The sequence below is a fragment of the Photobacterium angustum genome, from assembly GCF_003026365.1.
In the GTDB taxonomy this organism is placed as follows: Bacteria; Pseudomonadota; Gammaproteobacteria; order Enterobacterales; family Vibrionaceae; genus Photobacterium; species Photobacterium angustum.
Window position 1 is genome coordinate 1 of sequence record NZ_PYOM01000022.1, and the last position, 82,022, is coordinate 82,022.

At 41.2% G+C, this 82,022-nt stretch carries 72 protein-coding genes and 1 tRNA gene; 40 read left to right on the top strand and 33 right to left on the bottom strand.

The annotated features are described in order from the left end of the window. The first annotated feature begins 48 nt into the window (after positions 1–48). A tRNA-Asp gene (locus tag CTN01_RS18945) sits at positions 49–125 on the top strand. Between the two features lie 384 nt (positions 126–509). Here CTN01_RS18945 and CTN01_RS18950 read toward each other — a convergent pair. Beyond that, positions 510–1,040, bottom strand: a complete 531-nt coding sequence (locus CTN01_RS18950) for a glycine zipper 2TM domain-containing protein (RefSeq protein ID WP_236688067.1) — start codon at positions 1,038–1,040, stop codon at positions 510–512. Positions 1,041–1,318: 278 nt separating this feature from the next. Between CTN01_RS18950 and CTN01_RS18955 the strand changes: the two genes are divergently transcribed. Next, positions 1,319–2,563: an MFS transporter gene (locus CTN01_RS18955; RefSeq protein WP_045150320.1), complete on the top strand. Its 1,245-nt coding sequence runs from the start codon at positions 1,319–1,321 to the stop codon at positions 2,561–2,563. On the opposite strand, the gene CTN01_RS18960 is transcribed toward CTN01_RS18955, so the two are convergent. From CTN01_RS18960 to gadC, 4 genes are all read right to left on the bottom strand, one after another. After that, a complete protein-coding gene (locus tag CTN01_RS18960; protein ID WP_045150321.1) occupies positions 2,552–3,166 on the bottom strand; it encodes a trimeric intracellular cation channel family protein in 615 nt (204 codons plus the stop codon). The genes CTN01_RS18955 and CTN01_RS18960 overlap by 12 nt on opposite strands. 146 nt (positions 3,167–3,312) lie before the next feature. After that, entirely contained in the window at positions 3,313–4,713 is a 1,401-nt protein-coding gene (gene gad / locus CTN01_RS18965) for a glutamate decarboxylase (protein ID WP_045084825.1), read from the bottom strand. Positions 4,714–4,728: 15 nt separating this feature from the next. Next, complete coding sequence (gene glsA, locus CTN01_RS18970) at positions 4,729–5,673, bottom strand: glutaminase A (RefSeq protein WP_045150322.1); 945 nt, start codon at positions 5,671–5,673, stop codon at positions 4,729–4,731. Positions 5,674–5,683: 10 nt separating this feature from the next. Then, positions 5,684–7,201, bottom strand: a complete 1,518-nt coding sequence (gene gadC / locus CTN01_RS18975; protein ID WP_080896600.1) for a glutamine/gamma-aminobutyrate antiporter GadC — start codon at positions 7,199–7,201, stop codon at positions 5,684–5,686. 320 nt (positions 7,202–7,521) lie between these two features. On the opposite strand from gadC, the gene CTN01_RS18980 reads away from it, so the two are divergent. Next, positions 7,522–7,860 carry a hypothetical protein gene (locus CTN01_RS18980; RefSeq protein WP_006647175.1) on the top strand — a complete coding sequence of 113 codons (339 nt, stop codon included), beginning with the start codon at positions 7,522–7,524 and terminating at the stop codon, positions 7,858–7,860. A 78-nt stretch (positions 7,861–7,938) separates the two neighbouring features. Here the strand turns inward: CTN01_RS18980 and dapD are convergent, their stop codons facing one another. Next, positions 7,939–8,970 carry a 2,3,4,5-tetrahydropyridine-2,6-dicarboxylate N-succinyltransferase gene (gene dapD / locus CTN01_RS18985; RefSeq protein ID WP_005371559.1) on the bottom strand — a complete coding sequence of 344 codons (1,032 nt, stop codon included), beginning with the start codon at positions 8,968–8,970 and terminating at the stop codon, positions 7,939–7,941. A gap of 339 nt (positions 8,971–9,309) precedes the next feature. After that, positions 9,310–9,615 (bottom strand): YebG family protein, encoded by a 306-nt coding sequence (locus CTN01_RS18990; RefSeq protein WP_005371560.1) that lies wholly within the window; start codon positions 9,613–9,615, stop codon positions 9,310–9,312. 82 nt (positions 9,616–9,697) lie between these two features. Here CTN01_RS18990 and CTN01_RS18995 point away from each other — a divergent pair, with 82 nt between their 5' ends. After that, complete coding sequence (locus CTN01_RS18995) at positions 9,698–10,384, top strand: DNA-3-methyladenine glycosylase I (RefSeq protein ID WP_045150323.1); 687 nt, start codon at positions 9,698–9,700, stop codon at positions 10,382–10,384. Positions 10,385–10,411: 27 nt separating this feature from the next. Here CTN01_RS18995 and CTN01_RS19000 read toward each other — a convergent pair whose 3' ends face one another. Further along, complete coding sequence (locus CTN01_RS19000) at positions 10,412–11,299, bottom strand: LysR substrate-binding domain-containing protein (RefSeq protein WP_005371562.1); 888 nt, start codon at positions 11,297–11,299, stop codon at positions 10,412–10,414. A gap of 210 nt (positions 11,300–11,509) precedes the next feature. Between CTN01_RS19000 and CTN01_RS19005 the strand changes: the two genes are divergently transcribed. The 4 genes from CTN01_RS19005 (at position 11,510) to recD (ending at position 22,105) form a co-directional block, all read left to right on the top strand. After that, positions 11,510–12,502, top strand: a complete 993-nt coding sequence (locus CTN01_RS19005) for a TDT family transporter (protein WP_045150324.1) — start codon at positions 11,510–11,512, stop codon at positions 12,500–12,502. A 201-nt stretch (positions 12,503–12,703) separates the two neighbouring features. After that, positions 12,704–16,165: an exodeoxyribonuclease V subunit gamma gene (gene recC, locus CTN01_RS19010; protein ID WP_045150325.1), complete on the top strand. Its 3,462-nt coding sequence runs from the start codon at positions 12,704–12,706 to the stop codon at positions 16,163–16,165. 275 nt (positions 16,166–16,440) lie between these two features. Continuing rightward, positions 16,441–20,043 carry an exodeoxyribonuclease V subunit beta gene (gene recB / locus CTN01_RS19015; protein WP_045150326.1) on the top strand — a complete coding sequence of 1,201 codons (3,603 nt, stop codon included), beginning with the start codon at positions 16,441–16,443 and terminating at the stop codon, positions 20,041–20,043. Beyond that, positions 20,036–22,105, top strand: a complete 2,070-nt coding sequence (gene recD, locus CTN01_RS19020) for an exodeoxyribonuclease V subunit alpha (protein WP_107342203.1) — start codon at positions 20,036–20,038, stop codon at positions 22,103–22,105. The genes recB and recD overlap by 8 nt, the downstream gene beginning before the upstream one ends. A 67-nt stretch (positions 22,106–22,172) precedes the next feature. Here recD and CTN01_RS19025 read toward each other — a convergent pair whose 3' ends face one another. The 3 genes from CTN01_RS19025 to argA all read right to left on the bottom strand — a co-directional run bounded on the left by CTN01_RS19025 (position 22,173) and on the right by argA (position 24,356). Beyond that, on the bottom strand, positions 22,173–22,721 hold the full coding sequence (locus tag CTN01_RS19025; protein WP_005371573.1) for a disulfide bond formation protein B: 549 nt from the start codon (positions 22,719–22,721) through the stop codon (positions 22,173–22,175). A gap of 14 nt (positions 22,722–22,735) precedes the next feature. Continuing rightward, a complete protein-coding gene (locus tag CTN01_RS23065; protein ID WP_005371575.1) occupies positions 22,736–22,891 on the bottom strand; it encodes a DUF5993 family protein in 156 nt (51 codons plus the stop codon). A gap of 136 nt (positions 22,892–23,027) precedes the next feature. Continuing rightward, positions 23,028–24,356: an amino-acid N-acetyltransferase gene (gene argA, locus CTN01_RS19030; RefSeq protein WP_045129115.1), complete on the bottom strand. Its 1,329-nt coding sequence runs from the start codon at positions 24,354–24,356 to the stop codon at positions 23,028–23,030. A gap of 171 nt (positions 24,357–24,527) precedes the next feature. Here argA and CTN01_RS19035 point away from each other — a divergent pair, with 171 nt between their 5' ends. Further along, a complete protein-coding gene (locus CTN01_RS19035) occupies positions 24,528–24,938 on the top strand; it encodes a DUF2850 domain-containing protein (RefSeq protein WP_045150327.1) in 411 nt (136 codons plus the stop codon). Here the strand turns inward: CTN01_RS19035 and CTN01_RS19040 are convergent. Beyond that, on the bottom strand, positions 24,935–25,150 hold the full coding sequence (locus CTN01_RS19040; protein ID WP_005371580.1) for a hypothetical protein: 216 nt from the start codon (positions 25,148–25,150) through the stop codon (positions 24,935–24,937). The two genes, CTN01_RS19035 and CTN01_RS19040, sit on opposite strands and share 4 nt — an antisense overlap. Before the next feature lie 299 nt (positions 25,151–25,449). On the opposite strand from CTN01_RS19040, the gene mltA reads away from it, so the two are divergent. Together mltA and tcdA are read left to right on the top strand one after the other, a co-directional pair. Then, positions 25,450–26,580 (top strand): murein transglycosylase A, encoded by a 1,131-nt coding sequence (gene mltA, locus CTN01_RS19045; protein WP_045084835.1) that lies wholly within the window; start codon positions 25,450–25,452, stop codon positions 26,578–26,580. 121 nt (positions 26,581–26,701) lie between these two features. Further along, complete coding sequence (gene tcdA / locus CTN01_RS19050; protein ID WP_045084836.1) at positions 26,702–27,511, top strand: tRNA cyclic N6-threonylcarbamoyladenosine(37) synthase TcdA; 810 nt, start codon at positions 26,702–26,704, stop codon at positions 27,509–27,511. Between the two features lie 84 nt (positions 27,512–27,595). Here tcdA and csdE read toward each other — a convergent pair whose 3' ends face one another. Continuing rightward, complete coding sequence (csdE, locus tag CTN01_RS19055; protein WP_045150328.1) at positions 27,596–28,030, bottom strand: cysteine desulfurase sulfur acceptor subunit CsdE; 435 nt, start codon at positions 28,028–28,030, stop codon at positions 27,596–27,598. A 23-nt stretch (positions 28,031–28,053) separates the two neighbouring features. Next, positions 28,054–29,274, bottom strand: a complete 1,221-nt coding sequence (csdA, locus tag CTN01_RS19060; protein ID WP_045150329.1) for a cysteine desulfurase CsdA — start codon at positions 29,272–29,274, stop codon at positions 28,054–28,056. Between the two features lie 363 nt (positions 29,275–29,637). Here csdA and CTN01_RS19065 point away from each other — a divergent pair, with 363 nt between their 5' ends. The 4 genes from CTN01_RS19065 to rlmM are packed head-to-tail and all read left to right on the top strand — an operon-like array spanning position 29,638 to position 32,697. After that, positions 29,638–30,558 (top strand): transcriptional regulator GcvA, encoded by a 921-nt coding sequence (locus CTN01_RS19065; RefSeq protein WP_005371607.1) that lies wholly within the window; start codon positions 29,638–29,640, stop codon positions 30,556–30,558. Beyond that, on the top strand, positions 30,539–31,216 hold the full coding sequence (locus CTN01_RS19070) for an alpha/beta family hydrolase (protein ID WP_045150331.1): 678 nt from the start codon (positions 30,539–30,541) through the stop codon (positions 31,214–31,216). The genes CTN01_RS19065 and CTN01_RS19070 overlap by 20 nt, the downstream gene beginning before the upstream one ends. 25 nt (positions 31,217–31,241) lie before the next feature. Then, positions 31,242–31,601: a DUF423 domain-containing protein gene (locus tag CTN01_RS19075; protein WP_045150338.1), complete on the top strand. Its 360-nt coding sequence runs from the start codon at positions 31,242–31,244 to the stop codon at positions 31,599–31,601. Between the two features lie 10 nt (positions 31,602–31,611). Further along, positions 31,612–32,697, top strand: coding sequence for a 23S rRNA (cytidine(2498)-2'-O)-methyltransferase RlmM (gene rlmM / locus CTN01_RS19080; protein ID WP_005371612.1), 1,086 nt, complete (start codon positions 31,612–31,614; stop codon positions 32,695–32,697). Positions 32,698–32,768: 71 nt separating this feature from the next. Here the strand turns inward: rlmM and xni are convergent, their stop codons facing one another. From xni to queF, 5 genes are all read right to left on the bottom strand, one after another. Further along, on the bottom strand, positions 32,769–33,545 hold the full coding sequence (gene xni / locus CTN01_RS19085; RefSeq protein ID WP_045150332.1) for a flap endonuclease Xni: 777 nt from the start codon (positions 33,543–33,545) through the stop codon (positions 32,769–32,771). Positions 33,546–33,619: 74 nt separating this feature from the next. Further along, complete coding sequence (gene ppnN, locus CTN01_RS19090; RefSeq protein ID WP_045150333.1) at positions 33,620–34,993, bottom strand: nucleotide 5'-monophosphate nucleosidase PpnN; 1,374 nt, start codon at positions 34,991–34,993, stop codon at positions 33,620–33,622. 270 nt (positions 34,994–35,263) lie between these two features. Further along, positions 35,264–36,823 carry a GGDEF domain-containing protein gene (locus tag CTN01_RS19095; RefSeq protein ID WP_045150334.1) on the bottom strand — a complete coding sequence of 520 codons (1,560 nt, stop codon included), beginning with the start codon at positions 36,821–36,823 and terminating at the stop codon, positions 35,264–35,266. Between the two features lie 123 nt (positions 36,824–36,946). After that, positions 36,947–39,226 carry a tetratricopeptide repeat protein gene (locus CTN01_RS19100; protein WP_045150335.1) on the bottom strand — a complete coding sequence of 760 codons (2,280 nt, stop codon included), beginning with the start codon at positions 39,224–39,226 and terminating at the stop codon, positions 36,947–36,949. 116 nt (positions 39,227–39,342) lie between these two features. Then, positions 39,343–40,191, bottom strand: coding sequence for an NADPH-dependent 7-cyano-7-deazaguanine reductase QueF (queF, locus tag CTN01_RS19105; RefSeq protein ID WP_045129128.1), 849 nt, complete (start codon positions 40,189–40,191; stop codon positions 39,343–39,345). A gap of 90 nt (positions 40,192–40,281) precedes the next feature. On the opposite strand from queF, the gene syd reads away from it, so the two are divergent. Then, positions 40,282–40,836 carry a SecY-interacting protein gene (gene syd, locus CTN01_RS19110; RefSeq protein ID WP_045150336.1) on the top strand — a complete coding sequence of 185 codons (555 nt, stop codon included), beginning with the start codon at positions 40,282–40,284 and terminating at the stop codon, positions 40,834–40,836. A gap of 3 nt (positions 40,837–40,839) precedes the next feature. Further along, positions 40,840–41,616 carry a Zn-ribbon-containing protein gene (locus CTN01_RS19115; RefSeq protein ID WP_005371630.1) on the top strand — a complete coding sequence of 259 codons (777 nt, stop codon included), beginning with the start codon at positions 40,840–40,842 and terminating at the stop codon, positions 41,614–41,616. A 39-nt stretch (positions 41,617–41,655) separates the two neighbouring features. Here CTN01_RS19115 and CTN01_RS19120 read toward each other — a convergent pair whose 3' ends face one another. From CTN01_RS19120 to CTN01_RS19145, 4 genes are all read right to left on the bottom strand, one after another. After that, on the bottom strand, positions 41,656–41,928 hold the full coding sequence (locus CTN01_RS19120; protein WP_045150337.1) for a hypothetical protein: 273 nt from the start codon (positions 41,926–41,928) through the stop codon (positions 41,656–41,658). A 31-nt stretch (positions 41,929–41,959) separates the two neighbouring features. Next, positions 41,960–42,193: a DUF2789 domain-containing protein gene (locus tag CTN01_RS19125; RefSeq protein ID WP_373455433.1), complete on the bottom strand. Its 234-nt coding sequence runs from the start codon at positions 42,191–42,193 to the stop codon at positions 41,960–41,962. A 2,184-nt stretch (positions 42,194–44,377) separates the two neighbouring features. Then, complete coding sequence (locus tag CTN01_RS19140; RefSeq protein WP_005371641.1) at positions 44,378–44,692, bottom strand: DUF3301 domain-containing protein; 315 nt, start codon at positions 44,690–44,692, stop codon at positions 44,378–44,380. An 18-nt stretch (positions 44,693–44,710) separates the two neighbouring features. Continuing rightward, a complete protein-coding gene (locus tag CTN01_RS19145) occupies positions 44,711–45,751 on the bottom strand; it encodes a DUF3549 family protein (protein ID WP_045150416.1) in 1,041 nt (346 codons plus the stop codon). A gap of 186 nt (positions 45,752–45,937) precedes the next feature. Here CTN01_RS19145 and CTN01_RS19150 point away from each other — a divergent pair, with 186 nt between their 5' ends. The 3 genes from CTN01_RS19150 to CTN01_RS19160 all read left to right on the top strand — a co-directional run bounded on the left by CTN01_RS19150 (position 45,938) and on the right by CTN01_RS19160 (position 47,543). Beyond that, positions 45,938–46,258, top strand: a complete 321-nt coding sequence (locus CTN01_RS19150; RefSeq protein WP_005371645.1) for a YqcC family protein — start codon at positions 45,938–45,940, stop codon at positions 46,256–46,258. A 9-nt stretch (positions 46,259–46,267) separates the two neighbouring features. Next, on the top strand, positions 46,268–47,005 hold the full coding sequence (gene truC / locus CTN01_RS19155; protein ID WP_045150414.1) for a tRNA pseudouridine(65) synthase TruC: 738 nt from the start codon (positions 46,268–46,270) through the stop codon (positions 47,003–47,005). A gap of 91 nt (positions 47,006–47,096) precedes the next feature. Next, positions 47,097–47,543 carry a flavodoxin gene (locus tag CTN01_RS19160; protein ID WP_045150413.1) on the top strand — a complete coding sequence of 149 codons (447 nt, stop codon included), beginning with the start codon at positions 47,097–47,099 and terminating at the stop codon, positions 47,541–47,543. A gap of 57 nt (positions 47,544–47,600) precedes the next feature. On the opposite strand, the gene glnD is transcribed toward CTN01_RS19160, so the two are convergent. Further along, positions 47,601–50,222 carry a bifunctional uridylyltransferase/uridylyl-removing protein GlnD gene (gene glnD / locus CTN01_RS19165; protein WP_045150412.1) on the bottom strand — a complete coding sequence of 874 codons (2,622 nt, stop codon included), beginning with the start codon at positions 50,220–50,222 and terminating at the stop codon, positions 47,601–47,603. A gap of 127 nt (positions 50,223–50,349) precedes the next feature. Continuing rightward, entirely contained in the window at positions 50,350–51,189 is an 840-nt protein-coding gene (gene map, locus CTN01_RS19170) for a type I methionyl aminopeptidase (RefSeq protein WP_005371652.1), read from the bottom strand. A gap of 366 nt (positions 51,190–51,555) precedes the next feature. Between map and rpsB the strand changes: the two genes are divergently transcribed. The 19 genes from rpsB (at position 51,556) to CTN01_RS19265 (ending at position 73,865) form a co-directional block, all read left to right on the top strand. Next, a complete protein-coding gene (rpsB, locus tag CTN01_RS19175; RefSeq protein WP_005371655.1) occupies positions 51,556–52,284 on the top strand; it encodes a 30S ribosomal protein S2 in 729 nt (242 codons plus the stop codon). Between the two features lie 117 nt (positions 52,285–52,401). Next, complete coding sequence (gene tsf / locus CTN01_RS19180; protein WP_005371657.1) at positions 52,402–53,247, top strand: translation elongation factor Ts; 846 nt, start codon at positions 52,402–52,404, stop codon at positions 53,245–53,247. Positions 53,248–53,336: 89 nt separating this feature from the next. Next, complete coding sequence (pyrH, locus tag CTN01_RS19185; protein ID WP_005371658.1) at positions 53,337–54,065, top strand: UMP kinase; 729 nt, start codon at positions 53,337–53,339, stop codon at positions 54,063–54,065. Between the two features lie 76 nt (positions 54,066–54,141). Next, positions 54,142–54,699 carry a ribosome recycling factor gene (gene frr / locus CTN01_RS19190; RefSeq protein ID WP_005371660.1) on the top strand — a complete coding sequence of 186 codons (558 nt, stop codon included), beginning with the start codon at positions 54,142–54,144 and terminating at the stop codon, positions 54,697–54,699. 73 nt (positions 54,700–54,772) lie between these two features. Continuing rightward, a complete protein-coding gene (uppS, locus tag CTN01_RS19195) occupies positions 54,773–55,534 on the top strand; it encodes an undecaprenyl pyrophosphate synthase (protein WP_045150411.1) in 762 nt (253 codons plus the stop codon). A gap of 100 nt (positions 55,535–55,634) precedes the next feature. Next, positions 55,635–56,483, top strand: coding sequence for a phosphatidate cytidylyltransferase (locus tag CTN01_RS19200; protein ID WP_045150410.1), 849 nt, complete (start codon positions 55,635–55,637; stop codon positions 56,481–56,483). Positions 56,484–56,541: 58 nt separating this feature from the next. After that, positions 56,542–57,738, top strand: a complete 1,197-nt coding sequence (ispC, locus tag CTN01_RS19205; protein WP_045150409.1) for a 1-deoxy-D-xylulose-5-phosphate reductoisomerase — start codon at positions 56,542–56,544, stop codon at positions 57,736–57,738. Beyond that, positions 57,735–59,090 (top strand): sigma E protease regulator RseP, encoded by a 1,356-nt coding sequence (gene rseP, locus CTN01_RS19210; protein WP_045150407.1) that lies wholly within the window; start codon positions 57,735–57,737, stop codon positions 59,088–59,090. Before ispC ends, rseP begins: the two co-directional genes overlap by 4 nt. A gap of 35 nt (positions 59,091–59,125) precedes the next feature. Continuing rightward, the gene (gene bamA / locus CTN01_RS19215) at positions 59,126–61,552 is read left to right on the top strand and encodes an outer membrane protein assembly factor BamA (protein ID WP_045150406.1); all 2,427 of its coding nucleotides are present in this window, start codon (positions 59,126–59,128) and stop codon (positions 61,550–61,552) included. Positions 61,553–61,569: 17 nt separating this feature from the next. Further along, positions 61,570–62,079: an OmpH/Skp family outer membrane protein gene (locus tag CTN01_RS19220; RefSeq protein WP_005371669.1), complete on the top strand. Its 510-nt coding sequence runs from the start codon at positions 61,570–61,572 to the stop codon at positions 62,077–62,079. Between the two features lie 113 nt (positions 62,080–62,192). Continuing rightward, positions 62,193–63,221, top strand: a complete 1,029-nt coding sequence (gene lpxD, locus CTN01_RS19225) for a UDP-3-O-(3-hydroxymyristoyl)glucosamine N-acyltransferase (RefSeq protein ID WP_045131033.1) — start codon at positions 62,193–62,195, stop codon at positions 63,219–63,221. A 93-nt stretch (positions 63,222–63,314) separates the two neighbouring features. After that, on the top strand, positions 63,315–63,770 hold the full coding sequence (fabZ, locus tag CTN01_RS19230) for a 3-hydroxyacyl-ACP dehydratase FabZ (protein ID WP_005371673.1): 456 nt from the start codon (positions 63,315–63,317) through the stop codon (positions 63,768–63,770). Then, on the top strand, positions 63,767–64,555 hold the full coding sequence (gene lpxA, locus CTN01_RS19235) for an acyl-ACP--UDP-N-acetylglucosamine O-acyltransferase (protein ID WP_045129142.1): 789 nt from the start codon (positions 63,767–63,769) through the stop codon (positions 64,553–64,555). The genes fabZ and lpxA overlap by 4 nt, the downstream gene beginning before the upstream one ends. Then, positions 64,555–65,697, top strand: a complete 1,143-nt coding sequence (gene lpxB, locus CTN01_RS19240) for a lipid-A-disaccharide synthase (protein WP_045131032.1) — start codon at positions 64,555–64,557, stop codon at positions 65,695–65,697. The genes lpxA and lpxB overlap by 1 nt, the downstream gene beginning before the upstream one ends. Before the next feature lies 1 nt (position 65,698). Continuing rightward, positions 65,699–66,310 carry a ribonuclease HII gene (gene rnhB / locus CTN01_RS19245; protein WP_045131031.1) on the top strand — a complete coding sequence of 204 codons (612 nt, stop codon included), beginning with the start codon at positions 65,699–65,701 and terminating at the stop codon, positions 66,308–66,310. 127 nt (positions 66,311–66,437) lie between these two features. Then, positions 66,438–69,917, top strand: a complete 3,480-nt coding sequence (gene dnaE / locus CTN01_RS19250; RefSeq protein WP_045150405.1) for a DNA polymerase III subunit alpha — start codon at positions 66,438–66,440, stop codon at positions 69,915–69,917. A gap of 70 nt (positions 69,918–69,987) precedes the next feature. Next, positions 69,988–70,947: an acetyl-CoA carboxylase carboxyl transferase subunit alpha gene (gene accA / locus CTN01_RS19255; protein ID WP_005371685.1), complete on the top strand. Its 960-nt coding sequence runs from the start codon at positions 69,988–69,990 to the stop codon at positions 70,945–70,947. A gap of 104 nt (positions 70,948–71,051) precedes the next feature. Further along, positions 71,052–72,368 (top strand): tRNA lysidine(34) synthetase TilS, encoded by a 1,317-nt coding sequence (gene tilS, locus CTN01_RS19260; RefSeq protein ID WP_080896244.1) that lies wholly within the window; start codon positions 71,052–71,054, stop codon positions 72,366–72,368. A 285-nt stretch (positions 72,369–72,653) separates the two neighbouring features. Further along, complete coding sequence (locus CTN01_RS19265) at positions 72,654–73,865, top strand: aromatic amino acid transport family protein (protein ID WP_045084910.1); 1,212 nt, start codon at positions 72,654–72,656, stop codon at positions 73,863–73,865. A 52-nt stretch (positions 73,866–73,917) separates the two neighbouring features. Here CTN01_RS19265 and CTN01_RS19270 read toward each other — a convergent pair whose 3' ends face one another. The 8 genes from CTN01_RS19270 to metN form a co-directional block, all read right to left on the bottom strand. Continuing rightward, on the bottom strand, positions 73,918–74,106 hold the full coding sequence (locus CTN01_RS19270; protein ID WP_006647119.1) for a DUF4250 domain-containing protein: 189 nt from the start codon (positions 74,104–74,106) through the stop codon (positions 73,918–73,920). Next, entirely contained in the window at positions 74,106–74,312 is a 207-nt protein-coding gene (locus CTN01_RS19275; RefSeq protein WP_045084908.1) for a YaeP family protein, read from the bottom strand. The genes CTN01_RS19270 and CTN01_RS19275 overlap by 1 nt, the downstream gene beginning before the upstream one ends. Positions 74,313–74,445: 133 nt before the next feature. Further along, positions 74,446–75,303, bottom strand: a complete 858-nt coding sequence (locus tag CTN01_RS19280) for a GGDEF domain-containing protein (protein ID WP_045129138.1) — start codon at positions 75,301–75,303, stop codon at positions 74,446–74,448. Positions 75,304–75,496: 193 nt separating this feature from the next. Continuing rightward, on the bottom strand, positions 75,497–77,212 hold the full coding sequence (locus tag CTN01_RS19285) for a proline--tRNA ligase (RefSeq protein WP_045150404.1): 1,716 nt from the start codon (positions 77,210–77,212) through the stop codon (positions 75,497–75,499). Positions 77,213–77,338: 126 nt separating this feature from the next. Continuing rightward, on the bottom strand, positions 77,339–78,040 hold the full coding sequence (gene tsaA / locus CTN01_RS19290; protein WP_045129136.1) for a tRNA (N6-threonylcarbamoyladenosine(37)-N6)-methyltransferase TrmO: 702 nt from the start codon (positions 78,038–78,040) through the stop codon (positions 77,339–77,341). Between the two features lie 102 nt (positions 78,041–78,142). Continuing rightward, positions 78,143–78,958, bottom strand: coding sequence for a MetQ/NlpA family lipoprotein (locus tag CTN01_RS19295; RefSeq protein WP_045129135.1), 816 nt, complete (start codon positions 78,956–78,958; stop codon positions 78,143–78,145). A 41-nt stretch (positions 78,959–78,999) separates the two neighbouring features. Beyond that, positions 79,000–79,686, bottom strand: coding sequence for a methionine ABC transporter permease (locus CTN01_RS19300; RefSeq protein ID WP_045150403.1), 687 nt, complete (start codon positions 79,684–79,686; stop codon positions 79,000–79,002). After that, a complete protein-coding gene (gene metN, locus CTN01_RS19305) occupies positions 79,676–80,710 on the bottom strand; it encodes a methionine ABC transporter ATP-binding protein MetN (RefSeq protein WP_045129133.1) in 1,035 nt (344 codons plus the stop codon). The genes CTN01_RS19300 and metN overlap by 11 nt, the downstream gene beginning before the upstream one ends. Before the next feature lie 261 nt (positions 80,711–80,971). Here metN and gmhB point away from each other — a divergent pair, with 261 nt between their 5' ends. Continuing rightward, positions 80,972–81,526, top strand: a complete 555-nt coding sequence (gene gmhB, locus CTN01_RS19310) for a D-glycero-beta-D-manno-heptose 1,7-bisphosphate 7-phosphatase (RefSeq protein WP_045129132.1) — start codon at positions 80,972–80,974, stop codon at positions 81,524–81,526. Positions 81,527–82,022: the final 496 nt, after the last annotated feature.

An 82,022-nucleotide genomic window follows, 5' to 3' on the forward strand; every position in this document is an offset into this window, starting at 1 on the left:
TGTTCTGAACGACAGGTATCGGATAAAACGAAAGTTTTATCTCCGTGTGGAGCGGTAGTTCAGTTGGTTAGAATACCGGCCTGTCACGCCGGGGGTCGCGGGTTCGAGTCCCGTCCGCTCCGCCACTCATATTAAGCCCTAGTCGAAAGACTGGGGCTTTTTTACATTTGGAATAAATGAGTTAAATGTATTTGAATGAGTTGGTAGTTCAGTTGGTTAGCCTCTTTATTGGAAAGCTTAGCGACCTGTCTGTCACGCCGGGGGGCGCGGGTTCGAGTCCTATCCACTCCGCCACTTATATTAAGCCCTAGTCGAAAGACTGGTTTTTTTTCGTTTGTAAGAAATGAATATGATAGTGGGGGAGTTCGCTTGGTTAAGATTTTAAATAGAGAAGCTTAGCAGCCTGTTGCGTCGAGATGCGCTGTTAGGAGTGGCAAGTCCACTATTTTTGAATAAAAAAGCCCTGCTATTGCTAGCAGGGCTTAGAAAATTCTAATTGTAACTTTAGATTAGATAACAACTTTACCGTCTTTCACTGCTAGCGTATCACCTGTTGGTTTATGCTCCATTCGGATAGTATCTTTGTCATCACCTAGTTTATATGTTACATCATAACCAATGGTTTGCTCAGTTTTACTATTTTCTGTGTGACAACGCTTTTCCATTGTTGTTGTGGTATGACCTTCTTGGTATTTACCTTGAGCCATATTACCAGCAACACCACCGGCTACAGCACCAGCTACTGTTGCGACTTTCTTACCATTACCACCACCAACTTGGTGTCCAAGTACACCGCCAGCAACAGCACCAGCAATGGTACCTAATACTTTATTTTCGTCTTTAGGAGCGACTTTATGAGTCACAGCAACTTGCTCACAGACTTGGTGTGGTGTGGTTACTGTTTTAGTGACGGCTTCTACTGATAAAATCGTTGCTTCTGTTGGTTCGCTAGCGTGAGATTTTTCATTACACCCTGTTAACGATAAGCTTGAAATAGCAACCAGTGCACTTAGACCCATAATCATATTTTTTTTCATCATATCTCTCCTTAATTTTCTAAAGACTATTCTCCTGATTAGTTCCTGTTTAATGACAGAGCGTTGTAATTTAAATGTAAGCTGATAGTAAAATATTGAATGTATTTAATGTTGTTGATTCACTATATGGATGAAAGGTGGGTGGGGGGGAAGACTGGTTTTATTTTTTAATAAAGGGTGAAAATAAGAAACTTAAATTGATTAACTAAATATAAATCACTTTAAATTGAGGAATAAAATAACTCGGTTAATTATTATCATCACTGAGTGGGCTTGTTGGAATGAATAATTCAACAGAAATCCCTTTAGCCGATCAAGTCAAAGGTGTTATTAAAGAGAATTGGAACATCCTATTTCTAGCTATATTAATAGTTAGCATCGGTCAGCTTAGTTTAGGCTTAGTCTTTCCTTTGTTACCTTGGATCCATCTTGATTTTAAAATTAATCAAAATCTTGCTGAAGGACTGATTGTTAGTTATTTGATCGGATATGGTCCATCACAATTATTTTATGGACCGTTATCTTATGTTTATGGACGTCGGCATGTATTATTAATCGGGTTATTGATCTCTATTCTTGGATTAGGAATTATCTTAACTTTTCACCATTACTTTTATATTTTGATCATAGGACGTTTTATTCAAGGTGTTGGCGGAGGGTGTGAATCAGTTATTGCACGTTCTATGCTACATGATAGCTATAAAAATAAATTCTTTTTATCAGCGATGACAGGGCTATCAATTATTTCAGCATTTACGCCAATATTCTCGCCGATTATGGGAGGATTAGTGAATCATCATTTTGGTTGGTTTGCGGTTTTTATTTGCTTGTTTATCTATACCGTTTTAGGTTTTTTAATTTTATTTTTCTATTTGCCTGAAACATTAACTACGCCTCGTGTCTCGATCTCATTTATTCCTATATTTCAATACTATGTAACTTTGTTAAAAGATCGATACTTTCTTTCTTATGCCATGATCGGTTGGGTTAATTGGGCGCTTGTTATATTTTCCGGTTCATTAGCTCCATTTATTTTAGAATCACAATTACATATCTCTTCAGCAAACTATGCCTATTGGTCAATTATTCCTGCGGTAGCGTTTTTATTTGCAAGTACATTATGCTTTATATTGAGGAAGTCTTACGGTACGCACCATATTGTATTTATTGCTCCTGTTATTCAATTGAGTGTGGTGATGATCTTTTTATCACAACCAATGTCACTATTGACGTTAACAATCGGCTTTATTGGTGTTGCTATTGCTCAAGCGCTGATTTACCCCTGTTCTCAATCCTTACTATTGGTACCTTACAGTAATCAATTAGGGACAGTAAGTGCGCTTTCTGGCGGTGGGCAAATGTTATTCTCAGCTATTTTTATTTTTATCGCATGGCAGTTTAATCTTGATAATTTTTACTCACTGACAGCTATTATATTTATTACATCCGTCATTGGACTGCTATTTGCCTTGCTTGGCAAGCGATGTACGGCAAGTGCATCACTAGAAAACGAATTATTTAAGTAATAAAAAATCGGGAAATGTTTTTTTCTTTATTACAATGTACATTCGTAAAACAATAATAAAGATAATACTGCTTAAGGTCGCAATATCTGGGTTAATGTGGTGCTCAGTTTGGAGAATATATAAGTAACAGCCAATAATAACTGGGCTGGCATAAAATTCCGTATTGTTAAACATGGTAGGGCGGTTGGTGAGAATATCACGCAATACGCCACCAAAGACGGCTGTTATCATTCCCATGGTGATCGCAACGTATGGCGCGTAGTGTTGTGCGGTAAGGGATTTAGTAACCAGCACGGAGAACATTGAAATACCAATCGCATCCAGAGTCACAATGAGACGTTCGACTTTTTCTTGTCGTAAATGTGGTGCAAGAAAAAAACCAATGAAAGAGCTAAGTAATGCCGTCCAAAAATAGGATGGCTCTCTTATCCAAAATACCTGATTTGTGGATAGTATAATATCCCTAACGGTTCCGCCTCCGAGCGCTGTTACCCACCCAATCACCATGATACTAACGATGTCTTTACCTTTATTGGATTCACTGATCACGGCACTTAATGCGAAGGCAATAATACAAATAATTTCAATGGAATGAATGAACATGATAGACCTATACGATTACCAAGCAATGAAAGTCGGTTGGAATCGTAGCATGAGGGTAAGGTATTGAAATGGGGTAATAATGAGCTTAGTGTTTTCAAAAATAAAAGGCCGGTATAAACCGGCCTTGAAGTATTTATCGTGTTCGATTATCGACCACTGTGATCAAATGTTTTTACATCTTCAGCAGTGCATTTAGCTTGTGCATGTGTATTTAGAAAATCAATTGAACGTTTAAAGTCAGCAATCAATAGATTAGCTAAATCAATCGTTAGACCTTGTTTAACTAAGATACGTTGTACCACAAGATCTTGCGCGTTTGCAGGTAAACTATAAGCAGGCACTAACCAGCCACGAGTGCGTAGACGATCCGCTAAGTCATATAAGCTAAATGACACATCAGCATCATTTTTTAAGCGCCATGAAATTGCTGGAATACCTTTTTCACGGTTACCGTCAAATAAGAATTCAAACAGATTAAATTTGTTTAACTCTTTAACGAGGTATTCGCATACATCGTAACTTGCATCATGAATACGTTTGTAGCCTTCATAACCTAAACGTAGGAAGTTGTAGTATTGCGCAATGATTTGTCCTGCTGGGCGAGAGAAATTCAAGGCGAAAGTCGGCATGTCACCACCTAAGTAGTTAACATGGAATACTAAGCCTTCAGGTAAATCTTCTTTACTACGCCATACAACCCAACCACAGCCTAAAGGCGCTAGACCGAATTTATGGCCTGAAGTACTGATTGATTTAACACGCTCTAAACGGAAGTCCCAAGGATCAATTTCTGGTGCACAAAATGGTGCTAGCATTGCGCCGCTTGCACCGTCAACGTGGATATCGATAGAGTTACCAGTATCATGTTCGTAAGTATCTAGTGCATCAGATAACGGTTTTACTGTTTCGTATAAACCAGTGAAAGTTTGACCGAAAGTCGGTACTACCATGATAGTGTTTGCATCGACAAGCTCTAACATGTCTTCTGGCGTCATACAGTAATGACCATCAGCCATTTTTGTTTCACGCATTTCAATGTCCCAGTAGCGGGCAAATTTTTCCCAACAAACTTGGACTGGACCACAAACCATGTTTGGTTTATCGGTTGGTTGACCAAGAGCACGACGCTTTTCACGCCAGCGCCATAGGGCAGCTAAACCACCTAACATACATGCTTCACTGGAGCCTGTAGTTGAAGTACCAACGGTAGTTACTGATTCTGGTGAATTCCATAAATCCGCTAAAATATGAACACAGCGACCTTCTATTTCAGCAGACTGAGGGTATTCATCTTTATCAATCATGTTCTTATCAATGGATAGATCCATTAATTTATGCACTTCATCTTCTTCCCATGTTTGGCAGAAGGTGGCAAGGTTTTGACGTGCATTACCATCAAGGTAAAGTTCGTCACGGATCATTTGATAGATCACGTTAGGTGCTTGTTCTTGCTGTGGTAGCTTGGTAGTTGCCGCAACGTTATGAATAGTATCTGAACCATAAATTGGATCATTACCAGTTTTACGTGTTACTTCATGAAGAGCCATAATTTTCTTCCTACCTTAGTGTTGCTTACTGTTAAACAAGTTCCAGCCCATAGTTTGAGCGACATGTTTGATCATTAATTGTCCGCGTACGCTATTACCAAATTGGTCGATACGAGGTGAGAATGCAGCGATTGCACCTACGTTTGGAATAATGGTAACTAAACCACCACCAACACCACTTTTTCCTGGTAAACCAACATCATAAGCCCAGTCGCCCGATGTGTCGTAAAGCCCTTCCATCATCATTTCAGCTAAGATATGAGAGGCATTTTCAGGGCTAAGAAGCTGTTGTCCTGAAATTGGATTTTTACCGCCATTAGCATAAGTGGCACCTACCGTTGCCAATTCAACAGTATTGAATAGCGTCGAACACTGACGAGTGTAAACATCACACGCTTCAAGTGGATCAGAGTAGATACGGTTTGATGATTCTAGTAACAAAGCAATTGCACGGTTATGGGCGTTGGTTGTTTGCTCTGACTGATTCACATCCTCTGAAAGCTCAATGTTCGCTCCAGCTAGCGCTGATTGAAACGCGAGAATTTTCTGCCAGCGTTGTTCTTTATCATCAGCTTCAATTAGGCTTACCGTTGCCATTGCACCTGCATTTACAAGCGGTGTTAGTGGTTTACCGTTATGGAGTTCAAGCGCCATCACTGAATTAAACGGTAAGCCCGTTGGTTCAGCACCGACTTTACTGTGAATGGCATCTGCACCTGATTGTTCTAGTGCTAACCCTAATGTCATGATCTTTGAGATAGATTCAATGGCATATTTGTAGTCAACATCTTGGATTTTAATGACTTCGCCTGTGACAGAGACGAAAGCCAATCCACATAAATCAGATGGAACCGATGCTAGGAATGGGATGTAAGAAGCATTAGCGCCATCTTTGTTGCCTTTATGCAAATTAAACGCTTGTTGCATAACGGCAGCGACATCTTTTTTACAACACGACATATTCATTTCCTTACTGATTCAATGTGTGAGTAACTTTGTCTGATGGGTTAATTACACCTGGATGAACGTTTTCAATTTCCCAAGTGAATGGCGCAAAGTCTGTAACCGCTGGATCTTTCCAGTGAGGTTTGCGGGCTTTGTAGATAAATAGCGGAACAGATACAAAGATGATGGTTAGCACAACTAAGATACCTACGTATTCTTGAGGGCTACCGACAGAGATCTGACCGGGTGGAATGAATGAGAAGATGAAGGCAGTTAAAGAGCCAACAAAACCTACGCCACCAATAAACCACATACCACCATTACCACCAGGGATTTTGAATGCACGTGGGCGGTTTGGTTGGCTATAACGTAAGTGAATGGCAGCAGCAAACATCAATAGGTACATCACAAGATATAAGATCACTGTAAGCTGACTTAAGATCTGATAAGCCGCTTGTACAGAAGGAAGTACCACAAATACGACTGAGAGAGCGGTAACAAGTAGACCTTGCATCAACATGATATGTGATGCCATGCCGTGTTTGTTTGTGTATTGCCAAAAACGAGGCAAATAACCGCCTTTTGCCACAACAAGTAGTGCTGAAGAAGGACCAGCAACCCAACCAACAACACCCGCTAGTACGCCAAGAGCTAAACATGCAGCCATGACAGGCGCAGCCCAGCTAATACCAGCCCAAGCAAACATGTCATCGTAAGTAACCAGTAAGCTTTGAGTTAAGCTAATGTCTTTTTGAGGGATAACAAACGCAATAGCTAATGTACCGAGTACGAATACACATACCGTACCAAGTGCAGCGATACCGATAGCGATAGGGTAGTTACGTGGCGCATCATCAACTTCTTTAACGTGAATAGCGTTCATTTCCATACCGGCATAGAACAAGAAGATACTGGCAGCAAGAACAACATTATTAAAGTTAGAGAAGTCAGGAATGAGTTTATCCCAGCCTAATTGGATTTGTGGTGTATTACCGGCGAAGAAATAAGAAAAGCCTAATACAATTAATACGATACCAGGAATAACAGTACCAATTAAACCGCCCCACTTAGCGACTTTAGAGAAAGCTTCAGTACCACGTAGAGCAATGAAAGTGGCTATCCAATAAATAGCTAGCACAATGGCAAGTACGAAGAATTTGTTTTCTGATAGGGCTTGGTCAAAAGTATGGTTAGGTCCCATAAAGGCAAGGGAAACAGAACCGAATGTTAGTGCTGTTGGGAACCAAACGGTCACCTCAATCCACAACATAAAAATAGCAACAAGCGCAAGTTTTGGACCAAATGCTTCACCTACCCAGCGGAAGATACCGCCTTTTTCCGACCAACCTGTTGCGAGCTCTGCTGCAACCAGTGATACAGGAATAAGAAAAACAATAGCAGCAAAAATATAATAAAAGATCGAACTTAAACCATATTCTGCTTCGGCAGGAAGACCACGCAAACTCACCACGGCAACAATGTTTAACATTGCCAAGGCGAATACGCCGATCCTCCCTTTATTTATTTTGTCTGTACTAGCCATATCAACCTACTTTAAAAATTTATATATTGAACATACGTGGGTTAGGTGTCCTTGTAGGCGTATAACATTCTAAGAAATATTATATGGAGACAGGTGTTACCTAATGGTGAGAAAAGTAGCATCAAGTATTTGCATTTAATATTCCTAAAAAACATACTTTAAGTTGCAAATATTCATGTTGTTTTAATGAATAAAAAGAGTAGATATGGAGATTTTTTATACTTATCTGAATTAAATGAGCGGTTATTAGAAATGAAGTAAATAAATTTACTTGATAGCATTAAACGGTCTATGAGATTCTAAGTTTAAGGACTTAATGGATGGATAATATAGTGAAATTCTTTTTTCAACGCAGTGAAACGGACTCGGAAATACGCATAGAATTGAAGACAGCTCCTTTTTATTTGCTATTAGCAATGATTGCAGGCTGGTTAGCTATTAGTTTTATTTTGAAATCTAATGAGGCTGGTTCAATCTTTTTACCAGTACTTATAGGTTTTATCATGCTGCGATTTTTTGCCTTAATTAAAGCGCAGAAAGAAGTACTCGCGGCGATGAAAGATCGTCGATTAACGACTCAAGGTAGTAAGTTTTCTTTTAATAATCCGTTTATTTATATTATTAAAAAGAAAGTAGATGACACTAAACTAGAAAAATAAGTATTAACCTTTTATAAAAAAGCGGCTCACTAAAATAGTGAGCCGCTTTTTGTTATCGATTATTTATCGGCTATATAATTAGTTATTACTGTGTAATTCGCTGTTTAGCTCAATCGCAGTTTTGTTGGTTAAACATTCGATTTGACCTGTCATAGAGTTACGACGGAACAGTAGATCAGGTTTGCCAGCAAGATCGCGCGCTTTAACCACTTCTACAGGTTTACCGTTAGCATCAAGCATTTGTACTTTAGAGCCAGCCGTTACGTATAGACCTGATTCAATAGTACAACGATCGCCCATTGGGAAACCAAGACCCGCGTTGGCACCTAGTAGGCTGTTTTCACCGATAGAAACGACTACTTTACCACCGCCAGAAAGGGTACCCATGATAGATGCACCACCACCGATATCAGAGCCATCACCCACAACAACACCTGCAGAGATACGGCCTTCAACCATGCTCACACCAGTTGTACCCGCGTTGAAGTTGATGAAACCTTCGTGCATAACAGTTGTGCCTTCACCCACGTGTGCGCCAAGACGAACGCGAGAAGTATCTGCAATACGTACACCTGTTGGTACCACGTAGTCCACCATTTTAGGGAACTTATCAACACAATCGACAGTGATCGTTTCACCGTTTAAACGGGCTTCCATTTGACGATCAGCAAGCTCTGGAAGATCAATTGGACCTTTGTTTGTCCAAGCGATGTTGTGCAGTAAGCCGAAAATACCGTCAAGTACTACGCCATGAGGTTTAACTAAGCGGTGCGAGATAAGTTGTAGCTTTAAGAAACCTTCAGCAACAGATGATGGAGCGAGATCTGTTTTTAGCATTACCATCACAAGCGGCTGAGAAGACAGTGTTGCTTTTGCTGCAAACTGTGCACTTACTTCATCGTCAGCATCTTCAAATGCAGAAGCAATAGCTGCACATTGTTCTGGTGTTACTTCAATCGCTTGGTTGCCGCCACGGTAGCCAACAATCGTCGCAATATCTTTTACTAATTGTTCTGATGGATGAAGCGTTGGGGTTGGGAAAAACGCTTCAATAATTTTTCCATCACGGTTTTTAGTGGCCGTACCTAGGGCAAGTGAAAAGCTAGACATGGTTACCTGTTCTCCATTACAAAAAATGTGATGTTAAAGACACCTTACATTGAGGTGGAACATCAAGATAAGCCCGAGAGATCATTTGCAACGAGCAGATAACTCCCGATTAATAAAACCATAATAAAGACACTTGGTAAGATATAGAAGAGCCGAAAGAAAAATCAGAGCAAAATGATGTTTTTTTTACGAATATGTTGGCTTAAAAGGAGGGAATAGCCCTTAAAGATGGGACAAATTACTGGCTGATATTTGCTCTTTAATGGAGTTTTTATTGCTGAGTTATAAAAAAACCTCCAGTAAGGAGGCTTTCAACAGCGAACGGGATAATTTTAAAAATTATGCTGCGTCTTCTTGCTCTGGGCTATCAGCAACGACTTCAGGTTTTGCTACCTTCTTTTTTGCTGCTGGTTTTGCTTTTTTCGCGCCTAACGCAATTAATACTTCTTCACGCTTTTGCGCTAAGAACATAGATAGTTCTTCTTGCTTGGCTTCATCTTCGAAAAGCTCACTTTCGCTAAGTAAAGTAAACATCTCGTCAGCCATATCTAGCATTTTGTCGTATGCGTCGGCTTCGGATTTAGAGGTGAAAGTCATCTTTTCTTCTCCGTTGCGCTCAACTACATATTTGACGATAACAGCCATGGTCATCCTCTCCCGAAATTGATTTACTGGCTGTTTATACAGTAGCATACTAGCTTCGTCCAGTGCTAAGCGTGTTAATGTGATGACTAGAGAAAAATTTGACCAAATTTACATCAGAGCAGCAGAAAGAAAAGGGGGCGATATCGCATTGGAACAGCGATTATCACTGCCACTTAGTTGCAATGAATTAAAAGCGATCACAGATGATCGGTGGCTTGCGTGTTTAACCCAAAAAATCTTTCAGTGTGGTATTCGCTGGCAGGTAGTACGAAATAAATGGGCAGGTTTTGAAGAGGTGTTTTTTGGTTTTAATATCGAAAAAATGGGCTTAATGCCTGAGGAAATGTGGGAGCGTAAAGCGCAAAACCCCGAAATTATTCGTGATTTAAAGAAGGTAATGACGATCCCTGAAAACGCTAATATGATCCATCGTGCAGCAGTCGAGCATGGTTCATTCGCCAATATGGTTGCCGAATGGCCAGAGCAAGATATTGTAGGCTTGTGGCTTTATTTAAAGAAACATGGCAAACGTCTAGGAGGCAAAACAGGTGCTTATAGTTTACGTGCGATGGGCAAAGACAGTTTCTTGTTTACCAAAGATGTGGAAAGTTATTTGCGCCATACGGGGATAGTAGATGGTGGGCGGGACACATTAAAATCATGGCGAAATGCACAACATGCGTTTAACGATTGGCAACAAGAATCAGGCCGATCCCATACTGAGATCAGCCAAATCATTGCTTACAGTGTGGGTGATAATCGTGTTTAGCAAGCTTGTTTAAGGCGTGTATGACAATTAATCAAAGGTCCATTGCTGACTAAATTGAATAAAGGATTCTAGCAATGGGCTTTGGTACTTTTCTTTATGGAAAATCAGCCAGTATTGTCGGCGCATATCTAATGGCATGGGTAATAAGACAATCCGCTCTTCTTCTACTGCATGTAACGCTGCGCGTTGTGAAATACAGGTAATGCCAAGTCCTGCTGCAACACTATTGATGATCGCTTCTGTGGTGTTTAGTTCAAAAGCTGGCGTCCAGTGCTCTAAGCGTGGCGCTAAACGATTTAAGAAAAACTCGCGTGTTCCTGAGCCTGATTCACGCAGAACCCATTCGGAATCTTCTAGATCAGATAAACGTAATTCTTCAATTTTTGTCAATGGGTGATCAGGATGGCAAGCCACCACCATATTATCTTCGAGCCATGGCTGCACAATAAGATCTGAGTGCTGGACCTTACCTTCCACAAAGCCTACATCTAATTCAAATTCACTGAGTTTTTGACATACTTGTGCGGTGTTAGAAATAAACAGTTTTTGGTGACGATGTTGGGTTGCTGAGCGGAAATCTCGAATTAAAAAAGGTGTTAGCTGATTGCCGACAGTATCACTTGAACCGATTTTCAGCTCGCCAGCAATAACATCGTCTTGATCAAATAGTTTTTCGATAGTGTTAGAACGCGCTAATAATTCGTCAGCTAATGGTAGTAGTTTTTTACCTTGCTCGTTGATCAGTAGGCGGTTGTTGTTGCGATCAAACAGTTTATGATCAAGCTGCTTTTCTAGCTCAGACAACGCCATGCTCACTGCTGGCTTGGATAGAAATAACTTCTCGGCGGCTGCGGTAATGGTACGCTCTTGGGCTACGGTTACGAAAACTTTCAATTGTTTTAGCGCTATATTCATAACTATCCTTTGTTGAAAACTCATTGTGCAAGGTCGTTATTTATCATCAACGACGGTAAAATCTCGCCTCTAAAATTTTTGTTAAGTTTAACTTAACGTATGTTTAAATATATTCAGATATTATAAAACAATCAAGCTGGATATACTTAATTACATCAAAAAGACACAGACAATTCGCTAAGAGCTATCAGGTAAAGGCGGAGAGAGAACATGATTAAGACGACGAAAAGAAAAGTAGCTGGTGCACCAACACCAATGGCAGGTTTAGCACTGGGTATTGGTAGTATTTTATGGAGCTGGGAAAATGGTGCGACACTTCATGGTTATGCACAAATCACAGGTGCAGTTATTGCGGCACTGATGCTACTCATTCTAATTGCAAAATTTTTATGGCATCCAAAACTATTGTGGAATGATTTATCTCACCATGTAGTGGGTAGTGTTGTTCCTACCTTTGCGATGGCATTAATGGTGGTATCAAAAGCGATTGGATTATACCTATCAGCGCAAGCAGGTGCTTATCTTTGGTTATTTGCCGTTGCGTTACACGTTATTTTCTTAGCATTATTCTTATACCATCGTGCATGTGATTTCCATCTTCACCACATGGTACCTAGTTGGTTCGTACCGCCAATCGGTATTATTGTTGCTGATGTGTCGTTCCCTGGTATTGCAGAGTTACACCCATTAGCAAACGTATTGTTAATCTTTGGTATGTTGTCATACGCAGTCATGCTTCCAATGATGATTTACCGCTTTATGTTCCGTGATGAAGTGCCAGATGCTGCAAAACCAACTATTGCGATTATGGCAGCACCAGCAAGTCTATCATTAGCGGGTTACTTAACAGTGACTGCGACCCCATCACCAGTAGTGGTTGCATTACTAGCAGGTATTGCAGTGTTGATGACAGCGGTAATTTACCTCGCTTTCTTCCGCTTATTACGCTTAGAGTTCAGCCCAGGTTACGCAGCCTTTACGTTCCCAATGGCTATTGGTGCAACAGCACTATTTAAAACAGCGGCATGGATGAAAAACTACGGCTTTGATGCTCAATATGTGGCGCAAGTACACGGTTTAGCAACTCTTGAGCTTTATGTCGGAAGTATTATTATTGGCTATGTAGCAATTCGTTATTTAGCATTTTATCGTCCATTCGGACTTTTTAAGAATAACAGTGAACACTGTCCACAAAATGTTTGATAGCGATGGTAATACAGGCAGATGAGTTAAGGTTATTTGCCTGTACGATCACTGATGTTTTGTGTGTTGCCCGATCTAAAGATCGGGCTTTTTTGTTTTAGGCCTAAGACGATATTGTTAATATTTCTGCCTGTATGTATTTACAGTGTTCAATTCATGATAGACAATTTAGTTATTCATCACCTGCTGTGAGATACCTTAGTGTTTACCGTCTACCATTCAAATCAACTCGACTTGCTTAAATCTTTGCTGGTGGAGCTTATTAAGCTACAGCCATTAGCCAATCCATTTGAAAAAGAACAGATTCTGGTACAAAGCCCAGGGATGTCGCAATGGTTAAAAATGGAACTAGCAAAGTCATTGGGTGTGGCTGCTAATATAGATTTTCCACTGCCTGCGACCTTTATTTGGAAGATGTTTACGCAGGTCCTCGCTGATGTACCAGAGCGCAGTGCATTTAACAAAGAAGCGATGACGTGGAAGTTAATGCAAGTGCTACCTGCACAGTTTGAGCAACCGGAGTTTGAAGCACTACAGCGTTATTTAGACGGTGATGACGACAATTTAAAGTGCTATCAGTTAGCTGAAAAAATTGCCGATATTTTTGACCAATATTTAGTGTATCGCCCTGAGTGGATCCAACAATGGGAAGCGGGGGAAACGGTCGCTGAATTGGAAGATGAACATCCTTGGCAGCCTATTTTATGGCAAGCACTGTACGATCAAACCTTGGCACTTGGACAATCGCCTTATCATCGTGCCAACTTGTATGAACACTTTATTGAAACGCTACAAAACTACAACGCATCACAAGGTAAAGAAGCATTAATTGCAGCAGGTTTACCGCAGCGTTTGTTTGTGTTTGGTATCTCATCATTACCTCCTCGTTATCTAGATGCACTTGCTGCTATTGGTGAGCATATTGATGTGCATTTAATGTTTACTAACCCTTGTCGTTATTACTGGGGAGATATTCGCGATCGTAAACACCTTGCGCGACTAGCTGCTAGTAAGCGGGTCAAACTTCATAATATTGAAGCGCAACAAGATATTGATGCCACGATTGAAGTACTAAAAGACAACGATGAAAGTCACTATGATGATGAAATGCAAAACGGCATGGTGGGCAATAACTTATTAGCCTCTATGGGGAAGCTTGGTCGCGATAACATGTATTTGTTATCAGAGATGCAAGTTAACGAAGTGGATGCCGGTTTCGTTGATATTGAATCAGATACCTTATTACATGCCATTCAAGCTGACATCTTAAACTTGGTTGATCGCCAAGATGATACCCAATTAGATTCCAGTGAGCATAAATTTCCGATTGTCTCTGATGATCAATCGCTCTCTATTCATGCTTGTCATAGCCCAATGCGTGAGGTTGAAGTGCTTCACGACAAGCTGTTAGCGATGTTTGAGGCAAACCCTAATCTGAAACCACGCGATGTGATCGTGATGGTGGCAGACATCAATGCCTACAGTCCCGCTATCCAAGCGGTATTTGGTAATGCACCGGGTAACCGCTATATCCCATTTTCGATTTCTGACCGAACCGCAGAGCAAGAAAACCCGATTTTGTTGGCGTTTTTACGCCTGTTAACTTTGCCTGATAGCCGCTGTCATGCTTCAGAACTGTTAGAACTATTAGAAGTGCCAGCGGTGATGAATAAGTTTGGTTTTGATAGCCAAAGCTTTGAGAAAGTAAAGCAGTGGATCGAAGAAGCGGGAGTTCGCTGGGGTTTAGATCAGCATACATCTAGCCAATTTAATCTTCCTCAGCAGATGCAAAATACTTGGCTATTTGGTATTCAGCGCATGCTGTTAGGTTATGCTATGCCCCATAATACTGGTTTGTTTGAAGGTATTTCTGCTTACGATCAAGTACAGGGTATTGATGCGGAGTTAGCTGGGCAGTTAGCTGGCTTTATTGATTGCTTAATTAGTTATCGTGAAGTGTTAGCACAGCCACATTTGGTGACAGAGTGGGCGGATACACTTAGCCAAATGCTGGATGATTTTTTCGCCGTGGAATTGGAAGGCGAACTGGTTCTTAAATCTATTCGCGATAACCTACACCGCTTGCACGAACAACTCGATGATGCAGGTTATCAAGGTGAGATCACACCAGCAGTGCTAACTCAATACTTGCGCGATAAGTTATCGGGTGAGCGAGTAAGCCAACGCTTCCTTGCTGGACAAGTGAATTTTTGTACCTTAATGCCAATGCGCTCGATCCCCTTTGATGTGGTGTGCTTGCTTGGCATGAATGATGGTGCTTACCCTCGAAATATTGCTCCTGAAGGGTTTGATTTAATGAATGGTCGCACTAAAGCGGGCGATCGTTCTCGTCGTGATGATGACCGTTATCTTTTCCTTGAAGCATTATTATCAGCGCAAGAAACCTTATATATCAGCTACGTGGGTCGCTCAATTCAAGACAACGCAGAAAAAATTGCTTCTGTTCTAGTCAGTGAGCTGGTGGAATATTGTCAGCAAGGTTATTGCTTAGAGGGAGATGAATCTCTTCCTGTCGATCAATCAGCAGAAAACATTAAACAAAAACTGATTGAGCATCATCCCTTAGTGCCATTTAGTCCGAGTGCATTTACTGGCGAGAAAGGCAGTTATGCCATTGAGTGGCTACCTGCTGCTGCTCGTGAAGGGCAAGCGAGCCAACCTTTCCAATTAGGTGAACTCCCTCCAGAGCCGATTGCCGATGATCAACAACAAGTATTAGAGCTTGCTGAGTTGCAGCGTTTCTGGCGTTTACCGGTACGCTATTTCTTTAACCGTCGTTTGAAAGTCTACTTTGAGCCGCCAATGGGATTATTGGAAGATGATGAACCGTTTGTGCTGAATCATCTTGAAAGCTATCACGTTAAAGATGAGCTATTAGCATTATTGCTTGATGCTCAAATGACCAATAAAGATCCGGATCAGATCTTCAGTCATTTCGCCCAAGAGCAAAAAGCAGCGGGCAAGTTACCTGTTGCTGCATTTGGCGATATTGATTTAGATGCTAGTCGTCTAGCAGTACGTGAGTTAGTGAACCAGATTGAGCCATTAATTCATGCGCCATTAGATGATCAAGAAGTGACAATAACACTAACGATTAATGGCCATGCCGTATTACTTCAAGGTTGGCTGAAGCAGCGCTATCAATCCGGCTTAATGCGTTTTCGTAGTGGTAAAGTGCGCGCCGTTGATTTACTCGCGGCATGGTGCGATCACTTATGTTTAGCGATTAGCCAGCCAGAATTGAACCAGAAAACACATATTATTGGTACCGATAAGCACCTTGTCATTGATGCGATCGAAGCGAGTAAAGCACAAGGTTATTTACAAGAGCTTATCGAGTTGTATTACCAAGGTTTGAATCAACCTTTAGCGTATTTTCCGAAAACAGCACACGCAGGTATTCAAGCGTGTGTTGATAAGCAAGGTAACTGGAAAGACGATGAGCAAACCATCGAGAAAGCCTACAGCAAAATGGCAGATTGTTTTAACGATGGCTACTTCTTTGCAGGTGAAGGTGCGGATGAATACATCAATCGGGTATGGACACATTGGAATGATGAACTTGCACAGAATAGCTATGTGTTGGCACTGAAAGTACTACAGGCTGCGGTATTAAATAGTGAAGAAGTAAAGCCGGAATAAGGGAGTAGTGTGGCCGCCAGCAAATCATTATTAGTTGTAGGGTGCTTGCTGTACGGCCACCGGTCCAGAGGTGACCAAGTTTCTGGCGCTGATACTAACCAACCGCTGTAATACAAACCGTGAGTAAGTTCTCACAATATTAGAATATAACAAGATTTGATCGCTCAATATTCGCTTATAAGTGTTTGATCACAGTAGTGATGTGAGCAAGATCACCTTGAGCCTCAAGGGATCATTGGAGTGATCGAGTTTTACGATATGGGACAAGTAAAATCATGACGGTACAAACGCAAACCAATATTTTGCAGCCAATGGCCTTTCCATTGCATGGTACACGTTTAATCGAAGCCTCTGCCGGTACGGGCAAAACATTTACTATTGCCAGTTTATACCTGCGTCTATTACTTGGTCACGGTAATGCAGAAACGCGTCATACCGTTGAATTAACCGTTGATCAAATTCTGGTGGTGACTTTTACCGAAGCGGCAACGGCAGAGCTTCGCGATCGTATTCGTGGGCGTATTCATGATGCGCGTTTAGCGTTTAGTCGTGGTGTGAGTGGCGATCCCGTTATAGCCCCGTTACTACAAGAGTATCCCGATCATAAAGCGGCAGCCAATATTTTACTGCAAGCTGAACGTCAGATGGATGAAGCGGCTATTTATACCATCCATGGTTTTTGCCAGCGAATGTTGACTCAAAACGCATTTGAATCAGGCTGTCGTTTCAACAATGAATTTGTCACAGATGAAAGCCAATTGAAGAACCTGGTGGTAGCGGATTACTGGCGTAGTCATTTCTATCAGTTACCACGAGCGCTTGCTTGTCAGATCCGTGATTTATGGTCATCGCCGCATGCGTTATTAAAAGATATTGGCAATAGCTTAACAGGCGCTCCCGTTAAATTGTCTGTAGCGGCTATGACGGCAAGTCTAGAGCAGTTACATCAGCAAAATATCGAACGCATTAATGAATTTAAAGCATTATGGAAACAGCACTTCGCTGATTTAGAAGCGTTAATTGCAAATTCTGATGTGAATAAGCGTAGCTATACCAAAAAGAGCTTACCAACATGGCTCGCTCAAGTGAATGAATGGGCTAATCAACCGACTGAAAATTATGATTTACCGGATAAATTAGAGAAGTTTCACCAACAGGAATTGATCACTAAAACCCCGAAAGGTGAAGCACCACAGCATGCGGTATTTGTCGCGGTTGCTGATTTACTTGATAACCCAGCGACATTACGTGATCCCTTGTTAGCGCACGCGATTGAACATTGTCGTATTTTACTGGCGCAGGCAAAAGCCCATAAAGGGTGGTTATCGTTTGATGATCTCTTAACGCAGTTAGGTGCTGCGATCGATAACGATCAAGATGATCTACTGGCAAGTAAGATCCGCAGCCAATATCCAGTTGCTATGATCGATGAATTCCAAGATACCGATCCCTTGCAATACGGTATTTTCAGTTCTGTGTATAACGATCACCCTGAGTGCGGATTGTTTATGATCGGTGACCCTAAGCAGGCGATTTATGCGTTTCGTGGGGCAGATATTTTTACTTATATTCAAGCCCGTCGTCAGGTTCAAGATCATTACACATTAGGTACCAACTGGCGTTCAACGGCAGATATGATTGCGTCGGTAAATAGCGTATTTGATACCCCTAATAGCCCGTTTATTTATGATCAAGATATTACGTTTGATCCTGTTGGTCATAGTCCGAAAGCACCAGATCGTAGCTGGTGGCTAAACGGTGAACAACAACATGCGCTCACGTTCTGGTTGCAAGATAGCCTCGATGGCAAGCCTATTACCAAAGGCGATTATGAATCGAAGATGGCAACGGCGACAGCGGCACAAATTCAGCATATTTTAGAGCAGTCACAACAAGGACAAGGCTACTTTTTAGATAAAGAAACTCAACACCCAGTGCAAGCGGGTGATATTGCGGTGTTAGTACGTACAGGGCGAGAAGGTAAGTTGGTGCGTGAAGCACTGGCAAAACAAGGTATTGCCAGTGTGTATTTATCTAATCGTGATAGCGTTTTTTCCACTGCAGAAGCGGCTGATGTACAGCGATTATTACAAGCGGTGCTAACTCCTGATGACGATCGCGCATTGCGTGCTGCGTTGGCGTCAGGGTTGTTTTCTTTAACCGCAATAGAGCTCGATACGCTTAATAATGATGAGAATGAGTGGGAAATTGCAGTAAATAGCTTTAAGCAATACCGTCAACAATGGCTCAAGCGTGGTGTGATGCCAATGCTACGAAGCGTGATGGCGAAAAACAATATTGCTGAGCGTTTATTGGTGGAAGAAGGCGGTGAGCGTCGTTTAACTGATTTACTTCACATTGGTGAATTACTGCAAGAAGCGAGTCAAACCTTAGACAGTGATTATGCGCTATTACGTTGGCTGGCTGAAAATGTAGCTGAGCCAAACGGTAATTCTGATGAGCAAATTCTGCGTTTAGAATCCGAACGTAATTTGGTGCAAATTGTTACCATTCACAAATCTAAAGGGTTGGAATACGATTTAGTCTTTATGCCGTTTGTTTGTAGCTATCGCGAAGTCGATAGTAAAGGCGAAGTGAAATATCACGATGAAGACGACAACGTGACGATTTTAGATATTACCAAGCACGCTGATTCTATTTCTAAAGCTGATAAAGAACGCCTCGCAGAAGATCTACGTTTAATTTATGTAGCGTTAACTCGTGCTGTTTATGGCTGTTTTGTGGGTATGGCACCAGTACGTAATGGTCGCAGTAGCAAAGAGCCGACAGGATTACATAAATCAGCAATGGGGTATTTAATTCAAAATGGTGAAGAGTGTGGGGTGGCTGCATTAGAATTAGCACTGGCTAAGTTATCTGAAGCACAACCAACGATCACTATTGCTGAACCACCAGTATTACCTGTCGATAAGTGGGCAGGACAAAGTGAGCAAACTGATGCGTTGAATCGTCGTGAATTTGAGCGTCAAATTGAACGTAATTGGTGGATGACTAGTTATTCAAACTTGGTGAAACAAGGTCATCAAGCACATCATGATAGCAGTTTAGATCTTCCTGGATTTGATATCGATTCTGTGCAGAAAGAAACGCCAGAAAACAATGAAACGGAGGTGGAATTAGAGCCTGAATACTCTATTTACACTTTCCCTCGCGGTGCGCGTCCGGGAACATTTTTACATACGGTGTTTGAAGAAATCGAGTTTACTCGTCCTGTCGATAGCCCAGAAACTGTTGCTAAACTGACGGAGTTATTGCAACTTGAACATTACGAGTTAGCGTGGCTACCTGTATTACAGCAATTAATTAACGATGTTTTGCACTGCCCATTAGATGGCGAACAATTGCGATTGGCAGAAAAAACACCACAACAACGTTTAACGGAAATGGAGTTTTTACTCCCGATTGAAATGTTGCAATCACCGCTACTTAATAAAGTCATTGCTAAGCATGATTCTATTTCCGCTAAAGCTGGAGAGCTCGGCTTTAGTACGGTCAGCGGTATGCTTAAAGGTTTTATTGACTTGGTGTTTGAACATCAGGGTAAATATTACGTATTAGACTGGAAATCGAATTATCTCGGTGATGATCCACAGGTGTACCGTGGTGAGCAGTTGGTTGAAGCGATGCGCGATCACCGCTATGACTTGCAGTATCAAATCTATGCCTTGGCACTGCAACGTTTCTTGCGTAGCCGTATTCCAAACTACGACTATGAGACTCATTTCGGTGGTGTGTATTACTTGTTCCTACGTGGCATTCAAGCGGGTAGTGACAGTGGGATTTTCCATGCGAAACCATCGCAAGCATTGTTAGAAGAACTGGATTTATTAATTGATGGAGCATTACCTCATGCTTAAACGACTTCAAGCGTTAACCAAACAAGGTGTGTTGCGTCAGCTTGATTATCAGTTCGCAAAATTTGTCGCGCATCATAGTCCTGCAGATCAAGCTGATTTAGCCGCACTTGTGGCAGCCCTTGCCAGTAATGAATTAGGTAAAGGACATGTTTGCGTCGTGTTAGATGCACTTTCGCCTCAGCGTTTATTTAGTTTGCCATCACGTGTTGCGATTGAGTTGTTAGAAGGCGTGCCTGAGCCTTCACAATGGGGAGAGCTATTAAGCCATTTTGCGGTGGTATCGACCGTGCAAACAGGTAAGGTGCAAGCGACCCCTTTAGTTATTGAACATGGGCGTTTGTACCTCAGTCGTTATTGGCAATTTGAACAAACTGTTGCCAATAAAATTCTCATGATGGCAAACAATGCAGGATCTGAGGATGTGAGATTTAGCACGACTGATCTCAACGTTATGCATCAAGCATTAGATGATTTATTTCCTGTTACTTACGGTTACTTGTATGAAGCCTTATCAACAGCGACAACAGCTGATGCACACCAGAGCTTAGTGTGTGACATGCTTGATGTAGTGAAACCGGAGCAAGTTGACTGGACGAAAGTCGAGCATATTTTAGTGAATGCGACATCGCAAAAAGATCTGTCTCAATTAGATCGGGTGATCCCACTTGATGCCTGCTTAAATTGGCAGAAAGTAGCAGCAGCAGTGGCATTGACACGTCAGTTTGCAGTGATTTCTGGCGGCCCAGGTACGGGTAAAACAACCACCGTCGCTAAATTACTTGCGGCATTAGTGATGCAAGCGGGTGATGAGCATATACCTAATATTATGCTGGTGGCACCGACAGGTAAGGCGGCGGCACGTTTAACAGAATCAATTAGTTCTGCGGTGAAATCATTGCCCGTTGAGGCATCAGTAAAAGAGCGTATTCCGACTCAGTCAAGTACGCTCCATCGTTTATTAGGGGCAATTCCGGGACGCGTTGAATTTCGCTACCATAAAGATAATCCCTTACACCTTGATGTGTTAGTGGTTGATGAAGCCTCAATGGTTGATTTACCTATGATGGCACGATTGCTCGATGCGATGCCTGTTGGCGCGAAACTGATTTTATTAGGGGATAGAGATCAGTTGGCATCGGTTGAAGCGGGTGCAGTGCTCGGTGATATCTGCTCATTTGCTAATCAAGGTTATAGTGGATCGCAAGGGCAAGTGCTTAGCCAATTGACGGGCTATGATCTTCATAGCACCTCATTAGATTTAAGTTTGGTGGCCGATTGTTTATGCATGCTACAAAAGAGTTACCGTTTCCACGCTCAATCTGGTATTGGTCAGTTAGCGAAAGCAATTAACAGCGGTCGTCCTGCGTTGGTGGAAAAAGTTTGGCAGCAAGGCTTTAAAGATATTCATCATTACTCCTTATCTTCTGACAGTTATCAGTCGATGATTAATCAGGTGACGACTTTCTATTACGATTATTTAGATGCGATTGCCGAACAACGCGATCCTAACTTGGTGCTAGATGCGTTTGCGAATGTGCGTTTGTTATGTGCATTGCGTGAAGGTGATTTTGGTGTTGTAGGGTTAAACTACCGGATAGAAAAAGAGTTAACTCACCGTGGTAAAATTAACCCAGGGGACGATACGTGGTATCAAGGTCGCCCAATTATGATCACCCGAAATGATCACGCAGTAGGTTTATATAACGGTGATATTGGTATCACTATGTTAGAGCCAGAAACGGAAGCCGTCGATGGTGTGCGTCGTTTGAAGGTCTATTTTGAGATGCCTGATGGTACGATCCGTGGATTCTTGCCTAGTCGTATTCCAGAGCATGAAGTGGTGTATGCGATGACGATCCATAAATCACAAGGATCTGAATTTGCTGATACCGTAATGGTGTTGCCGAATGACTTTACACCGATCTTAACTCGAGAGTTGATTTATACTGGTATCACTCGTGCAAAAGCGAGATTGTATCTTTACGCTCAACCAGACGTTATTCGTCGTAGTGTGCAAGTAAGAACTGAGCGAGCAAGTGGTTTATCTGAATTGTTAGTGTAAACCTTTACCTATTAATAAAAACGCCAGTATTTGTGCTGGCGTTTTTTATTGTTCGTTATTTAAGATGTTACTTAAACATGTCTAACAACCAGTAACTAACAGGGTTATCTGGACATTGGTAAGGGCCACATTCAAGGAATGTAGAAATAACATTAATTAAAACGGCAACAATCGCTAGAATACAAACAAACTTACCAAATTTGTTCATTTGATAATTTTCGCTTGTCCACTCTTTATTCCAAAGTAGGAGAAGTAGTGCGACACCGGCGATAGCCATAGCAAAGATCACAAATGCCCATGTGTAGTAGTGCATACCAAGGATCGGGCTACCAAAACCCGGTGTGCCAGGGATAACGTGTAGCGATACTTGGCGAAGCGCTGTCGCTGCGCCAAATAATGCACCGACTAAGATCACACCATAATGGCGTTGCTGAGTGCCATAAACGACATTAAGCATAAAGCCGAACATTACCATAACAAAACCAAGACGCTGCAATAAACACAGTGGACAAGGTAATTCATTCCAAGCGACTTGTAATACTGAGCCCATTAATAATACAAAGGTAATACCTAATAGACCCAAGCTATTAAGAAGGGTTACATGTTTATTATTCATTAATCATTCCCCCTCTATAATAAAATCGATAGTGAATCAGTTGCATGGTGATGAAACCAGTACAAGCCAATAATTACGGATGCAGCAAAAAATGCATATCCTACGTTTTTTTTACCAATGAAAGCGCTGACCATTGCAATCAAAAGTAATAGAAATATTAAACTCATCATAAGTTGATTTAACCTAAAGTAATTTGTGTTTTTATAATGTTTGTATCGTTATCTTAGTTGAGCATGTTTTTAATAAAATAACTCTACACAGACAATTTTACGCCCTTAAGACAGCCTTTTGTTAATTTTGTGTCAATTATTTTACTGTTGTAATGAGGATCTTTGATCTTCTCTGGTAATTATAGAGTGCTTTTTTTGCCATTGGCAGCCTATCGACATCACATTCAGAAAAGCCCTGTTCGCGGAACCAGTGTAAGCTTTGAGTGGTTAATACAAATAAATGTTCGAGGTTTTGTTGGCGTGCTTGTAGGCATAACTCATTGAGCAGTAATACACCGCGATTATCATCCCTAAAGTCAGAATGAATCGCCACACAAGCCATTTCAGCCATTTTCTCTTCAGGAAAGGGATAAAGCGCAGCACAACCGATAATTAAATTGTCACGCTCTACAATCGTAAATTGAGTAATTTCTTGCTCTAGTTGTTCTCGGGAACGTCGAACTAAAATTCCCTCTTGCTCTAATGGCTGGATCAGATCCAGAATGCCACCAATGTCATTAATGTTGGCGCGTCGCACTTTTTCTGCACTCGCCATTACGATTTGGGTGCCGATACCATCAAGAGAAAAAAGCTCTTGAATTAATGCACCATCTTCTTTGTAGCTGATTAGGTGGCTGCGAGGAACGCCAGCTCGACAAGCACTAATAGCACCACGTAGGAAACGCCCAGTACCACAGTCTTGCGCTCGCTGTGCGACAAGTTTCTGATGGATATGATCGGCTTCGTTTGGCAGTAATTCAGAGATAATTTCATCGTTATCGCCCACGACTCCCTGCTCTGAGCAGAAACCAATAAGCTTGTCGGCTTTTAAGCGGATAGCAACTTGGGTTGCGACCTCTTCAGAGGTGAGGTTAAAGCACTCGCCCGTTACTGAACTCGCGATGGGGCCGAGTAGTACAATGGAACCTTGCTCTAACTGGCGTTTAATCGCATCGGTATCAATACGACGAATTTTTCCACTATGACAATAATCTACGCCGTCATCGACACCGAGAGGTTGGGCGATAATAAAGTTGCCACTAATAATATTAATCTGCGCGCCTGCCATTGGGGTGTTATGGAGCCCCATTGAAAAGCGAGCGGTGATATCTAACTGAAGTTGTCCCGCTGCTTGCTTGGCAATTTCTAATGCTCGTTCATCGGTAATACGGATCCCTTTGTGATAAGGAGAATGACAATCTTGCTCTGTCAATAATGTACTGATTTGTGGGCGAGCGCCGTAGACAATAACGATTTGAATGCCTAGGCTGTTAAGTAATGCGATATCATTGACGATATTATCGAAGTTGGGATCGGCAAATGCTTCTCCACCCACCATGATCACCATGGTTTTCCCAACATGTGCATTTAGGTAGGGAGCTGATTGCCTGAATCCTTTAACCAGCGGTGTACTACGTCTTTTCACTATCTGACATCCATGTACAAAAAAGTTATATGGATAAAGTAAATTAATTTATCAATTTGTACAGTATTTAAGTGATAGTATTTGCAAAGATGTTATAGCGATGATTTTAAATTAACATTGCGAACAACCTGTTAGTTTAAATTGAATTAGTGGTTTTTGTGGAGGTGGTAATTGGATAAAGTACAATCATCTAAAGTCAGTACTTATCATATGATGACAAAACATTCACAAACAATTATTTTGATCTTGCTATTAGTTGGTGGTTTAGCACTCACTGGCCTGTTTGTATCAAAAACAGCCTTATCTTCTTGGTTAAAGCCCCCTTCATCTGCAGCCATATATGGCTATTGGAAAGAGCATGATGTCGCGCAATATGCGGCAGATAGTTTTGAAGTTCGTCCACTGGGTATTTATCGTGATGGGCGACTAGTAACGACACAGTATTGCTGGGATGGCCAAATATTGAGCTATCAATTAGGTGAACAGCATTACTCTTATCTTTATCATAAGAATAACTTTATTCGTCAGCAGCCCGCACATTACATTTCTACATTTGTACGCACACCGTTACTACTCGATTAGATCAGTTTTAGTAGCTCATGGATGGAACTTTGCTTGAGTGCTATTTGTCTCAAGAGATCAGCTATCTGCGGTGTACCGCCGAGACAATGTTGGATCACGTGGTTAATTTGGTGTTGAGGGACCCCTTCGCTAGTTAAATTTCTGATCCATTGGTATTCAATAGCATTGGGATCTAACAAGGTATCTTTGCCAACTTTAAGTGGTGATTGCATCTCTTTATATCCTTATGAGTGCGTTATTTTTATTATTCGTTTGTAAGTTGTTTATTTTTTATTACGATTTTATTAAATCGCTTGTATATGTCAAGAATATGACACTGGGGGAGTTATTAACAATATAAATATCTATATTCGTTGAGTGAAAATGCAAACACTACAATGACATTTAGATACAAATATGACTTAAGATTATTACGTTATATTGTTATTGATTTGCTACTATTGCCTTCATTCACATATATCTACCATATTAGCTGTATCTCGCATTTTAAAATTTTATAGGCTTATCTATCGTGTTACGTAAAGCAGCAATCGCTATTATTATGTTTGGTTTAGTAGGTTGTGCATCGAATAACGATGCACAATCAACCAATGAACAAACCGCTATTCAAAAAAATCCATTAGCTCACCAATATCTTGGTAACTATTTTTCACATGTATTAAATCGTGTTTCAACAATTAAGTCAGATAAGCAGCGAGATTACACCACCTTTGCTCCTCAAGCTGAAATGGTAGTCACACGTTCTCCATCAATGGCCCGCAAATATGGCCCGCTGTATAACCAGCTTGAAAAGTGGATTAGTGCGGGTGGCGATCCAAGCACATTGGCAAACTACGGCATTGAAGCGGCGCAAATGGGCGGTGGTGATAATAAAGGTAATGTGATGTTTACTGGTTATTATTCACCTGTTATTGAACTTCGTCATACACCAAATGCAGAGTTCCGTTACCCTGTATATGCAATGCCTAAGTGTAATGGTCGTTGCCCATCTCGCGCTGAAATTTACAATGGTGCGTTAAAGGGTAAGGGCTTGGAGTTAGGTTACAGCAAATCCATGCTAGATATTTTCATGATGGAAGTTCAAGGCAGTGGCTTTGTGCATTATGAAGACAATGATCAATTAGAATACTTTGGTTATAACGGTAAAAATGGTCACCGCTATGTGAGTATTGGCCGAGTATTGATTGATCGTGGTGAAGTGCCGAAAGAAAAAATGTCACTGAAAGCTATTCAAGAGTGGGTATCCACCCATAGTGATGCTGAAGTACGTGAATTGCTAGAGCAAAATCCATCATTTGTTTTCTTTAAACCAACGAAAACGTTAGATGTTAAAGGCAGCGCGGGTATTCCGTTACTTGCTAATGCTGCAGTAGCGGCAGATCGTAAATATATTCCAATGGGCTCTGCGCTATTAGCTGAAGTACCCGAGCTTGATGCTCAAGGTCATTGGACGGGTAAGCACGTATTACGTTTATTACTGGCGTTAGATACCGGCGGTGCGGTGAAGAAAAACCACCTCGATCTTTATCACGGGATGGGTAAGCAAGCTGGTACTGATGCGGGCCACTACAAGCACTTTGGCCGTGTATGGCGTTTAGGCTTAGAAGGGACTGCAACACAAGACCCTTGGCTTAAGCCATAGTTTGGTACTGTTAGAAAGCATTTCCAACACGCTTGAGTGATGCTAACAACTGGACAATCCTATTAAGAGTGCGTATAAAAACGCACTCTTTCTTTATCCATCAGCTCAGTGAAGAAATACTATGCGTGAACTTGATACCCCAGCATCCGACAGTTATAACCAACGTTTTGGCGGTACACGTCGCTTATACGGTAATAGCGAAGTAGACATTCTTCGTGCTGCACATGTGTGTGTGATTGGTATTGGCGGTGTTGGTTCATGGGCGGCAGAAGCGCTAGCACGTTCAGGTATTGGGGAACTTACCCTGATAGATATGGATGATGTGTGTGTGACGAATATTAATCGTCAAATACATGCCATGACTGGGACAGTAGGTAAAAGCAAAATTGAAGTAATGGCTGAGCGTATTCACTTAATCAATCCTGAGTGTAAAGTGAATCTTATAGATGATTTCATTACACCTGAAAATCAAGCTGAATACTTGTCAAAAGACTTTGATTACGTACTCGATGCGATAGATAGCATGAAGCCAAAAGCGGCACTGCTGTCATACTGTAAAAGCAATAAAATTAAGGTGATCACCACAGGTGGTGCTGGCGGTCAAATGGACCCAACACAAATTCAGATCGCTGATTTAACCAAGACAATTCAAGATCCATTGGCGAAAAAGTTACGTGATACCTTGCGTCGTCATCATAACTTCCCGAAAAACCCAAAACGTAAGTTTGGTATTGATTGCGTATTTTCAACAGAGCAACTGAAGTACCCACAAGCCGACGGCTCTGTGTGTGCAGTAAAAGCGACTGCTGAAGGGCCTAAGCGTATGGATTGCGCAAGTGGTTTTGGCGCGGCAACTGTTGTAACAGCAACGTTTGGTTTTGTCGCGGTATCACAAATATTGCGTAAGCTTATCGAGAAACATAAACAGTGATCGATAGGCAGCTACATGAAAAAGGCAGATCATATGGTCTGCCTTTTTTGTTGCTGTGCTATTTCTAGGAATGATAAATCTTGTTTAGCTTGCGAGTTGCTTTATTTGCTCAACAATCGCTTTTAACCCATTGCCACGAGACGGACTCAAATGGGCAATTAAACCGAGTGAATCAAAGTAGCCATCAATATCAAACTCACTGATCTCTGTACGCGTTTTACCGTGATATGCGGCAAGTACGAGTGTTATTAAGCCACGAACAATACGCGCGTCAGAATCAGCTTGAAAGTAAAAGTGATCACCAACTTGCTGGTGGCGAAGCCAAACTTGCGATTCACAACCACTAACTTTTAACCGCTCATCTTTGTCTTCTTCTGCCATTACCGGCAGTTTCTTACCTAGTTGAATGACAGTGCGATAGCGATCTTCCCAGCTTGAAGCGTTTTGCATTTGAGCCACAATGTCTGTATCAGAAATGTCGGTGCCGAAAGGGTGATGGGGAAGTGTAAGTTCAGTCATAGTATTCAATCCAGATAACCGCATTAAAGTAAATCACAGGCTTTGTGTAGTGCAGTGATAAAGCGCTCTACATCTTGCTCGGTGTTATAAAGCGCTAATGATACGCGTAATGTTCCTGTTAAGCCTAGTGCATCAAGCATGGGATGTGCACAGTGGTGACCAGCACGCAGCGCGATATTTTGTTGATCTAATAGGGTCGCAATATCTTGATGGTGCACCCCATCAACGACAAAAGAGAATAAACTTGCTTTCGGTTGTAATCCTATAATACGTAAGCCATCAATATTTTTAATGCCTTCGATGGCTTTGTGGCGCAAGTTTTCAATATGTACTTCAGCGCCTTGTCTATCCAGTTGCTTGAGCCAATTAATTGCTGCGGCTAACGCTAAACATCCTGCTACATTAGGGGTGCCAGCTTCAAATTTACCCGGTAGTGCGGCGAAAGTTGTACCTTCAAAAGAGACTTTTTCCACCATTTTACCGCCGCCGTGCCAAGGTGGCATTGCTTCAAGTAGCGCTTGCTTGCCATAAAGAACGCCAATACCAGCAGGAGCATATATTTTATGGCCTGAAAACACATAGAAGTCAGCATCGAGTGCAGTGACATCGATATCTTCATGAGCAATACCTTGTGCCCCATCAATCACAGCAATTGCGTTATACTGGTGGGCTGCGTGAATAATTTCTTCAATTGGGTTACGGGTACCCGTAACATTGGTAATGTGGGCTACTGCGACGATTTTTGTTTTATCCGATAAGAGCGAATAAAACGCATCTAGATCTAAAGTACAGTCATCGCGCATCGGGATTTTAATGACGTGTGCACCGGTTTCTGCCGCTATCATTTGCCATGGCACGATATTGGCGTGATGCTCTAATTCACTGACTAGAATTTCATCTCCGGCAGTTAGATTTGCGCGGGCATAAGTTTGAGCAATTAAATTTAATGCTTCTGTTGCGCCACGAGTCCAAATAATTTCTTTGCTGTGCGCTGCGCCAATGAAGTGTTGCACGGTTTCTCTTGCTTGTTCAAAGCGCAGCGTCGCATTCGCTGTGAGGCTATGACTGCCACGATGCACATTGGCATTATAACCACGATAGTACTCAGTGATTGTATCAATAACCACGGCTGGCTTTTGTGCGGTTGCTGCACTGTCTAGGTACACTGGCGGTAATTCACCATCTGTGTGTTGCAAGGCAGGGAATTGAGCCAAAATAGTTGAGATATCAAATTGAGTGGTCATGGTTGTTCACATAGCTAAGATTGAACGAAGGATCATGCTAATAAATAAGTCAGAGAGCAAGTATTGATGGCTTTATATTGATAAAAAAATAGCACTGCGTTGGGGCGCAGTGCTAAAAATAGCTTTGACTGTATAGTCAAAAATACAGGAAATAAAGGATGGTCATTCCATCCGTCCGAAAGGATTCGGATAATATGCAAACACAACACGCAATATTGATTAAGCTGGTTAGCCAGAGGGCAAAGAACAGAGGATTAAATCAATATTGCGTGGAGATAATAGGGTTTCTCTAGTAGTTGAACAATGGACAATTTATAATGTTCAGGATAAAAAAAACTAATGCATTAAATAGTCGAGAAAAGTATGTCTAGACGTTTACCTCCGCTCAACTCATTAAAGGTGTTTGAAGCGGCAGCAAGACACTTGAGTTTTACTCGTGCTGCTGAAGAGTTATTTGTTACTCAAGCCGCAGTTAGTCATCAAATTAAAGCGTTAGAAGAATTTCTAGGCTTAAAGTTATTCCGCCGTCGTAATCGTTCTCTATTGTTAACAGAGGAAGGACAGGGCTACTTTCTCGATATTAAAGATATCTTTTCAGCGATATCTGATGCGACTGATAAGGTCTTGGAACGAGGTGCTAAAGGTGCATTAACCATTAGTTTACCTCCTAGTTTTGCCATCCAATGGTTGGTGCCACGTTTAACCGATTTTAATGAACAACACCCTGATATTGACGTACGTATTAAAGCGGTCGATTTGGATGAAGGATCGCTCACTGATGATGTCGATGTGGCGATTTACTATGGTCGAGGTAATTGGTCTGGCTTGCGTGCCGATAAATTATATCAAGAGTTTATGATGCCTGTTTGTTCGCCAATGCTGCTGACAGGGGCGAAACCGCTGCGCACATTAGACGATTTAAAACTACACACCTTGTTACACGATACTTCTCGAAAAGAGTGGAAGAATTATGTTCGTCATTATGACGTGCAAGGGGTTAACGTTAACCAAGGGCCTATTTTTAGTCACTCAACCATGGTGTTACAAGCTGCAGCGCATGGTCAGGGAATTGCGCTGGGAAATAATGTATTAGCACAACCAGAATTAGAAGCTGGACGCTTGGTGTGTCCATTTGATGAAGTGTTAGTGAGTAAAAACGCCTTCTATTTTGTTTGCCAAGAGCGCCAAGCTGATACTGGACGAATTCAAATATTTAGAGATTGGGTGTTAGCTAAAGCACGTCGTGAACAAGAGGATATGCCTGATGTCGAACTTAGCCAGTGAATACATGATTAACGAACCTAAATCAGGTACCGCTGTAGCAACATTTCTGTTTGCGCATGGTGCAGGGGCGGGAATGGATCATACCTTTATGACGGCAGTCGCTGAAGGTTTAGCGCTGCAAGATATTCGGGTAGTACGGTTTAATTTTCCATATATGGTTAAACGTGCTGAAGATGGTAAAAAGCGACCGCCTGATCGCCAACCAAAACTCTTGATTGATTTTCAACGTCATATCGAAACCTTTGCTGGCAGTTCGTTAGTCATTGGCGGTAAATCAATGGGCGGTAGAATGGCGAGTATTATGGCAACAGAGGTTGCCGAGCAAAGCCCGGATATAGAAAACTGCGCAGCGAAAGTCAAAGGTGTGGTGTGTTTAGGTTTTCCTTTTCATCCACCGGGGAAACCTGAAAATTTTCGTGGTGATCATTTGGCGTCGATTTCGGTACCAACATTGATCCTACAAGGTGAGCGAGACACGTTTGGTACTAAAGCAGAAATAGCACAATGGGCGTTTTCTCCCAATGTAGAGATTGCGTTTCTTCCTGACGGTGATCATAGTTTTAAACCGCGAAAAGCCTCTGGTTTTACGGAAGCTGACAATATAGCAACCACCATTGAGCGATTAGCGCGGTTTATTAAGGAGCTCTGTTGTGACTGAACCATTACAAAACCGAACGCGTTGGATGCTCTTTGTCGCGGCAATGAGTGGAGCATTAACGGTAGGGTTAGGGGCATTTGCTGCACACGGTTTAAAGCAGAATTTATCGCCTTATTTACTCGATGTATTTAAGACTGGCGTACAATATCAAGCGTGGCATACGTTCGCTTTATTGGGGTGTGGAATATTGACACGCTTTTTGTCTTCAAAAGCTGTATCATACGCCGCTCTGTTTTTCACCCTTGGTATAATCTGTTTTAGTGGCAGCTTATATGCATTGGCATTAACAGGCATTAAGTGGTTTGGTCCCATCACACCGATGGGCGGAGTATGTTTTATTATTGGCTGGGTAATGCTTGCAGTAGCAGCCTGGCGTTCAGCTTGAGGGTTCCAACGTGAATCATGTTTTATTGTATTGTCGTCCTGGCTTTGAAAAAGAATGTGCGGGTGAAGTTCAAGACAAAGCAAATACGCTGGAATTGTTTGGTTTCCCTCGGGTAAAAAACAATTCAGGTTATGTGTTATTTGAATTTTATCAAGCAGGTGATGCGGATAAATTTATTCAATTACAACCATTTTCACAGTTAATTTTTGCACGTCAAATGTTTGCGGCATCGCAGATGTTAACGGACCTACCGGCTGATGATCGTATTTCTCCGATCTTAGAAGCGATTGGTAATGACTTCCCTCGTTGTGGTGATCTTCGTGTTGAAACACCAGATACCAATGAAGCGAAAGAATTATTAAAGTTCTGTCGTAAATTTACGGTGCCACTACGTCAAGCTATGCGTAAGCGTGAGATTTTATACGCGAAAGATAACAACAAAAAGCCTGTGCTTCATGTGTGTTTCGTTGCACCTGGTTGTTGTTTTGTAGGTTATTCCTATAGTTCGAATAACTCACAGTTCTTTATGGGTATTCCACGCTTAAAATTCCCAGCAGATGCGCCAAGCCGCTCAACGCTGAAATTAGAAGAAGCATTTCACGTATTTATTCCTCGACATGAGTGGGATGAGCGTTTAGCGCCAGGTATGTGGGGTGTTGATTTAGGTGCTTGTCCTGGTGGCTGGACATATCAATTGGTGAAACGCTCGATGTTCGTTCACGCGATTGATAACGGTACAATGGCACAAAGCTTGATGGATACAGGCCAAGTTAAATACCATGCCGTTGATGGTTTTAAATTTGAGCCAGCACGTAAGAACGTTACGTGGATTGTTTGTGACATGATTGAAAAGCCAGCGCGTGTGGCTCACTTAATGGGTGAGTGGTTAATTAAAGCGTGGGCAAAAGAAGCGATCTTTAACTTAAAATTACCGATGAAAGGTCGTTATGATGAAGTGCTTCAAGATATTGAAAATCTGAAAGTATTTCTTATTCAAAATGGTGTTAAGTTCAAGCTACAGGCTAAGCATTTATACCATGATCGCGAAGAAATTACGGTTCACATTCAGCGTCTAGATACACGCTCTCCACACTAAGTGAAAGAGATAGCCGCGATAGTTTAAAAAATGCCACTGTATTGCAGTGGCATTTTTGTATCGAGAATCTCTTAGGCTTGTGGCATGATGTAACGAATATCTTGCAGGTTAAAACCTAACTCTAAATCAGTTTTTAAACTTGATACCGCTTTACTTGCAAGCGCCACATCGTGGTGACCATCAATTTTCTTTTTCCATTTAGCAGGCAGATCATCTGCTGACAAAATAGTTTCTAACGTTGGGTATAGGCTGAGTAACTCTACAGCGGCTTTAGGACCGATACCTGCAATACCCGGGATCTTACTCGAACTTATTCCTGCAAGTCCCCAATAATCCGTTAGCTTATCTGGCGCTACGCCATATTCCTTTTCAATAAAAGCACTATCTAGCCAGCGCTCTTGAAAGTAATCACGAATGCGCAGTGTCGGTTGTAATAACTGGCAGTAACCTTTATCCGTCGAAATGATGGTTACTTGCTCACCACGAGAGGCGACTTTTAGCGCAAGGGTAGCGACGAGATCATCGGCTTCATCACCATCAGAGAGCAGTGAATCAATCCCTATCTCCATAAAGGCATCTTGAATAATATCCATCCCCGTCATGAGTTCATCAGGCATAGGTTTTCTTCCTTCTTTATAGTGAGGAAGAAGTTCAGCTCGCCAGCCACGATCATCACCATGATGATCGAATACTGCCACAATATGGGTTGGTTGGCTGATCTTGATGATTTTTTTCAGTGCTCGACAACAGGTCTCCGCTGTCGCTTTTACATCAGGTTCACCAGGACGAGCCGCATGAACACGACGAATGAGATTAAGAGCATCAATAACAACAAGGTGGATAGCCATAAACAAATTCTTTGTAAATAAAAAGGAGCACTAAGGCTCCTTATTGTACGCAATTATAATCATTGATGTTGTGATTATTTTGTTGCTTTATCTGCTGTTATAATTTCATAGCAGGGCTCATATTTGCTGCCGGGTAACTTCATTCGTTGCTGTTTAACGAAATCTTGTAACAGCTTATCCATCCGATCCATTAAATATTTATCACCATCAATTTTGAAGCGGCCATGGCGTTCAATTTCATGAATACCTTCTTCTTTGACGTTACCAGCGACAATTCCAGAGAAAGCACGACGAAGGTTGGCTGCAAGTTTATCAACGGGTTGATCCATATGAAGATCCAAATTTGCCATCGCTTCATGAGTAGGTGCAAAAGGCATCTGAAATTCTTCAGGGATCTTGAGTGACCAATTAAAGCAGTAGGCATCTCCGATTTCTCGACGATGTTCTTTAACTTTGGTCATGGCTGTTTTCATGACTTGTGCAACTTGCTCTGGATCGTCAATGATGATCTGGTAATGCTTGGTCGCCTCTTCGCCTAAAGTATTCTGAATAAAATCATCAAGCGTACGGAAGTAATCTTCACTTTCTTTCGGCCCTGTTAATACTACCGGCATCGGTTGTTCGGCATTTTCAGGCTGCATCAGCACCCCTAGAATATAGAGTAATTCTTCCGCAGTACCTGCACCGCCCGGGAAAATAATAATACCGTGTCCAACGCGAACAAAAGCTTCTAAACGTTTTTCAATGTCAGGCAGAATGACTAATTCATTAACGATTGGGTTTGGTGGCTCTGCGGCAATAATTGAGGGCTCAGTTAACCCTATAAAACGGCTGCTGCTATAGCGTTGCTTCGCATGACCGATAGCAGCTCCTTTCATTGGCCCTTCCATTGCGCCAGGCCCACATCCTGTACAGACATTGAGCTCACGAAGACCAAGTTCATTGCCCACTTCACGGGTGTATTGGTATTCAGTAGGGTTGATAGAGTGACCGCCCCAACAAACAACAATATTTGGGTCTTCACCGGCATGAAGGGTACGAGCATTACGCAATAAGCTAAAGACAAAATCAGTGATGTGCGGTGCACTACTAAGATCTATATCATTACGGCGAGCAACATGCATATCGACATAAATAATATCGCGCAATACTGAGAACATATGCTCTTGAATACCCGAAATGATCTTACCATCTACAAACGCATGCTCAGGTGGGTTGACCAACTCTAACTTGATACCACGTTCGCGACGTTTTAGGTTGATATTAAAATCTTTGTTTTTTTCTAATAGCTCTTTTGAGTTATCGGTATGGCTACCGGAATTCAGTACTGCCAGTGAACAGTTACGATATAGGCGGTATAAGTCACTGGAAGCGGTTGCTTTTAAGCTATCGACTTCTATTTGGGAAAGCAGGGACATAGCCCCAACAGGACTGATATGTGTGATCATAGTAACCTCCCTGGAAACAATGAAAGCTCAGTTTGGTTCTTGCGATATGCGAAAATCAAGCAGAGTAAGTTGATGATTTGAGGTTATTCCCCCATCAGGTATCGACTATAAGAAAGTGTTTGGAGGAAGCACTAAAATAGTGTTTGTTTTTATTACCATACACAGTGAATATACATTTGACTAGATGTTAATAATAAAAATTAGGCGTCTATTTTCACTATCATATTACTTTTAAGAAAGGTATTTAAGAAAAAGTATTTGATTGGTGTTTTAAGAGATCCAAATTAGGCGATTAGTTCCAGCGCTTTTTGCGCTAGATAATGCTTTTACAGTTCGCTCGATAACAACATTATGGTCATCATTACCTTCAAATAAGGTTGCGCCGATAGAGACTGAAATAGACAGGTTTTGGTCTTTAAATCGGAAGGGGAGTTGGCTGATAGCCTCTCGAATATTAGTAAGCTTTTTATTGCGAGTTTGTTCATCACAATCAGGCATGATAAGCATAAATTCATCGCTGCTAAAACGTGCTAAATAATCAGTGTCAGATAAACATTGTTGAATGTTTTTAGCGATAATTTTTAATGCTTTATCACCAGCAAGGTGGCCAAATTTACTGTTGATTTCACCGAAACTATCAACATCAATAAGCGCAACAGGTAGTGCATATTCATAACGCTTCCAGTTGTGATATTCATGCTGAATACGATCCATAAATGCATTACGGTTATAGGCTAGAGTTAACGAGTCTCGTAGCATGCTTTGTTCTTGATCATGTAGACGTTGACGATAACTATGGGTTTGTTGGATCAACTGCTGAATTTGTTTTTCGTTATGTTGCTGTTGCTCAATAAGTGCTCGCTCTCGTTCTTGAAGTGCGATATTTCTTTCTACAATGCTGTCTATCTCGTTCGCAGCAGCATGAAGCGTTGGACGTTTATCTTCTAGGTTTGCGTTATCAGATAAGCTTATTTTTAGTTGTTGGGTAACGTGTGATAATTCGTTATCCAACTCACTTCTGTGTTGATGTAATGTGTACGATTTGTCTGCTGTTTGATGGCTATCTTTGTGCAGTTCGGCTAAGTCACTATTAATATTATTAAGAAAGCTTTGTGAAGCTTGGCGTTCATACAAAGTCGCATCTAAGATTAAACGTAATACTTGGAACTGAATTTTTGTCAGTTGTTGAGTATCAAGTTCGTTGTTAAGTTGAGATTTGATCTCAATCAGCTGATTACCATGCTCACCGTTAAAATCTATTTCAGTAATAAGATGTTGTAACTCGGCAACTAGCTCTAGGTGATGTGTCGACTTTTCTACAACGTCTGCTGCATGGGTAACTTTGGTCGCAGAGCCTAGTTTTATCGTTCGCTCATAAAGTTCTAACAAACGTAAAATACGGCGGTGGTTGTCGAGTAAAGCACCTGAGTCATGGTTCAGTACGGCGCGTAGATCACGTCGTAACTGAACGGGTAAATCACGGTGGCGAGAAAGCGTTTCTCCCGCCTGATGAATTTTTTGATTTAAGCGCAGATTCTGTTTATGAACAATATCAGCTTGTTGGTTAACTAAACGTTCAATAACAGCTAAGCGAGGGATAAGTTTACTGATATCTGTCGGTTGTTCTAACTCGTGACGAATACTTTCTAAACGCTCATCGAGTTCAGAATTTATGCCTCTACAAGCGATAACTAATCGTGTGATGAGGCGTTTTAATATCACGATTTCACGGCGTGACTTTAAAGAGGCATCACGATAAGAAAGTTGAGCTTGGTCTAAGCGTTGCTTCAAGTTACTCACTTCAGAAACAACCGAATTAATATCTGTCACAGGGTTACTTATTCATCATTAGTATTAATATCTATCTTCTTCATTGAAGTTTTTCTTCCTCAAAGCTTTAAATTTACACGTACCTCAACTATTTTCGACATCTAAAAAAAAAGCTTGAGTAACTTAACTTACATTTATGTCAGTACTGTGATCATTATTCCAGATAATATCTGATTTGGATGAGCTTCGTACTTTCACAAGCCCTTTATCAATGCCTTCAATACAAGAACGACGAATATCGCCACAGACAAAGCTGGCTGCTGGTGCGGCATCGATAGCGCATAAATGTACCCAATGGCTACCTGGTTCACTGTCATTCATCTTCACTCCCGCATTGACTGCCATTAATAAGATATCAATAAGCTCTTGGTCATTAATCGCCGTATAAGCGCGGGGTAAGAATGGGTACTCTGCCATACCGATTTGAATATCATTATTGAGATTATTTTTAAGCGCATAGTTATCAACAAGTTGCTGTAATGAATCCGCTAACTGTTTAGGATCGCAACTTAACCGTGCGTTCGGCTCTATATATAAGAACATGGCATCGGAGAAGTGATAGATCCTTGCTGGCTCTAATACTTGTTCTTGTAAATACAAGCCAAAGGCCTTTTCGGCATCTAAGCCTTGCTTATAGCCTTGCTCTAAGTAAATTCGCTTTAAGCAAGATACTTCAAATAACGCAAAGCGTAATCGGTCACTTAGCGGTTCATTGATTATTTCACCTAAGTGCCACTGCTCAAAGTTGGCACTACTTTGCTGAAGTGAGTTTGCTAAACGCGCATTGAGCATTCGTAAGTTACGTAGACCACTACGGGGATGGGTATAATAATCCGTTCGCAGTTGTGCTAGTTGTTGCTTGAGTTGTTTATTCAGATGTTGGCGACGGAATAATAGCAAAAGCATAAAGGCTAAAACACCAATTAAAATCATGGTGATTTTTTGCTGTTTATATAAAGCTTTTTCACTTTCAAATTGTTCACGCTCCATCTCTTCAAGCTTAAGTGAGCGCTCCATCATTTTTTGTTGTTGTTTAAATACTTCAACATTACTTCTTGCAATACTTTCTTGTTGGCCAGCATATAACTGTTCATAGCGACGCTGACTCAATAACGCGTTGTAGTAATCATTTTGCTTTTCAAAGGCTTCTGAAAGGATAGATTCACCCAAGAGTTGTAACTTGATAGCACCAATACGACTGGCTGAAATTAAACCTGCTTGAAGAGAGGTTACCGCATCATCGAGCTTGTTTTCAGCAAGCTCTAATTGGCCCTGCAAGATTTGGCTTTCAGCTACAATGTTTTCATTACCCGTTTGTAGCGCTAAGTTACGTGCTTGTACGATATAAGTTTCTGCTTTGGTGTAGTTGTATAAATGCAGATACACACGAGCAATATTTAAACGTAACCGTGCTGAGCGAACATCGTGTTCAAGTTGGTTTTCTTGGTCTAACGCGTTGAAATAGTGAACCAGCGCTAAGTTATAACGCCCTTGTTGTTCATAAATAGAAGCAATTAACGTTAAGGTCTTAGCTAGTTGCTGACTGCGCTTATAGCGCTCGAAAAACTCACCCGCTTGGGTTGCATGATCGAGTGCCTTATCAAATACTTTTCGCTCATCAAATAACTCAGCTAAATAATAGTTAGCTTGAGCTATTTGCCCTTGATCATCCGTTTCAACCGCTAGCCAATAACCACTAAGTAGACGATCGAGCGCCATATCATAGTGGTGATGGTTTAAATAATGTTGACCCAGTTTTAATTGGTAATTAATAAGCTCGTCTTGATCATCTAATGCCACTAAATAACCCTTGGCTTTGATATATAGTTTTTCTGCTTTTTCATCAGCACCAATAGTTGATTCAATGTTGGCACGTAACATTAATGAACGATATTTAAGGACTTGTAGTTGCTTTGTTAGCTTGAGTGAGGGAGCTTTGCGACTTTCAGCATCAATATTATCGAGCATTTTTAATGCAGTAGTGCTATTGCGAAGATTTTCCCAATAGAATGTAGCTAGCAATAACTGACTTTCATATAGAGGATAAATAAGGTGATGTTCAGTAGCGATTTTTTCAGCTTTTTTGATAACACTTATAGCTTGTTCTGAACGTTGCAAAATCGATAGCGCTTTAGCTTGAATTTGTAGTGCATTCACCGTATTTAATGGCGTTCGGATGGTGTGATCACTTTCTTCATTGATATGCACTCTAGCTGGGTCTTGAGGTTTACTTAAGCGACGCTGGCTGAGGTATTTTTGGGTGATAGAAAGTGCTCGCTCAGGCTGACTAAGTAGCAAGCTGTTAGCTTCAGAAAGCATAGGGACGGTGTAGGTTTTTGCTTGCAGGCTGAAGGAAATTGAAAACAAAAAGATAACAGTGCAAAGCAAACGGCGAAAAAACATATCATCCCAAGACAACAAAAAAACGAATAGTATTGATTTTACTGGCTTAAGGCATCAAGTCCAGCAAAGACAGGTTTTTTGCTGGACTTAATGTTGATTTCGCTAACAGAGTCGAATTACTGGCGAGCGAGGCGGAAGTTGTCGCTAGGTGATTTACCCATATTGGTACGATAAGGGTTTATGTCTAAGCCACCACGGCGAGTATAACGTGCATATACCGTTAATAATTCAGGTTTACAGTATTTCATAATATCGCTGAATATACGCTCAACACACTGCTCGTGGAATTCATTATGGTTACGGAATGAAATGATGTATCGCAACAGTTTTTCACGATTAATACGTTTGCCTTTATAAGCAATACGAACGCTACCCCAATCGGGTTGACTGGTGATCAGGCAATTTGATTTTAATAAGTGGCTATGAAGAATTTCTTCTACTTCTTCCTCTTCAACACTATTTTCTAGTAGTGCCGGATTAAAACAGTAGTCTTCAATTTCAATATCTTGATCGTCAATACAAGCACCAAAGAAATTTACGATTGGTTGCTCGCTAAAATCTTCTAATGGTTGAATAGTAACGTCAACATCAGCGCCCGCACAGCGTGATAGATCAATCTGCAGTGTATCTGCAATACCTTGCCAACTTTCAAATCGAGTTTGGTTAAAGCTATTGAGGTAAAGTTTGAAAGATTTAGATTCAATCAAGTTTGGACTTGAAGCGGGTAGACGTACCTCACCAATGGCAACTTGTGGTAGTCCTTTGCTATTTAACCATGACAATTCGTACAGCGTCCAAATGTCATAGCCAGTGAAAGGGAGTGCATCATCACTGATATTGAGATCGGTACGGTTTAGGCTTCTCGGTACTGCTTGTAGTAGCGATGGGTCGTACTGATCTTTATACTCTGTGGTTTGACCAAGGGTTAAACCAGCTAATTCTTTAGCGTCTTTATATTTACTCATACTGTCTATGACACTCTTGGATTAGAATTGATAGTCCGTAAAAAACGGTTTTCAAGTCTAAAGTTTACTGAATCTTTAATGAGGTTGCGAATGAATCATCCAGTTACCTGTGCTTTATCTGATTTTTCTTCTCGTTATTTGCAAGCATGGTGTGATGCAGATCGCGGTTTTCCAGAAAGTCATGATCTTGTTGGCTTAGATTCCCCCTGTGTGATCCATGATTCTGGCGATATGGTGACATGGAAGCCAATGCCACGAAATCCTATTGGAACGTTATCTGGAGTCGAGAAAGGGATTGAGCTTGCACTACATCAAGATGTTCATGACTTTTATTGCTCACAATTTAGTGGTGATATGCGAGCGAAATTTGGTGATATTGAGTTGGATTTACTACAAGCTTTTAATGAAGATGATATAGATCGTTTACAACAAAATATTTTAGGCCACTTAGTGACACAACGCCGTTTAAAGCTAAAGCCAACTGTCTTTATTGCCGCATTAGAAGCTGAGTTTGAAGTGATCTCTATCTGTAATTTAACGGGTAATGTCTTACGAGAAACGCTAGGTAAAGATATTCGTGAAGTGTTAGCGGTTAATGTTGAAGAGTTCTTAACTCAGTTAACCCCCGTATTAACAGAGGAATAAAGAGTGTACGTTGTAGAGTTACAGTTTGAGTGTTTTGATAATACAACGCTATCACGTGTGGATCGTGCCATTAATGGATTAATGGATGATCTACGTTATAACGGTCAAGTGTTAGGACGTGAGTTTCCTATTACGATTGATGATGGGGTTTTTCGTGTACGTGCAGTATGCCCTGAAAAAGACAGTCTGCACCCCAAATACAATAGTGAACAAGTGACGCGCTGTATTGAAAAGTTGAGTGATGCTTGTTTACTGACACCAAAAATAAAAGTGTTAGGGATTGATTTAAACTCAGAAGCGGCAGCTGAGCAGAGCAAGCCATCGTGGCAAGTGCTTTATACAACCTACGTACATACATGTTCGCCGCTACGTAGTGGTGATTCATTATTACCGATCCCACTCTATCAGACAGGTGCCCATCTTGATGGTGATTATAAAGCATTGGTTAAATGGCAAACAGAGTGGCAAGCCTTTGATGAAATTCAGATGGCAAATAAGAGCCAACCTGCAATAAAAATGGCACTAGATGAAATTGGTGAGGTTGATAGTGAACTATTTTCTCGTGGTGAGAAATTACGTGATCAGATCGAATCAACAACTCAGATCCCTACTTATTACTACCTCTATCGTGTTGGTGGAGAAAATCTCGAGAGTGAAATAAACCGAACATGTCCTAAGTGTGGAAATGATTGGCGTGTAGAGGAGCCTTTACATGGTTTATTCCATTTCAAGTGCGATAAATGTCGATTAGTTTCAAACCTATCGTGGAACTATCAATAATATAAAAAGGCTCCTGATTTGATCAAAGGAGCCTTTTTATTATTGCTGAGCTTCTAATTTAGCCAAGCGAGTTGAAAGTGTGATGATCTGTTGTTCGAGTTGAGTGATACGTTCATCAGCAGTGAGCTCTTTGGTTTGCTTTTCAATCGTTGGCACTTTGGCATTTTTTTTCCATGCTTGAAGTGCTTTGATAATAACAGGTATCGGCAGAGGGTTTGCTAATCGTGATTTTATTAAGGCAACAGAAGGCTCTTTTCCTTCTGAGATTAAAGAACAAATCGCATTCTCTAATTCTTGGGTAATTGTCGACATTGTTTTTAGTATCCTACATATAACAACGCATTTACTTTCTCAGTAAAGCATCAAGTTGATCAATCACTTCACACCAGTCTGCATCTTGCTCTTGGCATTCCTTTATAAATCGGCGTTGTATAGCAGAGAAAAAAGGTGCTTCAGCAATATTTTGATGTTGGGCTAACTGATGTTGGATGATGAATGATTGTATAAACTCATCTGAATTATTAAGTCCTAATTGGCTGAATAAATGAGATAAATTGTGCTGAAATTGTTCCATCATCGCTTCCTCATAATCATGACCGAGATATTAAGCAAAGTATAGTGTATTAAAACTGTCTTTTTTTACTATTACTGTTGTGAGAGATCGCTTACAAATGCGTGAGAAAATAATCCTATAAACATACTATATCTCGTTACTTTGTTTTTTATCTTGTTGATTTTAAATGGTCTGTATATTGGTGTTTATTTTATCAAAAAATGTTTTATAAATTATTGCTAGAGCTTTATTGTTTAAAAAAGCAAATCGCGTAGTCTTATTGGCGTCGGAAGGAGCTGACGGAACGGAACAGGAATATACTACAGGATGTAGTGGTCTCAGGATGAGAGGTTGATAAGCTAGGATGGTTTATCAAACAAGGACTGTGAAGGGAACACTCTAGGATAGAGTTTGGTAAGCAGGATGTTTACCTGTCAGGATGACAAAAGGAACACTTCAGGAAGAAGTAAAGGACACCTCCAGGAAGGAGAAGAGAGTCATAACAGGATGTGGTGACGGGTTAGGATAACCAAAGGAACAACTTCAGGATGAAGCGCAAGGACAATGCTGAAGGAATCGGCAGTCAAAGGAATGAGGCAGGGAGCACTATAGTAGCGGGAATGCTGCAAGTAAGACCTAAGGGCGCGACGAAAGTCGCGCCCTCTCTTTTTGTTTAAAGGAAAATATCTTTGTTCCTTTTCCTTTCTTTTATAACGAAAGTTGTTTTTACAGCGTGACGCATATGTCGATTTATACGTAAAAAGATTAAATATAAAAGAATATTTCAGTTTTTATATCGTTAATCTCTTCCTTCCTTGTGCGAGATCTCTTACAAATGCGTGGGATATCTGTTGTTTATCTGACATCAAATGTCTCTGTTATGCAATTAACTACATGATTATAATGTATTTATTACTGTGTACGTATTTTGTTTTTTTTCAATAGAAAATAAATGTATTTTGGTATCTGTGTTTATTACGGTGATTGACGTAATATTAATGGTGTCGGAAGGAACTGACGGAACGGAACAGGAATATACTACAGGATGTAGTGGTCTCAGGATGAGAGGTTGATAGGCTAGGATGGTTTATCAAACAAGGACTGTGAAGGGAACACTCTAGGATAGAGTTCGGTAAGCAGGATGTTTACCTGTCAGGATGACAAAAGGAACACTTCAGGAAGAAGTAAAGGACACCTCCAGGAAGGAGAAGAGAGTCATAACAGGATGTGGTGACGGGTTAGGATAACCAAAGGAACAACTTCAGGACGAAGCACAAGGACAATGCTGAAGGAATCGGCAGTCAAAGGAATGAGGCAGGGAGCACTATAGTAGCGGGAATGCTGCAAGTAAGACCTAAGGGCGCGACGCAAGTCGCGCCCGCTCTTTTTTATACCTCTCTAACATTTTCATATCTCTTTTTTATACTTCTTTTTATACGTTATCTAACATTCAACGCCTCTCTTCCCTCTATTTTGTCTTTATTTTTATGCTTTATCTCTCTTTATCTCTCTTTATCTCTCTTTATCTATTCACTTTGTAAGAGATCTCTTACATCGCTGTGGGATTAATTCTTTTTTTAATCGTAAAAATAGTAATTAAAAATAAATTATCATTTAATATCAGTAGGTTATATTTGCGGTTGATGGTTTAATAAAGAGTCTTTATTTTTCATAATCTATATATGTGTTGTTCATTATTACTAATCTAGTAATATCTATCTTGTCGAAAGGGAACGGCATTAGGAAATGGAACAGCTAAGGATTAGCTACCTCAGGATGAGGATAGATAGTGGGGCTATCTAACAAGGATTGTGCAGGGAAAACTACAGGATGTAGTGAGGTAAATAGGATATTTACTGGTCTGGATGACATGGAACACTTCAGGATGAAGTTTAGGGATAGTGCTCTAGGATGGAGTGAGTGGAACACTCTAGGATTGAGTAGGGAATAATCTTCATTGATGAAGTCAGGAACAGCTTTAGGATGAAGTAAAGGACACCTCCAGGACGGAAGAGAGAGTCAATATTGGAATATTGATGGGTCAAGGAACTACCGAAGAGCAACTCTAGGATAGAGTTTGGAGCTACACTGGGGATTTAAGTATATCAAGGATTGATAGCAGGGAGCACCATAGTAGCGGGAATGCTGCATGTAAAGCCATAGGGCGCAACGAAAGTTGCGCCCGTTCTTTTTATAGTGATATAAAAACTAATACTCTTCACCCTCAGGAAGACGATGAGGGGGAATATAAAAATGGCTTGCTCTAAGTCGCTTCATTTCTAAATAACCTTGATAGGCATCATGCCCGTCGGCAGAAAACTCAAAGACAAAGATAGTACGCCACCCCCATTCTCCACGATGATCTTTTATTTTTTGTTTTCCTCTCGCAAAGCTCAGTAATTGCAGCCCCATATTTTTACAGCGTTGCTCTATAAAATATTGTGCTAACTCTGTTTGTCGTCTTTGCTGCCAAAATAAAAAACCGATGATCGCGATAAGTAGTATTCCGAATAAATTGTCCAAACTTTTATTCCTATTCTCTTATTGCCCACGAGCATGTTGCTGTAATTTCTCAATCGCGGCGACTAAAGCAGGTTCAGCTTGACCATGTAATACTTGAAGCATGGTGCCGCGTAATACAGGAAGCATGACTAAATCTGCAAATAATTGATTGAACAGTGCTTGATCGTTTGTTTCAGCAAGGCGTAATAAAAATTTTGCAGCGTTGTCTGTTGCTAATAGCCCTGACCAGCATCGACCTGCAATAGCGATTAACACTTCGCGGTGACACAATTCAGGTTGGGCTAAAATGCTTTCAAGAGCAGGGGTTAATATTTTGCTATCACTGCCAGATATTGCACGGATCAACGCTGAAACTAAAAATAGATCCGGATCTTGGCTATTGATTTCAGCACTTAAATGTTCACTGATACGAGTACTTAAAGGATCAGGTAATGTACAGTGCTCTAAGCAGCCAAGTAGGGCATAAAGTGGCGTCATAGGAAGGTTTGCAATTGCTTTACGAATAAAGGTAGCATTATTTTCTTGCTTCATTCGCGCACAAATATCGGCAATACCTTGTAAACCAACACCTTGCCACTGTTGCCAATCTAATTTACCGGATAAATATTGCTGAGCATGTTCGTAATATTGGCTTGCTGGTAAATCCAATTGATGACGGATCTGGGCGTGAAAAATAGCCATCTTGTCATCAGTTGGTTTAAACGTATAAGGATTAGCAGCTAGTTTTTCTTGCTCTTCTTCAGTCGGCTCGCTATTAAGCGTTGCGCCCATCGCTTCAATTACATACTTAATGAAATCACCAACAGCCGCCTGTTTTAGTAAACCACGCTCGTCGAGTGGTAATCGAAGAAACCAGATCCACGGTGCATGTTGCGGTTGCCAAAAAGAAATAGCTAAATGCGCATGTTGCTGTAATGGCCATGGATAAGGCTGGCGATTATCTTCGACTGCTTTAAATTGTGAAACATCAATTTCATTCACACGGCGGCCGAGATCAAAAATGTTGTATTGGCAGCCTGCATTATCAAGTAATTGGGTCAGGGTATGAAATTTATCCATGGTCATATTTGTGCTCCTAAGTCAGGAAGTCAGTATAACTTTTGCGGTGAGCCAAGCATACCTATTAACCAAAGGATTTATATTGGGTAGGCTAAAGGTATCAGAATCTTGATACTAAGACGCTCGAATCACTTGGGTCATCTCGTTTCAAGTGCTATTCTGCGCGGCTTACTATCAGGGGGAAAGATGGATAAATATCATCATAGTCAACGTTTACTTGAAGAATTAGAGTTGGTACTACGTCAACATTCTCATTGGCAATTAACGCCTCCTGATGAGCAGCTACTTACAAGCACAGAACCATTTGCAATTGATACATTAGATTGTCACCAATGGTTACAATGGATTTTTATTCCCAAATTCGGACAACTGATTGATTTACAATTACCGTTGCCAACACAGTTTGAGATTAGTCCTTATATTGAAGAAGCAATGAAAGAAAAAGTAGGTGTAAACGATATTTTATCGGTCACACGTCAGCTAGATTTACTATTTAAACAACACTGAGTGAATGTAATGGAACTTGAAATTTTATATCGCGATGACTATTTAATTGCGGTTAACAAGCCTGCCGGTATGTTGGTTCACCGTTCATGGCTAGATAGTCATGAGACTGTTTTTGTGATGCAAACATTGCGAGATCAAATTGGCCAGCATGTCTTCCCATTACATCGTTTAGATCGCCCAACATCGGGTGTTTTGTTGTTTGGATTATCCAGTGAGATTGCATCACAAATGATGCCACTTTTTGCTGGACGCGATATGCACAAAACGTATCATGCTGTGGTTCGTGGTTGGATAAAAGAAGCGGCAGTGCTCGATTATCCGTTGAAGGTTGAGCTTGATAAGATCGCTGATAAAAATGCATCAGAAGAGAAAGAAGCACAACCTGCTGTAACGGCTTACGAGCCCTTAGCGACGGTTGAAACAGATATTGCAGTAGGACGTTACTCAACCAGTCGTTACTGTTTAGTTGAAATGAAACCAGAAACTGGGCGGAAGCATCAGCTACGTCGACATATGCACCATTTAAGTCATCATATTATTGGTGATGTAAATCATGGTGATGGACGCCATAACCGCATGTTCCGTGAACATTATGATTGTCACCGTTTAATGCTGCATGCCTCAAGATTACAATTTGATCACCCGATCACAGGTGAAGCAATTGATATTCGTGCAGATATTGATGAGACGTGGCGTAACGTCATGACTGCGTTTAATTGGTCCCCCAATCTATTAGTACGAGACTAATTGAAGTTTAATTATATCTGATCATAGTGCTTGATTTTTAAGCTTATCATTGCCACATTGGTGATAGTTAATAGTGGCAATGGAGGGCATTATGGCTCGATTAGGTATTTTTATCGGATCTGTTTATGGTGGTGCGGAAGATCTGGCAGAAGCATTAGCAAAGAGTGCGACGTCGATTGATACGCAGGTCTATTTTGACCCTACGCTAGATGATTTTCTTGATTACAAAGATGATAATGTACTCATCATTTCATCGACAACTGGACAGGGTGAGATCCCTGAAAACTTGTTGCCACTTTATGTCGCACTGCAAGATCAATTTCCTCGCTTACCTCAACAGCAATTTGGTGTGATAGCGTTAGGGGATTCAAGCTATGGTGAAGATCGCTTTTGTGGCGCTGGGCGTCAATTTGATGCGTTATTAGTGGAGTTAGGCGCTAAACCTGTACAAGATCGCCTTGATATTGATGCGGGTGTCCATTTTGAGCCGTTAGATGTAGCCCAAGGTTGGTTTAAAACCTTTATTGCACAGATATAACAGAGAAAGCCTGCAATAATTGCAGGCTTTGTTATTTTTATCCTAATACGTTATCGATTATGCGTGTTGATTGATTGTGCGTATTAGCGACGCTTCCAATACTTCTTGCTGCTCAACGCTAAGATTACAACCTTGATCATTAACCAGAATAAAGAAGTCCTCAGCGCGCTCACCAATCGTGGTGATTTTCGCTGCTTGCAAGCTAATATTGTGCTCGGCAAACACGGCTCCCACTTTGGCTAATAATCCTGGCATGTCTAACGCAACTAATTCCATCATCGTTTTCTTGCCCGTTTTGGTCGGCAGAAAACTGACTTTAGTTTTTACATTGAAGTGTAATAGCTTACGTGGTGCTCGACGGATTTTTCGTTCAGATTTCATCACTGTTAACGCTTTTGTTAATGTGCGTCGAATAGTGGTATGACGGTTTTCATTGATTGCTTTACCGTTAGGATCTAACACCATAAAGGTATCAAGTGTGTAACCATCTTTACTATTCATTATTTGAGCATCATGGACACTTAAGTTCTTCTTATCTAGCTCTGAAACGACGATAGCAAAAAGCTTAGCTTTATCTTTGCTATACACGAACACCTCAGTGCCGCCACGGGTTGCTTTTTTACTGAGTAAGATTAGCGGTTTGTCATGATCGTGCGTGAGCAAGGCTTCAGCATGCCACGCCAGTTGTTTGTGGGTATGGCGAAGAAAGTAATCAGCTTTAAAGCGTTGCCATAACACTTCAATTTCACGTGGTTGAAAACCTTTACTACGTAACATGGCAGAAGCTAATTGTTGATTGTGACGAATACGGTCACGCACATCCGGTGTGTTTTCTAAACCGCGACGTAAGGCTTTTTGGGTTGAGTAGTAAAGCTCGGAGAGGAGAGTACGCTTCCAACTATTCCATAAGTCTTGGTTCGTTGCACAGATATCAGCAACGGTTAAGCAGACTAAATAGTCCAGACGTTCTTCATCTCGCACTTCTTTAGCAAATTCGGTGACCACTTCGGGATCGTAAATATCTCGACGTTGTGCGGTTACTGACATGAGGAGGTGTTTTTTAACTAACCATGAAACAATATTTGCTTCTGGTCGTGATAGCCCATGTTGGATACAAAATTCATAGGCATCGACAGCACCGAGTTCAGAGTGATCGCCTTTTCGACCTTTGGCGATATCGTGAAAAATAGCCGCCAGAATTAATAACTCTTTCTTTACAATGCGGGGATAGATCTCACAGCAAATCGGGTGACGTTGTTGATTTTCTGGGTCGCTAAATTTATTCAGGTTTTTGATCACACGAATACTGTGCTCATCGACGGTATAAACGTGGAATAAATCAAATTGCATTTGGCCAACAATGTGGCTCCATTGCGGTAGATAAGCGGACAACACGCCGTGACGATGCATTAAGCGAAAGGCTTTTTGCAAGGCGTTTGGTTGTCGGACCAACTCCATGAATTTTTCACGGGCAGTTGGGATTTCAATTAGAAAGAGATTCAGTCGCCGACGGGCGGTGCGTAACTGGCGCAGTGTGGGTGCTGCAATACCTTCAATCTCAGAGTTTTTTGCGACATGAAGGAACATGTCTAAAATAGTTTCAGGGCGTGCTTGGAATAGCGCTGGCTTGGTGGCTTCAATTAAATGCCCCCGAATTTGAAAGTCTTCATCAAGTACGGTGGGCTCGGTATCTTTTTGTTGGGTAATAATTGCTTGTTCAAATAGCTGTAGTAGCATTTTATTGAGTTCAGCTACTCGACGAAGCGTGCGGTAGAACTCTTTCATCATCATTTCGACATGACGATTCCCTTCACCTTGATAACCTAAGTTGTTAGCCACTGATGCCTGATGATCAAAAGTAAGGCGATTATCATAACGACGAAGTTCGATATGTAATGCAAAGCGAATTCGCCACAGCTCATTTTGACATTCAACCAATTCACGATACTCAGCATCAGTTAAAAAACCATGGCGACTCATTTCAAATAAGCTGGTGGCGCCAAAGTGTCGGCGTGCAACCCAACTTAAGGTATGAATATCTCGCAGTCCGCCAGGGCTTGATTTTATATCAGGTTCTAAATTGTAGGTGGTATCATGATAACGAGCGTGGCGTTTTTTTTGTTCTTCTAACTTGGCTTTATAAAACGTATGACTTGGCCAGAATGCGCCATCATTAATGGATTCAATAAGATGGTTATAGGTGCCTTTATTGCCACATAAATAACGGGCTTCGGTTAAGTTTGTTGCAACGGTTAGGTCATCTTTGCCAACATCAACGCATTCAGCAACAGTACGAACACTTTGTCCCACTTCTAATCGTAGATCCCACAGCAGTGTAATAAACTCACTGACTTTTGCGCCAACCTCATCGCTAATAGGTTGTTCACTTAAGATTAAAATATCGACATCCGAAAGGGGATGAAGTTCACCACGCCCATAACCACCGACGGCAACAAAAGCTAAATCTGATTGCTGTGAAAATCCGTAAAAATGCCATAAACGTTGTAGTAGTTGATCTATATAGTTACTGCGAGCGGTAACTAGATCGGCAATAGGGACATGCTGAAAAAAACTTTCTTTTTGTTGTTCTGCAAAAGTGGTTAATGCATTACGTAAATTATCGAGCGTGATGTCTTGATCAAGGTAACTATCAAGTTGAAGAGAGAGGGTATCCGTCATGGCAGTCCGTGCTATTGCTAAATCTTATCTTTACTATAACGACTACCAGTGAGGAACAACATGTATAGGGAGAAAAAAACCGACACAGAAGGTCGGTTTTTATGATCTTGTTAACGAAGTCGGTATGTTATGCGTTATGCATAAGGCGTGGAAGTGTTTCTTCTGTACGAAGTGTTAAAATTTCACAACCATCTTTTGTCACTAGTAGGGTATGTTCCCACTGTGCTGATTTCTTACCATCGACTGTGTAAACCGTCCAACCATCTTGATCATCAGATTCACAACCGAATTTACCGGCGTTGATCATTGGCTCGATAGTGAAACACATGCCTTCTTTTAGTACGGTACGATCGTTGTTTTTGTAGTGAACGACTTGTGGTTCTTCGTGGAACTCATTTCCGATACCGTGACCACAGTAATCTTTAACAATAGAGAAACGGCTATTACCAGATTTGATAAACTTCTGAATAGCGGTACCAATATCACCTACACGCGCACCTGGTTTTACTTTTTTAATGGCTAAGTAAAGGCTTTCTTGCGCCACTCGACATAGACGCTTGTCTTCAAGCGATACTTCACCCACTTCAAACATTTTTGATGTGTCGCCATGGTAACCATCTTTAATAACGGTTACGTCGATATTAATAATATCACCATCTTTTAGCACTGCAGGCTTTATGTATTTACCATTTGCTTCTGGTACTTCTTCATCAGCTTGTGCTGGAATACCATGACATACTACATGGTTAATTGAAGTACATACTGATTTTGGAAAACCATGGTAATTCAGTGGTGCTGGAATAGCTTGCTGATCTTTAGTGATGTAGTCATGACAAATACGGTCAAGCTCTTCGGTAGTTACACCAGCTTTAACGTGGGGTTCGATCATTTCTAGCACTTCAGCAGCCAAACGGCCCGCAACGCGCATTTTTTCAATTTCTTCAGCCGTTTTGATCTTAATGCTCATATAATCGTCTCTATTTGTATGTTTCGCTATAGCACTATATTACCAGTCGCTTAGGGCTAATGGAAAGATAAGATTCATTCTCATAACCAGATTTGACTAGATTTAGTGCCTAAATATGTGGTATAAAGCGCGCCGTGAACGGTGATTTTGTTTCTTTCGATAACATATATTTTTGTGTAAGCACTAATATTAGGTACGAAGGTGCGACTTGATTGAGTCACACATACTTATTTTATTATTCACACATATCGACACATCTGCCGGGGTGCTCGGTTACCTAATAAGGTAACAATAGCTTTAATAGTTATTATCGGGTCGGTTTTAAGATGGGATATGTGGACGCCTAACCCCATAGAGGATTATTCAATGGCAACTGTATCAATGCGCGACATGCTTCAGGCTGGTGTACACTTTGGTCACCAAACTCGTTACTGGAACCCAAAAATGAAGCCATTCATTTTCGGCGCTCGTAACCGTGTACACATCATCAACCTAGAAAAAACTGTACCAATGTTCAATGCAGCACTAGCTGAAATTGAAAAAATTGCAGCTCGTAAGGGTAAAGTTCTTTTCGTTGGTACTAAGCGCGCAGCTAGCGAATCAATCAAAGAAGCAGCAATCAGCTGTGACCAGTACTACGTAAACAACCGTTGGTTGGGTGGTATGTTGACTAACTGGAAAACTGTTCGTCAATCAATCAAGCGTCTTAAAGATCTTGAAGCTCAATCTACTGATGGTACTTTCGACAAGCTAACCAAAAAAGAAGCGCTAATGCGTACTCGTGAAATGGAAAAGCTTGAGAAATCACTAGGTGGTATTAAGAACATGGGCGGCCTACCAGACGCAATGTTCGTAATCGGCGCTGACTGTGAGCACATCGCAATCAAAGAAGCTAACAACCTAGGTATCCCAGTATTTGCTGTTGTTGATACTAACTCTGATCCAGACGGCGTTGACTTCGTTATCCCAGGTAACGATGACGCAATCCGTGCGATCCAGCTTTACACTGGTGCTGTAGCTCAAACTGTTAAAGAAGCTCGTAACCAAGATATCGCTGTTCAAGCTGAAGAAGACGGTTTCGTAGCTGAAGCTTAATAAGTACTCGTTACTTACCGAGCCTCTTAAGTTACCTTGTGTAAACTAAGAATGGTTACCAGGGGCCGATAGGGCCCCTGATTTTTACTCGAAGAATTAAATCTGAGGATTATGACAATGGCAACAGTTACAGCTGCCCTAGTTAAAGAACTGCGCGAGCGTACTGGCGCAGGTATGATGGATTGTAAAAAAGCACTTGTAGAAGCTAACGCTGACATCGAGCTTGCAATCGAAAACATGCGTAAGAGCGGTGCTGCTAAAGCTGCTAAGAAAGCGGGTAACGTAGCAGCTGAAGGTACTATCATCATCAAAGAAGCTGCTGGTAAAGCTGCTCTTGTTGAAGTTAACTGCCAAACTGACTTCGTAGCTAAAGATGGTAGCTTCCTAGCATTCGCTAACGAAGTTGCTGATGCAGCACTTGCTGGTCACAAATCAGTTGAAGAACTTCAAGCTCAATTTGAAGAAGCACGTATCGCGCTAGTTGCTAAGATTGGTGAGAACATTTCTATCCGTCGTGTAGATTACATCGAAGGCGAGAAAGTTTCTGCTTACACTCACGGTGCTCGTATCGCTGTTGTTGTTGCTGGTAACGGCGACGAAGAAACACTTAAGCACATCGCAATGCACGTTGCTGCATCTAAGCCAGAATACGTTAACCCGTCTGACGTACCAGCTGAAGTTGTTGCTAAAGAGCGTGAAGTTCAAGTTGAAATCGCAATGAACGAAGGCAAGCCACAAGCTATCGCTGAGAAGATGGTTGAAGGCCGCATGAAGAAGTTCACTGGCGAAGTTTCTCTAACTGGTCAAGCTTTCATCATGGAACCAAAGAAAACTGTTGGTGACGTACTGAAAGAAACTGGTGCTACAGTAACTAACTTCATTCGTCTAGAAGTTGGTGAAGGTATCGAGAAAGCTCAAGAAATGAGCTTTGCAGAAGAAGTAGCAGCTGTTCAGAAGGGTTAATCCTTCTTTATAAGAATGCCAAAGACCGTAGCCAAGGCTGCGGTCTTTTTACAACTCCATATCTCAAGTTAGCCTGGAAGGTAAAACACATGACCACAAACCCAAAACCAACTTATCAACGAATTTTGCTTAAGCTAAGTGGTGAAGCACTACAAGGCGAAGAAGGTTTCGGCATTGACGCACAAGTTCTTGACCGTATGGCTCAAGAAATCAAAGAACTCGTTGAACTGGGTGTTCAAGTAGGCCTAGTTATTGGTGGTGGTAACTTATTCCGTGGTGCTGGCCTTGCAGAAGCAGGTATGAACCGAGTTGTGGGCGACCACATGGGTATGCTAGCAACTGTAATGAACGGCTTAGCAATGCGTGATTCTTTGCACCGTGCCTATGTGAACGCTCGAGTGATGTCTGCTATTCCTCTTAATGGCGTTTGTGATAACTACAACTGGGCTGATGCAATTAGCCAGTTACGCCAGGGCCGTGTAGTTATTTTCTCTGCAGGCACTGGTAACCCATTCTTTACTACCGATTCGGCAGCATGTTTACGTGGTATCGAAATTGAAGCTGATGTTGTGCTAAAAGCAACCAAAGTGGATGGTGTTTACACAGACGATCCAGTTAAAAACCCAGATGCAGTACTTTGTGATAAGCTAAGCTACCAAGATGTACTTGAAAAAGAATTAAAGGTAATGGATTTAGCTGCCTTTACACTTGCTCGTGACCACAATATGCCAATTCGTGTCTTTAACATGAATAAACCAGGCGCACTACGTCGCGTAGTGATGGGTGAGCAAGAAGGTACGCTAATCACTAGCGCTTAAGCAAAAGTGGCAACTGATTAATTGAAAAAAGTATGATTACTTTTTTACTGTGATCGAATTATCAAGGGTATTTATTGTGATTAACGAAATCAAACAAGACGCGCAAACGCGCATGGAAAAAAGTGTTGATGCACTACGAAATCAACTAGTAAAAATCCGTACAGGTCGTGCTCACCCAAGCCTACTTGATACGATTCATGTTGAGTACTACGGTGCGAACACACCGTTAAACCAAGTAGCAAACGTTGTTGCTGAAGATGCTCGTACTCTTGCTATCACTGTATTTGACCGTGAACTAGCACCAAAAGTAGAAAAAGCGATCATGATGTCTGATTTGGGTCTAAACCCAATGTCTGCAGGTACTGTGATCCGTGTTCCTCTTCCTCCGCTTACAGAAGAGCGTCGTCGCGATCTTGTTAAGATTGTACGTGCAGAAGCAGAGCAAGGCCGTGTTGCTGTTCGTAACATTCGTCGTGATGCAAATGCAACGGTTAAAGGTCTATTAAAAGACAAAGAAATTTCTGAAGATGATGATCGTCGTGCACAAGACGAAATTCAGAAATTAACAGACGATGCTATTAAGAATATCGATGCAGTTCTTGAAGTAAAAGAAAAAGAGCTAATGGAAGTTTAAACTTTATTCGTTAAGTTTTAAATGGCTAGAGGCGCTGTGCGTGCAGCACGGCGCTTTTTTTTGAGGGATAGAGATGGCAGAGCATTCAATCGAGGCTGGGCTTTCGGCAGATTGTCTTCCTAACCACATAGCTGTGATTATGGATGGTAATGGTCGTTGGGCAAAAGCCAAAGGCAAAGCTCGGGTGTTTGGTCACAAGGCTGGCGTAGAAGCCGTGCGAAAAACAGTTTCGACTGCTAATCGTCTGGGTATAAAAGTATTAACACTATTTGCTTTTAGTAGTGAAAACTGGCGTCGTCCCGAAGCCGAGGTTTCACTATTGATGGAGCTCTTCATGACGGTATTAAGTCGTGAAGTAAAAAGATTACATAAGAATAATATTCAATTACGTATCATTGGCGATAAGCGCCGTTTTAGCCAGCGTTTACAAGATAAAATTTCATCGGCGGAAAAGTTAACCGCTGATAATACTGGAATGGTATTGAACGTTGCAGCAAATTACGGCGGGCAATGGGATATTTTAGAAGCGGCTAAAAAGTTAGCTCAACATGCGATTAATAATAAGCTTGATCTCGCAACTGTAACTGAACAAGATTTAGAATCAGGACTCTCAACGTATGGGTTACCAGAGGTTGAACTCTTGATCCGTACTAGTGGCGAGTGCCGAATTAGTAACTTTATGCTATGGCAGACAGCTTATGCGGAGTTATTTTTCACAGAAGAACACTGGCCTGATTTTGATGAATCAAGTTTATTGAATGCCGTTGCTTGGTTCGTGACTCGTGAACGCCGTTTTGGCTGTACTGGCGAACAAATACAAGCATTGTTAAAATAAGAGTTATTATTTTTCGCCAATGCGCAGCAATGTGTGTTGGCGTTATTATTTACAGTGAATATGGCCTTTGCCTATACAATAATTATATAGAGGACGCAGTTTGCTAAAGCAACGTATTATTACCGCATTAATCCTCGCACCACTTGTTATTGCGGGGATCTTTTTCTTACCATTTCCAGCCTTTGTGGTAGCCATTGCGGCAATAACATTAGTGGGCTTTTGGGAATGGACACAGTTTGTTAATACATCATCTCGCATCCGTGCAATGATTCTACCTGTGATTGCATTAGGTGCTAGCCTAGTGTTATTACCAGTAGATACAGCGTCTCTTTCGGCGATGAGTAATGGCTTACATGGCGTCTTATTAGTTGGTGGAATATGGTGGCTAATCGCATCTATATTAGCAATTACATACCCAAAAACTGATAAATTATGGGCGTCTAACTCTTTTATTAAACAGATTTTTGGCTTGTTAACACTGCTCCCGTTTTTTTGGAGTATTTTAATGTTACGTGCTGTAGATTACAGCATCGATTCGTATCATGGTGCTAAACTTGTTCTACTAGTTTGTTTCTTAGTTTGGTCTGCAGATACGGGCGCATATTTTTCAGGTAAGCGTTTTGGTAAGCATAAAATGGCGCCAGCTGTTAGCCCAAATAAAACGATTGAAGGTTTAGTCGGTGGGGTAATTTTAGCCGTTATTATTACTTGGCTAGGTGCAAAGCTTCTTTCTATTCCGTTTATCTCAATTTCAAGCTTGTTATCGATAGCTATTATTACTGTTGTCATTTCTGTGCTTGGCGATTTAGTTGAAAGTATGTTTAAACGTGCTTCTGGCGTTAAAGATAGCGGTAACATATTACCTGGACATGGTGGGATTTTAGATCGTATTGATAGCTTAACCGCAGCAATACCTGTTTTTACATTACTTTATCTCTGGTTAATGTAAGCCACCTCTTTTCTAAGGCAGCCATTACGCTGCCTTTTTTGTAAATGTAAGTGAATTTATGCGTAAGTTAACGATCCTAGGAGCTACGGGCTCAATAGGTAGCAGTACTTTAAATGTTGTTGCTAAAAACCCTGAACTATTTGAAGTAGTAGCACTTGCTGCATGTTCAAATGTTGAAAAAATGTTTGCGCTTTGTCAGCAATGGCAACCGAATTTTGCTGCGATGTTTGATAGTAAAGCTGCAGCAGAATTAGCCTCTTTATTAAAGCAGCAAGAAATTGCAACAACAGTGCTTAGTGGCGAGCAAGGTGTTTGTGAAGTCGCAGCTCTTGATGATGTCGACACTGTTATGGCGGCGATTGTTGGTGCAGCAGGCTTATTACCAACGATGGCGGCAGTGAAAAAAGGCAAACGAATTTTACTTGCCAATAAAGAAGCGCTGGTGATGACTGGGCAAATGTTCATAGATGCTTGTGAACAGTATGGTGCTGAATTATTACCGGTTGATAGTGAGCATAATGCAATTTTTCAATCATTACCGACCAATATTCAGCAGCGTATGGGACGTTGTGATTTATCAGCATCGGGCGTGAGTAAAGTACTATTAACAGGCTCTGGTGGTCCTTTTCGATACACAGATATTGCAGAATTAGATAATGTGACACCTGCAATGGCGATTGCTCACCCTAATTGGTCAATGGGGCCAAAAATCTCTGTGGATTCAGCCACAATGATGAATAAAGGTCTAGAGTATATTGAAGCACGTTGGTTATTTAATGCCAGCCGTGAGCAAATGGATGTCATTATTCACCCGCAGTCTGTTATTCACTCAATGGTGCAATATAAAGATGGTTCTGTTATTGCACAAATGGGATTACCCGATATGTGTACGCCGATTGCTTGTGCAATGGCATACCCTGAACGTGTCGATGCAGGTGTAGCTCCGCTTGATTTTAGTCAAATTGGTGAATTTACTTTTATGAAACCAGACTTTGATCGTTATCCATGTTTAAAGCTTGCTATTGATGCGTGCTATCAAGGGCAAGCGGCAACAACGACGTTGAATGCTGCTAATGAAATGGCTGTTGCGGCATTTTTAGCAGGTGAAATTTGCTTTACAGATATTGCTAAAGTGAACCAAAAAGTGCTAGAAATAGCCGTGCTTGTTGAACCTCACAATATTGCTGAGGTAATGGAAATAGATAAACAAGCTCGTCAACTTGCTTCAGATGTCATCACCAAGGAATTTGCATGATTGAATTTATCCGCAATTTAAGTGCTTTTTTAGTTGCTCTAGGAATATTAATTGCTGTCCATGAGTTTGGTCACTTTTGGGTTGCTCGACGTTGCGGTGTATATGTTGAACGCTTTTCGATTGGCTTCGGTAAAGCACTTTTCCGTCGCAAAGGAAAAGACGGAACAGAATATACACTGGCAATGATCCCACTGGGTGGCTATGTAAAAATGCTTGATGAGCGGGTAGAAGAGGTACCTGAAGAAAAGCGTCATATGGCGTTTAATAACAAAAAACTTTGGCAACGAAGTGCAATTGTTGCTGCAGGCCCTTTAGCAAACTTTCTTTTTGCCATTTTTGCATATTGGCTTGTGTATCTTATTGGGGTCCCTGCGTTAAAACCTTATATAGGTGAAGTGGCTCCACAATCTATCGCGGCGCAAGCAGGAATTACACCTGGAATGGAACTTAAATCTATTTCAGGAATCGAAACATCAGATTGGGAATCAGCCAATATGGCAATGGTTTCTCATATTGGTGATAAGAGCATGGTGATCACAGCGACAGAGCCTGACAGTAATGTCATCGTGACGCGCACTTTAGATCTATCTCATTGGTCTTATGATCCTGAGTCTCAGCAAGTACTAAAAACATTAGGTATTACGCCTTATCGACCTAAAATTACGTTAAATGTCGCGCAATTGGTTGATAATAGTGCTGCAGTAGATGCAGGATTTAAATTAAATGATAAGATTGTAGCAATTGATAAAAAGCCTGTAACTGAATGGCAGCAGTTTGTTGATGCGGTGCGTACGCACCCTGAGCAACCGCTTTCAGTTGAAGTGTTGCGAGATGATGAACCTGTGATGTTATCATTAGTTCCTCGTAGCAAGGTTGAACCAGATGGTAATCAAGTTGGCTATGTAGGATTAGCGCCTGCGATTGAACCGTGGCCTGAATCTTATAAAGTAAACTTGCAGTTTGGTCCGATTGAAGCTGCGGTTAAAGCAACAGACAAAACGAAGCAATTAGTGGCGTTGACTTTTGATATGGTCACTAAACTGTTTACAGGTGATGTTGCAATTAAAAACCTCAGTGGACCGATATCCATTGCAAAAGGTGCAGGAATGACCGCCGACTTTGGTTTGGTCTATTTTCTCGGATTTTTAGCACTGATAAGTGTCAATTTAGGTATAGTTAATTTGTTACCGCTTCCGGTGTTGGATGGAGGACATTTAATGTTTTTCGCCATTGAAGCTGTAACCCGTCGTCCTGTATCAGAACGAATTCAGGATATTGGCTATAGAGTGGGATCAGCCGTTTTGGTTGCGTTAATGGCCGTTGCGCTATTCAATGATTTTACCCGTCTTTAATAATGCGTTTTTAGCAAGGAATAATCAGAACAGTAATGGCGATTAAAAAACTGTTGGTCGCATCGCTGCTTTTAACCAGTAGCGTTGCGCATAGTGCGGAAGATAAATTTGTAGTTGATAACATTCGTTTTGAAGGACTTCAGCGTGTTACGTTAGGTGCGGCATTATTAAAAATGCCTGTCCGCGTTGGAGATACTGTTGATCAACAGGATATTTCAGAACTGATAAAATCACTCTACTCTTCTGGCAACTTTGAAAATATTAGAGTATATCGTGACGGCAATACGCTTCAGATCGATGTAACAGAGCGTCCTACTATTGCTGATATTACTTTCTCAGGTAACAAAGCGATCAAGGCTGAGCAGCTAAAAGAAAATTTAGAAGCATCAGGTTTGCGTGTGGGTGAAGCGCTTGATCGTACAACGTTACGAAAAATTGAAAAAGGGCTAGAAGATTTCTATTACAGTGTTGGTAAATACAACGCAACGGTAGAAGCTGTTGTTACGCCTTTGCCTCGTAATCGTGCTGATATTAAATTTGTTTTCACTGAAGGTGTGTCTGCAAAAATTAAGCAGATTAACATTCTAGGTAACCATGTTTTCAGTGATGATGAATTACGCAGTAAGTTTACACTTAAGGACGATGTGCCTTGGTGGAACTTCATGGCGAATGAAAAATATCAAAAACAAGTATTGCAAGGCGATTTAGAAACGCTACGTTCTCAATATTTGAATAATGGTTATTTGAAGTATCGACTTGATGATACACAAGTGTCTATTTCACCAGATAAAAAAGGCGTGTATATCACCCTTAAAATCCATGAAGGACATCAGTATAAAGTTAAGAATGTAAAGTTCCGTGGTGATGTTGCAGGTCGCGTTGCTGAGTTCGATAAGCTGGTAACATTTAAGACTGGCTCTGTTTATAACGGCGCAGCTGTTACATCGCTAGAAGAAGCGGTTAAACGTAAGCTTGGTGAAGCAGGTTACGCTTACCCGAAAGTAACGACATACCCAGAGTTTGATGATAAGACCAATGAAGTATCATTGGTTGTAAATGTTGAGCAAGGTAAACGTATTTACGTTCGTAATATTGAGTTCCGTGGTAATACCAATACTAAAGATGAAGTTTTACGCCGTGAAATGCGTCAAATGGAAGGTACTTGGTTAAATGCGAAGAAGATTGAAACAGGTAAAACACGTTTAAACCGTACCGGTTTCTTTGAAAATGTCGATGTACAAACGGTACGAGTACCAGGTTCTGATGATCAGGTTGACATTAAGTACAACGTGAAAGAAGCCAATTCTGGTAGTGTTAATTTTGGTGTTGGTTACGGTACTGAATCAGGTATTAGTTTCCAAGCTGGCTTAACTCAAGATAACTTCTTAGGTACGGGTAATCGTTTTGGTATCAATGCGATGACGAATGATTACTCGAAAAATATCAGTCTTGAATACAACGATCCTTACTTCACGATTAATCATGTCAGCCTTGGTGGTAAGATCTATTATAACGAGTTTGAAGCATCTGATGCCAATATCTCGGATTACACCAACCAAAGCTACGGTACAAGCTTAACGTGGGGTTTCCCGGTTAATGAGCTAAATAGCTTTAACTTTAGTTTGGGTTACGATCACAATAAGATCTCGAATACTCAAGATTATTACCAAATTCAGCAATTTAAAAAGATTCATGGTTTTGATCTCGATAGCGATAATGCGATCACTCTTGATGATTATAGTTGGACACTTGGCTGGACGCGTAACAACTTAAACCGAGGTTACTTCCCAACTTCTGGTAACCGCCAAGACTTCTCATTTAAGATGACAATTCCTGGTTCAGACTCACAGTACTTCAAAGCGCAGTACAACGTTCGTCAATATATACCGTTAACAGAGAGCCAAAACTTTAGCTTATTGCTACGTGGTAAGTTGGGTTACGGTAATGGCTACGGTAAAACGGATAATGGTAGCGATCAGCTAATGCCATTCTACGAAAACTTCTATGCCGGTGGTTTTAGTACAATTCGTGGTTTCCGTTCCAACACTGTTGGTCCAAAAGCGGTATTTGTTGGTGGTTGTGGCGTAAACGGTCAAGGTAATAACAACTGTGCGACTGGTACTGATGATGCTGCTGGTGGTAATGCAATTGCGCTTGCAAGTATGGAGCTAATTGTTCCAACACCATTTATCTCTGATGAGTTGAAAAACCAAATTCGTACGAGCTTCTTTGTTGATGCTGGTTCTGTTTGGGATACTGAATATAACCTGAATTATAAGAGCAGCAATGGTCAAAAATTGGCAGATTACTCTGATCCAGGTATGATCCGCGCTTCTGCGGGTGCAGCTTTACAGTGGATGTCGCCAATGGGTCCACTTGTATTCTCGGTTGCTAAGCCAATCAAGAAATATGAAGGGGATGATGAGGAATTCTTCACATTCACTATTGGTCAGACATTCTAATTTTGAGGAGAGAACTTTTGAAACAATGGATTAAAGCAGCAAGTCTTGGCTTGGTAATTCTATCTTCGTCTATGTACGCAAATGCAGCGGAAGCTGCTCAAAAAATTGGTTACGTATCTACTGGTCAAGCAATGTCTGAGTTAGCTCAGCGTTACAAGGTTCAAGATAAGTTAAAGAAAGAATTCAGTGGTCGTGTTGCGGCACTACGTTCTATCGAAACTAAGATGAAGGGCAAGATTGATAAATTGAAGCGTGATGGTGAACTGATGAGTTCAGATCAACGTCAAAAGCTTCAACGAGAGCTTGCTCAACTTGATTCTGATTACAAATTAAAAGCACAAGCACTTGCTGAAGATCAACGCCGTCGTGGTATGGAAGAAGAGCAGAAGCTTGTTAAGAAAATCCGTACAGCGATTGATACAGTAGCAGAGAAAAACGGTTATAACATCGTGCTAGACGCACAAGCTGTTTTATTCGCAAATAAGAAAGATGATCTTTCTTCTAAAGTGATTGCTGCGGTAAAATAATCAGTAATATGAAGCAATTATGATTGGTATATCGTTATTTTCGCGATATACCAGTTTTTAGCGTATCTAGCAGCCACTTTTGTGGCTGTTGTTACAATAGGTATAAGGTAAATATGGCTGCAATCACACTTGCTAAACTAGCTGAAAAATTAGGTGCAGAGCTTCAAGGCGACGGCTCGGTGGAAATTCATTCTATTGCTGGGATGAGCAAGGCTGTGGAAGGTCAAATAACGTTCCTTTCTGATAGCAAATACCGTAAGCAACTTGCTGACTGCAAGGCTGATGCTGTAATGCTACGAGAAGCGGATGTCGAATTCTTCCAAGGTAATGCATTAGTTGTTAAAGATCCTTACTTAAGCTACGCATTAGTTGCACAACTATTAGATACAACGCCAGCAGCAGCAACCGAGATAGCGGCATCTGCATTTGTAGATCCAACGGCTACGCTTGGTAATAACGTTGCTATTGGCCATAACGTAGTGATTGAAGCGGGTGTTACTTTAGGTAATAACGTGCAAATTGGTGCGGGTTGTTTTATCGGTAAAAATGCGGTCATTGGTGATAACACTAAATTATGGGCGAATGTCACTATTTATCACAATGTTGAGTTAGGTAGCGATTGTTTAGTGCAATCAAGCACGGTTATTGGTGCCGATGGCTTCGGTTATGCTAATGATAAAGGTGAGTGGGTAAAAATCCCTCAACTGGGTTCTGTGCGTATTGGTAATCGTGTTGAAATTGGCTCATGTACTACTATTGACCGTGGTGCACTCGATGACACCATTATCGAAGACAATGTGATCATTGATAACCAAATGCAAATCGCCCATAACGTGCAGATCGGATATGGTACAGCGATGGCGGGTGGTACAATTGTCGCTGGTAGCACCAAAATTGGTAAATATTGTATTATTGGTGGTGCATCAGTATTAAATGGCCATATCAACATTGCTGATGGTGTAACCATCACAGGTATGGGCATGGTAATGCGAAGTATTGAAGAAAAAGGCATGTATTCTTCAGGTATTCCATTACAAACAAACCGCGAATGGCGTAAAACTGCAACGCGTGTTCATCGTATTGATGATATGAACAAACGTTTAAAAGCTGTTGAAAAAGAACTCGCAGCGAAAGAGAAGTAAGTTTTTACTCTTAATTGATGTGCCTACCTTGTGTAGGCCGTTTTGCATTTATATTGAATATTATTTTATTCTTTCTAATACAGGTATTTAGTTTTGACCAGCGAAAATAAGACGCTAAACATCACAGAAATTCAGGAACTGCTTCCTCATCGTTATCCTTTCTTAATGATTGACCGTGTTACAAATTATGATGAAGGCAAAACGTTAACAGCAATCAAAAATGTTTCTGTCAATGAGCCTCAATTTACTGGTCATTTCCCTAATATGCCGGTGTTTCCAGGTGTAATGATTTTAGAAGCGATGGCACAAGCAACAGGTCTACTTGCATTCAAAACCTTTGGTGCACCTGCTGAAAATGAACTGTACTACTTTGCAAGTATCGATAAAGCAAAGTTTCGTAAGCCTGTAGGTCCTGGTGATCAGCTTATTTTGGATGTTGAATTTATCAAAGAGCGTCGCGGTATTGCGCTATTTAATGGCGTAGCAACAGTTGACGGCGAAGTTGTATGTTCAGCTGAACTTAAATGTGCACGACGAGTATTCTCATGATCCATGAAACCGCACAAATTCATCCGTCAGCAGTGGTTGAAGACGGTGTAAAGATTGGCGCTAATGTCAAAGTTGGTCCATTCACTTATATTGCCACTGATGTTGAAATTGGTGAAGGCACTGAAGTGATGTCACACGTTGTGATTAAAGGTCCAACGGTGATCGGTAAAGATAACCGTATATTCCCATTCGCCGTGATCGGTGAAGAGTGCCAAGATAAGAAATATCAAGGCGAAGCAACACGTCTTGTGATTGGTGATCGCAATGTGATCCGTGAAAGTGTTCAAATGCATCGCGGCACAGTACAAGATAAAGGTGTGACTATCGTAGGTAGTGATAACCTTTTCTGTGTCAATGTACATATTGCGCATGATTGCGTCGTGGGCGATAACATTATCATGGGGAATAACGCGACATTAGCAGGTCACGTAACAGTTGAAGATTACGCGATTATTTCTGCACTATCGCCAGTACACCAATTCTGTACTGTCGGCGCACATAGTTTTATCGGCGGCGGCTCTATTGTTGTTCAAGATGTGCCACCGTTTGTAATGGCGCAAGGTAACCACGCGAAACCGTTCGGTATTAATATCGAAGGCTTAAAGCGTCGTGGTTTTGAAAAGCCAGAATTACATGCTATCCGTCGTGCATATAAAGAAATTTACCGTTCAGGTAAAACGCTAGCTGAAGTAAAACCTGTACTTGAAGAAATGAGTAAAGATTATCCTTCAATTGGCTTATTCCTGAAACTATTTGAAAACTCGACACGCGGTATTATTCGCTAATGACGAAGCCACTTCGAATAGGAATTGTCGCCGGAGAAATCTCCGGCGATATTTTAGGTGCAGGCTTTATAAAAGCCGTAAAAGCCAAATACCCAGATGCTGAATTTATTGGTGTTGCAGGTCCTCGTATGCAAGCAGAAGGCTGTGAAGCGCTGTTTGATATGGAAGAGCTTGCGGTGATGGGGATTGTTGAAGTATTAGGTCGCTTACCTCGCTTATTTAAGGTCAAAGCAGAGCTTGTTAAATACTTTAGCGATAACCCACCAGACGTTTTTGTTGGTATAGATGCCCCTGATTTTAACTTACGCCTAGAAAAAGATTTAAAAGAAAGCGGCATTAAAACCGTGCATTATGTCAGTCCATCGGTGTGGGCATGGCGCCAAAAGCGTATTTTCAAAATCGAAGCTGCTACTAATCTTGTGCTTGCTTTCTTGCCGTTCGAAAAAGCGTTTTACGATAAGTTTAATGTGCCTTGCGAGTTCGTTGGACACACAATGGCAGACGCTATTCCATTGCAAACCGACCAAGGTGCTGCGCAAACATTATTAGGCTTAGATTCTGATAAACGATGGCTTGCGGTATTACCCGGTAGCCGAGGTAGCGAAATGGAAATGCTCGCGCCACCGTTTATCGAAACGTGTAAAAAACTTAAGGCTAAACATCCTGATTTAGGTTTTGTCGTTGCACTGGTTAATCAAAAACGTCGAGCACAATTTGAGCAAGCGTGGCAACAAACTGCACCGGATCTCGATTTCGTGCTGGTGGATGATACTGCTCGTAATGTAATGATTGCTTCAGATGCTGTATTGCTCGCATCGGGTACGGTTGCATTAGAGTGTATGTTAGTGAAGCGTCCGATGGTGGTGGGCTATAAAGTGAAACCATTAACGGCGTGGCTGGCTAAGAAAATGCTTAAAACTAAGTATGTTTCATTGCCAAATATTCTCGCAGATGAAGAGCTGGTCACTGAGCTTTTGCAAGAAGATTGTACGCCAGAGAAGCTCTATCACGAAGTGGATAAAATGCTATATGGTGACACTTCTGAGTTGATGTTGAAATTTGAGCAGATGCATAAAAACATTCGTTGTAATGCCGATGAGCAAGCAGCAAATGCCGTCCTTGCCTTGATTGATAGAGCGTAAAATGGCTGAGAAAAAAGAGCTTGAACCTTTTGTTTATCCGCAAGCAACTTGTATTGCTGGGGTTGATGAAGTTGGTCGTGGGCCATTAGTTGGCGCAGTGGTGACTGCGGCTGTGATTTTAGATCCGAATAATCCCATTGAAGGTTTAACGGATTCTAAAAAATTGACCGAGAAAAAACGCAATTTGTTGTTTGATGAAATCAAAGAAAAAGCTTTGTCTTGGTCATTAGGTCGTTGTGAAGCGGACGAAATTGATAACTTGAATATCTTGCAAGCAACGATGGTTGCGATGCAGCGCGCAGTAGCAGGCTTAAGTGTACAGCCAGATTACGTACTTATTGATGGTAACAAAGTACCTGAATTACCGATGGCTGCACAGGCTGTGGTGAAAGGGGATTTACGTGTTGCTGAGATCAGTGCTGCGTCCATTATTGCTAAAGTGACCCGTGATCGTGAAATGGAAATATTAGATGCAGAGTTTCCGCAGTACGGTTTTGCTAAACATAAAGGTTATCCAACCAAAGCACACTTTGAAGCATTAGAGCAATACGGTGCAATAGAGCAGCATCGTAAGAGCTTTAAACCTGTAAAGCGAGTATTGGGTTTAGACTAAACGATTTTTCTTTTACAGACTAATGGCATAGCTATTCGCTATGCCATTTTTTTGTTTGCTCAATACCTCTCATACCTTGTTTCAGGTATAATTTTCATAATTAAGTTACGTAATAAATTAGGTTGTCATGGCAGAACCACGTTTTATCCACCTTCGTGTTCATAGTGATTATTCGATGATTGACGGTTTGGCGAAAGTAAAGCCTATCGTTAAAAAGGCATCAGAACTTGGTATGCCTGCACTCGCAATGACAGACTTTACTAACCTATGTGGTTTAGTGAAGTTTTACTTTGCTGCTCATGATGCCGGAATCAAGCCAATTATCGGTGCTGATTTCAAAGTACAGTCTACTGAAATGGGCGATGAGCTATTTGAACTCACCATTCTTGCTGCCAATAATGAAGGTTATAAAAATCTTACTTTATTGATTTCTGAAGCCTACCAACGTGGTCATGTACAGCACCTGCCTGTTATTGATAAAGAGTGGCTCGTGAATCATCGTGAAGGACTTATTATCCTATCCGGTGGTAAAAATGGTGATGTGGGTAAAGCTTTATTAAAAGGCAACCAGAAAATGGTTGATGGCTTAGTTGCTTTTTATCAAACCCATTTCCCAGATAGTTACTATTTGGAATTAGTACGCACAGGGCGTGCAGATGAAGAAGCATACCTTCACTTTGCGATTGAGCTGGCAGAAAAAGCCGATTTACCCGTTGTCGCTACTAATGATGTTCGTTTACTCACTGCCGATCAGTTTGACGCACATGAAATTCGCGTTGCCATTCATGACGGCTATACCCTTGTCGATCCCAACCGCCCGAAACTTTATAGCGCACAGCAGTATCTTCGTAGTGAAGAAGAAATGTGCGAGTTATTTGCTGATATCCCAGAAGCACTACAAAACTCAGTTGAAATCGCAAAGCGTTGTAACGTGACCGTTCGATTAGGTGAGTATTTCTTACCTAATTTCCCTACGGGTGATATGACAATTGAGGACTTCTTGATTGCTAAATCTAAAGAAGGACTCGAAGAACGTTTAGAATTTTTATTTCCCGATCCAGAAGTGCGTGCTGCTCGTCGTCCTGAATATGATGAGCGTTTAGATATCGAATTAAAAGTTGTTAACCAAATGGGATTCCCTGGTTACTTCTTGATCGTAATGGAATTCATTCAGTGGTCGAAAGATAACGATGTACCAGTAGGCCCAGGCCGTGGTTCAGGTGCGGGCTCATTGGTTGCTTATGCGCTGAAAATCACCGATCTAGATCCGCTGGAGTTTGACTTACTTTTCGAGCGATTCTTGAACCCTGAACGTGTTTCCATGCCCGATTTTGATATCGATTTCTGTATGGATAAGCGTGATTTGGTTATCGATCACGTGGCTGAAATGTATGGTCGTGATGCGGTATCACAGATTATTACGTTCGGTACTATGGCTGCGAAAGCAGTTATTCGAGATGTTGGTCGTGTGCTAGGTCACCCGTATGGTTTTGTTGATCGCATTTCAAAGTTAGTACCAGCAGAGCCAGGGATGACACTCGCTAAAGCATTTGATGCCGAACCTCAATTAGGTCAAGCCTATGATGCGGATGAAGAAGTCCGCGACTTGATTGATATGTGTCGCATTCTTGAAGGGGTAACGCGTAACGCAGGTAAACACGCAGGTGGTGTGGTTATCTCGCCAACAACCATCACCGACTTTGCTCCCTTATATTGTGATGCTGAGGGTAATAACCCTGTTACTCAGTTTGATAAAAATGATGTAGAAACTGCAGGCTTGGTTAAGTTTGACTTTTTAGGTCTACGTACATTAACCATTATTGACTGGGCATTGGCGCTAATTAACCCTCGCTTGATTGAGCAAGGTAAAGAGCCTGTCAACATTGCTGCGATTCCAATGGATGATCCTAAATCTTTTGCGATGTTACAACGCTCGGAATCAACTGCGGTATTCCAGCTCGAATCCCGTGGTATGAAAGATCTGATCAAACGTCTTCAACCCGACTGTTTTGAAGATATGATCGCACTGGTGGCACTATTTCGTCCCGGTCCGCTCCAATCAGGCATGGTAGATAACTTTATTGACCGTAAGCACGGCCGAGAAGCGGTGTCTTATCCTGATGAAAAATGGCAGCACGAGTCATTAAAAGAAATTCTTGATCCGACATACGGCATTATCTTGTACCAAGAGCAGGTAATGCAGATCGCGCAGGTGCTGGCGGGTTATACCCTTGGCGGTGCGGATATGCTTCGCCGTGCGATGGGTAAGAAAAAGCCTGAGGAAATGGCGAAACAGCGAGCCGTATTTGAAGAAGGCTCGATAAAAAATGGCGTTGATGGCGAGCTATCAATGAAAATCTTTGACTTGGTAGAGAAATTTGCCGGTTATGGATTTAACAAATCGCACTCAGCCGCCTATGCATTGGTGTCTTACCAAACCTTATGGTTAAAAGCACATTATCCTGCCGAGTTTATGGCAGCGGTAATGACAGCCGACATGGATAATACGGACAAGATCATTAGCTTGGTTGACGAATGTCACCGTATGAAGCTAAAGCTGCTGCCGCCGGATGTTAATAAAGGTTTATATCGTTTTAATGTTGATGAAGACGGTGCCGTTGTTTACGGTATCGGTGCGGTAAAAGGGGTCGGTGAAGGCCCGATTGAAAATATTATTAGTGCCCGTGAAAAAGGTGGTCACTTTAAAGATTTATTTGATTTCTGTGCCCGTATTGATACTAAAAAAGTCAATAAACGCGTTTTAGAGAAACTGATTAAGTCGGGTGCGATGGATCGTTTAGGTCCTAATCGTGCTGCGATGCTGGCAACCTTAGATGATGCGATAAAAGCGGCGAGTCAGCACCACCAAGCCGAAGCCTTTGGTCAAGCCGACATGTTTGGTGTATTAACGGCGGCACCAGAAGAAGTTGAGAATAAGTATGCTAATATCCCTGAAGCACCAGATAAAGTCTGGTTGGAAGGGGAGCGTGAAACATTAGGTTTATACCTAACAGGTCACCCTATAAATGCATATCTCTCTGAATTAAAACATTACACCACATGGCGTTTAAAAGATGCGCAGCAAACAGGACGTGATAAGGTAGCGACTGTTGCTGGGCTTGTTATTGCTGCCCGTGTAATGACAACCAAACGTGGTACCAGAATTGGTTTAATGACGCTTGATGATCGTTCAGGTCGAATGGAAGTCATGCTATTCTCTGATGCCTTAGATCGCTATGTTGATCTGCTTGAAAAAGATAAAATTGTGGTGGTATCAGGACAGGTCAGCTTTGATGATTTCAATGGTGGCCTTAGAATGTCTGCACGTGAAGTGCTCGATATATCAGAAGCGAGAGAAAAACATCTCCGTGGTCTTGCTATATCTGTAACAGAACAGCAGATTGATGAGCAATTTTTTGCCCGTTTCAGCCAAGTGTTGGAACCACACAGAGCAGGTACTGTGCCTGTTAATGTGTACTATCAGCGCTCGAATGCCCGTGCCAAACTCACTTTAGGAACAGAATGGCGAATAACGCCAGCCGATCAATTAATATCGGATCTAAAAACACTCCTAGGTGATAAGCAGGTCGAGCTTGAGTTTAATTAAATGCGCTTAATGTTTATGATAGGGTAGTTAAGTCCCTATCATCATCATAAGCAAAAGGATTTTAAGTGGTATGAGCCTGAACTTCCTCGAGTTTGAACAACCGATTGCAGAGCTAGAAGCAAAAATTGAAGCATTACGTGATGTATCTCGTCGTGATGAGTCTAATTCGGTTGATCTAGAAAAAGAAATTGAGCAACTAGAAAAGAAAAGCCTAGAGCTTACCAAGAAAATCTTTGGTGATCTTGGTGCATGGCAGGTTGCGCAACTCGCACGCCATCCTCAGCGCCCATATACTTTTGATTATGTCGAGCACATGTTCGAAGAGTTTGATGAATTGGCAGGCGATCGCGCGTTTGCTGATGATAAAGCGTTAGTCGGTGGTATTGCCCGCATTGATGGTCGTCCTGTTATGGTGATTGGTCATCAAAAAGGCCGTGGTACGACTGAGAAGGTGAAGCGTAACTTTGGCATGCCTAAGCCAGAAGGTTACCGTAAAGCATTACGTTTAATGAAAATGGCAGAGCGCTTTAATATGCCTGTGATCACCTTCATTGATACAGCTGGTGCATATCCTGGTGTCGGTGCTGAAGAACGTGGTCAATCAGAAGCTATCGCGATGAACCTAAAAGTTATGGCTGGCTTGAAAGTGCCTGTTATCTGTAATGTGGTTGGTGAAGGCGGCTCTGGTGGCGCATTAGCGATTGGTGTGGGTGATTGCGTTAATATGCTGCAATATTCAACCTACTCTGTTATTTCACCTGAAGGTTGTGCATCAATCTTATGGCGTGATTCAGACAAAGCACCGCAAGCGGCTGAAGCAATGGGTATGACAGCTCCTCGCTTAAAAGAGTTGGAGCTGATTGATAACATCATTGAAGAGCCACTGGGTGGCGCTCACCGTAATGTGTTACTAATGGCAAATACATTAAAAGCACAACTTAAGGCAACATTGGCTGAACTGGATGAATTAGATACTGAGACGTTACTTGAACGTCGTTATCAGCGTCTAATGAGTTATGGTTACTGCTAAAAAGTTGGTGTAACGTTTAGTAAAAGGTCAGCAATTAAGCTGGCCTTTTTTGTTTTTCCCATTTAGTGCTTTGATAGGCTGCGATAGACTATAGTTTTCTCTTAATGTTGAAAGATATCATGTTGTATTCTGCTTTTTGTCGTCAATTATTGACTCATCTCCCTGCAAGTAAACGGTTTGTTCTTGCCTTCAGTGGTGGGCTCGATTCTCGTGTATTGCTTGATTTAATGGCGCGATTTATTACACAAAATCCAGAATATAGCTGTCATGCCGTTTATGTACATCATGGATTAAGCACTAATGCTGATATATGGGCTGATAAGTGTGTGGTTTGGGCTAAAAGTGCAGGCATTAGCTGTGATGTTGAACGTGTAAAAGTGCTAACAGGAAACCGAATTAGCCTTGAGCAAGCTGCACGAGAAGCGCGGTATAACATTTTAGCGCAACACGTCAACATGGGTGACATGCTATTAACCGCTCAACATAGTGACGATCAGATTGAAACTTTTCTATTGGCATTAAAGCGAGGGAGTGGCCCTGCTGGATTAGCTGCTATGCCAATGATACTCCCTTTTGCTAAAGGGATGCATTTAAGACCATTACTCAATATTACTCGTGCTGATATTGAGCAATACGGATTGGAGCATAAACTTTCTTGGGTTGAAGATGAAAGCAATCAAGATGAGCGTTATGATCGCAATTTTATTCGCCATCAAATAACGCCTCGACTAGTTGAACGTTGGCCAAGTATTCATAAATCAGTCGCAAGAAGTAGCGCGTTGTGCGGTGAGCAAGAAGCATTGTTAGCTGAGTTATTAGCAACACAACTTGCTCAAGCAATCCAAGCTGATGGTAGCTTACTGCTTGCTTCAGATGTGAGCCAACGTGTCGGTATGGCGTTAATTCGTCAATGGGTAAAAAAACAATCAGTCTTAATGCCATCATTAGCACAGCTTGAACAGATTTGGTTTAACGTAGTACAGGCAAAAGAAGATGCGAATCCCAAACTGTGTTGGGCAAATGTTGAAGTGCGTCGCTATCAAAAGAAGTTATATTTACTGTTGCAATGGGATGATATTAGCCAGTGGCAAAACAATATTGATTTAGATTCTCCTTGCCTGTTACCGCAAAATTTAGGGTCGCTGGTTTTAAACCAAGAGGGTGCTTATCCTTTATTAAGACAGCCAGAATCAGATGAGATTATAACTGTGCGTTTTCACTATCAAGGTGACGCTATAAAGCCTGTTGGGCGATGTGGCAGCAGAAAATTAAAAAAACTATATCAAGAATATAATGTACCAAGTTGGTTACGCAGCCGTACGCCTCTTATCTTTTATGGCGATAAACTTGCTGCTGTAGTGGGGTATTTTGTCGTCTCTGAGTTTTCTGGTCATGATATTACGATTGATCTTAATTCTTAAAAAAGACAAATAGGTCATTACTTTCCTAGCAAGTTCGAACACTCTATCTTTCATCGTAATATTATTATTTACTTTGCACCGTGAGATATTTATATGTTGGATCACCGTAATACATTATTTATTACGGTGTTTTTTATGCTTTTAAATCATGTTTCATGAAGAGGGATATATAGCTAATTTTTATTATGTTGTTTTTTTAGCCTGCTTAGTAACTTTTTATTGCGATAAAATACAAAAGGTATTAGTGTACTAGTCTACTGATACGATAGTTAAAAAGGGAAAGAAATGAGCAAACCATCGACACTTGGCGGAGCGTGTATTATTGCAAGCGTTTGTGTAGGCGCAGGCATGTTAGGTTTACCGAGTGCTGGGGCGGGTGCATGGACATTCTGGAGCGTTATTGCAATATCTTTAACCATGGTTATGATGACATTATCAGGCTGGTTATTATTAGAAGCGCTTAAGCATTATGATTTTAAAGTGTCTTTTAATACCATTACAAAAGATGTACTTAATACTAAAATTAATATTATCAATAATCTGTCATTATACTTTGTTGGTGGTATTTTGCTTTATGCCTATATTTCATCATCAGGTATGATTTTTAGTAATATATTAGGCATCGACAGTAAGTTAGCTTCTATTTTATTTGTCGCAATCAGTTCGACCTTTGTTCTGCACTCAACGCGTGCGGTTGATCGTATTTCTATTTTACTGATTGTTTTTATGTTGGTGAGCTTTTTAATTGGAATTTCAGGACTAGCGACACATATCAAAGTTCCTGTTTTACTTGATACGACTCACTTACATGCTAGCTATTCTCCTTATGCGTTAGCACTATTACCCGTTGCATTAACTTCTTTTGGTTACCACCATTCGGTCAGTACAATGCGCGACTATTACCGTGATGAATATCAAGCTAAAAATGCGATTTTAGGTGGCACGTTAATCGCGTTAGGTTTCTACTTAGTGTGGGTCATTTGTATTTTTGGTAACTTACCTCGTGACGCATTCGGTCCTGTGGTTTCTGCTGGTGGCGGGATAGATGCTTTAGCGCAAGCACTTGATAGCGTGATTGACTCAAACAGTATCAAACAAGCAATCCGTATTTTTTCAATTGCTGCTGTTGTTTCTTCGTTTATCGGTGTTGGTCTGGGTGTCTTTGATTATTTAGCTGATTTATTTGGCTTTGAAGATTCAAAACAAGGACGCTTGAAGACGTGGGCGATTACCTTCTTACCACCCTTGATCCTTTCATTATTTGCACCACTGGGCTTCTTATCTGCGATTGGTTTAGCAGGCGCTGCTGCAACGATTTGGGCGTGTATTATTCCGGCCTTATTGGCTAAAAAGACTCGTCAATGCAAAGAAAAGAAAGATGGGTTTGTTGTACCTGGCGGTAATGTGACGGTATACGTTGTGATTGGCTTTGGTGTGGTGACCGCAATATTCCATATTATGGCGATGGCGAATTTACTGCCGATCTTTAAAGGCTAATATAGGTTTAACCCATAAATAAAAACGGAAGCTTTAAGCTTCCGTTTTTTGTTTAGCGAAATTGTTTTGCTTCTGGTAAGTATTCAAACCCAGCACTTGCAAGTTTATCGATCAGCTTTTGGCGGTCAATATCGTAGAATTTAACGAGTTCATCGAGATCTTGGAAATCATCACGGATCTTCATGTTTACAATACTCATTAACATGATGGGATCCATGCTTTCAAATTTAGATAAATCCATTATTTGTCCTCATGATCACTGATTAATAAGTTCGCAGCAGCAAAGGCTGCACGCTCACGGACTTCAAGCGGTAAATTAGTATCTTCGGCAATATCATTGAAGGTTTTAATTGCACAGGTAATAGCCGCAGGAATATAACCTTGATCTCCACTACCTATTTGCGCGTAAGTTGCTCGGATAAGCTCACAGCATTGATAAATTTGCATCATTCACCCTTTCTAGAAAGTATTCGAAGAGAATGTAGGGTTCGCTTCGAATATACTCACTATTAACGTGGATCATCATAGCGTTAAATAAAACAAAAACGTAGGATTTATGGTGATTAGCGCAACGAGATGATTATTTATTACGCTTGTGATGATAAAGCTTACGATCAGCACGTTCGATCAAAGACAGCATAGAATCGCCTTGATTGAAGGTCGCAGTGCCATAGGAAAATCCAATATTTAAGATCCCCAAGATTGGGCTTTGTTGAATATATTGGTTGATCCGTGACGCTACTTTTATTTCAGAACGAGCACTAGCAGGTTGTAGCAAGATAATAAACTCATCACCTCCGATGCGATAACAACGATCTGAGGTGCGCGTTGCAAACTTCAATGCATTAGCAAAATCTTTAATAACTTTGTCTCCATCAAGGTGACCAAAGTTATCATTCACTTGTTTAAAATTATCTAAGTCACAAATAAACAGTACCAACTCCACATCTCGTTTTTCGCTCATTGCAATAGCATGATGAATATCTTGCTCAAAACACATTCGATTACACAGCCCTGAAAGTTTATCTTTCAGTGCCATGTGTTTTACTTTTTGATATTCAATCGCATTAAATAGAGGGCCAGCAAATAAACGGTGGTAGGTATGTAATAAGCTTATTTCGTCGTCATCTAATGGATAAAGAGTGGAATAATGAAGTGAGCCTAAAGAGTTATCACCAAAGCGTAAAGCAAAGCTGTTTTGATGAGGGGTCGATTGTCCTTGGCGGATCAATGTTGTGGTTTCATCAAGGGTCCAGATTAAACGAGAGATATCAATTTGTTTATCTAGCTCCCTACAGAGAGGTTGAAATAACGCTTGGATCTCCAGTTTCCCTTGAAGCTTTTGCAGGATCAACAGACGTTGATCCGCAGCTAAAGGTTTTTGCTTTAGCTTAGGGGAAGGTGAGGAATGAGATCGATTAAATAAAGCGTGTTCCATTACGACAAGATCAATAACTATTTGATTTGTCACTATAGGGCATATTTTGAGCAGATCAATGATAACGGCAAGATTGTAACGGATATTTACTGTTACATAAAAAAATGGGAGTGAGTAAAATGTTTTTTAAAATAAAGAATAGAAAAAAAGCTGCCATAACGACAGCTTTTTCAATGTGTTATTAACTTTTTACTTAAGCCATTTTTTGCTTAAGAAACGCAACAACATCATTTACAGCAACGGCTTCTTTGATACCTGTGCGACGGTTTTTATATTCCATCTCACCGTTTTCAAGGCTACGGTTACCAATAACGATAGTATGTGGAATACCTAGTAGTTCGTGATCTGCAAACATTACACCAGGGCGTTCTTTACGATCATCAAACAGTACTTCAATACCAGCAGCAGTTAGATCGGCATATAGCTTCTCTGCCGCTTCTTTTACTTCTTCTGATTTCGCCATGTTCATAGGAACAATAGAAACGTGGAATGGTGCAAGAGCATCTGGCCAGATAATACCGTTTTCGTCATGGTTCTGTTCGATAGCTGATGCCACAACACGTGATACACCAATACCGTAACAACCCATTTCTAGAATAGTGTTTTTACCGTTAGCATCTAGCACGCCACAGTTCATTTTCTCAGAATAAGCATTACCTAATTGGAAGATGTGACCCACTTCGATACCACGCTTAAGCATCAGTGTACCTTGGCCACATGGGCTAGGATCCCCTTCAACTACATTGCGTAGATCTTCAACGCGACCTAGTTCAACGTCGCGACCCCAGTTGATACCAACATGGTGTTTACCATCGATATTTGCACCAGCGGCAAAGTCACTCATTACAGCGACAGTTCGGTCAATAATAACAGGTAGCTCTAATCCAACAGGACCTAGTGAACCAGGACCGGCATTAACGAACTGACGAATTTCTTCTTCAGTTGCCATTTCCAGTGGAGAAGCCACCCAATCTAGGTTTTCTGCTTTTATTTCGTTTAATTCGTGATCGCCACGAACTAATAGCGCTACGATAGGCGCATCGATCTCATCAGAAGCTTTAACAAATAGCGTCTTGATTGTTTTCTCGATAGCAATACCGTGTTGCTCAACTAACTCATCGATAGTTTTCGCATTTGGTGTATCGATAACAGAAAGCTCAATTGTTGGTTCAGCACGATCGTGAGCAGGGGCTAGTGCTTCTGCTTTTTCGATGTTTGCTGCATAGTCAGATTCAGTTGAGAATGCAATTAAGTCTTCGCCGCTTTCTGCTAATACGTGGAACTCTTGAGAGCCATTACCACCGATCGCGCCAGAGTCAGCCCATACAGGACGGTACTCAAGGCCCATGCGATCGAATGCTTTACAGTAAGCATCGTGCATTGCATCGTAAGACTTTTGTAGACCTTCTTTGTCAATGTCAAAGCTGTAAGCATCCATCATGCAGAATTCACGTGCACGCATTACACCGAAACGAGGACGACGCTCGTCACGGAATTTAGTTTGGATTTGGTACAGGTTCAACGGAAGTTGCTTGTAAGAGCTTACTTCGTTGCGTACTAGGCTTGTGATCACTTCTTCTGCTGTTGGGCTAAGCACAAACGGACGAGTATGGCGGTCAGTAAAGCGAAGTAGTTCAGGGCCCATTTTCTCAGAGCGACCTGTTTCTTCCCATAGTTCAAACGGCTGAACAACGGGCATCAAGGTTTCGATTGCGCCTGCATTGTCGATTTCTTGGCGAACGATGTTTTCGACCTTACGCAGTACACGCAGACCTGTAGGTAGCCAGGTGTATAGACCTGAAGCCAGCTTACGGATCATACCTGCACGTAGCATTAGCTGGTGGCTAATAACTTCTGCGTCGTTTGGAGTCTCCTTCAGAGTAGAAAGAAGATAGTTACTGGTACGCATTGATGGTATCCGTTGATTAATTAAATTAAAAAAGAAGGAATAAATCCTGCCCGTCAGTGATCTGACGATAGCCGAATATATTACCAGCCTACACGTTATTCGCCAAAGAGAACTGTATAAGATCTGCTATTGATTAACTTTCTCGATCTGATTAACGGTTATTTGTTGTTCAGTCACGGAGAAGTGAACATTAAAATCAAACAAATGTACTGCATATTGTTTGAGATCGGGTTTACCTTTCTTATAAGCAGGGCGAGGATCTTGGGATAATACTTCGCTGATCACCGCTTGATAATAGGCTTTGTTTTTTGATGGTAGTTGGTTGAGTGCTATTTCGCTAAAACACACTGGCATTAGATCCGGTGGGCTTGAAGCAAAGCCGCCTTGTGCTTGGGATAAACTATCGGAATAAGGGATATAAGGCTTTATATCAACAATTGGGGTTCCATTAACGAGATCGACACCACCGAGTTCAATGATCACATTGCCGTTTTCATGACGAACCCCTTTTAATTCGACCGCAGACATACCAATCCCATTTGGGCGGAATGTGGCACGGCTGGCAAACACACCAATACGTTCATTACCACCCAATCGAGGCGGTCTAACAGTTGGGCGCCATCCGGCTTCTAAATTTTGATCAAATAAAAATAATAACCACAAATGACTAAATTGCTCTAGGCCTCTTACCGCTTCCATTGAATTTGCAGTACCTTGTAAAACAATTTCAGAACGCGCACTCGGCACCAATCCTGGCTGCCGAGGAACAGCAAACTTTTCTTTATAAGGGGAGTGGATAATGCCGATAGGTTCGATGTTATAAGACATGGAATGAAGCCAACTAGAAGTCAAAAGAGCTGAGAATATAGCATAAAAAAGGGTAGGTGCTGAGACCTACCCGATAAGTACATGGTTAGTAGAAAGTAGGGGTTACCAACCTTTTACAACACCACCATTAAAGATATTTTTTGCAGAGTTATATACATCTTCAGATTGGTACGCTTGAACAAATTTCTTCACATTCTCAGCATCAACATTGTCTTTACGAGAAACGATAAGATTCACATACGGTGATTCTTTATCTTCTACAAACACACCGTCACGCTCAGGCGTTAAGTTAATGCTACTTGCGTAAGTTGTGTTAATAACAGCAAGTGCCACATCATCTAAAGAGCGAGGGAGTTGTGCCGCTTCCAGCTCTACAATCTTTAAGTTTTTCGGGTTTTCTACAATATCTAATACTGTTGCAGTTAAACCAGAACCGTCTTTTAGTTTAATTAGGCCTTGCTGTTGAAGTAGTAGCAATGAACGACCAAGGTTGGTTGGATCGTTTGGTACTGCCACTTTATCGCCATCTTTTAGTTCATCAACAGATTTAATTGAGTTTGAGTAACCTGCGATTGGGTAAACAAAAGTATTTCCCGCTACCGCAAACTTATAACCACGATCCTTAATTTGTTGATCAAGATATGGCTTGTGTTGGAAAGCATTTGCATCAATAGAGCCTTCTTCTAATGCCGCATTCGGTGATACGTAATCGGTAAATGAGACCAACTCGACATCTAAGCCGTATTTTTCCTTAGCCTGCTTCGCGGCAACTTCTGCCACTTGCTCTTCGGCTCCTGCCATGACGCCAATTTTTACTTTATTGTTATCAACAACAGCTTCTTTTTCACTACAGCCAGTTAGTGATAGTGCTGCAGCAACACCTGCAAGAGCAAAAACATGTTTTAGATTAAACGCCATACAATTTCTCCTTAAAATGGGGTTTTCCTTAAAGTGTTTGATTATCGATGATCAAAACGTTTAACGAGGTAATCACCAACAGATTGAATAATTTGTACCAGTATTATTAGAACAACTACGGTGATAGCCATGACTGTGCCATCAAAACGTTGGTAACCGTAACGAATACCCACATCACCTAAACCGCCACCACCTACAGTACCCGCCATCGCGGAATAACTGACTAGGGTAACAAGAGTGATCGTTACCGCATTGATGATGCCTGGTAATGCTTCTGGTAATAATACTTTTTGAATAATTTGGAGTGGGGTGGCTCCCATAGATTGCGCTGCTTCAACTAAGCCCGATGGGATCTCTAATAGTGCCCCTTCAACTAAACGAGCAATAAAAGGGATGGCACCAACAGCAAGAGGAACTATCGCAGCAGCAGTACCAATTGAACTACCGACAACAAAGCGGGTAAATGGAATGATCGCAACCAGTAGAATAATAAAAGGGATTGATCGCCCAATATTAACGATGATGCCAAGAATATTATTAACGGTAGTATTCTCTAACAAACCATTTTTTTTCGTTAAATGAAGGATGACACCCAAAGGAATACCAATAACAAAACCAATCAGTCCAGACACGAACACCATGATTAATGTTTGTCCTAATGCTTCAATCAGTAAATCAATCAGGCGGGTATTTTGTTGCCACCATAGGGTTAAATCATTAAGCGACATAGCCAAGCACCTCAACATTCACTTTATTTTGACGTAGAAAATTGACAGCATTCTCAACAGAGCTTTGATCACCGAAAAACTCTGCCAACATCAGTCCAAATTTTACTCCTCCCGCATAATCCATATCTGAACTAAGAATGCTGATATCTAAGCCAAACTTACGTGTTACTTGGCTGATCAGTGGTGCATCAACAGAAGCACCGGTGAACTCTAAACGAATAAGAGGGTATGAGTTTTCAACTTGAGTTTGCGTCATGCGAGCTTGGTAGTCTGCTGGTATCGACAAATCCAAGGTTGAGCGAATAAAGTCTTTGGCTAATTCGGTTTTTGGATGTGAGAAAATATCACCGACTGATCCTTGTTCTACTAATTTACCGTCACCAATAATCGCCACCTCACTACAGATACGTTTTACTACATCCATTTCATGGGTAATAAGCAAAATAGTTAGGTCTAGCTTTCGATTAATTTCTTGCAGTAGCTCAAGTATCGAATGTGTGGTGGCAGGATCTAATGCGCTGGTGGCTTCATCACAGAGTAAAACTTTTGGATCAGAGGCTAACGCACGAGCGATAGCGACACGCTGCTTTTGTCCACCACTTAAATTTGCTGGGTAGCTTAAGTGTTTGTCCTCAAGACCGACTAAAGCTAGTAACTCAGTCACTTTTGTTTTTATTGCCGTTTTATTGGTATTGGCTAACTCAAGAGGCAAAGCAACATTATCAAAAACTGTGCGAGATGAAAGTAGATTAAAATGTTGGAAAATCATACCTATTTTGCGACGAGCCAAAGTGAGCTTTTGGTTCGACAGAGTAGTAAGATCAATACCATCGACAATCACTTGACCATTAGAAGGGCGTTCTAACAAATTAACGCAGCGAATGAGGGTACTTTTCCCTGCACCGGATGAGCCAATAACACCAAAGATAGTACCTTGCTTAATAGTAAGGTTTATATCGCTTAATGCGTTTATAGCCTTATCACCTTGATAGAAGACTTTATTGAGTTGCTTTATTTCTATCATTGAACGTCCTGCTCCTAGATAAAACTATTGTATGATCTTGAAAAACTATTGTATAAATTTATGGTTATTTGTTTTATTAGGGTTAAATAAGTAATCAACCTGAAATCATGATGCTATGTGCTATCATAAAAACTGTCAATAGCTATTTTTACGGCTAGACGTCCAAACGGCTATGTTGTGAGCATTAATCAATAACGAGTACTTTTCATAATTAACTCGTGCCATAATCTAAAAAATTTATGATTTAAGAGGGCTATTCTTTTGGCCAAACCAGCAGTCTTTATTGACCGTGATGGCGTGATTAATGTTGATCACGGCTATGTACATACCGTTGATGATTTCGAATACATTGAAGGTGTATTTGAGGCATGTAAAAAATTCAAAGAGATGGGTTATCTACTCGTATTGGTGACTAACCAATCAGGTATCGCTCGCGGTATGTTTAGCGAAGATGAATTTACTTCATTAACAGAGTGGATGGATTGGAACTTTGTAGATAATGGTGTTGAGTTCGACGGTATTTACTATTGCCCGCACCACGCAACAAAAGGGCAAGGTGATTACTTGCAAGATTGTGATTGCCGTAAACCAAAACCAGGTATGTTTATTTCAGCTCGCGATTTCTTAAAAATTGACATGTCACAATCTGTAATGATTGGTGATAAAGCTGATGATATGAAAGCGGCGACTGCTGCTGATGTTGCTTTAAAGGTACTCGTACGTACAGGTAAGCCAATCACTGAAGAAGGTGAGTCGATGGCGAATGTGGTACTTGATAGTATTGCTGATGTACCAGAGTGGTTGGCTAAACAATAGAAGTAGAATGCCATTGCTGATTAGTAATAGTAGAAATCAATGAATATAAACAAAGCAGCGAATCTTACGCTGCTTTGTTGTTTTTAAATGATTGGTAGTGTTATTACGTAAAAAACGATCGAACAAATGCTTTTTTGATTAAAATTCACCCAAACGATCTCGGCCTAATAAAAAAAGCCCAAAAAACTATTGTCAGCTAAAAAAATCTCCCTATAATGCGACCTCACTGACACGGAGCAAGCCACTGGCTAGCAACGAAATCAGTATTGTTCTTTAACAATTTGACCATGCAATCTGTGTGGGCACTCGTTGAAACGTTAAGTCGAAAGATTTATCAATGATACTAGTGACCAAAACGATAGAAATATCGGCACAGTCAATTCAAATATCCTAACTAGCTTCTAGTTAGCGGTATTTTAACAGTATTCATTGAGCCGGTCGAAAGACCAACAAAACTTTAATTGAAGAGTTTGATCATGGCTCAGATTGAACGCTG

Excerpts from the sequence above, each read along its gene's own strand:
- CTN01_RS18950 (WP_236688067.1), bottom strand. The coding sequence starts at position 1,040 with ATGATGAAAAAAAATATGATTATGGGTCTAAGTGCACTGGTTGCTATT.
- CTN01_RS18955 (WP_045150320.1), top strand. The coding sequence starts at position 1,319 with ATGAATAATTCAACAGAAATCCCTTTAGCCGATCAAGTCAAAGGTGTT.
- CTN01_RS18960 (WP_045150321.1), bottom strand. The coding sequence starts at position 3,166 with ATGTTCATTCATTCCATTGAAATTATTTGTATTATTGCCTTCGCATTA.
- gad (WP_045084825.1), bottom strand. The coding sequence starts at position 4,713 with ATGGCTCTTCATGAAGTAACACGTAAAACTGGTAATGATCCAATTTAT.
- glsA (WP_045150322.1), bottom strand. The coding sequence starts at position 5,673 with ATGTCGTGTTGTAAAAAAGATGTCGCTGCCGTTATGCAACAAGCGTTT.
- gadC (WP_080896600.1), bottom strand. The coding sequence starts at position 7,201 with ATGGCTAGTACAGACAAAATAAATAAAGGGAGGATCGGCGTATTCGCC.
- CTN01_RS18980 (WP_006647175.1), top strand. The coding sequence starts at position 7,522 with ATGGATAATATAGTGAAATTCTTTTTTCAACGCAGTGAAACGGACTCG.
- dapD (WP_005371559.1), bottom strand. The coding sequence starts at position 8,970 with ATGTCTAGCTTTTCACTTGCCCTAGGTACGGCCACTAAAAACCGTGAT.
- CTN01_RS18990 (WP_005371560.1), bottom strand. The coding sequence starts at position 9,615 with ATGGCTGTTATCGTCAAATATGTAGTTGAGCGCAACGGAGAAGAAAAG.
- CTN01_RS18995 (WP_045150323.1), top strand. The coding sequence starts at position 9,698 with ATGACTAGAGAAAAATTTGACCAAATTTACATCAGAGCAGCAGAAAGA.
- CTN01_RS19000 (WP_005371562.1), bottom strand. The coding sequence starts at position 11,299 with ATGAATATAGCGCTAAAACAATTGAAAGTTTTCGTAACCGTAGCCCAA.
- CTN01_RS19005 (WP_045150324.1), top strand. The coding sequence starts at position 11,510 with ATGATTAAGACGACGAAAAGAAAAGTAGCTGGTGCACCAACACCAATG.
- recB (WP_045150326.1), top strand. The coding sequence starts at position 16,441 with ATGACGGTACAAACGCAAACCAATATTTTGCAGCCAATGGCCTTTCCA.
- recD (WP_107342203.1), top strand. The coding sequence starts at position 20,036 with ATGCTTAAACGACTTCAAGCGTTAACCAAACAAGGTGTGTTGCGTCAG.
- CTN01_RS19025 (WP_005371573.1), bottom strand. The coding sequence starts at position 22,721 with ATGAATAATAAACATGTAACCCTTCTTAATAGCTTGGGTCTATTAGGT.
- CTN01_RS23065 (WP_005371575.1), bottom strand. The coding sequence starts at position 22,891 with ATGATGAGTTTAATATTTCTATTACTTTTGATTGCAATGGTCAGCGCT.
- CTN01_RS19040 (WP_005371580.1), bottom strand. The coding sequence starts at position 25,150 with ATGCAATCACCACTTAAAGTTGGCAAAGATACCTTGTTAGATCCCAAT.
- tcdA (WP_045084836.1), top strand. The coding sequence starts at position 26,702 with ATGCGTGAACTTGATACCCCAGCATCCGACAGTTATAACCAACGTTTT.
- csdE (WP_045150328.1), bottom strand. The coding sequence starts at position 28,030 with ATGACTGAACTTACACTTCCCCATCACCCTTTCGGCACCGACATTTCT.
- csdA (WP_045150329.1), bottom strand. The coding sequence starts at position 29,274 with ATGACCACTCAATTTGATATCTCAACTATTTTGGCTCAATTCCCTGCC.
- CTN01_RS19065 (WP_005371607.1), top strand. The coding sequence starts at position 29,638 with ATGTCTAGACGTTTACCTCCGCTCAACTCATTAAAGGTGTTTGAAGCG.
- CTN01_RS19070 (WP_045150331.1), top strand. The coding sequence starts at position 30,539 with ATGTCGAACTTAGCCAGTGAATACATGATTAACGAACCTAAATCAGGT.
- CTN01_RS19075 (WP_045150338.1), top strand. The coding sequence starts at position 31,242 with ATGCTCTTTGTCGCGGCAATGAGTGGAGCATTAACGGTAGGGTTAGGG.
- xni (WP_045150332.1), bottom strand. The coding sequence starts at position 33,545 with ATGGCTATCCACCTTGTTGTTATTGATGCTCTTAATCTCATTCGTCGT.
- ppnN (WP_045150333.1), bottom strand. The coding sequence starts at position 34,993 with ATGATCACACATATCAGTCCTGTTGGGGCTATGTCCCTGCTTTCCCAA.
- CTN01_RS19100 (WP_045150335.1), bottom strand. The coding sequence starts at position 39,226 with ATGTTTTTTCGCCGTTTGCTTTGCACTGTTATCTTTTTGTTTTCAATT.
- queF (WP_045129128.1), bottom strand. The coding sequence starts at position 40,191 with ATGAGTAAATATAAAGACGCTAAAGAATTAGCTGGTTTAACCCTTGGT.
- syd (WP_045150336.1), top strand. The coding sequence starts at position 40,282 with ATGAATCATCCAGTTACCTGTGCTTTATCTGATTTTTCTTCTCGTTAT.
- CTN01_RS19120 (WP_045150337.1), bottom strand. The coding sequence starts at position 41,928 with ATGTCGACAATTACCCAAGAATTAGAGAATGCGATTTGTTCTTTAATC.
- CTN01_RS19125 (WP_373455433.1), bottom strand. The coding sequence starts at position 42,193 with ATGATGGAACAATTTCAGCACAATTTATCTCATTTATTCAGCCAATTA.
- CTN01_RS19145 (WP_045150416.1), bottom strand. The coding sequence starts at position 45,751 with ATGGATAAATTTCATACCCTGACCCAATTACTTGATAATGCAGGCTGC.
- CTN01_RS19150 (WP_005371645.1), top strand. The coding sequence starts at position 45,938 with ATGGATAAATATCATCATAGTCAACGTTTACTTGAAGAATTAGAGTTG.
- truC (WP_045150414.1), top strand. The coding sequence starts at position 46,268 with ATGGAACTTGAAATTTTATATCGCGATGACTATTTAATTGCGGTTAAC.
- CTN01_RS19160 (WP_045150413.1), top strand. The coding sequence starts at position 47,097 with ATGGCTCGATTAGGTATTTTTATCGGATCTGTTTATGGTGGTGCGGAA.
- glnD (WP_045150412.1), bottom strand. The coding sequence starts at position 50,222 with ATGACGGATACCCTCTCTCTTCAACTTGATAGTTACCTTGATCAAGAC.
- map (WP_005371652.1), bottom strand. The coding sequence starts at position 51,189 with ATGAGCATTAAGATCAAAACGGCTGAAGAAATTGAAAAAATGCGCGTT.
- rpsB (WP_005371655.1), top strand. The coding sequence starts at position 51,556 with ATGGCAACTGTATCAATGCGCGACATGCTTCAGGCTGGTGTACACTTT.
- tsf (WP_005371657.1), top strand. The coding sequence starts at position 52,402 with ATGGCAACAGTTACAGCTGCCCTAGTTAAAGAACTGCGCGAGCGTACT.
- pyrH (WP_005371658.1), top strand. The coding sequence starts at position 53,337 with ATGACCACAAACCCAAAACCAACTTATCAACGAATTTTGCTTAAGCTA.
- uppS (WP_045150411.1), top strand. The coding sequence starts at position 54,773 with ATGGCAGAGCATTCAATCGAGGCTGGGCTTTCGGCAGATTGTCTTCCT.
- ispC (WP_045150409.1), top strand. The coding sequence starts at position 56,542 with ATGCGTAAGTTAACGATCCTAGGAGCTACGGGCTCAATAGGTAGCAGT.
- rseP (WP_045150407.1), top strand. The coding sequence starts at position 57,735 with ATGATTGAATTTATCCGCAATTTAAGTGCTTTTTTAGTTGCTCTAGGA.
- bamA (WP_045150406.1), top strand. The coding sequence starts at position 59,126 with ATGGCGATTAAAAAACTGTTGGTCGCATCGCTGCTTTTAACCAGTAGC.
- lpxD (WP_045131033.1), top strand. The coding sequence starts at position 62,193 with ATGGCTGCAATCACACTTGCTAAACTAGCTGAAAAATTAGGTGCAGAG.
- lpxA (WP_045129142.1), top strand. The coding sequence starts at position 63,767 with ATGATCCATGAAACCGCACAAATTCATCCGTCAGCAGTGGTTGAAGAC.
- lpxB (WP_045131032.1), top strand. The coding sequence starts at position 64,555 with ATGACGAAGCCACTTCGAATAGGAATTGTCGCCGGAGAAATCTCCGGC.
- rnhB (WP_045131031.1), top strand. The coding sequence starts at position 65,699 with ATGGCTGAGAAAAAAGAGCTTGAACCTTTTGTTTATCCGCAAGCAACT.
- dnaE (WP_045150405.1), top strand. The coding sequence starts at position 66,438 with ATGGCAGAACCACGTTTTATCCACCTTCGTGTTCATAGTGATTATTCG.
- accA (WP_005371685.1), top strand. The coding sequence starts at position 69,988 with ATGAGCCTGAACTTCCTCGAGTTTGAACAACCGATTGCAGAGCTAGAA.
- tilS (WP_080896244.1), top strand. The coding sequence starts at position 71,052 with ATGTTGAAAGATATCATGTTGTATTCTGCTTTTTGTCGTCAATTATTG.
- CTN01_RS19265 (WP_045084910.1), top strand. The coding sequence starts at position 72,654 with ATGAGCAAACCATCGACACTTGGCGGAGCGTGTATTATTGCAAGCGTT.
- CTN01_RS19270 (WP_006647119.1), bottom strand. The coding sequence starts at position 74,106 with ATGGATTTATCTAAATTTGAAAGCATGGATCCCATCATGTTAATGAGT.
- CTN01_RS19275 (WP_045084908.1), bottom strand. The coding sequence starts at position 74,312 with ATGCAAATTTATCAATGCTGTGAGCTTATCCGAGCAACTTACGCGCAA.
- CTN01_RS19280 (WP_045129138.1), bottom strand. The coding sequence starts at position 75,303 with ATGGAACACGCTTTATTTAATCGATCTCATTCCTCACCTTCCCCTAAG.
- CTN01_RS19285 (WP_045150404.1), bottom strand. The coding sequence starts at position 77,212 with ATGCGTACCAGTAACTATCTTCTTTCTACTCTGAAGGAGACTCCAAAC.
- tsaA (WP_045129136.1), bottom strand. The coding sequence starts at position 78,040 with ATGTCTTATAACATCGAACCTATCGGCATTATCCACTCCCCTTATAAA.
- CTN01_RS19295 (WP_045129135.1), bottom strand. The coding sequence starts at position 78,958 with ATGGCGTTTAATCTAAAACATGTTTTTGCTCTTGCAGGTGTTGCTGCA.
- CTN01_RS19300 (WP_045150403.1), bottom strand. The coding sequence starts at position 79,686 with ATGTCGCTTAATGATTTAACCCTATGGTGGCAACAAAATACCCGCCTG.
- metN (WP_045129133.1), bottom strand. The coding sequence starts at position 80,710 with ATGATAGAAATAAAGCAACTCAATAAAGTCTTCTATCAAGGTGATAAG.